This is a genomic window from Streptomyces kryoterrae (genome assembly GCF_054072135.1).
Genome location: NZ_CM133358.1, coordinates 2,006,802 through 2,119,810, shown reverse-complemented (window position 1 = coordinate 2,119,810; position 113,009 = coordinate 2,006,802). Strand labels below are relative to the sequence as shown.

The following is a 113,009-nucleotide window of genomic DNA, read 5'->3' as shown; positions in this document are numbered from 1 at the left end:
GTGTGACGGGCTCTTCTCGCCCCCGCCGCCCCTACCCGTCCCATCCCGTCCCCGGGGGCTGCCGGCCCCAGATCCCCGCTTCGGCCTGAACGGCCTCGTCCTCAAACGCCGGACGGGCTGAAAATGCCGGCCGGCATCTCCAGCCCCTCCGGCGTTTGAGGAGCGGGGGTTCGGGGGCGGAGCCCCCGAGGATGGGACGGGTAGGGGCGGCGGGGGCGAAAACCCGAGTGCCCCGCACGCCACCAACACGGCGTACAGGGCACCCGGCAACCACGACGAACCGACGGTTACACCGGTACGGAAGCCACCCCGGCCTCCAGGAACCGCTTCCCGTTCACCCGCTCGGAGACACCCTCCCGGTCCAGGTACGGCGTGACCCCGCCCAGGTGGAAGGGCCACCCCGCGCCGGTGATCAGGCACAGGTCGATGTCCTGGGCCTCGGCCACGACACCCTCGTCGAGCATGAGCCCGATCTCCTGGGCGACCGCGTCGAGCACCCGGTCCCGCACCTGCTCCTCGCTCAGCGCGACATCACCCTGCTTCAGCAGCGCGGCGACCTCGGGGTCCAACTCGGGCTTCCCGCTGTCGTACACGTAGAAGCCACGCTTGCCCGCCTTGACGACGGCGGCGAGGTTCGGGGAGACCGTGAAGCGGTCCGGGAACGCCCGGTTCAACGTCTCCGAGACGTGCAGACCGATCGCCGGGCCGACCAGCTCCAGCAGTACCAGCGGCGACATCGGCAGACCCAGCGGCTCCACCGCCTTCTCCGCGACCTCGACCGACGTACCCTCGTCGATCACGTTCTGGATCTCGCCCATGAAGCGGGTAAGGATACGGTTCACGACGAACGCCGGAGCGTCCTTCACGAGTACCGCGGTCTTCTTCAGCTTCTTGGCGACACCGAACGCCGTCGCCAGCGAGACGTCGTCGGTCTGCTCGCCGCGCACGATCTCCAGGAGCGGCAGGATCGCGACCGGGTTGAAGAAGTGGAAGCCCACAACCCGCTCGGGGTTCTTCAGCTTCGACGCCATCTCCGTCACCGACAGGGACGACGTGTTCGTCGCGAGGATCGCGTGCGCCGGGGCGACCGCCTCGACCTCCGCGAACACCTGCTGCTTGACGCCGATCTCCTCGAAGACGGCCTCGATGATGAAGTCGGCGTCGGAGAAGCCCTCCGCCTTGTCCAGGACACCCGTCACCAGGGCCTTGAGGCGGTTGGCCTTGTCCTGGTTGACGCGGCCCTTGAGCAGCAGCTTGTCGATCTCGGCGTGGACGTAGCCCACACCCTTGTCGACGCGCTCCTGGTCGATGTCGGTCAGCACGACCGGCACTTCGAGGCGGCGCAGGAAGAGCAGCGCGAGCTGCGAGGCCATCAGGCCCGCGCCGACGACGCCGACCTTGGTGACCGGACGCGCGAGCGACTTGTCCGGCGCGCCCGCCGGACGCTTGCCACGCTTCTGGACCAGGTTGAAGGCGTAGATGCCGGAGCGCAGTTCGCCACCCATGATCAGGTCGGCGAGCGCCACGTCCTCGGCGTCGTAGCCCTTCTGCAGGTCGCCGTCCTTGGCCGCGGCGATGATGTCCAGCGCGCGGTAGGCGGCCGGGGCGGCCCCGTGCACCTTGCTGTCGGCGACGGACCGGCCGCGCGCGACGGCCTGGTCCCAGGCCTCGCCACGGTCGATCGCCGGGCGCTCGACGACGATCTCGCCCTTGAGGACGGCGGCCGTCCACACCAGCGACTGCTCCAGGAAGTCCGCGCCCTCGAAGAGCGCGTCGGCGATCCCGAGGTCGTAGACCTGACCGCCCTTGAGCTGCTTGTTCTGGTTGAGCGAGTTCTCGATGATCACCGTGACGGCCTTGTCGGCGCCGATCAGGTTCGGCAGGAGCGTGCAGCCGCCCCAGCCGGGAACCAGACCGAGGAAGACCTCGGGCAGCGAGAAGGCCGGCAGGGCCGCGGAGACGGTCCGGTACGAGCAGTGCAGACCGACCTCGACGCCACCGCCCATGGCGGCGCCGTTGTAGTAGCCGAAGGTCGGGACCGCGATCTGGGCCAGCCGCTTGAAGACCTCGTGGCCGCCCTTGCCGATGGCGAGCGCGTCGGAGTGGTTCTTCAGGAGCTCGACGCCCTTGAGGTCCGCGCCGACCGCGAAGATGAACGGCTTGCCGGTGATACCCACACCGACGATCTCGCCGGCCGACGCCTCCTTCTCGACCTGGTCGATGGCGATGCTCAGGTTCGCCAGCGAGGCCGGGCCGAAGGTGGTCGGCTTGGTGTGGTCGAAGCCGTTGTCGAGCGTGATCAGCGCGAAGCGACCGGCGTTGAACGGGAGATCGAGGTGGCGTACGTGCGCGGACGTCACGACCTCGTCGGGGAACAGCTCGGCCGCGCCCTTGAGGAGTTCGGTGGTGCTCACTTGTCGCCTCCGGCGTCCTTGTGGTGCGGGTTCTCCCAGATGACGGTCGCGCCCATGCCGAAGCCGACGCACATGGTGGTGAGGCCGTAGCGGACCTCCGGCTGCTCCTCGAACTGGCGAGCGAGCTGCGTCATCAGACGCACACCCGACGAGGCGAGCGGGTGGCCGAAGGCGATGGCGCCGCCGTACTGGTTCACGCGCGCGTCGTCGTCCGCGATGCCGTAGTGGTCGAGGAAGGCCAGGACCTGGACGGCGAAGGCCTCGTTGACCTCGAACAGGCCGATGTCACCGATGCCGAGTCCGGCCTTGGCGAGGGCCTTCTCGGTCGCCGGGATCGGGCCGTAGCCCATGACCTCGGGCTCGACGCCGACGAAGGCGTACGAGACGAGGCGCATCTTGACGGGCAGGTCGTTCTCGCGCGCGAAGTCCTCGGACGCGATGATCGACGCGGTGGCGCCGTCGTTCAGACCGGCCGCGTTGCCGGCGGTGACCCGCCCGTGCACACGGAACGGCGTCTTCAGCCCGCTCAGGTTCTCCAGGGTGGTCCCCGGCCGCATCGGCTCGTCGGCGGTGACCAGGCCGAAGCCCGTCTCGCCGACCTCCGCGTTGGTGTTCCGTACGGAGATGGGCACCAGGTCCTGCTGGATCTTGCCGTTGGCGTACGCCTTGGCGGCCTTCTCCTGTGAGCGTACGGCGTACTCGTCGGCGCGCAGCTTGGTGATGTGCGGGTAACGGTCGTGCAGGTTCTCGGCGGTCATGCCCATGAACAGGGCCGACTCGTCGACGAGCTTCTCGCTCACGAACCGCGGGTTCGGGTCGACGCCCTCGCCCATGGGGTGGCGGCCCATGTGCTCGACGCCACCGGCGATGACGGCGTCGTACGCGCCGAAGGCGATCGAACCGGCGGCGGTGGTGACGGCGGTCAGCGCGCCCGCACACATCCGGTCGATGGAGTAACCCGGGACGGACTGCGGCAGCCCGGCGAGAATGCCCGCCGTGCGGCCCAGGGTCAGGCCCTGGTCGCCGATCTGCGTGGTCGCGGCGATGGCGACCTCGTCGATCTTCTTCGGGTCGAGAGCCGGGTTGCGGCGCAGCAGCTCCCGGATCGCCTTCACGACGAGGTCGTCGGCACGGGTCTCGTGGTAGATGCCCTTCGGGCCCGCCTTGCCGAACGGGGTGCGGACGCCGTCGACGAAGACGACATCCCTGACGGTACGAGGCACGATGGCTCTCCTCCAAAGGTGCGGGACGGCACTGCTGCGAAACGCAACCGCTGAGCGGGCGCTCACTCCCATGCTACTTGCGAGTAACCGCGCTGCCCACCCCCGAGGGGAGGAGCGGCGAACGTCACACGGCTCACATGTTACCGCCGGTAAGTCCGAGGCATCCTGCTGACCTGGGCCTATCGGGGCAGAAACGGCTGTGACCTGCTAGGACGGGGTTGATGAGGACGCCGGCTTCCTTCGGGGCCCGACACACGAAAGCCCTCAGGACAGGCAAAGGCTGACGCTGGGAGGGCGGGCCAGGAGGTGGAGAACCTCATGTCGGTGTAGGTGCGGCGGGTGTCGGTCACGGGGGAGTCGTGGACGGGCGCGGGTTGTTCGCCTCGGCCGGCTTCGACGTGCAGGTCGAGCGCGTTGAAACAGACGTTGAGTCGCCCGTCGGGAAACCAGTGGTGGAACGGGGTGCCGGAGGAGTCAAGGGCGCGTCGCGGAGCGACATCCCAGTCGATGCCCGCTGCCGCCTTCAGTCAGAAGCTCTCCGGGTCTTCGGTACTGGAGCGGAAGACGTCCTCGTACGTTCCCCTCGCGCACTCCTTTGTGGCATCGAGCGACGGTGGTGGGGCTGCGTGCGGAACGGTGTCGGACACATGTACCGCATGCCGGCCGGCATGGTCGAGCAGGATGCCGGAGACCGGCGGACCGGTCACCGGCATGGCGTGGTGCGGCGGCCTGGCCGTCAACAGGCCCGCCGTCAGATACAGCTTCTGCTCACGCGCCGAGGTGCTTGCGCAGCCAGTGACCCATCTGCTGGATCGCCTGGTCCACCTCGGGTACGCGCCCCGCGCCCAGGACGAACGAGTGCTGCCCTTCGGGCAGCGGGTGGACCTCGGAGACGACCTTGAAGTCCGCGAGGCGGCGGCCGAGTGCGGCGCCGTCGTCGGCGAGGGTCTCGTACTCGCCGTAGTGGACGGCCGTGGGGGGCAGGCCGGTCAGATCGGCGTTCGCGATGCTGATCGCGGGGTCGGCGAAGTCCACCGCGGGGTCCTGCAGCCAGGCTCCTCGGAAGAGTTCGAGGGTGTTCCTGCTGAGCATCCTGTCGCTGTCCTCGTTCTCGTCCACCGACGCGTTCTGGATGGTGAGGTCGGTCCACGGTGAGACGCTGACGATCGCGCCCGGAGTCGCCTCGCCCTTCGCGAGCAGGCGCAGCGGGAGCATCACCGCGAGGGTGCCGCCGATCGAGTGGCCCGTGCTGCCGATGTTCCGCGGCTCGTAGCCCTGCGAGAGCAGCCAGCGGTAGGCGGTCTCGGCGTCGTCGAGCTGTGCGGGGTAGGGGTTTTCGGGTGCCAGGCGGAAGTCCACGACGAGCGAGCGGGCTCCGGCCGCCTTCGCGATGTGGCCCGCGGCCTTGCGGTCGGAGTGCATGGAGGCGGTGACGGATCCGCCGAAGTGGAAGTGGAGCAGCGCCCTGTCGGGGTCGGCGCCCTCGGGGATGGCCCACAGGGCGGGGACGCCGTCGCGTCCACTTCGGCGTAGGTGACGCCTTCCGGCTCGGTCGACGCCTTGTGGTTCGAGTCGACGATGTCGCGGATGACGGCCAGGTCGAGGCCGGGTGTCGACGACTTCGCGCTCACGCTCGCGAGGAACTCCGCGAACTCGCGTGCCTCGGGGCTTACTCCCATGGTGGTGCCTTCTCGGACGGGTGCGGTGCGGGGTTCCCTCGCGGAAGCCGGGTCGATGCGCTGGTCATGATGCTACTGGCTGAGTATAGAAAAGTAAACTTAGGTGAGGTTGGAATCACCCCACGGATGCGCGGAGGCCCTTTACGGGGCATCGGGCATGGGTTGGTTGGCTCGTCGAGCGAGTGGTCATGCGGCGCGGTGGTGGGGCGTCAGGGTGGCGTGGATCTGGTCGCGGATGTCGGCGAGGACGGCTTCGTCGCTGCGGTGCAGGTACACGGTGGCGGTGGTGTTCATGTGGATGATCGCGGTGATCACCCGCGCCAGCGTGGCCGCGTCGGTGGCACCGATGTACTCGTTGCGGGTGAGCAGGCCGGTGATGCCGTCCTCGAGGTGGCCGGCAAGGGCCAGACCCGCTTGTCGGTAGGGCTCGGCCGGGTCGCCGAAGACGAGTTCGTGCAGGTACGTGCGGCCGTTCTCGTTGTGCTCCCTCACGCACTCCACCACGGGACGGATGAGGGCGACGACCGGCTCCAGCGCGCCCTGTCCGACGGCGTCGTTCGCGGCGGCGAGGCCGACGTCGATGGCGGCGGCGAACTTCTCGTTCTGCACCATGATCAGCAACTCGGCCTTCGTGGACGCGTACAGGTAGAGGGTGCCGATCGCGACGTCGGCCCGGTGGGCGATCTGCTGCGTCGTGACCCCGCTGACGCCGTGTTCGGCGAACAGCTCGCGGGCCGCGGTCATGATGCGCTCGCGCTTGGCTTGTTTGGCCCGCTCGCGGCGCCCGATCGGCAGGTGACCGCGTCCCATGGGGACCTCCCTTGACAATAATTCTGAGTCCACTCATAGTTGAGTGTACTCGGATTGATTGAACGAGGCGAGACCCCGGATGTCGTGCTGAATTGGCCGACCTGGTCTCGAACCTGGATAAATAGGATGAAAACAAGGAGAGACGCCCCATGAGAGCGTTCGTCGTCACCAAGTACAAGGAGCCGCTGCAGGAGGCGGACGTCCCCGAGCCCACCGTGGGGGAGCACGACGTGCTGGTGCGGGTGGAGGCTGCCGGGCTGAACCCGCTGGACGAGAAGATCCGCGCCGGTGAGTTCAAGCAGATCCTGCCCTACAAGCTGCCGCTGATCCTGGGCAACGACGTCGCGGGCACCGTCATCAGCGTCGGGGCGGCGGTTCGCGGCTTCAAGCCCGGAGACGAGGTCTACGGCCGGCCCGACCAGGACCGCATCGGCACGTTCGCCGAGCGCATCGCCGTCGCTGAGGGCGACGTGGCGCTCAAGCCCGTCTCGATCAGCATGGATGAGGCGGGCTCGCTGCCGCTGGTGGCGCTCACGGCGTGGCAGGCGCTGGTGGAGCGCGGGAAGGTGCGGCCCGGGCAGAAGGTTCTCATCCACGCCGGCGCCGGCGGGGTCGGTTCGATCGCGATCCAGCTCGCCTCGCACCTCGGTGCGAGCGTCGCCACGACCGCCAGTGGTTCCAACGCGGACTTCGTGCGCGCGCTCGGCGCGGACACGGTGATCGATTACCGCACCCAGGACTTCGAACAGCTCCTGACCGGCTACGACCTGGTGCTGGACAGCCTCGGTGGGGAGACGCTCGAGAAGTCCCTGCGGGTGCTCAAGCCCGGCGGCAAAGTTATCGGGATCGCCGGGCCCCCGGACCCCGCGTTCGCCCGCGAGGCCGGCCTGAACCCGCTGCTGCGCCTGGCGGTCGCAGGCCTGAGCGGCAAGATCCGCAGGCAGGCCAAGAAGCTCGGCGTGACGTACGAGTTCCTGCTCATGCGCGCCAGCGGCGACCAGCTCCGCCAGATCACCGCCCTCGTCGACCAGGGCGTGGTGCGCCCGGTCGTGGGCAGGGTGGTCGGCTTCGACCAGACCCCGCAGGCGCTGGAGTCCCTGTCCCGGGGTGGCATCCGCGGCAAGGCCGTCATCGGCAACAGCTGACCCGCCGTAACCACGCAGGGCGACACAGAACACACAGCGACACAAAACGCACGAGGAGAATCCGTCATGAGCAGCACCGGCACCCCGAACGAAGCCGTCATCACGTCCTACGCGAAGGCCCCGGCCCGCACCGTCAACGCCGGTGGCGTCACCTACGCCTACCGCGAGCTGGGACCGAAGGGTGGCATCCCCGTCGTCTTCTTCGTCCACCTCGCCGCGACCCTGGACAACTGGGACCCCCGCATCATCGATCCCATCGCGAAGGGCCGTCACGTCATCGCCTTCGACAACCGCGGTGTCGGGGGGTCCACCGGCCAGGTGCCGGACAGTGTCGAGGCGATGGCCGACGACGCCTACACCTTCATCAAGGCGCTCGGGCACGACAAGATCGACGTCTTCTCCTTCTCCCTCGGCGGCATGGTCGCTCAGGCCCTGGTGGTCAAGCACCCCGAGCTCGTCCGCAAGCTGGTCCTCACCGGCACCGGGCCCAAGGGCGGCAAGGACATGGACAAGGTCGCCAGAGTCACCTACTGGGACATCCTGCGCGCCACGTTGACCCGCTCGGACCCCAAGGAGTTCCTGTTCTTCAACCGCAACGCCACCGGCAAGCCCGCCGCGCGCGCGTTCGTCGACCGGCTCAAGGAGCGCACCGTCGACCGCGACGCGGACATCAAGACCAAGGCGTTCCAGACGCAGCTGAAGGCGATCAAGAAGTGGGGGCGCTCCACCCCCGACGACCTGTCGTCGATCACGCAGCCCACCCTGATCGCCAACGGCGACAACGACCGCATGGTGCCGTCGGTCCTGTCGGAGGACCTGCACCGGCGCATCAAGGGCAGTGAGCTGATCATCTATCCCGACTCCGGGCACGGCGGCATCTTCCAGTTCCACGACCGGTTCGCCCCCGTGGCGGTCGAGTTCCTCGCCCCGTGACAACCGCCTGACCAGGAAGAAAAGGGCAGCATCATGAGCACGTCACCGGCCGTCGCGCCCGGGGAAGTGAAGAAGCCTCTCACCTCCTCGATCCTGCTGTGGGTGCGCACCGACCAGCCCCGCCAGAAGGGCATGGACCACTGGAAGGGCCCGCACTCGGGGATCATCTCCGCCACCCCGGGCCTGGAGGAGTACCGGCAGATCCACCTCGCCGAGCACAACACGGGCCGGTGGCCGGCCATCGACGGGGTCCAGACGGCGATCCCCGCCGACCGGAAGGTCGACGGCGTCGCGGAAGTCACCTTCCGATCGGCGCTCGCACCCCTGAAGGGGCGCAAGCAGACGAAGCTGGCCTACGCCGACGAGATCAACGTGTTCCGCCGCACCCTGCTCTACGCCGGCCCGCCGAACTCCTCTCGGTGGTACGACGTCGCAGGCCCCGGAGAGGCGGTCGGTGCCCGCGCGCTGATCTACCTTCGCCGCAGGGACGGTGTCGGCGCCGGCGCCTTCCGGAAGTTCGTCAACGAGCAGCTCGCTCCCGCGCTCGCCGGCACCGGAGTGCTGAAGGAGCTGCGCACGCAGACGTTCCTGCCCTGGATCGAAAAGCTCTGGGACACCCCGGACGTCGCCCACGACAACCCCCACAACCAGCACTTCCACGCCTCGGTCGGCCTCGGGTTCACCGACACCGCGGCACGGGACGCCTTCTTCACCGGCAACGTGATCGAGGACCTGTCCAACCGGCTGGCACCGCAGGTCTCCGTGATCCACGCCTACGACGTCACCGCCGCCCTCACCTACGTCAAGAACGGCGACATCCTCCCGCACTACGAGGAGTGAGCGGCGCGCAGACGGGACGCGGGACCGCCGGATCTGCCCGGCAATCCACCCGCCCCGGGCTTCCTGGCCCTCCTCGCCGTCTGATACCCCTCACGCAGCTGGAGCCATGCCTTCGGTACCGTGGTCGGCCGGCGCACCAGCATCGCGGGCGAATTCGAGCGCGTCGGCGCCCGCGTCGGGGCACAGGCCGATTGACCAGGACTCACCCCCGTCGGCGCAGCCTGCACCCGCCGACACTGCTGCGGGTCGCGTTCGGGGAAGTGCCCTGGCGGTCGCTGGACGAACTGCACCGGACGATGCTCGACGAAGTGCTCGCCGAGCATGGCCTGACCGAGTGCACCGGCACAGACCGGGCCGAACTCGCGGCGCCTGGCACCGCCCGAGCCCGTGGCCCGACAGCCGCGATGGTCCGTCATCACGGTGGTACCGCGCTGCTGATCGGGCGGCCGCTGGGTCGACCGCCCATATCATCGGCGGCTCGACGACCGCGAGAAGGTGCGTGCCTCCTCGGCGCCGGCCAGCCGTTCGACCCCGTTGATCACGGGGACTCCGCGTGAAGAGATCAGGTCGGGACCGAAGAACAGGCTCAGGCGTTCGTGCTGTGCAGGTCCGGGTAAAGCGCCTCGACCGGGCCGCTCAGAGCCGCCTTGACCTGCGCGGTCAACTCGTCGGCCAAGACCTCGTATTCGCCGGCCTCGACGGCGTCGTAGACCGTCGTCACCAGCTGCGCCGGCGCCATCTTGGGTCCGTCGGCGTGCGCGGCCATACCGGTGTCGACGTAGCCCATGTGCACACCCGTCACATGGATGCCCATGGGGGCGAACTCGATGCGCAGCGAGTTGGTGGCCGACCACAGTGCGGCCTTGGACGCGCTGTAGGCACCGCCGAAGGCGTACCAGCTGGCAACGGAGTGCACGTCGACGAGGACCGCCCCCTGCTTGGCGGCGAGGACCGGTGCGAAGGCGCGGGCGAGGAAGACCGGTCCGAAGAAGTTCGTCTCCATGTTCGCCCGGATGTCCGCCTCGGTGACGTCCAGCAGGCTGGCGCTCGGCGGGATGGCGCCCGCGTTGTTGACGAGCACGGTGACGTCCGCCGCGGCGGCGACGGCCGCGTCGATCGACGCGGAGTCGGTGACGTCGAGGGTCAGCGGGACGATGCGTTCATCGTCCCAGGCGCGGGGGGAACGGGCGGTCGCGTAGACCTTGGCGGCGCCGCGAGCCAGGGCGTCGTGGACGAAGTGCGTGCCGATACCGCCATTGGCGCCGGTGACGAGGACGACTGCTCCATCGAGAGAGGGCATTGGTTCCTTCTTTCCAAGGGATGTGAGCTGCGTGGCTGTGCACGGATGGAGCAATGACTCCTCGCCCCGCCGTGGGAGAATGAGCGGAGCCACATTCGAGCCCACGCAGTAATGACTGTAATCATAACTGACTGCAGTCAGAATCTATTCCCGGAGGACACCGCCATGTCTGTCGCCTCCCAGTCGGTCGGACGGCGTGAGCGGAACAAGCAGGAAAAACTCGACCGCATCGTCGCTGCCGCCAGTGAACTGTTCGCCGAACACGGCGTCGACGAGGTCACGACCCAGCAGATCGCCGACAAGGCCGACATCGGCACCGGGACCCTGTTCCTCTATGCCAAGACCAAGGGCGAACTCCTCCTCCTTGTGCAGAACGCCAAGTACGCCGAAGCGCTCGAGCAGGGCCGGGCGGACGCCGAGACGATTCCCGGCGTGCTGGACGCGGTGCTGGCGATCGTCCGGCCGCTCGTGGAGTGCAACCGGAGCCAGATCGACAACGGACGCACCTACCTGCGGGAGATGGCCTTCGGCGACCCCGAGGAGCCCCGGCACAGCGCGGCACTCGTCATCGTCGCGCAGACCGAGGAGGCCATCGCCGCCGTGCTGCGCCGGGACGAGCGGGTCACAGAGGGCGACGCCGCGACGCTGGCACACATCGTGTCCGCCGTGATGTTCCTCAGCATGGCGGCGAGCGTGAACATCGCCTTGAGCGTCGACGAGATCGTGCAGGACATCCGGGGGCAGGTTGACGTCCTGCTGCCTCGCTGAAGCGCGGCCCAGCCTCAGGCCCCGGCGATCAGCAGGGTGGTCCTCGGCTGCGTCATCGCCCTGATTCACCGCACCGGAAACTCCTTGGCGTTCACTCCGGAAGCAGTTCGACGGCCCGCTCGGTGACCTCTTGCCGTAGAGCGGACCAAACGGCGCGTACGGCCGGGTGCGTCACCGCCTCGCGGCGGACGGCCAGGGTGATGGGGAGCCGGATGTCGATCTCGTCGGGGAGCAGTCGGCGCAGTTGCGTCCGCCGGGTCAGGTAGGCCGGCAGGACGCCGATGCCGGCTCCCCGCTGAGTGGCTTCGAGTTGGGCGAAGGCGTTCGTCGAGGAGACGGCGGGGGTCATGCCGGGAAGGTGGCGCTCGATGTCGAGGTCGCAGACCTGCAGCATCGACTCGATGGAGAAGATGAGCGGGTGCTCGCGCAGCTCGGCCACCGTCCCAGGTCGGCCGTACCGGGTGAGGTAGTCGTCGCAGGCGTAGAGCCCCAGCGTGTAGTCGGTGAGGTGCTCGGTCACCAGGCGGCTGCTGGAGGGAACGCCGATGACGAGAGCGAGATCGAAACCGGACGGCCGCAGAGCGAGCTGCCGTGTCGCGGTGATGAGTTCGACCTGGAGCTGGGGGTGTCGGCGGCGTACCCGTACGAGGGCGGGTGTGGGTACCGTCCCGGATCCGACGACCGACCTGACCCTGTCGATGCCTGCCCGGCTGACCGCCGACACCGGCGTCGACGCGCTCACCCATGCCGTCGAGGCGTATGTGAGCCGGAAGGCAAATCCGTTCTCCGACGGCCTCGCCCTGAGCGCGATCCGGACCATCGGCCGCCACCTCCGGCGCGTCTACGCCGACGGGGGAGACCTCAGGGCTCGCGAGGCGATGATGCTCGCCGCGACCCAGGCCGGCATCGCCTTCTCCAACGCCGGCGTGGCGCTGGTGCACGGCATGAGCCGTCCGATCGGCGCCCACTTCCACGTCGCCCACGGTCTGTCGAACGCGATGCTCTTCCCCGCGGTGACCGCGTTCTCCGTGCCCGCCGCCGCGAGCCGGTACGCCGACTGCGCCCGCGCCCTCGGAGCCGCCACCGACGGCGACAGCGACGCCCTGGCCGCCGACAAGCTCGTGGAGGCGCTCCGCGCCCTGTGCCAGGATCTTGGGGTGCCCACCCCCCAAGCCCACGGCATCGACAAGGACGAGTGGTTCCGGCTGTTGCCCCTCATGGCCGAGCAGGCGCTCGCGTCCGGATCCCCGGCCAACAACCCCGTCGTACCCACCGTGGACGAGATCCAGGATCTCTACGCGCAGATCTACGCCTGACAACCGGCGAGTGAGGAACGTGATGGCCACGACAGCAGGTCCGCGCGGACGACGAGGTGACGACCGATGAGTGATACGGCTGCGGTCGAGATTCTCGCCGACGTCCACCGGGGCGTCGGCCGCATCCTTTTGAACCGGCCCAAGGCGCTCAACGCCCTGACAACGGGCATGGTCGTCGCCATCGACCGTGTGCTCGCCGAGTGGGAGCACACACCGCTGTCGGCTGTGGTGCTCGCCAGTACCAGCACGAAGGCGTTCTGTGCAGGTGGAGACATCCGCACGATCCGCGAGCACAGCCTCGCCGGGGACGCCGAGGCCAGTGAGCGGTTCTTCGCCTCCGAGTACCGGCTCAACGCCCGGATCGCCGAGTATCCGGTCCCGGTCGTGTCGCTCATCGACGGGCTGTGCATGGGCGGCGGTCTCGGTCTGTCCGTCCACGGCGGCTTCCGCGTCGTCACCGAGAGCGCGGTGCTGGCGATGCCGGAGACCGGGATCGGGTTCTTCCCGGACGTCGGGGCCAGCTACTTCCTGCCGAGGCTGCCCGGCGCGATCGGCATGTACCTGGGCCTGACCGGGCACCGGCTCGACGCGGCCGACGCCCTGTACACGGGTATGGCCACGCACTTCGTCCCCGCGGACGGGCTCGACGCGGTCATCGATGCCCTGGCCGACAACCCCGGCGACCCGGTGGACGTGGTCCTGAACCGCCTCGCCGGCCGATCCCCGGTGGCGGGCAGCGGGCTGGCGGAGGTGCGCGGGGACGTGGACCGGGCGTTCGGCGCGCCGACCCTCGGCGAGATCGAGAAACGCCTGCGCCACCTCGACACCCCCTGGGCGGCAACCGCGCTGGCCGCCCTGGAGTCCGCCTCGCCGCAGAGCCTGGAGATCACGCACGCCCTGCTGGTCCGGGGCAGACAGCACACGTTGCGCGAGTGTCTGGCCACCGAGCTCATCCTCACGCGCACGACCATCCGTACGCCGGACTTCCTGGAGGGTGTCCGTGCGGCCCTGGTCGACAAGGACCGCGCTCCCGACTGGCAACGTGCGTCGCTCGGCGGACGGACACCGCCGGCCTGAGCATGTCTGCCCACGCATGCGTGGCGGTCCGTCCGACGTGATCGCACTCCTGACAGGTCGCGGGTGCGAGGGCTCGACCACGGCTCGGGGCGTCGTGGGCTGTGTGGCGCGTGGTGTCGCGAGCCGTACGGCATGAGGAATGGCACGGGGACGCCTGCGGCGGCGGCTCTCCGTGACCGTGGTCGCCATTGGATCGCCGACGGCGACGGCGACCCTGGACCCTCCGTTGACCGTGCCGCACGGAAGGTCGGCGGCCGGACTGCTCTCAGTCGTTGTCCGGCGCCGTCAAGACCACGACCTCGCCGCCCTTGGTGCGGCCCTGCTCGACGTGCGCCATCGCATCGAGCGTCTGGTCGAACGGGAAGGTGCTGTCGATGACCGGGCGGAGCTTCCCGCTGTCGTAGAGGGCGTCGAGTTTGCGCAGCTGGGAGCCATTGGCCTGCATGAAGAAGGGCTGGTGGCGCACGCCCAGCGACTTGGCCTCCGCTCCGCCTGGCCGCGGGCTTGGTGGGGGCGGACCTCGGTACTCCGGTGCGGTTGCCGCAGCGGGACATGGACCGCCGGCGGCGGTTGTGGGCGAGGAGCGGTTCAGAAGGCGCGGGGCGCACATACCCGCTCGCCCGTGGCATTGGGCCCCGTTGAATGGCCCGTCTCAGGATTCCGGGTCAAGGCCCTGTGAGGCAGTCAGGGCTTTGTGGGTCGATTCCAGGATCCTCTCCGACAGTTCTGTGCCCGCCGTGGCCCGGGCGAGCAGGATCGCGCCGACCAGGGTGGCCACCATGGGAAGGCCGTCGTTGGTGTCGGCGGACAGCCACGCGGCGAATTCCTCGACTCCGCCCGCGTATGTCTCGCGCACCGCCCCGGCTGTGGGCTCGCGAGCCATGTCCCCTGCGAATCCGGCGGTGGGGCAACCGGTGCCGGGCTGGTCACGGTGCTCGGCCGACAGGTAGAAGTCGACGAGGGCGCCGCGCGCGGTGTCGTGATCGCCGTGGGCCGTGTCGAACGACGCCAGGAGCAGGTCGAGGTCCCCGAAAGCGGCTTGAGCCGCCTCGGCCACCAGAGCCTCCTTGGAGGGGAACTGCTTGTAGAAGCCGCCCGTCGTCAGCCCGATGGACTTCATCAGCTCGGCGACGCTGATGCCGTTCACGCCACGTTCCCGGAAGAGCTGGGAGGCCGCGGCGACCGCGCGCCTGCGGTTCTCGAGCGCTTGTGCTTGCGAAACGCGACTCATCAGTCACCTGCCCGCGATAGATAATTGGATGCATCTATCGTATGCGAAGTGTCGGACGACCGACCGTAGCCCTCACTTTCCGTACGGCCACTCTCGTTGTCGCAAGTCCCACCCCAGGCGCCGGACGGGCGGCGATCTCTTCCATGATGGCCGTGGTGTCCTTGGTGTACGCCTGCTTGGTGGCGCCCGCGCAGCGGCCGATCTCGTCGAGCAGGGCGGCGGATCAGCCAGGTTGAGTGGCTGATCGTGGCACCAATAGCTGAGTATTAAAAAGTAAACCCAAAAGCGGTTAGAATCGCTCCCATGGATGCGTGGACCGAAGTTCCTCAAGGCGCCGGCATGGACCCCCGCCTCGACCGGGACATGTCGAACTGCTCGATTGCCCGGACTCTTGAGGTCGTGGGTGAGAAGTGGACGATCCTGATCCTGCGTGAGGTCTGGTACGGCTCGTCCCGGTTCAGCGACTTCGAACGTGTCCTCGGCTGCCCTCGCAACCTCCTCGCGGCGCGGCTGCGGATGCTGGTGGAAGAAGGGATTCTGGCCGTCGAGACCTACAAGGAGCCCGGTTCGCGAAGTCGGCCGAAGTATGTGATCACGCCCAAGGGCATGGATCTGGTCCCGGCGGTGATGGGGCTCCTGCAGTGGGGTGACCGCTACCGCGCCGACCCGGAGGGCCCGGCCATGCTGTCGCGGCACCGTGGATGCGGCGCGCGCGTCGACGCCCGGATCCGCTGCGAACAGGGCCACGCCGTGCAGGCGCAGGACATCGAGAGCATCCCTGGCCCCGCCTTTCGTATGAGGCCCGCCGAGTGAGCTGAGGAGTCGTCCGTCAGCTTTCAGTAATCCGGCCGCTCTGTCGTGTGCGCGCCTGATGGAGGCGTACCTCGGTGCGGTTTCCGCAGCGGGGCATCTCGAGCACCAGCGGCGGTTGCGGGCGGGGGAGCGGTCCAGGACCGACGTTGTCGAAGTAGACGTCGATGCCGTCCGGCGCCGCCTGCGTCAGCTGCTCGGCGACCGGCCCGTTCTTGTAGTTGAACGCCGCGTCGTAGCCGTACTCCTCGACCAGCAGCTTGACCTTCTCGTCCGAGCCCGTGCTGCCGATCACCCGGCCGGCGCCTTCCAGCTTGGCGATCTGGCCGACCTGGGTGCTGATGGCACCCGCCGCGCCGGAGACGAAGACCGTGTCGCCCTCCTTGATCTTCGCGAACCGCTCGAGCCCGATGTGGGCGGTGAGGCCCGGGACGCCGAGCACGCCCAGCTAGGCGGTGAGAGGTGCGAGACGCGGGTCCACTTTCTGGGCGGTCCAGTGAATGGAAAGGACTGCCCAGTGAACTGGAAGGACTGTCCAATGGGCAGAAAGGTCTGTCTGGTGCAGTTGCCGCTTCCGAAAGAAGAACGAACCGCAGACGGCGGACCCGGAAGCTATCGGGGGCAGGCTGCGTCGAGCAGGTCGCGCGCCGCCCGCTTGGCTGCCTCGGCAGCGGCGTCGGCGCGTTCGAGGCGTGTCGCCGCCAGGGTGCCGTCAATGAGAACCGTGAGCTGGAATGCGAGCATGTCGGGGTCCGTGGCGCCGGCCGCGGCCGCCAGGTCGCGCACCCAGTCGCGTACGGCGCGCTTGTGCTCGACGGTGATGGTGTGCGCGGTGGTGCCGGGGGAGTACTCCGCCGCCGCGTTGATGAACGCGCAGCCCAGCGTGCCCTCCCGCGCCGCGTGTTCCATCGCGACGAAAAGGCCGAAGAGCTGGTCGCGTGGGTCGTCGCCGGCCGTGAGCGCCGCCGAGCGCAGCTGGCGTCGCCAGCTGTCGTCCATGCGTCGCAGGTAGGCGGCGACCACCTCGTCCTTGCTGGGGAACTGCTTGTACAGCGTGGCCTTGGCGACTCCCGACTCGGCGATCAGCCGGTCCACTCCCACCGCGTGGATGCCGTGGGCGTAGAACAGCTCGCACGCCGTGTCGAGAATGCGGTCCCGGGCCGGGCGTCGCTCGATCGCGGTCCTCATGAGATGCAAGTTAACAGACAGGTCTGTCTGCTTCAATGGACAGGCACCGTTCAGCTCCCCCGGAGGGGGGCTGCTCTTTCATCCGTGAGGAGAGTTCGATGGGCAGCATTGATGGCCTGGATCTCGGGACATTCGGGGTCTACACCTTCGACTTCGAGGTCCAGCCGGCGGCGCTGATACGCGAGTCGGTTCAGGAACTCGAGGATCAGGGGTGGCGGGCGTTGTGGATTCCCGAGCTCCTCGGGCGCGACGCGCTCACGCATGCCGGCTATCTGCTCTCCACCACTGAGCACATGCGCGTCGTCAACGGCATCGCGCAGATCTGGTCACGCGGGGCCCGGTGGGCGTACGGCGCCGCCCTCCTGCTGGCCGACGCCTACCCCGACCGGCACGTGCTCGGTCTGGGATTCGGAGGCGGGCAGGGGCTGGGGGCCAAGCCTCTGGCGGCCATGACGGCGTACCTCGACGAGATGGACGCGGTCGAGACTCCCAACCCGCTGCCGAAGACTCCGATGCGCCGCATCATGGCCGCGTACGGGCCCAAAATGCTTGCGCTGGCTCGCGAACGCACGGCCGGCGCGCAGACCTATCACGTCAATGTGGCGCACACCGCGCAGGCGCGCGAGATCCTCGGGCCGGACGCGTTCCTGGGCGTCGAGCACGCGGTGCTGTTCGAGTCGGACCCCGACAAGGCCCGCGCGATCGCGCGCGAACACCTGTACGTCTATCTGAACTCCCCTTACAACATCGCGAAGTTCCGTCGCCTGGGCTACTCGGAGGAGGAGATCGCCGGTGGCAGCGACCGCATCGTCGACGACCTCGTGTTCTGGGGCGACCTGGACACCATCGTCGAGAAGCTCCACGCCCATGTCGAGGCCGGAGCCGATCATGTCGCGGTGCAGGTGATCGGGATCGAGCCGGGCGAGTCCGCGATGCCGTACTGGCGCATGCTCGGCGAGGCACTCCTGCCCCCGGGCGGCACCACCTGATCCGCGGTTCGCGCAGGGCGCCGCGACGGTGACGGGTCGCGGCGCCTGTGCCCGGGGTGGCCTGCCGAGGAGACCGCGCGGCGGGTGTCGTGCGGACGGGGAGCGGAGATCCTCGCGGAGGATCCTGCCCGACGCGGACCTGTGGACGGCGTCGATGAAATCGACCCGCCGGACCTTCTTGTACGGGGCGACCGGCGCGCGACGAACTCGATGACCTCGTCCGCGGCGAGGTCGTGCCCGGCCTGCGGACGACGAAGGCCCTGGAGGATCAGGACCGGGCCGAGAGCGCGGCGTGGCCCGCACGCAACGAGGGTTCGTCGATCTTACCGACCGGGTTCGTCGGGATGGCTTCCACCACGAAGAACGTGGTCGGGCGCTTGTAGCCGGTGAGACTGCGCGCGCAGAGGGCTTCCAGTGCCGACGGATCGACGGTCGACCCCGATCGCGGCTGGACGTAGGCGACCACCACCTCTCCCGACTCTTCGTCGGGTACGCCGATCACGGCGGCCTGCCTTGGTCAGCCGCTTCGCAGCCGTGACGGTCTGCTCCCCTGTGGCCACCACGGCGGGGTTGTAGCCGTTGGCGGGAGGCATGCCCCGGGGCGTACGAGGTGGCGCATCGTCACGTCTTACTCATCCGGGTCCCAGGCGCTGAGCTGCTCGAAGAGACGTCGGTCGCCGTCGAGCTGCAGGGAGTTGATCGGAATACGGTCGTACAGGATGAAGACCAGCTCGCTGGCTGTGCCCCGAGCGGAGGCGGCGGCCGCGACCGGGTCCTGGCCGGCAGCGGTGGCCGGGATGGTGCCGGGCCCGGGGAGGCGGGTGGTCCGTGCGCCGTCGGCGGAGAGCGAGAGGCGCCAGGAGCGGCCCTCGGAGGCGTGGAAGTCGACGGCAGCGGGCTTGTGCGGCCAGGCACTCGTCGTCGCGACGCAGGTGGACAGGAACTCGTCGACACCGTCGAGCGCCACCTCGGCCGGCAGCGGCTGCGGGGCACCTACGGTGATCTGGGCGTCGTAGGTGTGCACCGCGAACTGCTGGAGCTGGTGCCGAGCTACGGCACCGGAGGTCTGCGGCGACTGCGACGTCCCCCACCACGTCCAGCAACCGCGATCCGGGCCGGCCTTCCGCAATGCGTCCAGCAGTTGCTCCGTGGACTCCGCCAACCAGGCCAGCAGGGCCTCGCGCTCCCGAGGCGCAGCCGGAGCGCCCTCCGCTGCGGACTTGGCCGGAGCAGGCCCTGCGGCGACGGTGGCGGCCCAGTCGCGGCGCCCCTCGCCGATGTGCTGCGCCAGATCGAACAGCGTCCACTCGGGGCAGGTCGGCACCTGTACGTCGAGGCTGGGTGCGGAGGCGACCGCGGCGCGGAAGGCGGTCGACCGTTCGTCGATCAGTCGCAACAGATCGGGGAACTCGAGTGTCATTGTCACCCGGAATCTCTATCACTCCGTTCCGACAATCGGACAGCGATTTTCACAGCCGCCATCGCGGGCGGACCCTCACCACCGCGGGGAGATGATGGAGGCACTCTCCGCCGCCGACCGTGCGTCACACACGGCCATTCTCGTGGATGTTCATCTGTGAGAGTTCCGCGACAGGCCTCGGAGTGACCGCGTTGCCGCAGATCACCGTTCGCGGGAATCCTCTCACGACCCGCACGTTGTGCGAGGCGCTTCTGAGGGGCTGCCGCCATGGATCTCATGCCCGATCAGGCCGTATTGGCGGTAGCACGTCACGACTCTTCATCACCCGTTCCGGCCACGAGGACGAGCTGATCCACCGGAGCACCCTGCGCGACGCGTGCACCCTGACCACAGGAGGCACACGTCAGACGCTGGTCGGTGTCGAGGTGGGCTTGGGCCGGCTCGGACGATGGACGCGCCCGGTGCGGATCGCCGCCACACTCCAGGCACCCTTGCTGCGCTTGGCGAAGGTACGGGCCGCTCTGGCGGGGTGGTCCGAGCGGCTCCCGGGATCGCCGCGCGAGCCGGACCCCGATGGACGTTCCCCGGTGATCGCAGCCGCCCGCGACCGCCAACGTCGGCCCCTGGCCGCGACGGCCCTCACCGGACCCGATCCGTACGAGATGACGGGATCCCTTCCGGCGTGGGGCGCCACCCTGCGCGGCACAGCCGGATGCAGTGCTCAAGCCCCCGTGCGCACGGCCCGGTCGCCGCCTTCGGCCTCGACACCCTCGGGCTCGGTGCCGCCGAGGCAGAGGAGTACACGGAGGAGCCGACGGGGCGTCGGCCCGCCGTCGCTGATGGCTGAGCGGGCATAGATCACGGCGCCGGGGCGCTGAAGGCGATGTCCGGGGAACCGTTGCCGAGGTGGTGGACCAGATGCGCCTCCCTCCTGCACCGGCTCCCCTGCGGCGGGCGGTGACGGATGCTGCCGCTGTCGAGTTGATGAACAGGTAGTTCGATCGGGAGCGAGCCGGCCCCTCGCGGGAGCCGGCGGCCCCAGTGGAAAGGAATCCGTCCATGGACGAGCAGGGTGAGCGCTTCGACGTCGTCGTACTCGGCGCGGGCCCCGGCGGGTACGTGGCCGCCATCCGGGCCGCCCAACTGGGCAAGAGCGTCGCGGTCGTCGAGGAGAAGTACTGGGGCGGCGTCTGTCTGAACGTGGGCTGTATCCCCACCAAGGCCCTGCTGCGCAACGCCGAGCTCGCGCACATCTTCACGCGCGAGGCGAAGACCTTCGGCATCAAGGTCGAGGGCGAGGTCTCCTTCGACTACGGGGAGGCCTTCCGCCGCAGCCGTAAGGTCGCGGACGGCCGGGTCAAGGGCGTCCACTACCTGATGAAGAAGAACAAGATCACGGAGATCGGCGGTCGCGGCACGTTCCTCGACCCGCACACGCTCCAGGTGGCCGACTACGAGGGCAACACCCGCACCATCGGCTTCGACCACTGCGTCATCGCCGCCGGGGCGAGCCCCAAGCTGCTGCCCGGCACGCGCCGTACGTCCCGAGTGGTGACGTTCGAGGAGCAGATCCTCGCCGAGGACCTGCCGCGGTCGATCGTGATCGCCGGTGCCGGGGCCATCGGCGTCGAGTTCGCCTACGTGCTGCACAACTACGGCGTGAAGGTCACCGTCGTCGAGTTCCTGGACCGGATCGCCCCGCTGGAGGACGCCGAGGTCTCCGCCGAACTGGCCAAGCAGTACCGGAAGTTGGGCATCGGCGTCCTCACCTCGACCCGCGTCGAGTCGATCGACGAGTCAGGACCGCAGGTCCGTGTCACGGTCACCGGCAAGGACGGCGCCCAGCGGGTCCTGGAGGCCGACAAGGTCCTGCAGGCGATCGGCTTCGCGCCGAACGTCACCGGTTACGGCCTGGAGAAGACCGGAGTGCGTGTCACCGAACGCGGCGCGATCGACGTCGACGGCCGCTGCCGCACTTCCGTGCCGCACATCTACGCCATCGGGGACGTCACCGCGAAGCTGATGCTCGCGCACGCCGCCGAGGCGATGGGCGTGGTCGCCGCCGAGACGATCGCGGACGCGGAGACCATGGAGCTGGACTACGTGATGATCCCGCGGTCCACCTTCTGCCAGCCGCAGATCGCCAGCTTCGGCTACACCGAGGCCCAGGCGAGGGAGAAGGGGTACGACGTCCAGGTCGCCAAGTTCCCGTTCACCGCGAACGCCAAGGCCCACGGCCTCGGGGATGCGACCGGCTTCGTGAAGCTGATCAGCGACGCCAAGTACGGCGAGCTCCTCGGCGCCCATCTCATCGGCCCCGACGTCACCGAGCTCCTCCCCGAACTGACCCTGGCCCAGCAGTGGGACCTCACCGTCCACGAGGTCGCCCGCAACGTCCACGCCCACCCCACCCTGGGCGAGGCCGTCAAGGAAGCCGTCCACGGCCTCGCGGGCCACATGATCAACATGTAGCAGGGGGCTCGGCGCAGCGGCGACAGGGCACCTTGGCGCGCGGATCGGTTTCGCGACCTCCGGCTGCCAAGGGGCCCTGATCCCTCTCCCCGACGGTGACGCCGACGCGCCGTGCTCGACGGTGATCGAGGAGTCGGAGTCGGGCGGACCGGGCGGACGTCGACGCTGCAGGTGAGGACCGCGTAGCGCGGGGATTCGGCCGTGGGCTCCGGGGACGGTGTGAAGGCGCCGTCGTAGCAGTCGTGCCCGGTCGCGGGGGCGAAGATCACATCCAGGCGGGTGGCGTCCGGACCCGGCCAGGTGACCAGAATGTCGAGGCCCAGGTCATGGCCCAGCAGGCGGAACTCATGCGGGTCCGGCGCGCCCGGCCACGCCGGGGCGGGGAGGCCGTCGGCCTGCCGCGCGATCGTGAGGTCGGCGAGGATGCGGGTGTTGGGAACTCCGGTGACACGGACCGGCACGAGGTGGTCCGGCGAGGTCAGCGCCGTCCTCAGGGCGTCGATGCCGGTGACGTCGGTTCCCCAGCCCAGTTCCGGTCCCTGGGCGAGTTCGACGGGGCGGGCCGGGGAGGTGGTCAGGACGACGTCGTAACGGTAGCGGGTGAGTTCGTTGGGGGCGGTGCCTGGCTTGGTCCGGATGCCGACGGCCGTGACCGTGCCCGGCCGGGCGGTGAGGGTCGTGAAGTACTCGGGTGCGACGAGGAGTTCGTTCTCCGCCGCGGTCGCGGCGTCGATCAGGGCCCGCAGGGAGGCGGGGTCGGCGTCGGGCGAACGGTGGGCCTGTGCACCGGCCGCGAGGCAGCGCTGCAGGCGCAGGTTGCGCACGTCACCGACGTAGAGACGTCCGCCGGGCGCGAGCAGGCCGAGGGCGGTGGTCAGGACGCGGGTGAGGTAGGCCTCGCTGGGGAAGTACCGCACGACCGAGTTGAGAACGACGACGCCGAACGACCCGGGGGTGAAGGGACCGGTCTTATGCGCGGGCTGCGCGATCAGTTCGGTCCGCTCGCGCAGTTGGGGGTGTGCCGCTCATGCCGGCCGAGCGTGGTCACGGCCACCGGTGACAGGTCGGTGCCCACATAACGTTCGCAGTGCGGTGCCAGGCGGGTCAGCAGGGCGCCGCTGCCGACGCCGATCTCCAGTACCCGGCGCGGCCGGAGCGCCTGGAGGCGGTCCACCACGGCGTCACGCCACTCGCGCATCTCGCCCACCGGAATGGGGGCGCCGTCGTAGCTGCTGTCCCAGCCCGAGAAGTCCTCGCCCATCGCGTCCCAGGACCCGGTGTAGGAGGCGTCGTAGACACCGCGCCAGGTCTCCAGCCACTCGGACTCGGCCCGGTCTGCCGGCGTTCCGGCCGGGTGCTGCTCGGCGGGGGAGCGCAGACGTTCGTCGGCGCGTCGCTGTTCGGTGTCGCGGTCCTCGATCTCGGGGTCGGGGACCGCGTCGGGGCAGGTGGTCCTCGACGAGACGCAACGGCTGGTTGAACCAGGCCCGCAGCGTCCACAGGGTCAGCAGCACCCCGCTGACGACGATCACCAGGTCGCGGACGTCCGGGGGTGGCCGGACACAACCACCTCTCAGGACGCGGCCAGGAACACGTGGTCGTGGGGTCGGCGCAGGAGACTGTCGCGCCGCAACACGCGGGTGGCGATCCGGACGCGGGAGGCCGCGGCGGCGCAGTAGAAGGCGTGGATGTGGTCGAGGACGGCCTCGCGCTGGGTCGCGGATCCGGGGATGCCCTCCAGTGCGAGGTCCACGTGGTGGTGCTCCTCCGCCGAGCCGTCGGGAGCGAGATGGGTGGCGCGGAAGGCGCACAGCAGACGGCCGGTGGACGGAAGTCGCCGGAGACGGCAGCTGATGTGACTCTCGGGGTAGTGGACGTCGATCGTCTCGTCCACGCAGGACACGTGCATGGCGTGGGCGAGCCGTGGGTCGCCGATCACCAGCACGAAGCGCAGCGCGAGGCCGCGGACGATCGCGGGGCGCGGCCGGGGCCGCTCCGGTACGGGCGAGTGCATGAGATCTCTCCTCGTGGGTGGGCTTCGTGCGGTGGGAGGCCTGTGGGGCCGACCGGGGGTCGGTCAGGGCGCCGTCGTGTCGAGTCGGGCGGTCATGGCGTGGCGGAGCCCGTCGGCCCCGGTGTGTGCGCTGTTCCAGTGCGCGCACTGGTCGAGCCCGCGTTGTGTTCCTTCCCGGTGGGTCTCCCCGAGGACTCGCTTGATGCCCTCCATGACGTGCGTGGGGTGCCGGCCGAGTTCGCCGACGAGGGTGCGGGCCGCGTCGTGCAGTGCCGCGGAGCCGGCGTACACGTCGTTGACCAGGCCGATGCGCTCGGCGCGTTGGGCGTCGATGGTTCTGCCGGTGAAGGCCAGCTCGCGCAGGTGCCCCTGGTTGATCACCAGGGGAAGCCGCTGCAGACCGCCGAGGTCGGCGACGACCCCCAACTCGGCCTCGGGCAGTGAGAACCGGGCGTGACTGGTGGCGTAGCGGATGTCGCAGGCGCTGACCAGTTCCAGAGCGGCCCCGGTGCACTCGCCGTCGATGAGGGCGACGACCGGCTTGGGGCAGTCCGCGACAGCGGTCACCGCGTGCTGGAGGCGCCGTACGTCGTCGTCCATGAAGGTACGGGTGCCGGAGCGCTCGGCGCGCCGCAGACGTACGACGTACCAGCGCAGGTCCATGCCGACGGAGAAGGTGTCGCCCTCTCCGACGAGGGCGACGGCACGGATGTCGTCGCGGGTACGGACGGTCGCCATGAAGTCTCGTAGGTCGTCCCAGAACGTGCCGCCGAGCGCGTTCCCCTTGCCGCTGCCGACGATGGTGACCGTAGCGAGTCCGTGGTCCACGCCGATGTGGAGGGGTGCGTCGCTCATCGCGCGCCCACGACGGCGGTGCCGGGGGTGGGGCGTGCCGGGGCCGGCACCGCCGGGGTCATTCGGTAGAGCACCTCCGGGGCGTGGGTCCCGTCGCCGGGAAAGTTCTCGGCGGCGAACAGGACTTCGCTGTGGACGTCGAGCCCGCGTTCGTGGGCGAAGCGCCGCAGCATGAGGGCGACGGCGCGGTTTCCGGGGTTGATGGTGGTCTCCAGGCAGGTGGCTCCTCGCTGGGCGGCGCGATCGGCGAGCTCGTGCATCATCCGTACGGCGAGGCCGGGTGCGTGGTGGCCGGGGTCGACGGCCGACTGCCAGGCCATGAGGGTGTCCGGCAGGGCGGGTCGCACGTAAGCGGTGACGAAGCCGACGATCTGCCCGTCCGAGGTGGCCGCGACGATGGAGGTGTCGGCGAAGTCGCGGAACCAGAGGTTGTAGTAGTAGAGGCTGTTGGTGTCCAGAATGTCGGAGTCGCGCACGAGTCGCCAGACCGCTGGCGCGTCTTCCGGGCGGGGCGAGCGCAGGGTGATGTGGTGGGTGTCGAGGTCACTCATGCAGGCCTTTCGCTGTCTCGGATGAAGCTGCGATGAATTCCGCGGGGAGATGTGCACGCATGCCGGGGTGAAGCTATTGGTGATCTTCATGCCGGCGTGCGCCGAAAGGGTTGACGGGAGGGTTTTTCCATCGGTCCGGATAATGCGATCAAATCTGTCTAGCACGGTACGGCGGAACCGCGCCAGTGCCAGCCGGATTTTCTTATTCGGACCTGGCGGCGTGGTTTTGGGCGGATGGCCGGGGCGCCCTGTGGCTGATTCTGTGGAGAATTCACCGTCTCGATCATGCTCTGGAAGTTGACTCGGCGTCTCTGGTCGAGAGGCGCGCTGACGGTGCGAAAAGGGCCTCATTGGCGGTTTTTCATGTGCTGCGGGGCTGAGAGCGGCAAGCGGTTCCCGGTCTGGGAGAAGAATTTGGCATAACTGAAAATTAACCGGCCATGGGTTCTTTTCAGACACTTCCTGAGTGTCGGACATGGGGTCGAAGATCGGGGCTACCCGACCTTCGACCACAAATTGGCTGAACCCGTTATGTCAGTCGCGACGGAACGATGATTCAAAGAGACGAGGGACGTTCATGAGGAGACCGCCCCGGCAGAAGTTATTTTCACGGAGCGCGTTTCCACCGGACCTCCCTTCCGCTGTTGTGATGCGGTCTGTTTCCTGAGGAACCGGTAATCACTCGCCTTTTTTCTGCGTTGCCGGAACACTAATACGTCGGGCTGTTTCGCCCGGCGGCGGCACTCTGCGGCCCGCCCGTTCCCGGCACCGTTTTCGTCAGCTGCGGGGACACCCGGGAGGCCCCCGAAGTCACCCAGCGCGCCGGCTCGCCGTAGCCGCTGCCGGGCCTGAAGCGGCCCTCTCTGCCGCGTGCCCGGCCGCACCGGCGACCGTCGCGGCCCCGCCGTTCACCCCTCGTCCGGCGCACGGCAGCGGCCATGCCTGCCCTGTCCTCTGTCCTGTCCTTTGCCCGTCCCGCTCCCGTACGCGGAGGAGACAGCCCACCCATGACTACGAACGACATCCTGCACCGCCTCACCCCGCTGATCGAGGCCCGCACCGAACATCTCCCCGTCGGCCCCTCCGGCCTGGCGCCCGGCACCCGATTGGAACAGGACCTGCGGATGGACTCACTGGCGATAGTCCACGTACTGGAGGACATCGAGGAGTCCTTCGGCATCACCATCTCCGACGATCGACTCGCAGGCGTCTACACGGTTGGCGACCTGGTCGACATCGTGCTGACCACGGCCGGGTCCGAAGGACGTGCCGCGTGAGCACGACGATGCCGACACCCGCAACCGCGCCCGCCTCCGGATCCGCCGTTCCCACCGGTTCGCTGGCCGAGGCCATCCGGGGGATCGACACCACGGCACTGGACTGCATCCAGGTCAACGCGGCCGTCCTGGCCGACACAGCACACGGGCCCGGCACCCATCTCGAGCTCGGTGCCCGGCTCCGATTCGCTCCGCACGTTCCCGGCGGCGGGCGTCTGCCCACCGTCGAGCAGCCCCCGGCCGACCAGATCGAACGGATGGGCCGCCCCCTCGGGCTCGCCCTGGACGCCGGGCGGCCCGTGACAGAAGGCAGGGCGCTGATGGATCTGCTGCCCGAGGACGGCAGTCCGCTGTACGTCGTCGGCGACGCGTACTGCATGCCCTGGCTGCCGTACCACGGTCACCAGCACATGGACCACAGCGTGCTGCTGCGAGGCGTGGACGGTGGAGCCGGCGTAGAGGCGGTGGATGCCTACGACAACGAGACGCCCTATGGCCGGGCGGAGCCGGTGGTGTGCGCCTTCGAACGAGCGGAGGCAGCCGCCCTTTTCGACGGCTCGCCCAGCCTGCCGGTGACGGTACGGCCCACGCGGCCCGCCGACCGGCCGGTGGAGACGACTCTGGCTGACAACGCCCGGGAGGCCGTCCGGCTGCTGGCAGGTGACGCCCCGGAGCGTTACGCCGCCGCCTTCCGCGACCACCCGGACCAACAGGAGGCCTGCACCACGCTGCTGTTGGAGAGCTGGCTGCTGCACCGTTCCCGTCGACTGCACGCCGCGTGGGCGGCCCGTCACCTGCCCGGTTCCGCTCGCGCGCGCTTCGCCGACGACCAGGCCGACGCGTGGGACGCCCTGGCCGGCCAGTGCTATCTGGCCGCGCGTCGGGCGCAGCGAGGGCGCCCCGTGCCCCCGCAGATCCACTCCACATTCGCCGAACTGCTTCGCGCAGACGCCCAGGGCGCTGCCGACGCCCTGCACACCGGACCAGGAGACACCATGCCGTACGGACCCGCACAGGTACGCGAAACGGTGGTGAGCACCGTCGCCGACGTCCTGGACGCCGATCCCGCGCTGGTCGCCGCCACCGATGACCTGAGCGAACTGGACGGCTTCGCCTCCTACCAGATGGTGGAGACGGTGGAGCGACTGGAGAACGCCTACGACGTCGAGTTCGCCCCCGCAGACCTGGAACCGGCCGTCCTGCGCCGCGTCGACGGACTGGTCGACCTCGTCCTGCGCACCGCCGGGGAGACGGAGGCGGCCCGGTCATGAGCGTCCGCCCGCAAGCCACCGTGCTGCACGAGCTCCTCGACACCCCCACCGCCGGCCCCGGCGCCGCCCCGGCGGTCACATGCGGGGACCTCACCCTCAGCCGTGCCGAACTCGTCCGGGCCAGCCACCGTTACGCGGCGGCGCTGCGCGGGAGCGGACTGCGCCGCGGCGACCGGCTGGTGGTGACCAGCGACAGCGGCCCGGCACTGGTGCCGCTGCTGTTCGGGGCCTCCCGGCTCGGCGTGGTCTTCTCCGTCCTGCACGACCAGGTGCGTGGCGATGTACTGCGCCATGTGCTGGCCGACTGCGAACCGGCTCTCGCGGTGGCCGCGTCGGCCGCCACCCGGGATGTCCTGCGTGAGGCAGGCGTGGCGGTGACCGCCCCCGAAGACCTGGACGCGGCGCCGCCGACCGGGCCGGCGCCCGACCCCGGGAGCGGGAACGGTCGTGTGGACGAGGTGGACGCCGCCGACGGGCCGCTCTCCGTCGACCCGGCCTGTCTGATCTACACCTCCGGCACCACCGCGATGCCGAAGGCCGTGGTCTGCACCCACCAGCAGATGATGTTCGCCGTCCACGCCATAGCCGAGCGGCTCGGCTACCGGGCGGACGACGTCGTCTACTGCCCGCTGCCGCTCTCCTTCGACTACGGCCTCTACCAGGTGTTCCTCTCCGCGCTCGCCGGCAGCCATGTGTGGCTCGGGTCGGCGGCCGAGTCCGGTCCGGCGCTCCTGGCCAACCTGGTGCGCAGCCGGGCGACCGTGCTGTCGGCCGTTCCGCCGGTCTCCTCCGCTCTGCTGCGGCTGTTGCGACGACGCGGCGGAGAGCGTCCGCCGCTGCGACTGCTCACCAACACCGGTGCCGCGCTGCCTGCCGACATCCCGCACGGACTGCGTGAGGTGCTGCCGGGTCTGCGCGTGCAGCTGATGTTCGGGCTCACCGAGTGCAAGCGGCTCACCATCGGCGAGCCGGACGAGGACCTGATCCGCCCGGGCAGCTGCGGGCTGCCGCTCGCCGGCACCGAGGTCTTCGTGATCGACGAGGCGGGCGAACGGCAGCCCGCCGGCGAGGTCGGTGAGATCACCGTGCGCGGACCGCACGTGATGGCCGGATACTGGCGCCGCCCCGAGCTCACCGCCGCACGTTTCCCCCGGCGCGACGGTCTCTTCCCCGAGCTGCGCACCGGCGACTACGGATGGACCGACGAGGAGGGACGGTTGTACTTCGCCGGCCGCCGCGACGACGTCTACAAGCAGGACGGCTTCCGCGTCAGCGCCATCGAGGTCGAGGCCGCCGCCCGCCGGCTGCCCGACGTGGAAACCGCCGCTGTCCTGACGCCCGAGGACTCTCGGCCCGAGGCCGTTCTGGTGGTCACCGGCACCGCCGATCCCGTCACCGTCCTGCCCCGGCTGCGTGAGCACCTGGAGGACTTCAAAGTGCCCCGCGTGTGCCACCGCGTCGACGCGCTGCCGGTCAACGCCAACGGCAAGACCGCGAAGGCCGTACTGGCCGGGCAGCTCGCGGAGGCCGGCCGTGACTGACACCGCGCCCCCTGCCGGGCCCGCCGCACGTGTTCCCGTTCCCCGGCCGTCCGCCGTGCCCGTACCGCCCGTTCAGACCCCGGCGTACGTCTACGACCTGGCCGTGGTGCGCTCCGCGCACGCCCGGCTGCGGTCCTGTCTGCCGGAGCCGAGCGAGCTGTACTACTCGCTCAAGGCCAACCCGCATCCGGCCGTCGTCTCCGCGCTGTACGGCCTCGGCTGCCGGGCCGAGGTCACCTCGCCCGGCGAACTGGACGCGGCTCTGGAGGCCGGTGTACCGGCCCACGACATCCTGTACACCGGCCCCGGTAAGCGCGACGAGGACCTGGACGGAGCGCTCAAGGGCGGGGTGCGCGACTTCGCCGTCGACTCCGTGTACGGCGTCGGCCAACTGGACCGCGCCGCAGCCCGGCACGGCGTACGCGTCACCTATCTGCTGCGCGTCAACCCCGGGGGTGGCAGCCGGGGAGCCGGACTGAGGATGACCGGGGACCCCTCCGCGTTCGGCGCCGACGCCGAGGACATCGCCGCGCACCCCGAGCGGTACACCGGCGGCGAGCACGCCCGTATCGACGGTCTGCACCTCTACCTGGCCACCAACATCGCCGACGAACAGGCACTCGGCGACTCCTTCAGCGAAGCGATCGCCGTGGCGCGCACCCTGCGAGAGGCGCTCGGGGTGCCGCTGCGCACCATCGACCTCGGTGGCGGCTTCGGCGCCCCCTACGCCCGTGCCGGAGAGCTGCCCGCCTATCCGGGGCTGGCCGATCGGCTGGCGGGCGAACTGGACGAGGCGCTGCCCGGCTGGCGGCAGAACGCCCCCACGGTGGCCTTCGAGTCCGGCCGCTATCTGACGGCCACCTGCGGACAGCTGCTGACCCGGGTACTGGACGCGAAGGACTCGCACGGGCAACGGGTCGTCGTCCTGGACACCGGCATCAACCACCTCGGCGGCATGGCCGGGCTGCGGCGGGTGCCGCCGCTCCATCCCGACGTGGTCCGGCCGGACGGCGCCGAGCCGGAGGACACCGGGGCCGGGGACGGCACTTCGGCGGGCGGCGCCGAACCGCCGGGCCCCGCCATGATCTGCGGCCCGCTGTGCACCCCGCTCGACACCTGGGCAAGGTCACACCCGCTGCCCGCCGTCGCTCCCGGTGACCTGCTCTCCGTACCGAACACCGGTGCCTACGGACTGCACGCCAGCCTCGTGCTCTTCCTCGGCCACCCGGCCCCGCTCGAAGTCGTCACCGACGGGGACCGGGTACTGCGCAGCGACCGGCTGACCTTCGTCCGGCGTGCCGCCGCCGGGTGAGCGCCCGCACGGCCCCCTCGGCACCGCCCGGAGGACCCGAGGCACCACCACGCACACCGTCCGACCCACCTTTCGTGAGGAGAACCACCATGAACCAGGCCTTCGTCGACACCCTCCGTCCCCACCTGCGCTACCTCACCCCCGACCAGGAACTGCAGCCCGAGGACCGGCTGCGCGACCTGGGACTCAACTCCATGCAGGCGATCGACCTCGTCTTCGACCTGGAGGACAACTGCGGGGTGGCCCTCCCCGACGACCAGCTCTCGGACTCCAACTTCGAGACCGCCGGCGCCCTGTGGGCGGCCATGGAAACCGCCCGCTCCGCCGCCGAGACGGACACCCGGTGAGGTCCCTCGACCCCGCGCTGGCCCAGCGCCTCGAGCCTGTCCTCGACACGGTCGAGCGGCACGCGGCCGAGAGCGACGAGAAGGCGGCCTTCCCGGCGGAGGCCCTGACCGCGATGCGCACCTCCGGGCTCCTGGGCCTGCTGGTCCCGGCCCGCTACGGGGGCCTGGACGGCACCGTCCCCGACCTGCTGGCCGTCTCCCAGATGATCGCCCGGCAGGACATGTCGGCGGCCATGGTGTTCGCCATGCACGGCCAGCAGGTCGCCGCGCTGGTCCACCACGCCTCCGAGGAACTGCGCGAGCGGGTGCTGCCGGGGGTGGCCCGGGGCGATCTGTACCTGGGCTCGGTCACCACCGAGGCCGGCAAGGGCGGGCACCTGCTCAGCTCACAGACCGGCACCCGGCGTGAGGGCGACCTGATCGAACTGGACCGGATGGCGCCCATCGTCACCGGCGGCGCTCACGCGGACGCCTACCTGATCACCGCCCTGGCCCCCGGGGCCACCTCCGACGGACAGGTGTCGCTGGTCTACGCCGAACGCGACCAGCTGGACGTACAGGTCCTCGGCGGCTGGGACCCGATGGGCATGCGCGGCACGCACAGTGTGCCGATGCGCTTCACCGGGGCGGTGCCGCACGACCAGGTCGTCGGCGTACACGGCGACTTCCGCCGGGTCACCGTCGACGTCTTCGCCCCGCTGGCCCACCTCGGCTGGAGCGCCTGCTGGCTGGGGACGGCCGCCGGTGCCCTCTCCCGCACCCTGCGGCTGCTGCGCAGCCCCGAGGAGCGGCGCCGCCGGGACCTCAAGAGCGAGCTGCTGCTGACCCGCCTGTCCCGGGCCCGCCAACGCATCGACACGGTGCAGGCCATGCTGAGCCACACAGCCGACGTCTACGGCACCCTCTCCGAGCAGGAGCGCGGCGGCGCGCCCTGGCAGCTGCTGGTCAACTCCCTGAAGGTGACGGCCTCGGAGCAGTGCCCGGCCGCCGTGGAGGAGCTGATCGAGCTGGTCGGCCTGCGACACGGCTACCTGCGCAACCAGCCGCTCGCCCTGGAGCGCGCCCTGCGCGACCTGCGGTCCGCGTCGCTGAACTACGGCAACGACCGGCTACATCTGGCCAACGGGTCGCTCAGCCTGCTGGACCAGGAGACCACCCTTGTCTGACACCCTCACCGCCCCGTCGCCCGCCGACGAACCCATCGCCCGCCTGTGGAGGCCGGCGCCGGGCGTCACCCTCGTCCTGGCCCGGGTGGACCGGGTGCTGGCGACCCCCGCGGCTCTGGACCGGCTGCGCCCCGAGGAACACCGGACAGCCGCCCACATGGCGACCTGGCGGGGCCGCGAGCACCTGGCCGGCCGGACGCTGCTGCGGCTGCTCCTCGCCAAGGTCATGGATGAGGAGGAAGCCCGCGGGCCGGTGGTCCCCGAGCCGGCCGGCCGGCCCCGGCTGCCCGGCGCGCCCCACACCGGGGTGAGCGTCTCGCACAGCGGTCCCTACACGGCGGCCGCCGTGGGCGACGGACTGGACATCGGTGTCGACGTACAGGTACCCCGGTCGCCGTCGCCCGGGATGCTGCGCCGCTGCTGTCCGCCGGAGACGGCGGCGCGGCTGGCGTCCATGGAGTCCGACAACGCCGCCCACGACTTCGCCCGGGTGTGGACCGTGCAGGAGGCGTGCGTGAAGGCGCGCGGCACCGGCCTGTCGGGCGCGCCCTGGCGGGTGCCGGCCGACCCGGAGGGCCCGGACGGCACCTGGGGCCCGCTGCACTGGCGCCGACTGGCCTGGCTGGCCGCGGCGGGTACCGAGACGGCCGCGCTGGCCTGCGCGTTCGGCCCGGCGCAGACGGGCCCCGAAGACCCGGCCGGCGCCCTCGGTGACCGACCGGACGACCCGTAGAACCTCGACGGCCGTGCCCCGCCCGGGGCCACAGGTCGGCCGTATCCCCTATTTCTTGTGGAGGACCCCTGATGCGCACTGATTCCACCGCGCCCACCGGCGTGGGCCTGAGCTGCTACACGGAGAACCTCGCCGGCTACCTGTCCGCACGCGTCCCCGGCTCCCTCGACCTGCTGGCCCGCTCCGTGCGGCTCGCGGTCGACCCGGCCACCGGGCACTTCTCCCACCACGACCGCGCACTGAACAACCTCCCCGGCGGCAGCAGGCTCGGATACCGGGGCGCCCCCGACGCCGCGACGGCCCGCACGGGCATCGCCGCCGAACTGGCCGAGCGCGGCAGGGTCCTGGCCGTCGCGAACAGCGCCGCGCTGCCCTGGCTGTCCGGTACGGCCGACGACCATGCGCCGCACCTGGTCGTGGTGGACGGCCGCACGCAGGACGGGGACTGGCACGTGACGGACGGCTTCACAGCCCTGTTCAGCGGCGGCGGCTCCCAGGACCCGTTCGCCGGGGAGCTGTCCGAGGCCGAGTTCACCGCGCTGCTCGCCTTTCCCCGCGGGCTTTCGGAGGTGCACCGCACTCGCAACACGCTGGCCTTCGGCTTCCCGGTGGCACCGCCGACGCACGAGACCTACCAGTGGCTGACCGAGGAGGAGGGGACCACCGAGGAGCGGTTGCCCGGCGGTCCCTGGCCGACCGGGGCCGCCGCCCTGGAGGAGACAGCGCGGCTGCTCGCCGCGGACCTGGAGGGCGACGGCTCGCGAGGCGTGCTGGAGGACGTCTGGGCGGCGGCGCAGCACCATCTGTTCCGCGACGCCCACCTGCTGGCCGGGGCCGGCACCACGCTCGCCCGAGCTGAGCGGGAGGCCGTCGAGGCCACCACCGCGAAGTGGCGCGAGCTGCCCCGGATGCTCCGGTTCGCCGCGAACTCCGCGCGCCGCGGCCGTCCGAGGCCGTCCTTGGCCGACGGCGCGTTCACGGCTCTGGCGGAGCTGGAGGCGGCGGCCTCGCCGGTGCACGCGGCCCATGGCTACGGCGTCCCCACCGGCCGGCCGGCCGCCCGGTCACACGCACGGCAGAAAGCGTGATTCCGGTGCCGACGTCCACGCTCACCCTGTGGGACCGCTTCGCCCGCACGGCCGACCGTCATCCCGACCGCCCGGCGCTCACCGCCCAAGACACCACGCTGTCCTACGCGGAGCTGCGCACCCGCGCCGAGGCACTGGCCGCCCAACTGTGCGCCGACGGACCACCGCCCCGCCGGGTCGCCCTGCTGGCGGATCGGACACCCGTGACGTACGCCGCCTACCTGGCCGTGCAGCGGCTGGGAGCCGCGGTGGTGCCGCTCAACCCGGCCGCTCCGCCGGGCCGCAACGAGGCCGTCGTACGGCAGGCCGGCGCGGCGCTGGTGCTGGCCGACGCGGCACGCGACGCCCGGCCGGCGGGCCGGGCCGCACCGCTCGTCCCGGTCGCCCTCACCGACCGCGTGGACGGTGCGGACCTGCGCGCTCTCGCCGGCCCGGGCCCGCAGGACACCGCGTACATCCTGTTCACCTCCGGCTCCACGGGACGGCCCAAGGGGGTGGTGATCCAGCACGCCAACACCGACGCCTACCTGGACCACGCCGTCCAGCGGACCGGCGCCGGGCCGCAGAGTCGGCTGTCGCAGACCTTCGACCTGACCTTCGACCCTTCCGTCTTCGACATGTTCGTGGCCTGGAGCACCGGTGCGGCCCTTGTGGTGCCCACCCGGGACGAACTGATGGACCCGGCCGGCTTCGTGGCGCGACACGGGCTGACCCACTGGTTCTCCGTGCCGTCGGTGGTCTCGCTCGCCGCCCGGCTGCGGCGGTTGCCACCGAACTCGATGCCGACCCTGCGATACGCGGCCTTCGCGGGCGAACCGCTCACCCTGCAACAGGCCCGGTCCTTCGCCGCGGCCGCCCCCGGCGCCCGCCTGGAGAACCTCTACGGCCCCACAGAGCTCACCGTCACCTGCACCGGCTACCGTCTGCCCGCCGACCCGGCCGACTGGCCGCGCACCGCCAACGGCACCGTCCCCATCGGCAGGGCCCACCCAGGCGCCGAGACCCTGGTGGCGGACGGGGAGATGCGCCCCGATACCGAGGGCGAACTGCTGGTACGCGGCGCGCAGCGGTTCCCCGGCTACCTGGACCCGGCCGACGATCTGGGCCGGTTCGCCGCCGGTGAACCCGGCACGGGCCTCGCCCCCTACACGGGCGGGCAGCTCACCGAGGCGCACTGGTACCGCACCGGCGACCGGGTGACACGGGACGGCGACGAACTGGTGCACCTGGGCCGTCTCGACAGCCAGGTCAAGATCAGCGGCTACCGGGTCGAGCTGGGCGAGGTCGAAGAGGCGCTGCGCTCGCGCCCCGACGTCGTCGACGCGGTCGTGGTGGCCCGCACCGACCGGTCCGCCCCCGTCCTGCAGGCGGTCTACACCGGGGACGCCACCGATTCGGCGCCCTTGCTGGAGGCGCTGCAGCAGCGGCTGCCCCCGTACATGGTGCCGCGCACTCTGCTGCGTCTGCCGGCTCTGCCGCTCAACCTCAACGGAAAGACCGACCGCAACGCCGTACTCGCCGCCCTGGATATGGCCTGCCCGGCCGCGCCCGGCACGGCACCCCGCCCCGCGGACCAGACCGCCTCCGGCGCCCGCCGCAGGCCCCCTTCCGAAAGGAACCCGGTTACGTGACCATGACCACGACTACCCCTGCTCAGCTGGCCGGCCGTGAGGAGTTCTGCGCCACCATGGCGCAGCTCGCCACCGGCGTCGCCGTCATCACGACCGCCGGCCCCGACGGACCCGTCGGCTGCACCGCCAACGCCCTGCTCTCGTTGTCCACCGAGCCGCCCTCGGTACTGGTCTCGCTCGCCAGCGCCGGCCGTACGGTGGGGCACGCCCGTGACCACGGCCGGTTCGCCGTCAACATCCTCAGCTGGCAGCAGCGGGACCTGATGGACCGTTTCGCCCGGCTGCCTGCGGCGGAGCGCTTCCAGGGCGTCCCCCACCGGCAGGAAGAGGGCTGCCCGGTGCTGGCGGGGACAGCCGCCACCGTGGTGTGCCGGCTCGACCAGGCTCCCGCCGTCCTCGATCACACCCTGCTGATCGGCCGTGCCCTGTGGACCGCACAGGACCCCGACGCACGGGCCCTGGTGCTCTACCGGCATCAGCAGAACGCCGTGACCGGCTGACCCCGCCCCACCGGCGTGGCCAGGCCCCGCACCCACACCCGCACCCACGTCTGACAGGGACAAGAGCATGAGCATCTTCGCCACCATGGAATCAGAAGTCCGCACCTACAGCCGAGCCTGGCCCACCGTGTTCACCACCGCACACGGCGCCGTGCTGCGAGACGAGTCCGGACGGTCCTTCATCGACTTCTTCGCCGGCGCCGGCGCCCTCAACTACGGACACAACCCGCCCGAGCTGAAAGAAGCACTGCTGAAGTACCTGTCCGGCGACGGCGTCACGCACGGGCTCGACATGCAGACCACGGCCAAACGCGTCTTCCTGGAGCGGTTGAGGGATCTGATCCTCACACCGCGCGGCCTGGACTACCGCGTCCAGTTCCCCGGACCCGGCGGTACCAACGCGGTCGAGGCCGCCCTCAAGCTCGCCCGGAAGGTCACCGGGCGACACACCGTCGCCTACTTCGAACGCGGCTTCCACGGGATGACGCTCGGTGCGCTGGCGGTCACCTCCAACCCGATGAAACGCGCCGGGGCGGGCGTCCCGCTGCCGCACACCGTGCCAGTACCCTTCGACAACCCCGCGGACGACGACGACCGGGCGACGGCCCGGCTTACCCGGGCACTGGACACCGCCGCCGAGGGCGGGCCGCTCGCCGCCGTCGTGGTGGAGACCGTACAGGGCGAGGGCGGTATCAATCCGGCCCGTCCGGTCTGGCTGCGCGCTCTGGCTTCCTGGGCCCGGGAGCATGGCACGCTGCTCGTGGTGGACGACATCCAGATGGGCTGCGGGCGCACGGGGCCGTTCTTCTCCTTCGAGCGGGCCGGGATCGTCCCCGACCTCGTCTGCTTGTCCAAGTCCATCAGCGGGTACGGGATGCCCATGGCGCTGACGCTGATACGCCCCGAGTACGACGCGTGGAAGCCGGGCGAGCACAACGGCACCTTCCGTGGCTACAACCCGGCGTTCGTCACCGCGGCCCGGGCGCTGGAACTGTTCTGGTCCGACAGCGTGCTGGAAACAAGGACCACCGCGCTGGGCGGGCAGGTGGGACGTGCCCTCGCGGAGACCGCCCGCCGACATGGACTGCCCGCACCTCGCGGGTGCGGCCTGGCGTGGGGTCTGCCCTTCGACCGTCCGGGCGCGGCCCGCGAGGTGTGCGACGCCGCCTACCGCAACGGCCTGCTGCTGGAGACGGCCGGCGCACACGACGAGGTGGCCAAGATCCTGCCGCCGCTGACAGTGGCGCACGGACAACTGGAGCAGGGCCTCGGGATACTCGACGAGGCCGTCGCCTCAGTGGTGGGCGTACGGACCTTCGTGGCCTGACATTGGATACAACGTCCCAGCTCCAGGCGCTCACGCTCTTGGACCAACCGCCCCCGGCGGCGGACCGGCCACGGGGCTGTCGAACGGAGAGCGGATGTCGATCGACCTCGTCGGATTCCTTGGTGTGGTGCTGGTGGCGTACGTCGTGCCCGGGCCGGACTTCCTCGTGGTGCTCCGGTCCGCGACCGAGCATCCGTCGAAGGGCCGGGCCGCGGGGCTGGGCGCCCAGGCCGGGCTGTGCGTGCACATGCTCGCCGCCGCCACCGGGCTGTCACTGATCGCCGCCCGATCCCCCATGGTCTACGACGCCATCAAGCTGCTCGGCGCGGCCTACCTCGTCTACCTCGGGGTACGGACCGTGCTGGCAGCCCGACGGGCCGCCCGCGAGCAGTCCGCCGAGCAGGCGAAGCCCACCGGCCCGGAGGACGGCCCGGCACCGGAGGACCCCGCGACGGCCGACCCCGCCCGAGGGCGGTGGCGGGCCGGCTTCATGCAGGGCTTCCTCACCAATGTGCTCAACCCCAAAGCGGCACTGTTCTTCATCAGCATCCTGCCGCAGTTCGTCAACGGCGACGGATCGATGACCCGGCAGATCTTCTTCCTCGGTACGTTGGACGTCCTCATCGGCATCGTCTACTGGTTCGCCCTGGTCGCCGTCGCCACACGCCTACGGGCGCTCCTGGCCCGACCGAAGTTCCGTCACCGCTGGGAGCTGACGACCGGATGGCTGTTCATCGGCATCGGCATCGGCGTCGCCACCCTCGCCTGAGCGTGCGAGAGATCCCTGCCTTTCCTCTCGATGAGGCCGCCACGATGCCTGGCGTCGGTATCCGTTCCGCTGTGCCGTGATGCCCGCGTGGAAGGCTGGGTATGAGGTCTGTCCAGGCGGAACGACAAGTGGAGAACCAAGTGGACTGGGGATGGTTCGCTCAGCAGATGACGTCGATGGCGCGGGATCTCCTCGCACAGGACTCGGTGGACACCACGCTCCGGCGGATCACTGCGGCGGCCACCGAGCTGGTCGACGGCTGTGACGCGGCCGGCATCCTCATCCGGCACGACACGAAGGTGGAGAGTCTCGCCCCCACCCACCAACTGGTCATCGACAGCGATCAGCTGCAACAGCAGCTGGGTGAAGGGCCGTGCTTCGACGCCGCCCACAGCGCGCGGGGGCAGCGGGTCTTCCGTATTTCCAACCTCACCAATGACTACCAGCGCTGGCCCGGCTACGCCCCCCAGGCCCGCGCGCTCGGTGTGGGCAGCCTGATGGGCTTCCTGCTGTTCACCGACGACGAAGAACTCGGTGCGCTGAACTTCTACTCCCGCGAACCCGGGGCGTTCACCGAGGACAGCGAGCTGGCCGGGCTGCTCCTGGCCTCCCACGCGGCCATCGCCTTCTCCAGCGCCCGCACCCATGCCCAAATGGAGCACGCCGTCGCCACCCGCCACGTCATCGGCGAGGCCATGGGCATCCTCATGGGCCGCCACCACATCACCGAAGCCCAGGCGTTCGACGTGCTGCGCCGCTACTCACAGAAGAAGAACATCAAGCTCCGCGAGGTCGCCCGCCGGGTCTGTGAAAAGGGCAGCCTGTCCTGAACGGCCCAGACGGTTCCTCTTAGTGGGCGGTTGATGTAGACGAAATGCCCTTTATTCACCCTCAGTGCACCCGTCCGCGTCCACGCCCCCGCATCCCCGAACACCGAAGGCAGCACGCGGCCCTCCGGCCCTCGCCGGACATCACGGCCGCCCTCGAGGTCGTCGCCACGCGCCCTCGCGGGGAGGAGGGAAACCGGCGAGCGCACCAAGATCGACCAGGGCCCGCTGCGGCGAAAGTCAACCTCAAGACGGTGGTTTCCGCCATGACGGTGGTTTGCCTCCCGGTCGCCGCTGTGCCCGGTGGGCTGCCAGCAACACTGGCCGAGGCGGCCGGGGGCGCCGCTGTGGAGCGGGGAGGCGGCAAACGCATGGCCGACAGCAGGATCCTGATCGCGGTACCGGAACACCCTCGGGGCGAGGGCGCCGGGCCCCAGCAGTTACGGAAGATCCGGGACGCGATCGAGGCGGGCGGCTTCGAAGTCCGCTGGGCGGTCACGGCACAGGACGCGGACGCGGTACTGCGTACCGAGTCCGGTCTCGCGGCGGCGCTGGTGGCCTGGGACCTTCCCAGGGCCGCCGGTGACGGGCCCGGCGCCGCGCTCGCCGCCCCGGGAGGCACACTCGCCCGGCCGGGCGGCACCCTCGACGGAACCCCGGGCGGCGGCGCCGTGCTGCGCCGGATCGGCCGCCGTTTCGGGGACCTGCCCGTCTTCCTGGTGATGGCCGACGAGGGCATACGGGACCTGCCGCTGTGGGTGTCCGAGACGGTCGTGGGCTACGTCTGGCCACTGGAGGACACCCCGGGCTTCATCGCGGGCCGCATCACCACCGCTGCCCGCGCCTACCGGGAATCCGTGCTGCCACCGTTCTTCCGGGCCCTGCGCCGCTTCGACGACGCCCACGAGTACTCCTGGCACACCCCGGCCCACTCCGGCGGTGTCGCCTTCCTCAAGTCACCGGCGGGACGCGCCTTTCACGACTACTTCGGGGAGCGGCTGCTGCGCAGCGACCTGTCGATCTCGGTCGAGGAACTCGGCTCGCTCTTCGAGCACACCGGCCCGATCGGCGAGGCGGAGCGCAACGCGGCCCGTGTGTTCGGCTCCGACCTCACCTACTTCGTGCTGCACGGCGACTCCACCTGCAACCGACTGGTCGGCCATTTCAGCGTCACCCGCGACGAGATCGCGCTGGTGGACCGCAACTGCCACAAGTCCGTGCTGCACGGTTTGGTCGTCTCGGGCGCCCGGCCGGTCTACCTGGTCCCCACCCGCAACGGTTACGGCCTCGCCGGACCGCTGCCCCCGGCCGAGATCGCCGCGGACGCGGTGGCGGCCCGGATCGCCGCGCACCCGCTCACCGAGGGCGCGGTGTCCCCGCACCCGCAGTACGCGGTGTTCACCAACTCCACCTACGACGGCCTCAGTTATGACGCCGTACCCACCGCTCGGGCGTTCGCCGCCAGCACACCCCGGCTGCACTTCGACGAGGCGTGGTTCGCGTACGCCCGTTTCCACCCGCTCTACGCCGGCCGCTACGGCATGTCGGTGGACGAGGAGGCCCTCCCCGGCCCGGACCGGCCGACCGTGTTCGCCACCCAGTCCACGCACAAGCTGCTGGCGGCGCTGTCGCAGAGCGCGATGGTGCATGTGCGGCCCGCACCGCGGGCACCGGTGGAGCACGACCGGTTCAACGAGGCGCTGATGATGCACGGCACCACCTCGCCCCTCTACCCGATGATCGCCTCGCTCGACGTGGCGACGGCGATGATGGACGGCCCGCAGGGCGAGTGGCTGATCGACGAGGCGGTGACCGAGGCGATCCGCTTCCGTCAGGAGATGGTGCACCTGCGACGACGGATCGAGAGCGCCGGGGACCGCCCGCCGTGGTTCTTCGGGGTGTGGCAGCCGGACACGGTCACCGACCCGGCGACCGGCGAACGGCTGCCGTTCGAGGAAGCCGCGCCGGAACTGCTGCGCACCGAGCAGTCCTGCTGGCTGCTGGAGCCCGGCGCCGACTGGCACGGCTTCCCCGGACTGACCGAGGGCCACTGCATGCTGGACCCCGTCAAGGTCACGGTGACCTGCCCGGGGATCAGCGCCACCGGCGAGATGGCGGAGGAGGGCATCCCCGCCCGGGTGCTCACCGCCTATCTGGCCACCCGCAGGATCGTGGTGGAGAAGACCGACAGTTACACCACGCTGATCCTGTTCTCCATGGGCATCACCAAGGGCAAGTGGGGCACCCTGCTGGACGCCCTGACGGACTTCAAGGCCCTCTACGACGCCGACGCCCCGCTGGAGCGGGTCCTGCCGGAGGCGGTCGCCGCGTACCCCCGCCGGTACGCGGGACTGACCCTGCGCGGGCTGTGCCAGGAAATGCACGACCACCTGCGCTCGGTGCGCCTGGTGGAACTGCTCGACCTCGCCTTCCAGCAGCTCCCGCGGCCCGTGGCGCCACCTCAGCACTGTTACCAGCGGCTGGTGCGGGGTGGCACCGAGCGGGTGCGGATCTCGGCGGCCACGGACCGGGTGGCGGCCGCCATGGTGACGGTCACCCCGCCGGGCATCCCCGTCCTGATGCCGGGCGAGTGCGTCGGCGCCTCCGACGGACCGCTGCTGCGCTACCTCGCCGCCCTGGAGTCCTTCGACCGTCGTTTCCCCGGCTTCCGCAGCGAGACCCACGGCGTGACCATCGACGAGGAGACGGGCGACTACCTGATCGAGTGCCTGGTCCAGGACGAGGAGCGGTAGCCGGGGCCCCGGCCCGGGCGTATCGGCCAGGGCCTGTTTTCGCGGACGCTGTTCGGACGGCCCCCGCCGACCGTGGGGTGGACCTGGTGCTGGATCCTGCCCGTACTGGCCCCCTTCGGCCGGGTCTTCCTATGGACCTGGGGCGTCACGTCGACTGGACGGCGTATCGGTGGGAGGAGTTCCTGATGGCCTTGCGCCCCCGCCGCCCACGAACCGGCGGGGCGCCGGCCGTGCCGGGAAAGGAGGACGCGGCGTCGACCGGCGGGCGGTGGCCGGAGTCGGCGGCGAGCAGGTCGATCACTTTGCGAGGAGCGTGCGGGAAGGCGTGCCGCAGTGTGGCGGGGTGACTGGCAACGGCACGCCTGCGCAGAACCGCTGGTCACATCAGGCGTGCGGGAACCCCCTGGGCGGCGCGGTGGATCCCCGAGGGGTGAGCACGGGCGTAGCCACCGGATGCGACCCACCCGCACCGCCGCTGATCACCCCGAACAGCGTCCGCGCGACGTCCGCCCCGAAGCCGTGCACATCATGGCTCATCGCCGACAGCGTGGGCCGGGTGAGCCGGCACAGCTGCGAGTCGTCCCAGGCCAGCAGCGACACGTCGGCCGGCACGCTCAGCCCCATCTCGGCGGCCACGGACAGGCCCGCCACCGCCATGATGTCGTTGTCGTACAGGATCGCCGTGGGCCGGTCCGCCGGCGCGGCGGACAGCAGTGACCGGGTGGCCCGGGCCCCCGCGTCGCCGGAGTAGTCGGTCGAGACCTGCGACGCCCCGGCCAGCTCGAACCCCCGCGCGGCCTCGTCGAAAGCCGCCGTACGGATGTTCGTGTGACCCAGGGCCGCCGGACCCCCCACCCGGGCGATCCGCCGATGTCCGAGCGCCGCGAGATACCGCACCGCCTCCGTCACGGCCGTGGCGTCGTCGGTCCACACGGAGGTGAGGCCGCCGGTGAACGACGGATGCCCGACCGCGACCGCGGGCATTCCGAGCCGCTCGACGGCCGGAACCCGGGGATCGTCCGCCCGGAGGTCCACCAGGATCGCCCCGCCGATGAGCCGTCCCTTCCACCAGGACTCCTGGAGCCCGACCTCCTCCTCCAGATTCCGTACGAGCCTGAGGAGCAGCGAGCACGCATGCTCGGTCAGGACGCTCTCCACGCCCGAGATGAAGTCCATGTAGAACGGTTCGAGCCCGAGCAGCCGGGCCGGCCGGCAGATCGCCAGCCCCACCACGTCCACGCGGGACCCGGCCAGCGACCGCGCGGTGAGGTTCGGCTCCCAGCCCAGCTCACGGGCGGCGGTGAAGATCCGGTCCCGGGTCGCCTCGGCGAGCCCCGGCTTGTGGTTGAAGGCGAGGGACACGGCCCCCTTGGACACGCCGGCGCGCGCGGCGACGTCCTTGATGGTGACGCGGGGGGTCGGCGATGCCGTCATCTGGCGGGCTCCACGCAGTACAGGGCCGATCGGGCGGTCTCGGCATCCGGAGTCTCCCAGCCACGCACCCCGATGGTCACCCGTTCCCCGGGCAACAGGGTCACCAGCCCACGATCGGCCCGCGCTCCCGGGTCCAGCCGGTCCGCCTGCAGCAGCAGATCCCGTACGAGGGTACGAGCCGTCACCGTGACCGCCCCCGGAGCGACACTCACGTCGAACTCGGGCCGGGGGTAGGGGACTTCACGATCCGGTACGGGAAAGAACAGCGCCCGCAGCCCCTCCCCGTCGGATCCGGCGACCCCCTCGGCACCGGCGACGGCATCCGCGACCAGGAACTCCTTGGCCCCCACCGGCACGAGTTCCCCCGGCACCCGCACCTCGGCGACCGCCCGCCGCTCCACCGTGAACCCGACCCGCACCGACTCACCGACCACGCCCCCGTCCACGGACATCCGCCGCAGCTCCACCGTCCCCGCCCACTGCCCCGCCGCCTGGTTCACGACGGCCAACACCACGCCCTCCCCGCGCACTTGAAGGCTGAGCAACCGGTCCGCGTACAGCCGTCGCAGCTCGTGGTAGAGCGGTTTCTCACGCCCGTCCCCGTCGATCGCCGCCCAGGACGTCACCGGCCAGCAGTCGTTGAGCTGCCACACGATCGTCCCCGCGCACACCGGCCAGTGCGCACGCCAGTGCTCGATCCCGGCGGCCACGGCACGGGCCTGGTTGACCTGGGTGAGGTAGTGCCACCGGTCGAAGTCCCCCTCCGGCAAGGGGAAATGCCGGGCGAGCCCGCGCTCCAGCTTGCCGTTCCCGTCGTCGGCCTTCTGGTGATGCAGCATGCCGGGCGAGTCGGAGCCGAGCCGCTCACCAGGCAGCGCGCGCCGCATCGTGGCATACGCGGCCGGTGCCTGCCACCCGAACTCGGCCACGAAACGAGGGACTTCGAGCCGGTAGTCGGCGTAGTCCTCCCGGTTCCACACCTCCCACGAGTGGTGCGTACCGTGCGCCGGATCGTTCGGATGCCGCTGCCAGGACCCCGACCAGGGACTGCCCGCCGTGTAGGGCCGCGTGGGGTCCAACTCGGCAACGACGCGCGGCAGTACGCCCAGGTAGTATCCCTCGCCCCACGACTCCCCGGCGAGCCGCTGCTCCCATCCCCAGTCCCTGAAGCCCCACAGGTTCTCGTTGTTCCCGTTCCACAGCACGAGCGAGGGGTGCGGCATCAGCCGTACGACGTTCTCCCGGGCCTCCGCCTCCACCTCGCCCCGCAGCGGCTGCTCCTCGGGATAGGCGGCGCACGCGAACGGGAAGTCCTGCCAGACCAGCAGCCCCAACTCGTCGCAGACGTCGTAGAAGTCCTCGCTCTCGTAGATCCCGCCGCCCCACACCCGGACGAGGTCCACACCGGCGGCGGCCGCCTGCGCGAGCCGCTCCCGGTACCGCTCCGGGGTGATCCGGGACGGGAACACGTCGTCCGGGATCCAGTTGACGCCCCGCGCGAACAACCGCTCCCCGTTGACGACCAGGGTGAACCCGGTCCCGTGGTCATCGGAGGAGGTGTCGAGCCCGACGGTCCGGAACCCGACCCGCCGCCGCCAGCCGTCCAGCGGGACATCATCATGACGGAGCGTCAACTCGACGTCGTACAAAGCCTGTTGCCCGTAGCCACGCGGCCACCACAGCTCCACGTCCGGCACTTCCAGTCGTACGACACCGCTGGCCCCGTCGATCTCACCTCGCGCCAGGACGTCACCGCCACCGGAAAATCCTCCACCGGGAAAGCCGCCACCACTCAGCCGGGCCTCCAGTGTCAGCCCGGCCTCCACTCTGGTGCGCTCGACGTCGACCGCCAACTTCACGTGTCCCACGCCGTGTTCGTCGACCGTCACCTCGGGGCGCACCCGGGCGATCCGGGCTGTCGACCAGTGCTCCAGGCGTACCGGCCGCCAGATCCCGGCGGTGACGAGGGTCGGCCCCCAGTCCCAGCCGAAGGAGCAGGCCATCTTCCGGATGTACTGGTAGGGCTCGGCATAGGCACCGGGCCGCTCGCCCAGCCGCTCCCGCACGGCCTCCGCCTCGGCATAGGCGGAGCCGAAACGGACGGACAGGCGCCCGGTCGTACCGGTCACGTCGAAACGGTACGAGCGGTGCATGTTCCGTACCCGGCCGAGGAGTTGACCGTCGAGCCGGATCTCGGCGACGGTGTCGAGCCCGTCGAAGACGAGATCGGTCTGCTCATGAACCTCGTGCCGATCTTGCCGTTCCTGCACGGGCGCAGCGGAAAGGTCCTTCTCGTACGTCCAATCCCGGCGCCCCACCCAGGCGACCTCCGCCTCGTTCCGGCCGATGAAGGGGTCAGGGATCACACCGGCCGCCAGCAGGTCGGTATGCACGCACCCGGGGACGGTGGCCGGCAGTTCGCCCGCCTCGTACCGCACGGTCCAGCCCTCGGTGAGTGGTGTGGCCTCCAGCATGCGCACTCCTAAACCGTTCCATTCCCGCGTGGGTCAAGCGCGGGAAATGTGGTGGCACCCTTGGCGAAATAGGGACTTTACCGGTTCAGTAAGTGGTGTCAGAGTGCCGAATCAGCCATCCCAGTAGTGCTCGTCCGTCCCGAACGGAGCTGACGCACATGAACCGCCGCATGATTCCCGCACTCCTCACCGCCGGCCTGCTGCTCTCCGCGTGCACCGGAACCGGAGGAACCTCAAAAGGTGCCGACGCCAAGGCGCCTGACGATCCGTCAAAAGTGACCGGCACCATCAAGGTCCTGACCGTGCGGACCGATCTCGTGCAGGACGGCACGTTGAAGAAGTACGCCGACGACTTCCGGAAGACGTATCCGAAGGTGAAGGTCGAGTTCGAGGGCCTCACCAACTACGAGGCCGAAGTCAAGATCCGTATGAACACGGAGAACTACGGCGATGTCCTGCTGATCCCCGCGGTGATCAAGAAGAGCGACTACCCGAAGTTCTTCGCCTCGCTCGGCACCCAGGCGGAGCGCGCCAAGAAGTACCGCTTCACCGACTTCACCACCGTCGGCGAGCTGGTCTACGGCCAGAGCCCGGTAGGAGTGGCCCCCGGGTTCCTCTACAACAAGAGGATCTGGCAGGAGGCCGGGATCACCGACTGGCCCACCACACCCGCCGAGTTCATCACCGCCCTGAAGGCGATCAAGTCGAAGACGGACGCGGACCCGTACTACACCAACTTCGCCGCCCAGTGGCCGCTCACCTCATGGACGTCCGTCAACGGCTCGGTCGGCTGTGACACCGGGGCGACGACGAAACTGGTCGAGAGCGACCCGTGGGCCAAGGGCGCGGACCTGCGTGTCGGCGACACCCTGCTGTACGACATCGTGCACGAGGGGCTCGCCGAGAAGGACCCGACGACCACCAACTGGGAGGCGTCCAAGCCCCGGTTGGCGAAGGGGGACATCGCCACGCAGTGGCTCGGCACCTGGGCGATCGTCCAGTTCCAGGACGCCGCCAAGAAGGCCGGCGTCGACCCCGCCGACATCGGGTTCATGCCCTTCCCGTCCCAGGTCGGCGGGAAGTTCTGCGCCGTTGTCGGCCCCGACTACAACCAGGCCGTCAACGTGCACAGCGAGCACAAGGAGGCGGCCCGCGCCTGGATCGACTGGTTCACCGACAAGTCCGGTTACGCGGACGACAACCTGGCCATCTCCCCGCTGAAGGACGCCCCGCTGCCCGAGGTGCTCCAGCCGTACGAGGCGGCGGGGGTGAAGTTCATCGAGGTCGACGACACCGCGGGCGCGCGGCTCAAGCTGATCGACACCGAGTCGGAGGTCGGCCTCTACGCCCCCGACTACCGCCAGGATCTCGTCGACCTCGCCCGCGGCGCCCGCAAGGGCAGCCTCGACGACTTCCTCGGGGACCTCGGCAAGCGCTGGACCGAGGCGCAGCGGTCCGTGGGGTCGTCGTGACGGACACGACCGAGGCCGGCATGGCGGGGCGAAGGTCGGCGCGCCGGAAGGAACCGCCGCCCGCGCCCGCCATCGGCATCCCAAGCCCGCCGTCACCCCCGCGCAGGGCACGCCTGTGGCGGGGGGCGACCCCCTGGCTGTTCCTGATCGCCCCGCTCGCGTTGCTCCTGACCTTCACCTACGCGCCGATCGTCAACATGGTCGCGTACAGCTTCACCGACTGGGACGGCGTCAGCCCCGAACTGCACTACACGGGCGCCGGGAACTACACCGAACTCCTCACCCGCCCCGAGCTGTTCGAGGTGTTCTTCGTCAGCGGCTACTACCTGGCCGCCTCCGCGCTCCAGATCGGCGCCGCGCTCTACTTCGCGACGATCCTCAGCTTCGACGTCCGCTTCCGGAACTTCTTCAAGGGCGTGCTGTTCTTCCCGTACCTGATCAACGGGGTCGCGATCGGCTTCGTGTTCCTCTACTTCTTCCAGGACGGCGGCACCCTCGACTCGGTGCTGGGCGTGTTCGGCGTCCACCCGGACCACGCCTGGCTGGGCACCCCGGCGTCGGCGAACATCTCGCTCGCCGGCGTCTCGGTCTGGCGCTACACGGGCCTGAACTTCGTGCTGTTCCTGGGCGCGATCCAGTCCATCCCCGGGGAGCTGTACGAGGCGGCGGAACTCGACGGGGCGAATCGCTGGCACCAGTTCCGGTACATCATCGCGCCGGGCATCAAACCGGTGCTGAGCCTGACGGTGATCCTGTCGATCTCGGGCTCGCTGTCGGTCTTCGAGATCCCGTACATCATGACCGGCGGGGCGACCGGCACCGAGACCTTCGTGATCCAGACGGTGAAGCTGGCGTTCCAGTTCAACAAGACGGGGCTCGCCTCGGCGGCGGCCGTCGTACTGCTGCTGATCGTGCTCGCCGCGACCTGGGTGCAGCGGCGGCTCGTTCCGGACGACAGGGTGGATCTCGTATGACGCGCCGAGCGGTTGCCCGTACGTTCGTGTACCTGTCGCTGGTCCTCGCGGTGGTGGTCGTCCTGCTGCCGCTGGGCGTGATCGTGCTGACCTCGCTCAAGTCCGAGCAGGAGATGGCGGACGACAGCGGGGCGCTCTCGCTGCCGGGTGACCTCCTGAACCTCCACAACTACGTGACGGCGTTCCAGGACGGCGAGATGCTGGCCGCGTTCGCCAACACGGCCTTCATCCTGCTGTTCGCCGTCACGGGGACCGTCCTGATCGGTTCGATGACGGCGTACGCGATCGACCGCTTCACGTTCCGCTTCCGGAAGCTGGTGATCGCCCTGTTCCTGGTGGCGACGCTGGTTCCCGGCGTCACCACGCAGGTGGCGACGTTCCAGATCGTCAACAGCTTCGGCATGTTCGACACCCTCTGGGCACCCATCGCGCTCTACATGGGCACGGACATCGTGTCGATCTACATCTTTCTGCAGTTCGTCCGGTCGATCCCGGTCTCGCTGGACGAGTCGGCTCGCCTCGACGGGGCCAACGCCTTCACGATCTACCGGAAGATCATCTTCCCGCTGCTCAGGCCGGCGATCGCCACAGTGGTGATCGTGAAGGGGATCACCGTCTACAACGACTTCTACATCCCCTTCCTCTACATGCCCTCCGAAGATCTTGGCGTGATTTCGACGTCCCTTTTCCGCTTCAAGGGCCCCTTCGCCGCCCACTGGGAGACCATCTCGGCCGGTGCGGTCCTGGTCATCCTGCCGACACTGGTCGCTTTCCTGTCCCTGCAGCGCTTCATCTACAACGGCTTCATGAAGGGAGCGACCAGATGATCCCGCGGTGTGCCTACGGCGCCTCGGCGGAAAGGGCCTCGACCAGGACGGGCGTCACCTGCTCCACCTGCCAGGTCCGAGCCCCGTACCCCGCGAGTGCCGTCGCCACGGACCCGGCGTCCACCGAAGTGGGCGGCTCCCAGCAGACCCTTCTCACCGTGTCCGGGGTGATCAGGTTCTCCTGAGGCATGTTCAGCCGCTCGGCCAGCGCGGAGACCCCGGCCCGCGCGGCGGACAACCGGGCCGCGGCCACCGGGTCCTTGTCGGCCCAGGCGCGCGGCGGCGGAGGGCCGATGACGGGCTGCCCCGGCTGGGGCAACTGGGAGTCGGTGAGCGCCTTCACGCTGTCCACCGCCGCCTGCCACTGATCCAGCTGGCGCCGGCCCATCCGATGCCCGAAGCCGGTCAGCGCGGCCAGTGCGTGGACGTTGACCGGCAGGGCGAGCGCGGCCTCGACGATGGCCGCGTCCGACAGCACCTTGCCCGGGGACACGTCCCGGCGCTGCGCGATCCGGTCCCGGGTCTCCCACAGCTCCCGTACGACGGCGAGCTGCCGGCGCCGACGCACCTTGTGCATGCCGGACGTACGCCGCCACGGGTCCTTGCGGGGCTCCGGCGGCGGCGCCGACGCGATCGCGTCGAACTCCTCGCGGGCCCACTCCAGCTTGCCCTGCCGGTCCAGCTCCTTCTCCAGCGCGTCCCGCAGGTCGACCAGGAGTTCGACATCAAGTGCCGCGTACCGCAGCCAGGGCTCGGGCAGCGGCCGGGTCGACCAGTCGACCGCGGAGTGGCCCTTCTCGAGTACGAAGCCCAGGACGCCTTCGACCATCGCGCCCAGGCCGACCCGGGGGAACCCGGCGAGCCGGCCGGCCAGCTCGGTGTCGAACAGGTGAGTGGGGACCATACCTATCTCGCGGAGACAGGGCAGGTCCTGGGTGGCGGCGTGCAGCACCCATTCCACGCCGCTGAGCGCCTCGCCGAGGCCCGACAGATCGGGGCAGGCGACGGGGTCGATGAGCGCGCTGCCGGCGCCCTCGCGGCGCAACTGCACCAGATAGGCGCGCTGCCCGTAGCGGTAACCGGACGCGCGTTCGGCGTCGACGGCGACAGGGCCGGTGCCCGCGGCGAACGCGGCGATCACCTCGGCGAGGGAGTTCTCGTCGGTGACGACGGGCGGAATCCCGTCACGGGGTTCGAGTAGTGGGATCGGCGCCTGAGCCTCAGAAGATCCGTTGTCGTCCGGAGGAGCGCCTCCGGTGGTTCGCAGTGAGCTGTCTGCTGCGGTCTCTTGGGCTTCGGTCACCTGTCAAGGGTATCTGTGTATGGACGGCGCCCGCCGACGGAACGTTCCGTCGGCGGGCGCCGTGGGGTCGTAAACCGGTCACGCGTCACACGTGTCAGTGAATTCTGTCGGTCATCTCGGTCAGGAGTGGGGGTGAAGCGGTCGTCAGCGGCCGGTCGCCGGTGGTCGTTCGTCAGTGATCAGGGTCAGTGATCGGGCCAGGTTCGGGATCGGTGTCAGTGGATGATTCCGGTCCGCAGGGCCACCGCCACCATCCCGGCACGGTCACCCGTGCCGAGCTTGCGGGCGATACGGGCGAGGTGGCTCTTGACGGTCAGCGCGGACAGGCCCATGGAGACGCCGATCGCCTTGTTCGACTGGCCCTCGGCGACCAGTCGCAGGACCTCGACCTCGCGGCCGGACAGCTCGCGGTAGCCGCCCGGGTGGCTCGGGGCACCCGGGGGACGGCGGTGCATACGGGCGCCGGCACCGATGGGGGCGGCGCCCGGTCGGTTGGGAAGTCCGATGTTGTTGCGGGTGCCGGTGACGACGTAACCCTTCACACCGCCCGCGAGGGCGTTGCGCACGGCTCCGATGTCGTCGGCGGCGGACAGGGCCAGGCCGTTGGGCCAGCCCGCGGCACGGGTCTCGGACAGCAGGGTGAGCCCGCTGCCGTCGGGCAGGTGGACGTCGGCGACGCAGATGTCGCGGGGGTTGCCGATGCGGGGACGAGCCTCCGCGATGGACGAGGCCTCGATCACATCGCGCACACCGAGCGCCCACAGATGGCGGGTGACGGTGGAACGGACGCGGGGGTCGGCCACGACCACCATGGCGGTCGGCTTGTTCGGGCGGTAGGCGACCAGGCTTGCGGGCTGCTCAAGAAGAACGGACACCAGGCCTCCTGGAGTGCGGGACGGATCCGGTCCTGGGGGTGAAACCGGATCGACCGTGCTTTCAAGGTCACAGAGGTCTTCGGCATCAAACCTGTGCTCCTTTAGAGAAAGATCACGATCTGGTGAGTAACAATCCGTGCAATTCGGACACGCGATCGATCATCCGAAGATCGAACGGTTTCGCTCTGCGTCGATACGCGGCCGAAAGTGGCCGTATCGACAAAGAGCTACTAAAAACGGCGTGCCGATGCGAGGGGGAGGGGGGGAGGGAGCACAAAAGGGAACGGCCTTGCGGTCCCGGCGCGGGGACCGCAAGGCCGTTCACGGGTTCAGCGGGACTGGGGCCCCCGCCGCTGCGGCAGCGTCACCACCGACGCGTCCCCGGGGCCGGCCGGCGGCAGGCCCGCGATCTGGGCGAGCAGATCGCACCAGGAGGCGAGGTGGGACGCGGTGTCCGGGACACCGCCGAGGCCCTCACGGGGCGTCCAGGAGGCGCGGATCTCGATCTGGGAGGCGGCCGGCCGCTCCGACATCCCGCCGAAGTAGTGCGAACTCGCGCGCGTGACCGTGCCGCTGGCCTCGCCGTACGACAGTCCGCGCGCCTGGAGCGCCCCGGTCAGCCAGGACCAGCACACGTCGGGCAGCAGCGGGTCGGCGGCCATCTCCGGTTCCAGTTCGGCGCGCACCAGCGTCACCAGCCGGAAGGAGCCCTGCCAGGCGTCGTGCCCGGCCGGGTCGTGCAGCAGGACGAGCCGGCCGTCGGCCAGATCCTCCTCGCCGTCGACGACCGCCGCCTCCAGCGCGTACGCGAACGGCGCCAGGCGCTGGGGTGCCCGCGTCGGTTCGATCTCGATCTGCGGCCTCAGCCGCGCGGTCCGCAACGCGTCGACAGCGGCCCGGAAGGGCAACGGAGCCGTGTCCACCGCATCCCGGTCTCCCCCCTTCGCGTCGTCCATTCCGCCAGTGCCGTCCGACAGTCGTCCCTGAGCCGCAGCCATGCGGGGAAGATTAAGGGGAACAGGGCCTCCGTGCGGGGAGGGACACCCGTGGGACGGGCCACAGTCCGGTGAGGGCCGTCGGCAGGGCTGTTCGCGGGACTGTCGGTAGGGCGTGCGAGACTTCTGGTCGTGAGCGCGAACCAGAGCCCCGCGGGCCAGCAGCCGACAGCGACGTCCGCCGCCGTCAAGAACGACGCCGTGCAGGATTCCGCCTTCCTGAAGGCATGCAGACGCGAGCCGGTGCCGCACACACCTGTGTGGTTCATGCGCCAGGCCGGGCGTTCCCTGCCCGAGTACCACAAGGTCCGCGCGGGCATCCCCATGCTGGAGTCCTGCACCCGCCCCGAGCTGGTCGCCGAGATCACCCTCCAGCCGGTGCGCCGGCACCAGGTGGACGCGGCGATCTACTTCAGCGACATCGTCGTCCCGCTCAAGGCCATCGGCATCGACCTCGACATCAAGCCCGGCGTCGGCCCGGTCGTCGAGAAGCCGATCCGCACCCGCGCGGACCTCGCCCAGCTCCGCGACCTCACCCCCGAGGACGTCCCGTACGTCACCGAGGCCATCGGCCTGCTCACCCGCGAGCTCGGCTCCACCCCGCTCATCGGCTTCGCCGGCGCGCCCTTCACCCTCGCGAGCTACCTCGTCGAGGGCGGCCCGTCCCGGACGTACGAGAACGCCAAGGCGATCATGTACGGCGACCCGCAGCTCTGGGCCGACCTCCTCGACCGCCTCGCCGAGATCACGGCCGCCTTCCTCAAGGTCCAGATCGAGGCAGGCGCCAGTGCCGTCCAGCTGTTCGACTCCTGGGCCGGCGCCCTCGCCCCGGCCGACTACCGCCGCTCGGTCCTTCCCGCCTCCCGGAAGGTCTTCAAGGCCGTCGAGGGGTACGGCGTGCCGCGCATCCACTTCGGCGTCGGCACCGGCGAGCTGCTCGCCCCCATGAGCGAGGCCGGTGTGGACGTCATGGGCGTCGACTATCGCGTCCCGCTCGACGAGGCCGCCCGCCGCATCGGCCCCGGCAAGGCGCTTCAGGGCAACCTCGACCCGACGGTCCTGTTCGCCTCCACGGAGGCCGTCGAGGCCAAGACCCGCGAGGTCCTCGACTCCGCGAAGGGCCTGGAGGGCCACATCTTCAACCTCGGCCACGGCGTCATGCCGAACACGCCCCCGGACGCCCTGACCCGCCTCGTGGAGTACGTCCACACGAACACCGCCCGCTGAGTCGCCGGGTCTCGGGGCACCCGTCACCACGTATGCCGTGCCTGCCTGCCCCACAGCAGGCGGCCCGGATCGGGCGGTGCCGGGGTGCCGGCCCTGAGCGGCCAGGCGAGCAGCATGCCCGCGAGGAAGCCGACGACGTGCGCGGCGTACGCCACGGTGCCGGCCTCGGCGACGCCCTCGCCGGACGAGTACACCGCCTGCAGGACGAACCAGAAGCCGAGCACCAGCCAGGCCGGCAGCCGCAGCGGCAGAAAGACCAGGAAGGGCACCAGGACCCAGACCCTGGCCTTCGGGAACAGCACCAGATAGGCGCCCAGGACACCGGCGATCGCCCCGGAGGCGCCGATCAGGGGGTCGGTCGAGTCGGCGTTGACGAGCGCGAAGCCGTAGGACGCCGCGTAGCCGCAGACGACGTAGAAGAGCGCGTACCGCACATGTCCGAGGCGGTCCTCGATGTTGTTGCCGAAGATCAGCAGGAACAGCATGTTGCCCAGCAGATGCAGCCAGCCGCCGTGCAGGAACATCGCCGTGAACACGGAGAGCGCGGGCGACTTGTCGTAGCCCGGCGGACCGACCACACAGCCCGCCCCTCCCGTGCCGATCCCGACGTCGCCCGTCGGCACCAGGCGCGGCAGCTGATGGTGGATCAACTCCTGTGGCACGGCAGCGTATTGGTCCAGGAAGGCCTGGAGGTGGCACAGCTGTGCCAGGCCGCTCCCGCCCGTCACCGAACCCGCTGTGCCGGGCATGGAGAGGAACACGAGGACGTTGGCGGCGATCAGCGCGTACGTGACCCAGGGGGTGCGGCTTGCGGGGTTCACGTCATGGACGGGGATGACCACAAGGAAGTACTGCCCGCGATGCGTCTCGCGAATCGGTGAACGCGACTGTCCGTGTGTCCGTATCTGTCCTCAACGTCCGCGGCGCGACGAAGGCGCGCCGCGGGGACGACGTGAGGAACAGGCGATGAACGACCGAGTTACTCCTCCGATGCAGTCGGTGCAGGCTCTGCCGAACGGCGAGGCCGAACTCGCGCTGGTGGTCCACCTGCCATGGGAGGACGTGGCCCGGCTCGGCCAGGAGGCGGGGCGGCTGGCCACACAGATGCAGCGGCCGGTGTCGCTCGACGAGGCGGTGAGCCATCGGCTGCGGTCCAGTGGGCTCGGCGCCCACGCGAAGCCGGCACAGGCTCAGCAGACGCCGTCCGTCTCGGCGTCGGCGTCCGTGTCCGCGCTGCCGTCCCGGCCGCCGGGGGAGCAGGCGCGGCAGGCCATCGACCGGATCAACGGGACCGCGTAGCACCGTAGGGGTGCTGGTGGGTCGCCGGGTGCGGGTTCGCCGTGGCTTGTCGCGCTCACCGGCGGAGCCGCGAACCGACACAGTCGCGCCCCCGTCAACAAGTGCCCTTGCGGACCGCCGCGCTCGCCTTCCTGGCCGCTACCAGTACGGGGTCCCAGACCGGTGAGAACGGCGGTGCGTAGCCCAGGTCCAGGGCTGTCATCTGTTCCACCGTCATGCCTGCCGTGAGGGCCACCGCCGCGATGTCCACCCGCTTCGCCGCGCCCTCGCGGCCGACGATCTGGACGCCGAGGAGGCGGCCCGTGCGGTGTTCGGCGAGCATTTTCACCGTCATCAGGGCCGCGCCGGGGTAGTAGCCCGCGCGGTTCGTGGACTCGATGGTGACCGATGCGAACCTGAGGCCCGCCCGGTGTGCGTCCTTCTCGAGCAGGCCGGTGCGGGCGATCTCCAGGTCGCAGACCTTGCTCACGGCGGTGCCGACCACGCCGGGGAAGGTGGCGTAGCCGCCGCCGACGTTGGCACCGATGACCTGGCCGTGCTTGTTGGCGTGCGTGCCCAGCGCGATGTGCCGTTCCTGGCCGGAGACGAGGTCCAGGACCTCGACACAGTCGCCGCCGGCCCAGATGTTCTCGTGCCCGCGCACCCGCATCGCCAGGTCGGTGAGGAGGCCGCCGTGGTCGCCCACGGGGAGTCCCGCCGCCCGTGCGAGAGTCGTCTCGGGGTGGACGCCGATGCCGAGCACGACCACGTCCGCCGGGTACTCGGCGTCCTGGGTGGCGACCGCGCGGACCCTGCCGTCGTCGCCGGTGAGCAGCTCGGTGACCTCGGCGTCGTTCACCATGGTGATGCCCAGGCCCTCCATCGCCTCGTGCACCAGGCGGCCCATGCTCGGGTCGAGCGTGGACATCGGTTCCCTGCTGCGGTTGACGACCGTCACCTCGTAGCCGCGCTTGATGAGCGCCTCGGCCATCTCCACGCCGATGTAGCCCGCGCCGACCACGACCGCGCGGCGGCCCCTGGTGGTGGCCAGGGTGTCCAGGAGCGCCTGGCCGTCGTCCAGGGTCTGTACGCCGTGTACCCCGGGGGCGTCGACGCCCGGCAGTGAGGGGCGGATCGGACGGGCGCCCGTGGCGATCACCAGTTTGTCGTACGACGTCCATGACTCGGCGCCCGTTTCCAGGTCACGGGCGCGTACCCGGCCACCCGGGACGTCGATCTCCGTGACCTCCGTACGCATGCGCAGGTCGATGTCGCGGGCCCGGTGCTCCTCGGGCGAGCGGGCGATCAGCTGGTCCCGGTCCGGGACGTCGCCGCTCACCCAGTAGGGGATGCCGCACGCCGAGTAGGAGGTGAAGTTGCCGCGTTCGAACGCCACGATCTCCAGTTCGTCGGGTTTCCTGAGCCGGCGTGCCTGCGACGCGGCGGACATGCCCGCCGCGTCGCCGCCGATCACCACCAGACGCTCGGTCCCACGCTTCGTGTCGTTCGTACGGCCATCGCCATCACTCATGCTCATGCGAACACGCTACGGGGACCTGGCATTTCAGTCCTGGTCCGGGCCGTTCGGCTGGGCCGGGGGAGCTGTCGGCAGGGAGCTCGTCGGTGCGGGGCTCGTGACTGTCGCCTGGGCGGAGCCCTGTCGACGGGCGCGGGTGAGGCGCAGCCAGGCGAACACCAGCAGGGCCGCCACAGCGGCGAACGGCAGCACCGCGGCGATGGCCACCACGATCCAGCGCAGCATCGTCACGAAGGCGCTCCAGCCGCCCGCGAGGGCGTCCAGGAAGCCCGGGTCGTCGTCCTTGTCGGACTCCTTGGGCGGGGTCTCGGACAGGGAGAGGTTGATCGTGGCCAGGGAGGTGCGGTCCTTCAGGGAGGCCTGGCGGGCGAGCAGCGACTCCAGGTCGGCCTGACGGCGGCTCAACTCGCCCTCCAGGGTGACCACATCGGAGAGTTTGGTGGCCTTGTCCATCAGCTCACGGATGCGGTTCACGCTGGCCCGCTGCGTGGTGATGCGGCTCTCCACGTCGACGACCTGCTCGGTGACGTCCTTCGCCTCGGCCTCCCGGTGCAGGAGCTTGCCGGTGCCCTCCAGGTCCGTGAGGACCTGCTCGTACTCGGCGACGGGCACCCGCAGAACGACGTCTGTGTTCTCGCCGCCCTCCTCCTCCTGGTCCAGGGTCGTCGTCTCGCTGCCGACGAAACCGCCCGCGTTCTCCGTGACGGTGCGGACCTTGGCAAGGGCCTTCGGTACGTTCTTGACCTGCACGGAGACGGACACGGTGCGGATGATGTGCGGTCCGGTGGCCGCCTGGGGCGCCGCACTGGCCTGGGCGCCCGGCTTGCTGTCGGACCCGGCCTGGTCCTCCAGGGCGCCGGCTGCGGGTTCCTTCGCGACGGCCCCCGAGTCGCTGCTCGCGGTGGAGTTGGCGCCGCTGCAGCCGGTGAGTGCGAGGGCCGTGACGAGGAAGACTCCCGCCAGGGCCTGAACAGGGCGTACGTGGTTCCGTGTACGGCGTGTACGGCGTGTGCGCAGGGTGTTCATCTTGCGGATCCCCCCGAGGGCTGTCGTTGGACGGTCCTGGACCGTCCTGGGACGTCGTGGTGTACGACTGACGCTCCTTCGACGCCCGAAGCGGCCGGGACGTTGGCCGGTTACGGTCCCGATGAGGTCACGGTCGGGACTCGTGCCGGACACCAAGGGGCGGTGTGCGGCGACGGGAGTGTCGGTGGGGTCTGAGAAAGTGGTCGCATGAGCGCAGTGGAGGCCCGTGCGGGTGCCGGGCATGTCGTCGTCATCGGGGGCGGGATCGCGGGTCTGGCCGCCGCCCACCGGCTGCTGGACCGGGGTGTGCGGGTCACGGTCCTGGAGGCGTCCGACCGCGTCGGCGGCAAGCTGCTGCCCGGCGAGATCGCGGGCGCGCGGGTCGATCTCGGCGCCGAGTCGATGCTTGCGCGCAGACCCGAAGCCGTCGCGCTGGCGCGCGAGGTGGGCCTCGACGACCACCTCCGGCCGCCCGCCACCTCCACGGCCTCGATCTGGACCCGGGGCGCCCTGCGCCCCTTTCCCAAGGGGCACGTCATGGGCGTCCCCGGCAGCGCCTCGGCCCTGGCCGGCGTCCTCTCGGACGAGGGGCTGGCCCGTATCGGGCGCGACGCCGACCTGCCGCGCACGGAGGTCGGGGACGACGTGGCGGTGGGGGAGTTCGTCGCCGCGCGCCTCGGCCGCGAGGTCGTCGACCGACTGGTCGAACCGCTGCTGGGCGGGGTGTACGCGGGCGACGCCTACCGCATCTCGATGCGCTCGGCCGTGCCCCAGCTCTTCGAGGTGGCGAAGAGACACGCGTCGCTGACGGAGGGGGTCCGTGGTCTCCAGGCCCGGATGGCCGCCGCTCCCCAGCAGAGCGGGCCGGTCTTCATGGGCATCCAGGGGGGCATGGGCCAACTGCCGCTCGCCGTCGCGGAGTCGGTGCGCGCGCGGGGCGGCGAGATCGTCACCGGGGCGCCCGTCACCGAGCTGCGCCGGGGGGCCGGGACATCGGCGGCGTGGCGGGTCGTCACCGGGGAGCGGGTGCTCGACGCCGACGGGGTGGTCGTCGCCGTACCGACCCCGGTGGCCGCCGGGCTGCTCCGTGCCGAGGCACCGGCCGCCGCCGCCGAACTCGCGGGTGTGGAGTACGCCTCGATGGCCCTGATCACCCTGGCCTACCGCCGCGCCGACGTCAGCCTCCCCGAGGGCAGTGGCTTCCTGGTGCCGCCCGTCGACGGACGCACCATCAAGGCGTCGACGTTCGCCTCCCAGAAGTGGGGCTGGCTCGCCGAGGAGAACCCGGACCTGCTGGTCCTGCGGACCTCCGTGGGGCGGTACGCCGAGACGGAGATCCTCCAGCGCCCCGACACCGACCTGGTCGAGGTCTCACGCCACGACCTCAGAGAGGCGACCGGGCTGACGGCGGCCCCGGTGGAGACCCGCGTCACCCGCTGGGACGACGGCCTGCCCCAGTACCCCGTCGGCCACCACGCGCGCGTGGACCGCGTCCGCGAACACATCGCCAAGCTCCCGGGCCTCGCCGTGTGCGGCGCGGCGTACGACGGGGTCGGCATCCCGGCGTGCATCGCGAGCGCGTACGCGGCCGTGGACGCGCTCGGACCGCTTCGGCCGACGGAGCCGCTCGATGCCGACCCGGTGCGAAGCGCGCCCGACGGAGCGGGAGAATAGGCGCATGAGTGACGACGCCCCCACCACCGACGCGGCCCGCATCCCGAACAAGGGCAAGCTGGCCAAGGACCTCAACGAGGTCATCCGCTACACCCTGTGGTCCGTCTTCAAGCTGAAGGACGTCCTGCCCGAGGACCGCACGGGCTACGCCGACGAGGTCCAGGTCCTCTTCGACCAGCTCGCCGCCAAGGACGTGACCGTCCGCGGCACGTACGACGTCTCGGGGCTGCGCGCCGACGCCGACCTGATGATCTGGTGGCACGCCGAGACCGCCGACCAGCTCCAGGAGGCGTACAACCTCTTCCGCCGGACCGAGCTGGGCCGCGCCCTGGTGCCGGTGTGGTCGAACATGGCGCTGCACCGCCCCGCCGAGTTCAACCGCTCGCACATCCCCGCGTTCCTCGCCGACGAGACGCCCCGGAACTACATCAGCGTCTACCCGTTCGTGCGCTCGTACGACTGGTACCTGCTGCCCGACGAGGACCGTCGCCGGATGCTCGCCGACCACGGCAAGATGGCCCGCGGATACCCGGACGTGCGTGCCAACACGGTCGCCTCGTTCTCCCTCGGCGACTACGAGTGGCTGCTGGCCTTCGAGGCCGACGAGCTGTACCGCATCGTCGACCTCATGCGCCACCTCCGCGCCTCCGAGGCCCGTATGCACGTCCGCGAAGAGGTCCCGTTCTACACGGGGCGCCGCAAGTCGGTTGCCGAACTGGTCGAAGGGCTCGCCTGATCGGGGCGCCGCAAGGAGGCCGCCGAGCTGATCGCCGGTCTCGCCCGACGGCGCCACCGCTGCTTCAGGCTGCTTTTTCCTTGCCGGAACGGCCGACCGGGGCAGCGGGGTGTGGCTCCTCGTGCGGGGCGCAGTCCGCGCTGCGCCCCGGCAGGCGGCCCGCCAGCAGATACGCGTCCAGGTGGGCGTTGACGCACCGGTTCGGGCCGCCCGCGATGCCGTGCGTGCCCGCGCCCCGCTCGGTCACCAGGGCCGAGCCCGGCAGCCGGCGCCGTAGTTCGAGCGCGCCCGCGTAAGGCGTCGCCGCGTCCCGTTCGGCCGCCAGGATCAGCACCGGCGGCAGCTCGCCCGGTCCGGTCCGCACGTCGAGGGGCGTCTGCCGGGGCGCCGGCCAGTAGGCGCACGGCAGGTTCATCCACACGTTGTCCCAGGTCTCGAAGGGCGCCGTGCGCGCGAGCCGCGTGTTGTCGCGGTCCCAGACCCGCCAACTCGTCGGCCAGGGCGCGTCGTTGCACTCGACGGCCGTGTAGACCGCGTTGCCGTTCTCCGCCTCGACGGCCGCCTCCGTCACCGGCGCCGCCTGGTCGATCAGCGGCTGCGGATCACCCTTGAGGTAGGCGGCCAGGGCGTGGGCGCGGTGCGGCCAGTAGTCGTCGTAGTACCCGGCCTGCAGGAACGCGCCCTGCAACTGTCCCGGGCCCACCTTCCCGCCGGCCGGTTCGGCGGCGAGCCGGGCCGCCGCCCTGTCGTAACTCCGCAGCACCGCCTCCGGCGTGGCGCCCAGCCCGTACACGTCGTCGTGCCGGGCGACCCACGCCCGGAAGTCCGCCCAGCGGCTCTCGAACGCGGCCGACTGGTCGAGGTTGCTGCGGTACCAGATCCCGGCCGGGTCCGGGTTCACCGCCGAGTCGAACACCATCCGCCGTACGTGCGAGGGGAACAGCGTCGCGTACAGCGCCCCCAAGTACGTGCCGTACGAGGCGCCCATGAAGGTCAGCCGGTCCTCGCCGAGCGCGGCGCGCAGGACGTCGAGGTCACGGGCGTTGTTGAGGGAGTGGTAGTGGCGCAGCGCGTCGCCCGAGCGCTCGGCGCACCCGCGCGCGTACGCCCTCGCCTCGGCGATCCGCTCCCTCTTGTACGACTCCGAGGGGTGCAACGGTGCCGGCGTGGGTCCCTTGAAGAAGTGCTTCGGGTCCTTGCAGGACAGCGGAGCCGACCGGCCCACCCCGCGCGGGGCGTATCCGACCAGGTCGTACGCCCCCGCGATGCGCTTCCACTCCGGGATGACGCCGATCATCGGGAAGAACATGCCGGACGCGCCGGGGCCGCCCGGGTTGTAGACGAGGGCGCCCTGGCGCTCCACCTTGTGCTCGGGGTCGCGCGGGTCCTTGCCGGTCGCGTCGGCCCGGCTGACGGTGAGCTTGATCTGCTTGCCGTCGGGGTGCGCGTAGTCGAGCGGCACGGTGACGGTCCCGCAGCGCAGAGTGTCCGGCAGTTCCTCCTCCTCCGCGCACTTCCCGAAGCGGATACCGGCCGCCCCGGCGCGCGCGGCGGCCAGCACGGAACCCCGGAACTCGGCCGAGCCGGGACCTCCCGGCAGGCCGGACCCGCCCGGGGCGCTGTCCGCGGGGGCGGCGGCCAGAGTGGTCAGCAGCAAGGACCCGGCAGCAGAGTAGAGGGCGGCAGCTCGCATCGCGTATCCCTTCGGTGGCAACAGAAGGGATGTTTCGGGCGCCGGTCGGCGAAGGCAAGCACCGCCCGCCCGGTGTCGCCGCGAGCACTCCTGTGCGCCCCCGCACACCCCCCGGGGCGCCGGGGTCTCCGGCAGGATTCGCCGGACCGGCCCTACGGCTCCCGGTGCGCGAAGGCGGCGCGCAGATCGGGCTCGTCGACCGCGCGGACACCGAGTACGGCGACGGAGGTGAGGTACGTGCGGTCGTCGTCGGCGTCACGGTGGTCGGCGGTCCTGGTCCGGCGGTTCAGGGTGGTGAGCAGCCGCTGTCCGGCCGGTGACGCCCAGCGCGAGTACGGGTGGACCTCGATCCGGGCGATGGCGAGGCAGCTCAGGGTGAGGACGAGGGGGAGCGCGAACCAGAGGGCGACCAGGTCGCGCGGCACGGCACCCCGACCCGGCACCAGCAGGGCCACCGCGCCCAGCGTGACGACGGCCAGCGCGGCGGCCCGCGCCTGACGGACCGCGAACGCGATCCCGCGCCTGGCCCCCTCGGGTACGGCCAGGCCCGCCGCGACGAGCCGGTCCGCGAGCCCCCGTACGGCCTCCGTGCCGGCCGCGGCCGTCCGCACCGGAGCGATGCGCGACTGACCCTCCGGCCCGATGGCGCCTATCACCGACCGTTCCATCTCGTCGCGCCCGCTCGGGTCCACGACGGTCGCCCAGCCGGTGTGGGCGAGCAGCAGCCGCCGTTGGCGGGCCATCGACACCAGCGTGAGATCGGCGACCCGCGCCGGTCCGCCGGACAGGAAGGCGGCCTCGTACAGCGTCAGGTCACGCCCGTGTCCGCCCGGGCCCGTGTCCGGATCGACGGCAGCCGCGTGTACGGCGGCCAGGCACAGCCGGAGGCACGCCGTACCGGCGGCGATCCAGGCCAGCAGCAGGAGGAAGGACCAGAACATGCCGTTGTTCTATGCGAAGGGTGCCTGGAACGCCATGGGCTTTCAGGATATGGACGAGGTATGGCCGATACGTGACGTATGCGCGATGTCCGGTTCAGGTTGTCTCGGAGGGCTCCGCCGACTCCGGCGGCGGGCTGGTCGCGGGCGGCGGCAGTGGATAGGTCGCGGCCGGCGAGGGCGTCACCGGCACGGCGGACGCGGGGGCGGTCGTCGGGCCGGGCGGGGCCGGGGGGTTGGTGAGCGGCGGGGTGCTCGCGGCGGCCATGCCCTGGGCGAGGGCGTCGAAGTCGACGTACCCCGTGGCCTCCAGGATCTGGATGTGGTCGAGGACGGTCCGGTTCGCGTCGTCGGCGAGTGCGCGGACCAGGGAGTTGCGGGTGCTCGCGCGGACCTGCGCGACGACGGAGAACACCTTGCCGTGCGCCATCCGCAGCAGGTTGGCGAACTCGCGGTCGAAGTCCTCGCCATGGGCCGCGTCCATGGTGCTGAGCCACCCGCGCTGCTGCTCGCTCGGCTGGTTGGGCAGTTCGAACCTGAGCCGCGAGGCGACGTCCCGGACCCGCTCGTCGAGAAACGTGTGCCCCTCGATCAGATGCCGGCCCGCTGTCCGTACGGCCTCGGTGGTGCCGCGTTCCTGGGCCTGCTGGCCGGCGGGCAGTTCCCACAGCCCCGCCAGCCGGACCTTGGTGAGGAACTCGCGGTCGAGCGCCGACAGCGGGCCGAAGCGCGTCGACACGGTCTGCGCGTTGAGCACGTCCACACCGGTGCCGGAACGGTCCGTGTACGACCAGACCGGGAAGATCAGTGCCACGAGGGTCGTCGCCAGCCCGGCGACGATGAGCCCGGTGCCGCCGAGACCGGGACGGTGGATGGATCGCATGGTGCCTCCTGCTTGCGGCACCGCACGCTAATGCGCTCCGGGCACGGAGTTCGCATCGTACTGCCGGACCTACGCCGGCTGCGGTACGAGAGGAGACGGCCCCGGGGGAGGGGACGGACGCCGGATGAGGGAGCGCGAGCCCTGGACATACCTTGCGAAATGCCAACAAACAGGACGGCGAAGTGTCGCGTAATGGGTGGCACTGTTAACCCCCGCACAGTTTGCGCGGGTTGGGGTGGAGGTGCCCGTCCGGCGGCGGCAGAGGGGACGGCGTACGCGGGGGGAGTGACGTTCGTCGCTCATGCCCCCAACGCCCCCAGTGCTTCAGCGGCGCAGGAGTACGCGTCGGGTGGCGCGGGCCAGCCGGGCCATGGGGCGCTGGGAGCGCGGGGCCGGACCCGAGCGGTCGAGCCACCACTCGCGCAGTCGCCGCCGGCTCTCCGTATCCTCGGGCTGCCCGCCGAGCAGCAGATGCGCGGCGAAGTCCAGCGCGTCGTGCCGGTAGCCGTCGGACATGGGGTGCCCGTGCGCGTACGCGAGGAAGGCGGGCCGGTATCCCGTCCCGAGGATCTCCGGCAGCTCCGGCGCGACCTTCGCCACGACATCGGCCCGCTTCGCCCCGAGCGCCCGCGACTGCACCCCCAGCCGCACCCGGTCGAACCCCTCCGGCGCGGGCGTCCCCGCGACGAGCGCGGAGAGCAGCGCGGCCTCCGCGAGGGCGAGGCGCTGGCGGGCGGGGGCGGAGTCGGGTGGTGTCTGGTCGGCCTCAGTCATGGGTGCGGCTGTCGTCGCCTTCGCGGTGGCCGACTCCGAGGGCACAGCCGCCTTCAGCGCCCCGCGGATCGCGTCCAGCTCCCGCTCCAGCTCGCCCGCCCCGGGGAAGTTGTCGTCCCGCTCCAGCAGGACGCCGGGCGGGGTGATCCGGGAGGCGAGGTCCGTGAGGATGCCGAGGACCTGGGGCGGGACGGGGTGGGCGTGGCTGTCGTGCCAGACGCCGTCCCGTTCGAAGCCGCCCGCGACATGGACGTACGCGATGGCCTCGACGGGCAGCTCGGCCAGGGCCTTCGCCGGGTCCTCGCCCCGGTTGACGTGGTTCGTGTACAGGTTGGCGACATCGACGAGGAGGCGTACGCCGGTCCGGTCGGCCAGTTCGTACAGGAACTGGCCCTCCGTGAGCTCCTCGCCGGGCCAGGCGAGGAGCGCGGCGATGTTCTCGACGGCGAGCGGCACCGGCAGCGCCGCCTGTGCGATGCGGACGTTCTCGCACAGCACGTCGAGCGCGTCCCGGGTGCGGGGTACGGGCAGCAGGTGCCCCGACTCCAGCAGCGGGGACGCGGTCAGCGGACCGCCGGCCCGGACGAACGCGATGTGCTCGGTGACCAGGGGCGAGCCCAGTGCCTCGGCCCGCTCGGCGAGCGCGGTGAGCCGGTCCTCGGCGGGCCGGTCCGCGCCGCCGAGGCCCAGGGAGACACCGTGCGGGACGACCGTCACGCCGCGCTCGCGCAGCCGCAGCAGCGACTCGGGCAGATGCCCCGGGCAGAGGTTCTCGGCCACGGCCTCGACCCAGTCGATGCCCGGCATGGCCTCCACGGCGTCCGCGATCTCCGGCCGCCACCCGATGCCCGTACCCAGTCGCTCCGGTCGCTTCATGGTCCGTCCCCTTCTCCGACCTTCTCGGTCCACGGAGTGATGGCCCGGGTTCCCGGGGTCGAACCCCTCCCGGGCGACCTTCAGAGCAACATTTGAGCTTGCGCCCGCCCGTTCCCGTCCGCCTACTGGCCCTGGGCGATCTTGTTGGGGTCCGGGGCCTCCGGCCGGTTGGTGTTGATCGTGCCGGGTGCCGGCGGCGACGGCTTCGAGGACGTCACGATGTTGCCGGGCGGCTCCACCGCGGGCGCGATGGGCGGCACCACTCCGGGGGACGGCGGCGGCGGACCGGTCGGACTGGCGCTGGGCCCGGCGGCCTTCTCGGCGATCTTCTGGAAGTCGATCTGGCCGGTCTTCTCCAGGATCGTGATGTGGTCGAGCACCGTCTGGTTGGTGTCCGAGGCCAGTTGACGCACCAGCGTGTTCCGGGTCTGGTTCCGTACCGTCGCGATGACCGGGAGGATGTTGCCGTGCGCCTGCCGCAGGAGGTTCGCCCAGACCTTGTCGTAGTTCGCGGGTGAGGCCGCCGTCATCTGGTCCAGGAAGCCCTGCTGCTGCGCGTTCGGCTGGTTGGGGATCGGGACACCGAGCTGCTGGGAGACGCTCCGTGCCCGCTTGTCGAGGTCGGTGTGACCCGTGATCAGGTGCTGGGCCGCCTCCCTGATGGTGGGATTGCTGGACTTCGTCATCGCCTGCTGTCCCGCGGGCATTTCCCACAGTCCGGCCAGCCGGACGCGCACGATGAGTTCGCGGTCCAAGGGGGTCAGCGGCCCCCACTGGGTGTTCACCGTGTCTCCGGTGCCGGTGACCGCGGCGGCCGTCGCGGCGTCGTTGCGGTGCGGGTACGAGTAGAACACGGGGTACGCGAGCGCGCCGACGGTGCCTGCGATGGCGAGGCCGACGAGGAACGTGCCGTTCATGCGGGGCAAGGGAGCCTCCCGGGGGAACCCAACTGGTCGTTGGGGACTGATACGTGGCTGGTGAGGGACGTACGTGAGAAGCGGTCAGGACACCGAGCGGGCCTGGACCACCGACACGTGTACACGAGTCAGATCGTGCCGTTGGCGATGGCGTCGAAGTCGACCGCGCCGGTCTTCTCCAGCATCGTGATGTGGTCGAGCACGGTCTGGTTGGTGTCCGTCGCCAGTTGACGCACCAGCGAGTTCTGGGTCTGGTTCCGGATCGCCGCGATGTCCGGGAAGATCGTGCCGTGTGCCTTCCGCAGGAGGCTCGCCCAGACCCGGTCGAACTCCTTGCCCTGGGCGGCGTCCATCTGGGCCAGGAAGCCCTGCTGCGCCTCGTTCGGCTGGTTGGGCAGCTCGACATTGAGCTGGGCGGCGACCTTCCGCACCCGCTCGTCCAGGTCGCCGTGGCCCACCAGCAGGTGGTCCGCCGCCGCCTTGACGGAGGCGCTGCTGGACTTGTCCATCGCCTTCTCTCCGGCGGGCGCTTCCCACAGCCCGGCCAGCCGGACGCGCACGATCAGGCTGCGGTCCGAGGCGGTCAGCGGCCCCCACTGGGTGTTCACGGTGCCGGCGGCCGTGTTCGACACTCCGGTGCCCGAGCGGTCGGCATAGGACCACACCGGAAACGAGAGCGCGGCAATGGTCGTCGTCAGGGCTGCGATGACGAGGGCCGAGTGGTTGAAGCGCGGCAAAGGATCCTCCCGGGGGAACCAACTGGTCGTTGGGCATGTGTTGCGTGGCCAGCGCCAGAAGGTACGAGCGGGAACCCGGGGATGTTCAACGAAGATGTTTGAACCCTGTGCGGCCCAGGGGACGGTGGTCCGCGACCACCGTCGCCGAACCGGGCGCGATCTCCGTGAAACCGGCATCCCGGACCAACGGGAGCCCGCTGGAGATGAGTTCGCGCCAGTGGTCCGGCTCCGCCGTGCGGACGGCGAGCGGGAGGCCCGCGTCGCGCCAGAGCGCACGAGCCTCGTCCGACAACTCCCACCACGCCAGTTGGGCGCCGTGTCCCGTCTGGGCCATCGCCTTGCCCGCCGACATGTCCAGCTCGGGGTTCAGCCAGAGGACAGGCACCGCCGGGTCGAGGCCGAGCGGCGGCTCCGGATCCTCCAGGTCGGTGCCGGAGACCTGGAGCCGGGCCAGGTCCTTGGGCCAGCCGTCCAGCGGAACGGGCGGGAAGACCCGTACCTCGGCCGACTTGCCGGTGACCGTGATGCCGGGCAGCGCCTCGGCCCGCCGCCACTCCGCCCCCCGCGCCCGCCGGACGACCTTGCGGATCCGGGCGTCCTGCCAGTCCCGTATGACCTCCGCCCACTCCCCGTCCCCGACCGACCGCTCGTCCCCGAGGATCACGAGAACGGCCCGGGCGGCGGTCTCCAACGCGTCCGTACGGGCCGGCGGCTCGGCCTTCTCGATCCGGGCGACGAGGGGCAGGACGAACTGGGGCGCCTCGTCACGCGGTGACGGCTCGGAGCGGAAAGGGCTGTCGCCGGGAACGGCCGGGTCATTGGTCACGTCCTTCAGTCTGCCAGGCGGAAGATCGGTTCTTCCGGGGAGTGGGCGGGGGCAGCGTGCGACACGAGCTTCGACTGGACGGTGTGGGCCGCCGCTACGGCCTACGCGGCCCCTGGGTGCTGCGAGGCGTCGACCTGACCCTCGCCCCCGGCACCCTCACCCGCGTCGAGGGCGCCAACGGCACCGGCAAGTCCACCCTCCTGCGGGTGCTCGCCGGCATCGACGCCCCCACGGAGGGCACCCTCACCGGCCGCCCGCGCACCGCGTACGTACCCGAACGCTTCCCGGCGGCGCTCCCCTTCACCGCGCACGGCTACCTCACGCATCTCGGTGCCGTGCACGGACTGTCCCGTACGGCCGCCGCCCGCGCCGCCGACGAGTGGCTGGAGCGGCTCGGCGCCGACGCGTACGCCCGGACGCCCATGGCGGAGCTGTCGAAGGGCGGCAGCCAGAAGGTCGTGGTCGCGCAGGCCCTGCTCGCCGACCCGGAGCTGCTCGTCCTCGACGAGGCGTGGACGGGCCTCGACACCGCCGCCCGGGGTGAGTTGGAGCGGGTCGTCGCCGAACTCACCGCGTCCGGCGCCTCGGTGGTGTTCGTCGACCATGACCCGGGCCGCCTGGCGGGGGCGCCCGACACGACGTACACCGTGACCGGGGGCGGCCTCAACCTCCGTACGGCACAAGCCGGTTCCCCGGAACCCGGCGGCCCGCACCTGGTCGTCGAGGCCCAGGGTCCGCCGGGTGCGCGGCCCCCGGCCGAGGCGCTGAGGTGGACCACGTCGAGCACGGAGACGGCGACGCCGGGCGGCCACCGGCTCACCGTCCCCGGGACCCACTCGGACGTCGTGCTCCGGGCCCTGCTCACGGCCCGCCCACCCTGGCACGTGGTGAGCGTGAAACCGGAAACGGCCGGAACGCCTGGTGCGGCCGGAACGCTCGGCGTGGCCGCAGTATCCGGCGCGGCCGGAATCCCCGGCACGACTGCGACTCCCGGCGTGGCCGCAGCTCCCGGCGTGGCCGCAGCTCCCGGTGCGGCCGGAATCCCCGGCACGGCTGTGGCTCCCGGTGCGGCCGGAACGCCCGGCGTGGCCGGAATGCTCGCCGGTACCGGCGTACCCGGAACGCTTGCGGGTACCGCCGTACCCCCACCGCTCGCCACCGACGAAAGCCGCCGATGACCGCCCTCCTGCGTTACCAGGCAGCTCTGCTCGTGCGCTCGCAGCGCTGGCTGCCGCCGTTCATCCTGTACGCGGTGTTCCTGGGCGTCGGGGTGCAGGGCGGGCAGCCCGTGCTCGACTCGCTCGGGTACGCCGCGGCGGCCGTCCTGCCGGTGGCCGCCTGGCTGGTGCGGATCTGCGCGGGCAACGAGCCGCCCGCCGCCCGCGCGGCCGTGGCCGCGGCCGTCGGCCCCGGACGGGCCCATCTCGCCTGTCTCCTGGTGGCGCTGTCCGCCGCGGCGGCGCTCGGTACGGTCGCGACCGTCGCGGTGACCCTGATCAGCGACCCGGCGAGCGCCGATCACCGGATCCGCGTGGAGCCGCTCCCGGCCGGTGCCGCCGGGCTGCTCACCGCCCTGGCGTGCGCCCTGCTCGGCACGGCCGTCGGCGCGCTCACGACCTGGCAGCTGCTGCGCTCGCCCGGCCGGGCGGTGCCCGCGATGATGCTCGGCGCGCTGCTGGCGATGGTGGTGACGGGCTCCCCGGCCAAGTCGGCGATCACGTCCCTGGTGACCGGCTCGCGCTCGGGCACGATCCCGGTGCCACTGCTGCCACTGGCCGCCGCGGCCCTGCTCACGGTGACGGCGACCGCCGTGGCCTGCGCGCTCACCGCACGCCGCTCACCCTGAACAGGCCGTGCGCTGTGCCTCCTGCCATTCACACACGGGGCAGAGCGTGATGCCCTTCCGTGACGCCGGGTACTCGGTCGGCTCCCGGCACAGCACGCACTCCGCGTACGGCGGTCCACCGGCTTCACCCTCGTACTCGCCCTCGTGCCTGTGCTCGTCGCTCATGGCATCAGCGTAAGCCGGTCACCGCCGGCCGCCCGTGGCCCCGATCAGCTCGGACACCTTCACGAACCGGAAGCCGCGCTCGCGCAGCGCGGGCACGATTCGGCGGACGGCCCGCTCGGTCGCCGGGGCGGCACTGCGCGTGCAGTGCATGACGACGACCGACCCGGGCCGTACGCCGTCCAGCACCTCCCGGGCCACGGCGTCGGCGTCCGTCGCGAAGGCGTCCCCGCTCACCACGTCCCACTGCACGGCGGTGACCCCGGCCGCGCTCAGGGCGCGCAGCGCCCGCCGGTCGTAACACCCGCCGGGGAAGCGGAAGTAGGGCATCGCACGGGGCACACCGGCGGCCCGGAAGGCGGCGAAGGCCCGCTCGACGTCGGCGCGCATCCGTTCCCCGGCAGCGAAGCCGGAGGCCGAGCCGGCGATGGTCGGCAGCCCGTAGCAGTCATCGGTGAAGGCGTAGTGGCTGTACGAGTGGTTGCCGACCTCGAAGAGGGGGTCCCGCCCGATGGAGCGGGCCTGGGACGGGTACTCCTCGGCCCACCGGCCCGTCATGAACACGGTCGCCGGCACCTTCAGCGTCCGCAGCGAGGCGATCAGCCGGGGATTGTCGAACCGCTCGCCTCGCGCCGCCCGGTCGCCCTGCCCGGCGGTCATGTCGGCGTCGAAGGTGAGGGCGACGGTCTTGTCCGGGGTGCGCGGGCCGTTCCGGAAGACGGGGGTCAGGCCGGCGGGCCCGGGGGCGAGGGTGGGCGGCGGGGAGGGGGCGGCGGACCGGAGCGCGGGAGGCTGCCGCTCGGTCCGTTGCGGGACCGGGGCGGTGCCGCAGGCGGCGAGGGTGGTGAGGGCGGCGCCCAGGACACAGCCGGTGGCGACTCGTCGTACGAGACTGATCATCGTACGAAGGTAGAAATGCCCGGGTTGCCCGGTGGGCCGCCGCGAGGGCGAGCCGCGCGGATGTCACCCGCCTGGCCGTGACCCCGCCGGACAGGACCTAGTCCCGCGTGCAGCGCCCGGTGGGGTTGGCGGCGGGCGGACGGCACTGGTCGGCGAAGTCGGCGGCGTCGTTGCTCAGATAGCGGCCCAGGCAGGTGGTCGGTGTCGTCAGGCCGCGTTCGCCGCAGAAGGCCAGCGCGGCACGGCCGTCGGCGAACGGGCCGGGGGCGTAGATCACCCAGTAACCCGGGCGCAGGGACGCGTACTTGTCGCTGCGCACGAACACCGCCTCCGGCACCGACTCCCTGACCTCGGCGAGCCGTGCGTCCCGCGCGGCGGTCCCGGAACCGACCGGCTCGGAGTGGAGCTGGGCGATCCAGCGGCCGGCCGCGGAGGGCGAGGCGGCCGAGGGGCTGGGCGAGGTTTTCGTACCGGCCGACAGGCCCGAGCCGCCGTCCTTGTCGTTCCCGTCGAGGAGACGCGGCGTGAGGAAGACGGCGGCGACCGCGACGAGCACCGCCAGTACGGCGGACACGGCGACCCGCTTACGGCGGTGCGGCGAGGGCGGGACCCGCTGTCCCGTCTCGCGCCGGTCCACGCCGGCCGCCAGGTGCGCGGAGCGCGAGGGTGCCGCACCGGACTCCGCGCTGTGGCCCACGGGTTGGGGTGTCGTCAGCGTCCGCTGAACGGACCTCGCCGTCCCGCCCGCCACCACCTGCCCCAGCATCGCCGCCAGCCGGCCCGTGTCGGGCCGTGCCGCCGGGTCCCGTTCGAGCAGCGCTTCGAGTACGGGGGTCAGCGGGCCGGAGCGGGACGGCGGCGGGACCTCGGACTCCAGGACGGCGGCCAGCGTCGCGAGCGAGGTCTCGCGGCGCAGGGGGCTCACGCCCTCCACACACACGTACAGCACGACTCCCAGGGACCACAGGTCGGAGGCCGGGTCGTCGGAGGGGCCGCGGATGCGTTCCGGGGCGATGTACTCGGGGGAACCGATGAGTTCGCCGGTCATCGTCAGGGCCGTCGCGCCCTGGAGCGCCGCGATCCCGAAGTCCGTGAGGACCGCGCTCCCGTCCGGCCGCAGAAGGATGTTCGCCGGTTTCACGTCCCGGTGCTGGACACCCGCCGCGTGCGCCGCGCGCAGCGCGTCCAGCACCTGGCCGCCGATCCGCGCCGCCTCCACCGGCGTCAAGGGGCCCGATTCCAGGCGCTTGTCGAGCGAGACGCCGGGCACCAGCTCCATGACGATCCAGGGATGCGGGTCGTCGTCGATGATCTGGTGAACGGTGACCACGTGCGGGTGGCTCAGCCGGGCGAGCGCCCGTGCCTCGCGCATCACCCGCTCCCGTACGGCATCGGTCGCCGCCGCGTCGGGCCGTACCGCCTTCAGCGCGACCTCGCGGTGCAGTACGGAGTCGCGGGCCCGCCACACCGTGCCCATTCCGCCAGTGCCGAGCCGCTCCAGCAGCTCGAACCGCCCGTCGACCAGATCCCCCGAAGCGTTCATGGCGGACAGGTTAGAGCCTGCCCGCCATGTCCCGGTTCAAGGGGCGCCCGCTACCGCTTCCACGGGCCCCGTACCGCGAACGTCGTGCCGGGTGTGTAGCAGTTGACGTACATCGTCCGGCCGTCCGGAGAGAAGGTGACGCCCGCGAACTCGCCCCACTCGGGGGCGTCCGGGGTGCCGGTGTTTTGCGCGTTCCGGGCCATCGCGTACACCTCGCCCCGGCGTGTCACGCCGTACACGTGCTGGGCGCCGTTCCCGTCCTCGCACACCATCAGGCCGTCGCTCGGGGCGAGACAGATGTTGTCCGGCGACTCGCCGGGCAGCTGGACGTCCGTGTCCGGGCCGAAGACGATGACCAGGGTGAGGCGGCGCGCGGTGGGGTCGTAGCGCCAGATCTGGCCGAAGTGGGTCGCCGCCGAGCCGTCGCTCGCGTGGGCGAACGACGACACGAAGTACACGCACCGCCCGCCCCAGTAGCAGCCCTCCAGCTTCTGCGCGTGCGTGATGCCCTTCGGCCCGAAGTCCTGGAGCCGGACGGGGGTTTGAGCGGCCAGTGGGTCCGGTACGTCCACCCACTTGGGGGTGACCTTCCTGCTGGCGGACAGGACTGTGACCTTGCTGTGTATCACGCCGTACGGGCGCCAGGAACCACGCGCGGAGCGCGCCTCAGCCGGGTGACCCGCCTGGCGGCGGCTGCTGGACCTGCGCCCGTTCCAGGAAGCGGAGCAGTTCCACCGGGAAGGGCAGGACGAGCGTGGAGTTCTTCTCGGCCGCGACCGCCACCACCGTCTGGAGCAGCCGGAGTTGGAGTGCGGCGGGCTGCTCGGACATCACCGCGGCGGCCTCCGCGAGCTTCTTCGAGGCCTGCAGCTCGGCGTCCGCGTTGATGATCCGCGCCCGGCGTTCCCGGTCGGCCTCGGCCTGGCGGGCCATCGAGCGCTTCATCGTGTCCGGCAGGGAGACGTCCTTGATCTCGACCCGGTCGATCTGCACGCCCCAGCCGATCGCCGGGCTGTCGATCATCAGCTCCAAACCCTGGTTGAGCTGCTCCCGGTTGGAGAGCAGGTCGTCCAGGTCGCTCTTGCCGATGATCGAACGCAGCGAGGTCTGCGCCATCTGGGAGACCGCGAACCGGTAGTCCTCGACCTGGATGATCGCGTTCGCCGCGTCGACCACCTTGAAGTAGACGACCGCGTCCACACGCACGGTCACGTTGTCCCGGGTGATGCCCTCCTGGGCCGGGATCGGCAGCGTGACGATCTGCATGTTGACCTTGCGCAGCCGGTCCACGAACGGGACCACCAGCGTGAAACCGGGCGGCCGTACGTCTCCGGCGAGGCGGCCGAGCCGGAAGACGACCCCGCGTTCGTACTGCTTGACGACCCGCGCCGCCACTCCGACGTAGGCGAGCCCGGCGGCCCCGGCGGCGATGCCCGCGGTCAGTAGTTCCTGAAGCATGACGACGACCTCTCGCAGCCGTCCCGTACGTGCCGATCGACACCTTTAACAAACGATATGCCCGGTCCGGGGCTCGGGTCGAGCCCCGGACCGGGCAACCTCGCGGGCGAGAGCCGCGGAGCTATGGCGCGGTCGTCATCATCTTCACGGGTTCCGTGCCGGCCGCGCTGTGCCGCTCGGCCCAGCTCTCCAGGGCCGTGCGGCAGGCGTGGTCCAGGTGGTGCAGGCCCGACAGTTCCAGCTCTATCGGCCGGTCCTGGGGCAGCGCCTCCAGGCTGTCGAGGATCTTCGGCAGCCGCAGGAAGGTCGCGTTGCCCGACAGATACGCCTGGACGGGCCCGGCGCCCTTGTCGATGACCTCCAGCTTGATGTGCGAGGCCTCCCAGGCGGTCTTGCCCACGGACAGGGCGAGCCCGATCAGCACGCCCTCGAACATGTTCACGGACACGATGGCCAGGGCCGTGACCACCAGGATCAGCGCCTCACCCCGGTGCTCGCGCCAGAGCGAGACGACCCCGCGCACCGGTATGAGCTTCCAGCCGGCGTGGACGAGTATGCCCGCCAGCGCGGGCAGCGGGATGAGCGCCAGCGCGCCGGGCAGCAGCGCCGCGAACAGCAGCAGCCATACGCCGTGCAGCACCCGGGACGCCTTGGTGCGCGCGCCGGCCTGGACGTTCGCCGAGCTGCGCACGATCACCGCGGTCATCGGCAGTGCGCCCAGCAGCCCGCACACGGTGTTGCCGGCGCCCTGTGCCATCAGCTCCTTGTCGTACTGGGTGCGCGGACCGTCGTGCAGCCGGTCCACGGCGGCGGCGCTGAACAGGCTCTCGGCTGACGCGATCAGCGTGAACGCCACGACCGTGCCGAGCACGCTCAGGCTCGCCAGTTCGCCGAAGGCGCCGAGCCCGGGCAACTGGACGGCGTCCAGCAGGCCCTTCACCTCGACGGTCGCCACCGGCAGGCCGAACACGAGGGTGACGGCGGTCGCCAGGACCACCGCGGCGAGCGCGCCCGGCACCGCCCGTACCTTCCTGGGCAGCCGCTGCCACAGCACGATCACGGCTATCGTGCCCGCGCCGACCGCCAGCGAGGCCAGCGCGCTGGTGCTCCCCACGGCCTTCGCGGCGGCCTCGGGCAGCCCGGTGATCTTGTCGAGCCCGGCGCCCGGCGCCTTCAGCCCGGCCGCCGCGTAGAGCTGCCCGGCGATGATCACGAGCCCGATTCCGGCCAGCATGCCCTCGACGACGGACACCGATATGGCCCGGAACCAGCGCCCCAGCTTCAGGGCGCCCATGGCGAGTTGGAGCAGTCCGGCGGCGAGCACGATCACCCCGAGCGCGGGCAGCCCGTGCTCCCGTACGGCCTCGAAGACCAGGACGGTGAGGCCGGCGGCGGGCCCGGACACCTGGAGGCTGCTGCCCGGCAGGAGTCCGGTGACGATGCCGCCCACGATGCCGGTGACCAGGCCGAGTTCGGCCGGCACACCGGAGGCGACGGCGACGCCCACGCACAGCGGCAGGGCGACCAGGAAGACGACGAGCGAGGCGGCGAAGTCCTGCCGCAGCTGGGGGGCCTTGGTACGTATGGACATGTCGGCCCTCACAGCGCTTCGAACGAGTCGGTGGCGGCGCGGTGTTCACGCACGGACCCGGTGTGCACCTCGTAGTACCAGCCGCGCAAGCGCAGCCGGCCCTTCGCCAGGCGTTGCTCCACGCACGGGTAGGAGCGCAGTCGCAGCAGCTGTGCCAGGACGTGGTTCTGGACGGCGGAGGCGACCGTCGGGTCGCCGGTGTCGGACGGGTTCGTGGCCGTGGCTGTGGTCGAGGGGGCGTCGGCGGCGTGCGCGAGCCAGTCGCGTACGGCGGGTACGGCGGTCAGGTCGTCGCCGCGCACCAGGGCGCCGACGGCACCGCAGTGCGAGTGGCCGCAGACGACGATGTCGCTGACGCCGAGGACCTCCACGGCGTACTCGATGGTGGCGGCCTCGCCGGTCGGGCGGGCGGAGGCGTACGGGGGAACGATGTTGCCCGCGGTGCGCAGCTCGAAGAGCTCGCCGGGCCTGGCACCCGTGATCAGGGCCGGGACGACCCTGGAATCGGAGCACGTGATGAACAGGACCTGGGGGGACTGGCCTTCGGCGAGCTTGGCGAACTCCTCGGGGCGCGAGCCGAAGGTGCGGGCGTTCTCGATGAGGGGCTGCATGTGGTGACTCCTCCTGGCGCGCCTCGATGGCGCGTCGGACGTACATGACAGTCGGACGTGTTGACAGAGCGTGGGGGGCGTCCCGCTGTCAGCAGCGGAACACTTGGAGCGCGGCCGGGGTGTGCGCGGTCAGCGATCTGGGCGCCTGACGGCGGGACGTGACGCGCGTCTCCGGTTCGTGCGGAGCCGTGGGATCCACTGCGAGGAGCGGTCGCTCGGGCACCTGGGGACCCGAATCGGCGATGCGATGCCGGTCCCGGGTGCGCAGGGGCAGGCTCGGGTCGTGATGACGGCCGCCGTCACCACAGGTGACGTACTCGTCGCGCTGGGCTGCCGCCCTGGGTTTGTTTCTGGGCTCGGTCTTGGCCTCGGCGTGACGGGCCGTGTGCGCGGATGCGAAGGACGCCGTCGGAGCGAAGAACTGGAGGGCCAGCAGGGCGGCGGCGAGGAGGGAAACCACGGTCCGGGTCGTAGTACCTCGGAACATGCGCCCCCCTCCAGGCAGTTCACGATCTCTTGTACGCGTCAACAGTTGGTCAACCGCGGGTCAAGAAACACGTTAACCCTGCGAAGTTGTTTGCTGGGTTAACTTAGCGTTTCAGGCTGAAGAGAGCCTGAAAAGCGTGGGTGGGATGACGTGAACTGATCGTTGACCTGCGGTAGTTCATATGGTTTGCAGGTCAGGAGCTCACGAGGGCTCCACGAGGCCCTTGGCGTCGCGGGCCAGCGCGGTCAGGCGGGAGATCGCGCGGAAGTACTTCTTGCGGTAGCCGCCGTTCAGCATCTCCTCGCTGAACAACTGGTCGAAGGGCAGGCCGGAGGCGAGCACCGGCACCTCGCGGTCGTACAGCCGGTCGGCGAGCACGACGAGGCGCAGCGCCGTCGACTGGTCCGGAACCGGCCGCACATCGGTGAGGCACACGGCCTTCAGACCGTCCGTGAGAGCGCCGTACCGGCTGGGGTGCACACGGGCGAGGTGGTCGAGGAGCTGCGCGAAGTCGTCGAGCGACGTGCCCTCGGTGGCATACGCCGCCTTGGTCACCTGCTCCTCGGAGTACGGCGCCGGGGCCTGGGGCAGCCCCCGGTGACGGTAGTCCTCGCCGTCGATGCGCAGCGCGCGGAAGTGGGCGGACAGGCCCTGGATCTCGCGGAGGAAGTCGGCCGACGCGAACCGGCCCTCACCGAGCTTGCCCGGCAGGGTGTTCGAGGTGGCGGCGAGCGCGACGCCCGCGTCGACGAGCTTGCCGAGCAGGGTCGAGACGAGCACGGTGTCGCCCGGGTCGTCCAGTTCGAACTCGTCGATGCAGACCAGCCGGTGGCCGGACAGGGTCTGGACGGTCTTCTGGAAGCCGAGGGCGCCGACCAGGTTCGTCAGCTCCACGAAGGTGCCGAAGGCCTTGAGCGAGGGCTCGGCCGGGGTGGCGTGCCAGAGGGAGGCGAGGAGGTGGGTCTTGCCGACGCCGTAACCGCCGTCGAGGTAGACGCCACGGGGGCCGGCCGGCACCTTGGACGCCTTGACCTTCCCGAAGCCGAAGAACCCCCGCCTGCCGCCCCCGACGGCGTGCGCCCCGCCGAGTCCGCCCGCGAAGCCGTCGAGGACGCGCACGGCCTCGGTCTGGCTGGGCTGGTTCGGGTCCGGGATGTACGTGTCGAAGCGCACCGAGTCGAACCGGGGCGGCGGCACCATCTCGGCGACCAGCCGGTCCGCGGGGACATGCGGCTCACGGACGCACAGGGACAGCGGGGCCGTGTCGGCTATCGGACCGAAACCGGGGGACGCGGGGATGGTAGGCACGGTTCACCATGCTAAGGGCCGTGCCAGACTGCCTGGCATGCGACGCCTGTTCCCTGTGACCGAAGAGACAGTGGCCGAGGTCCCGGGAGGGGCCGTGGATGCCGGTGGCCCGCCCGGTGCCGGAGCGGTCGACCGTGAGTGGAGCCTGGCGGAGCTGGCCGCCGCCTACGCCTACCCCGAGCGGACGAACGGGCGCCGGGAATCCTGGCTGCGCGCCAACATGGTGTCCACGCTCGACGGCGCCGCCCAGCACGACGGCCGTTCCCAGCCCATCTCCTCCGCCTCCGACATGCGGATCTTCGGCACCCTGAGAGCGCTGGCGGACGTGGTCCTCGTCGGTGCGGAAACGGTACGCCAGGAGGGTTACCGTCCGGCACGCGCGCGTGCGGAGTTCGCCGCGGCCCGCGAGGCGGCCGGGCAGGCGGAGGCGGCGGCGATCGCGATCGTCAGCGCGAGTCTGGACCTGGACTACTCGCTCCCGCTGTTCACCTCGCCCCTGGTGCCCACCCTGATCCTCACCGGTGCCGCTGCCGCCCCCGACCGGGTCGCCGCCGCCGAGAAGGCGGGCGCCCGGGTGGTCGTCGCCGGTGACGGCATGGGCGTGGACCCGGCACGCGCCGTACAGGCCCTGGCAGACCTCGGACACACCCGGCTGCTGGCCGAGGGCGGGCCGCGGCTGCTGGGGCAGCTGGTGGCGGCCGGCGTGCTCGACGAGCTGTGCCTGACGATCTCCCCGATGCTCACCGTGGGGGACGCCCAGCGGATCTCGGGCGGGCCCTCGGTGCCGGTTCCCCGTCACTTCGAACTGGTGTCCTTGCTGGAGGAGGCCGGCTTCCTGTTCAGCCGCTATCACCGCTCCTGACGCGCGGGGTCCCGCTCGTCCCGACATGATCCGGAACCTGTCGTTCCGTTTGTCTTTCGCTGGGCACACTAAATTTCGCAGTCCCCGTGCGATCACGGGGCAGGATGGTTTCAGCAGGGGCCTACGAACGGCCCACGGAGGAGAAGGGCGCCTGTCGTGTTCACAAGCGTACTGATGATCGAGAAGGCCCTGACGTCCGCCGACGTGGAGTTCGTCACCACCTTGCACGGCGACGAGGACGTGGTTTTCCACGTGCTGCTCCAGCCCCGTGGCGACCAGGCCGACCGGCTGCTGCGGGCCATCGACGACATCGCGCTGGGCGAGCTCGACGAGGCGGCGCACGAGCGGGAGACCCCGGAGGGGGAGGACGCGGCGGCGCTGGGGGAGCGGGCGCTCGAGGTGTCGCTGGAGGCGCTGCGAGTGGCGGGGCACGAGGCGGAGGGACGGATCGTCGAGGACCATCCGCTCGACGCGTTGCGGGGGCTGGTGGATGAGATCGAGGCGGACGAGGTCATCGTGCTGACCGACCCCCACTACGTGGAGGAGTTCTTCCACCGGGACTGGGCTTCCCGGGCTCGGCACAAGGTCGGGGTGCCGGTGCTGAAGCTGTTCTCGCACAGCAAGGCGTAGTTCTTCGGCCGCGGGCGGGTGGGGGCTGGTCCCTCCCGGCCCGCGCCCCCGGGGCGATGCGGTCGCCCTTGTTTCACAGGCAATAGGCTGGCTCCTCGAACGTCCGCCGTACGCACCACGCACTGGGAGACACACATGGCACCCGGCCTTCCTATCGCCATGGACCGACCGCACTTCATCGGCATCGGTGGCGCCGGGATGTCGGGGATCGCGAAGATCCTGGCGCAGCGCGGGGCCGCGGTGGCCGGCAGCGATGCCAAGGAGTCCGAGACCGCCGCGGCGCTGCGGGCGCTGGGGGCGACCGTGCACATCGGGCACGCGGCCGGGCATCTCGCCGACGACGCCACCTGTGTCGTGGTCTCCTCCGCGATCCGCGCCGACAACCCCGAGCTGGCGCGGGCGGCGGAGCTGGGGATCCCGGTGGTCCACCGTTCGGACGCGCTCGCCCGGTTGATGGACGGCCTGCGGCCGATCGCGGTCGCGGGCACGCACGGCAAGACGACCACGACGTCGATGCTGGCGGTGTCGCTGAGCGAGCTGGGACTGAACCCCTCGTACGCGATCGGCGGCGACCTGGACGCGCCCGGCTCGAACGCCCTGCACGGCGACGGCGAGATCTTCGTGGCCGAGGCGGACGAATCGGACCGCAGCTTCCACAAGTACGCGCCCGAGGTCGCGATCGTCCTCAACGTCGAACTCGACCACCACGCCAACTACGCCTCCATGGACGAGATCTACGAGTCCTTCGAGACGTTCGCGGGCCGGATCGTGCCCGGCGGGACGCTGGTGATCTCCGCCGACCACGACGGCGCCCGCGAGCTGACGCGGCGTCTGCCGGACTCCGCGCGGGTGGTGACGTACGGGGAGTCGGCGGACGCGGACGTGCGGGTGCTGTCCGTCGTACCGCAGGGGCTGAAGAGCGAGGTGACCGTCGAGCTGGACGGGGCTCGGCTCACCTTCACGGTCTCGGTTCCCGGCCGGCACTACGCGCACAACGCGGTGGCCGCACTGGCCGCGGGCGTCGCGCTGGGCGTGCCCGCCGACGAACTGGCCCCCGCCCTGGCGGCGTACACGGGGGTGAAGCGGCGCCTCCAGCTGAAGGGCGAGGCGGCGGGCGTCCAGGTCATCGACTCGTACGCGCACCACCCGACCGAGATGACGGCGGACCTGGAGGCGATGCGGGCGGCGGTCGGCGAGGCGCGCATCCTGGTGGTCTTCCAGCCGCACCTCTTCTCCCGTACCCAGGAGCTGGGCAAGGAGATGGGCCAGGCGCTGGCGCTCGCGGACGCGTCGGTCGTCCTCGACATCTACCCGGCCCGCGAGGACCCGATCCCCGGCGTGACGAGCACGCTGATCATCGACGCCGCACGGGCCGCGGGCGCCGATGTGACGGCCGTGTCCGACAAGGCCGAGGTGCCCGAGACCATCGCGGGAATGACGAAGCCCGGTGATCTCGTTCTCACCATGGGCGCGGGTGATGTCACGGACCTGGGCCCGCGGATCCTGGACCGTCTGGCACGGTGACGTTCGCGGTTCCGCAGTGACTTTCGCGGTGACTTTCGCAGTAAGGGGCTGAGCTTCATGTCGTACGACGTCGAAAAGCCGGACGAGCAGTGGCGCGCGGAGCTGACGCCGGCCGAGTACGCGGTCCTGCGTCAGGCCGGCACGGAACCCGCCTTCGTGGGTGAGTACACGGGCACCAAGACGAAGGGCGTCTACTCCTGCCGGGCCTGCGACGCCGAACTCTTCACCTCGGACACGAAGTTCGAGTCGCACTGCGGCTGGCCGTCCTTCTTCGACCCGAAGGACACCGACGCGGTGGAGCTGATCTCGGACAGCTCGCTCGGCATGGTGCGGACCGAGGTGCGGTGTGCCCGGTGCGGGTCACACCTCGGGCACGTGTTCGAGGGGGAGGGGTATGCGACCCCCACCGACCAGCGGTACTGCATCAACAGCATCTCGTTGCGGCTGACGCCCGACGAGGGCTGAGGAACGGGAAGCGCTACTGACCTGAACGGGGCCCTGCCGGTGTACGGCAGGGCCCCGTTCGCGTGCCCTCACGACGTCACGACTCACGACGTCACGATGTGCAGACGTCCTTCAGCCGGTCGGCGGCTGCGTCGATCCTGCTGGAGTCCGGGCTCGTGTCGCCGTTCAGGATCGACTTGTTGTAGTCGTCTATCGCCTTGTCCAGGTCGTCGACCGCCTTGTCGACCTTGTTGTCGTCCGTCTCCTTGTTGATCTTGTCGAGGTTCTTGTCGATGGTGTCGATGGAGTCGTCGGTCTTCGACGGGTCCTTCACCGCGTCCCAGCCGGCCTCGTGGATCGCCTTGACGCTGTCCGAGATCGAGTCGGCGTTGCTGAGGCAGCCGAGGGAGTTGTCGAGGTCCTCGCAACCGGTCAGGAGTCCGGCGGTCAGGGTGACGGCGGCGACGGCGGTGGCGATGGTGGCGGTACGACGGCCACGGCGGCGGTTCGAGAGCATGGAAAGGGTCCCTTCACTTCATGGGTTGATGAGGGCTTCGGTGCTCGGGCGGTCAGGCCCAGGGCTGCTGCTCCACGAGCGCGGGCGCCGTCCGCTCCTTGCGGCTCGAGACGAGACCGCCCGCCGCGCCCAGGGAGACCAGGCCCATACCGACGGCGGTCGCGATCCCCTTCACGCCGTCCATCGTGAAGTAGCAGAACGCGGCCACACCGCCGTTGAACAGGAACAGGAACCAGAGTGTGGACGGCTTCGACAGGAACGCCTTGATCTTCGGCTTCCTGGCGATGCGTGCGCCCGTCAGGAGCGAGACGGCGATACCGGCGTAGGTGGCGACGTTCTTCTGCGTGCCGTCGAGGACAGCGCCGGACGCGGTGCTCGCGGTGAGACCGCCCAGGAACAACGACCACAGCAACAGGTTGGTGATGAACGACTTCACGGCGGCGAGCAGCGACTTCACGAACGTTCCTTCGGCGGGGACGGATGGGTTCTGATCTCTGCCGACTACGATCCCGTCGCTCGAGCGCCGCCACGAGGGACCCTTCTCCCGAATGCCTGGTGTAGCCCGCTACACCATCCGTGCCATCCGCCGCGCCGCGCGTTCGCATGGGCAGGCCTTGCCCGTTGCGTTGTCGACGAGGACGGCATCGTCGTCCTGAACGGGAACCCGCCCGCCGAACTGGCAGAGGACGTGCGCAACGCCGCCGCCGTCTGCCCGGCATTCGCCATCCGCGTCGAGGGACAGGCGGCGTGCGCCGTCGAGTTCGCCCCGCATTCACCCGCACAGCCGAGTGAAGCCGCTTCCAGCCCGGCTCCGAGGCTGCGAAGGCGGTCGGCCGGTTGATGGGTGTGGGCCCGGAGCGGAGCGGCCGAATACGGCCCGAACATTTTATTGACCGATCGGTACACGATACATAGCATGCAGGTGGCAGGCCGTCGACGAGGACTGGCGCCAGGAAGCGGAGTGACCATGACGACGAAGCGTTGGAAGCAGCGTCCGCCGGGCTCGACCTGGGGTGACTGGGGCGAGGACGACGAGCTGGGCCGGATCAACCTGCTCACCCGGGAGAAGGTCCTGCAGGGCGTGCGCGAGGTCGAGCACGGCATCGCCTTCAGCCTCAGCCTGCCGCTCGACTATCCCGGCGGGTCGGCCATGAACCAGCGCCGCTACCCGCCGATCCTGCGCCCCACCGAGGACCTCCAGCACAACCAGGACGTCTTCTACAACATCAGGGCCAGCGAACACTTCTCCCCCGACCTCATCGACGTGTGGTCCGACGACGTGGTCACCCTCTGGCTGCAGTACTCCACCCAGTGGGACGCCCTCGCCCACCAGGGCGCCGAGTTCGACGCCGACGCCGACGGCGTCGCCGAAGCCGTCTACTACAACGGCTACCGCGCCGGCACCGACCTCGTCGGACCCCAGGACGACGCCAAGGGCGACGGCAGCGGAAGCCTCGGCTTCGCCCGCCACCTCGGCCTCGAACACATGGCCCAGCACGGCGTCCAGGGCCGCGGCGTCCTCATCGACATCGCCCACCACCTCGGCACCGCATACCAGCCCGTCAACTACCGGCAACTCCGCGAGATCATGGACGCCGACAACGTCACCGTCGAACCCGGCGACATCGTCCTGCTCCACACCGGCTTCGCCACCCAGATCCTCGCCTGGAACAAGAACCCCGACCCCGTCGCGATCCACCGGACCGCCGCCTACCTCGACGCCCACGACCCCGAGATCCTCCAGTGGATCACCGACTCCCAGCTCGCCGGCCTCGTCGCCGACAACTACGCCGTCGAAGGCGTCGGCGTCGGCAACGAAACCGGCCCCCACTCCCTCCTGCCCATCCACCACCTCTGCCTCTTCAAACTCGGCATCCCCCTCGGCGAACTCTGGTACCTCAACGAACTCGCCGCCTGGCTGCGCGAACACCACCGCACCCGCTTCCTCCTCACCGCACCCCCACTCAACCTCCCCGGCACCCAGGGCAGCCCCCTCACACCGATCGCGACGGTCTGACGGACCCGGTCGGTATCGAGCGCCGTTCGGTGCGGGCCTGGAATCCTGCCCCCGGCCCGCACCGAACCGGCATTTCTCCGCCTCCGCCCCGGAGGGGGAACACGTATTGATCGTGTATCGTCACGCGGTGCCACAGGCAGTTCGGGGACGCCGGTCGGGCGCCCGTGACGATGTACCGGGTTGCGAAGGATTGGTGAGATGCCGGCCACTCGGAAGGAGCGCGGGAAGACCGAGCGCTACTACCGCATGCGTGAGAACGTGGTGGACGTCGCCGTCGAGCTGTTCTCGAAGAACGGGTACACCGGCACGGGCGTGGCGGACATCGGCGAGGCGGCCGGACTTGCCCGAGGCGCCCTGTACTACTACATCGGCTCGAAGGACGCGCTCCTCGCCGAGATCCACGACCGCGTCATGGATCCGCTGCTCAAGGAAGCCGCCGCGATCGTCGAACTCGACCTGAGCTTCCACACCCGGCTGCGGCTGCTGTCGGAATCCCTGCTCTGGCAGATCGTCAACAGACACGACCACGTCTGGGTGTTCCTGCACGAGTACCGCCAACTCCAGGGTGAGCAGCGCGAGTTGTTCCGTGAGAAGCGGCACCGTTTCGAGTCGCGCATCCGCTGCGTACTCGCCGACGGACACAGCCGGGGGATGCTCCAGGGGCGCCCGCAGGAGGACTTGGAGCTGGCGACGCTCGCGTTCCTGAACCTGCACAACTACACGTACCAGTGGCTTGCCGGTCATCGGGACATGCGGGTCGAGGAGCTCTCCGCCTTCTACTGCGACATCTTCCTCAACGGCATCCTGGCCGAACCCGTCGACCGAGCGGGCGCCGAGGGTGAGTTGGAGCAAGGGCGGTCCGTCCTCAAGGAGTTGAGAGGCGTGAACTCCGAGGGCAACGCCAAGGCCGAGGCGTAGGTTCCTGTGCTGTTCCTTCGGGGGCGTGCAGTACGCTCTCGATAATGTACCGACCGGTCGATACTTTAATGGAGGGTCGAATGCCGACAACCGCCGGAAACCCCGAGGTCGCCGGGCGACGTGTCGTGATCACCGGGGCCGGACGCGGCCTGGGGCGTGTCCTCGCGCAGGCCTTCGACTCCGCCGGGGCGCGGCTGGGCCTGGTGGCGCGCTCCGAGGACGCGCTCAAGGAGGTGGCCGGGACGCTCCACGGCGACCCCCTCGTCTGCGCGGGGGATGTGCGCGACGAGGCCTTCAACGAGTCCGTCGCCGAGGGGATGGTCGAGCGGTTCGGCGGTGTGGACGCCTGGATCTGCAACGCCGGGGTCTCGCCCGGGGTCGCGACGGTGACCGACACCAGCCCCGACGCCTGGCGGCAGGTCATCGACGTCAACCTGACCGGGACGTTCCTCGGGGCGCGGGCCGCCGCGACGGTGATGGGCGCCGGAGGGCGGATCATCGTCACCGGTTCCGTGCTGGGCGACCGGCCCAAGGGCGGTCTCGCCGCGTACTCCGCGTCGAAGAGCGGCGTCCAGTCCCTCGTGGGCGCGCTGGCGCAGGAGCTCGGGCCGCGTGGGATCACCGTCAACACGGTGGCCCTCGGCTGGTTCGACACCGGGCTCGGCGCGCACTGGCGGCGCAGCTCCGAGCGCGACAGCGGCATCGTCGAGCACACGGCGCTGGGACGCTGGGGCACTCCCGACGATCTGCCCGGCATCTATCTGTTCCTGGCCTCCGAGTCCTCGGCCTATGTGACCGGCACGACGATCACGGTCGACGGCGGCTACTCACTGCTCTGAATGTGCTGGGCCCGCTGTTGTCGGGTGACGACAACAGGCCCAGCACAGTGGTCAGTTGGTGCTGAACACCCTTACGTCCCAGGCACCGAGGTCCAGTTCGGTGCCCACGGGGACCGGGCTGTCGTTCAGTACGTCGGTCAGGTCGGCCGGGGCCGTGACACGGGCGGGCTCCCAGCTCCAGTTGTGGACGATGTGCACGCGTCGCCCGTCCTCGGCAGTACCGGTGGTCGCCGTGACCGAGGCCGGGAGGTCCCCCCAGACGCTGCGGGCGGTGGGGGTCAGCCAGGAGGCCAGTTCCCGGGCGAGGTCGCGGCCCGGGACCGTCCCGACGTAGGTCACCTGGCCCGCTCCGTGGCGGCGGGTGGTGACCGCCGGCCAGCGGCCGAAGTGCGGGTGATCGTACGTGACCAGTGGCTCGGCGTCGGTGACGGTGAGGCCGTCGGCCCAAAGCGACGCCGTTGCGCTGTCCGGCAGTTGGAGCGGGCCGCCGGGCACACCACGCACCGGGATCTCCTGCGTCAGGTTGCTGAACTCGTCGTAGTTGACGCCCGCCGCGTCCACCAGACGACCGGGGGCGAGCTCGTTGCGGGCCCGCGCCTCGTGGTCGGCGTACGCCGTGCGCGGGCCGAGGACCAGGTGGCCGCCCGCGTGTGCGTACGCGGCGAACCAGTCGAGGGTCGTGTCGCCGACGACGTACAGCGCCGGAACGACCAGGACCGGGTGCCGGCTCACCGCCTCCTCGGGGGTCAGACCCTCACGTTCGCCGCGAGGGTCGTGCAGTTGGCGGGCGTGGACGATGCGGACCTGGCGGCCGGCGTCGAAGGCGCCCCGGTAGAAGGGGTCGAAGATCCGGTGATAGGCGGTGTCGTCCGGGCCGCCGTCGCCCGTCGCGATCGGCGGATACTTCTGCATCAGCCACTTGCTGGGCGTCGAGTAGACCATCGTGATGTCGGCGTCCGGTTCGAGACCGGCGACCAGCGGGCCCGCCGCGTCCAACTCGGCGCCCAGCTCGGCCAGTTCGGCGTACGTACGGCCGGGCCGGCCGCTGTGCGGAAGGACGCCGCCCCAGTACGTCTCGGCGCCGAAGTGCAGGGTGTGCCAGTGCCAGTACTCGATCATCCTGGCCCCCCGCCCGACCAGCGCCCAGGCGGCCTGACGCCACTGGCCGTCGTAGGCGGGGCGGTTGTGCCACGGCTCGCCGATGGACGAGGCGTTGGTCTCGGTGACCAGGAACGGCGCCTGCTTGGAGGAGAACATCCAGTCGGCGGTCTGGTACAGCGCCCACACGCCTGTCGTCTTCCAGCGCTGGGCGTACGCGTCCGGCGTACGGTCCGGGAGCGCGAGGCCGTCCTGCATGTCGTAGTACGGGTTGCCCGACGCGATGTCGAGCCGGTCGGTCAGCTCGTCGTCCGCCACCGCGGGGCGGGTGTACGAGATGCAGGTGGTGACGAACTGTTCGGGGTTCGCGTACTCGCGGACGATGTCGGCCTGCCAGCCGATGAACTCGGTGACCTGCCGGGCCTGGAACTCCCGCCAGGCGACGTCGTACTGGGGCTGGACGTTGCCGTCGGGGGTCCAGAGGTCGGCCCAGGTGGAGAGGCGGTGCGACCAGTAGACGAGCCCCCACTCGCGGTTCAGGGTCTCGATGTCCCCGTACTTCGCCCGGAGATGGTCGACGAAGCGCTCGAACACGCCCCGGTTGTGCAGGAGTTCGTTGCCGGGTTCGTTGTCGACCTGGAAACCGACGACCGCCGGGTGGCCGGCGTACCGGGCGACGATCTTCCGGATCACCCGCTCGGCGTGGAACCGGAACGCGGGGTGCGTGAAGTCGACCTCCTGCCGGGCACCCCAGCCGATGCGCTGCCCGGTGGCCCGCTCGCCGGTGATCTCCGGGTACTGGCGGGCCAGCCACGGCGGCACGGCGTACGTCGGGGTGCCGAGGACCACGGCGATACCGCGCTCATGGGCGCCGTCGAGCACCGGCTCCAGCCAGTCGAGATCGAAGGTCCCGTTCTCCGGCTCCCAGGTCGACCAGACCGACTCGCCGACCCGGATCACGGTGAACCGGGCGTCGGCCATCAGGTCGAGGTCGGTCTTGAGCTGTTCGCCGGGGCGGTACTCGGGGCCGTGGGTGGGCTGGTACTCGTGGTAGTACGCGGCGCCGAAGAGGACGCGGGCGGGCAGAACCGCCATGAAGTCAACCTCCAGTGGGGGAAGGGGAATTGGGGCTGCATTTTCCCGGGGGACGACCCCCGGACCCCCAGCAGGAAAGCAGGCCGGTAGGTGTGAACCGGTGCGGACGTCGCGACGGCGAACCCGAGGAATGCAGGCAACTCGGGTCACATGTATGGGAGTTACTGCTTGACACCGCCGGTGGCCAAGCCGCTCTGCCAGTACCGCTGGAGCAGTACGAAGGCCACGACGAGCGGGACCACCGAGATCATCGACCCGGTCACGACGAGCGCGAGCATGTCGCTGCCGGCACCCGCGCCGCCGTTCTGCGCCTGGGCGGCCCAGGAGGAGAGCCCGACCGTGATCGGGTACAGGTCCGGGTCGTTGAGCATGATCAGCGGCAGGAAGTAGTTGTTCCAGGTCGCCACGAGGGTGAACAGCAGCACGGTCACCAGCCCCGGCGCCAGCAGCCGCAGCACGATCTGGAAGAAGATCCGGAACTCGCCGGCCCCGTCCATCCGGGCGGCCTCGAGAATGCTGTCGGGCACGGCGTCCTGCGCGTACACCCGCATGAGATACAGCCCGAAGGGACTCACCAGTGAGGGCAGGATGATCGCCCACGGCGTGTTGACCAGCCCCACCTTGGCGAACAGCAGATACGTCGGAATGGCCAGGGCGGTCGCCGGCACCATGACCGCGCCGAGTACGAGGTTGAAGGCGGCGCCGTTCCCACGGAACCGGAACTTGGCGAACCCGTACCCCGCCGCAGCCGCCAGGATCGCGGCGCCGACGGCGCTGACACCGGCGTACAGCAGGGTGTTGAGCAGCCAGTGCAGGAAGACGCCGTCGTCCTGGGTGAGGGTGTCGCGGATGTTCGTCAGCAGCTGCGGGGTGTCGGAGAACCACAGTCCGAAGCTGTTGATCAGGTCCTGGGTGCTCTTGGTGGAGGCGATCAGCAGCCAGAGAAGGGGGAGGAGGAAGTAGGCGAGCGCCGCCAGCATGGCGATCGTCAGGGGAGTGCTGCGCCGGCCGGCCTGTCGCCCGCGTCGCTGCTTCGGCGTCGTAGGCGCCTGGGCCGTCGTACGAACCACGCTGGTCGCAGTAGGAGTTGTGGTGGTCACGCGGGCCTCCTGCGGTTCGCGGTGAGCAGGAAGGCGTACGAGATGATCACGATGAGCAGGCCGAGGAGGAAGGAGACGGCTGCCGCGTAGTTGATCTGCTGGCTGGTGAAGGCGAGCGTGTATGCGTAGAGGTTGGCGGTGTACGAGCTGTCGATGACGTCCGGGACGATCTTCATCAGCAGGTTGGGCTCGTTGAAGAGCTGGAAGCTGCCGATCACCGAGAAGAGCAGGGTGAGCGTCAACGCGGGCCGCAGCGCGGGGAGTTTGATGGACCAGGCGATCCGCCAGGCGCCCGCTCCGTCCAGGGCGGCGGCCTCGTACAGGTCCTGCGGAATGGTCCGCAGGGCCGCGTACAGGATGATCATGTTGTAGCCGACGAACTCCCACGTCACGATGTTCGCCAGGCTGCCGAGCATCCAGCTGTCGGTGAGGAAGTGCGGGGCGGGCAGGCTCAGTTTGTCGCTGAGCTGGGCGAACGGTCCGAAGTCCGGGCCGTAGAGGTAGCCCCACATCAGGGTGGCGACCACGCTTGGGACCGCGTACGGCACGAAGATGCCCAGCCGGATCACCCGGGACAGCCGCAGCAGGCCGCTGTCCAGGGCGAGCGCGAAGAGCAGGGCGAGCAGCAGCATCACCGGAACCTGGATCACGAAGAACGTCGCCACCCGGATGACACCCTCGCGGAGCTGAGGGTCCTTGACGGCGGTGAGGTAGTTCTCCAGGCCGACGAAGGACGTGCCGCCGACCAACTTCTCCTGGAACAGGCTCAGATAGGCCGCGTAGCCGAGCGGGGCGAGGAAGAGGAGGAGGAACAGGACCATGAAGGGGGCGATGAACAGCGGGCCCGCCGACCGGGGCCGTGCGAGGTGCCTGGCCATGTCAGGGTGCCGCCTTCACCGTGAAGCCCTGGCTCTTGGCGAACGTGGTGATCCGCGTCTGCCACCCCCCGAGCGCGGCGACCGTGTCGGTCTTCCTGGCCAGGGAACGGCCGACGGTCTCCGTCCAGTCGGTCGCCACCTGGTCGAGGAACGGCGGCCACTGGAAGGCGGGGTCGACCTGGGCGCTGATGCCGGCGAAGACCTCGTTGACCTTCTGGCCGCCGTAGAAGGCGGGGGTGTCGCCGATGTAACCCGCGTCCGCGAGCAGCGCCTTGGTGGCCGGGAAGAAGAACTGCTTCGTCGCGAACATCTTCGCGCTCTCGGGATCACTGTTGAGGAACTTGGCGAACTCGGCCGCGGCGATGGGGTTCTTGGTGGAACGGATCACGGCGGTCGTCGAGCCGCCCCAGTTGCCGGCGCTCGGCTTGGCGGCGTCCCACTGCGGCAGCGGGGCCGCCCGCCACTTGCCGGCGGTGTCCTTGGCCGAGCCGGAGAGGAAGGCCGGGCCCCAGGCGCCGACGATCCAGGTGGCGTACTTGCCCTTGTTGAGCGCGGCGTACCAGGAGTCCGTGAAGTCCGGCTCGACGCCGATGACGCCCTCCTGCGCGAGACCGCCCCAGAACGCGCCGAGCTTCTTGGAGACCGCGTCGTCGACACTGATAGCGATGTCGCTCTTGCCGGAGGTGACGTACGGCTTGGCGCCCGCCTGCCACAACAGGCCGTGCCAGGCGGCCACTTGGTTGGCAGCCAGGTTGGTCAGATAGACGTCCGGGTCGGCCTTGTGCAGCTTGCGCGCGGCCTCGGCGAACTCGTTCCAGGTCTGGGGGACTTCGATGCCGTGCTGGTCGAAGATGTCCTGCCGGTACAGCATGCCCATCGGTCCGGTGTCCTGCGGGACCGCCCACACCTCGCCGCCGCTGCCACTGACCTGGCTCCAGGTCCAGTCGACGAACTGCGACTTGAGGGCGGAGGCGCCGTACGGCCGCAGGTCGAGGAGGCTGTCGGTGATCGTGAAGGTCGGGATGGCCTGGTACTCGATCTGCACCAGGTCCGGGGCGCCGCTGCCGGCCTTGAGGGCCGTACGCAGCTTGGTGTACTCCGGGACGCCCTGACCGGCGTTGACGGCCTTGATCCTGATCGCCGGGTACTTCTTCTCGAAGAGGGCGATCTCCTGCGCTATCTCCGGGACCCACGTCCAGAACGTCAGCTCGGTCGGGGTCTTCATCGCCTTGTCGATGTCGGCCTGGCTGACGGGCTTCGACGAGGACGAGCCGCTGTCGGAACCGCCCCCGCCGCAGGCGGTGAGGGCCGCCCCGAGCGAGGCGGCGCCGGCCGCGGTGAGAAGGAGACGACGGCTGATGGCAGAGGAGGAGACGGTGTTTCTGGGCATGGTGAACTCCGGCCGGGGCGAAAGGGAGTGGAGAGAGGGAAGCGATTCGGGGGAGGGGGCCGCAGGTGGGGCTGACCGGCCTGGGTGGTGCGGCTACCGGTGGGGCGGGGGTGCGGTGGAGGACCGTACGACGAGGTCGACCGGTGGGTCGCTCGGCGGCAGGGGCTCCGCGTCCGGGTTCTCGATGGCGTGCAGGAGCCGCTTGAGGCCTTCCCGCGCCACGGCGTCGAACGGCTGCCGCACGGTGGTGAGCGGCGGGGTGATGTACGCGGCGACCGGGATGTCGTCGAACCCGACCACGCTGACGTCGTCCGGCACACGCCGGCCGGCCTCCGTCAGAGCCCGGATCAGCCCGATGGCCATGTCGTCGTTGGCGGCGAACACGGCGGTCACCGAGGGATCGGCGGCGAGTTGGCGGCCCGCCGCGTATCCGGAGGCGGCCGACCAGTCGCCCACGACGACGGGCGGCTCGGGCGCGCCATGGGCGGCGAGGGCGGCCCGCCATGCGGTGAGCCGGTCCCTGGCCGCGAACCAGCGTGGCGGACCCGAGAGGTGATGGACCGTCACATGGCCGAGATCCAGCAGGTGTTGGGTGGCGGCCCGGGTCAGCAGGTCAGCACCGCCGCCCGAGGTGACCGGGCGGGAGGTGGCGAAGGGGGACGGCGCACCGATGACCAGGACCGGCACGTCGACGGACAGCTCCACCAGGCCCGCACCCCCACCTTGGCCTTCGTCGATCGGCTCGGAGACGACGATGCCGTCCACCCCCTGTTCGAGGAGTGAGCCGACGGCGCCGGCGACACCCGCCGGATCGCCCTCCACGGTGTTGACGACCCGCAGCGCGTATCCGGTGTCCCGGACGGCGCGCTCGATGCCCATGAGCAGCGACGCGGGCCCGTACAGGGCGGTGCCCAGTGTCACCACGCCGATGGATCTCGTCCGCCCGGAGGCGAGTGCCCGGGCGGCGTTGTTCATCCGGTAGCCGAGGTCCTCGGCGGCCTGGAGAACACGGCGGCGTACGTCCTCGGAGACGTACGGCTCGCTGTTGAAGACCCGGGACACGGTCTTCTGAGAGACCCCCGCGAGGCGTGCCACGTCGACACTGCGCGGTGTCGACGAGGTCGCACCCCGTCCTGTCTGTCGTGTCACGGTGACTCCCGGTGGCCGGTGCCCACGGTAGCCGGAGGGTGGCCGCGGCTGCCGTGGACTGAGGTAGGACAGCGGGCCGAGGTTCTGACTGCGCTGTCATGACTGCGCAGTCATGACAGCGCAGTCAGAGCGGTGCGTCAAGGGTTCGCGCAATCTCGGCGTAACTTTCGAGGTCCGCAAAGAGTCGTGCCGGGTCGGTACAGCGGCCGTAGGGCGATCGTGCGGGGCGGGCTTCAGCGGCGGCCGGTGACCATGATTGCTCGGCCGTCTCGGCCTCCGCCTCCGCCTCGGCGGCTACTGGGCGCGGAGTCGCTGTCCGCCGGTCTCGGCGCCACCGGGGACTGGACGCTCCGGCGCGTCGGCCCACTCGGCGAAGCCGTGGCGACCACGGTGACGCCCTGGAATCCTCGCCCACTACGACGGAGCGGCCGGCAGCCGAGCGGAGTGGCCGTTCACGGTGACGGACGACGGCGGGGTGAGCCCTCCGTGCGCCGTGAACATGAGGTGATGCCTGATGTGGGCGGTCTGGGCACTGCGCCTGCTGTCCGAACCGAACCCGCGCCCGACGATGCGCCCGCTCCTCAACGGCGACGAGGAGACAGGCGGCCCGTTCTCCCGGCCGCACATCGGGCGACTCGCCGAGCAGATGGCGGCCACGCTGGTCCGCGAGCCGGCGGCGGGACCGGACGGGGCCCCGAAGGCGGCTCGCGAGGGCGTCGGCCTCCTCTTCGAGGCGGCCGTGGACGGGGTGTAGGCACGTGCGTGCCGCTACCCGTACGGCGGCGCCGGCGGCGTGCATGTCCTAGCTGAACTGGTCACCTTCATCGTGGAGTTGGGCTCGCGCGAACTTGGCATGACGGTCAACGGCGGTGTGATCAGCGGCGGTACAGGACGCAACGCCATCGCTGCTACACGTCCGTTGCGGTGTCGACGTGCCTCTCGCCGACCTCGCCGAGGCGGCCCGCGTGGACACCGAACCGGCCGCCCTCACGGTCTCCGACCCACCGGTACGGGGGTTGGTCTCCGGGGGCTGGAACCATCCGACGCCGGCCTCCAACTCCTCGTCGAACAGGCGCAGTCGGTGGCTGCCGAGCTCGGGTGGGCGATCCGTGAGACGGGTGCGGGCAGGGGTGCGCATGCCCGCGACGAACATGTGCCGCCGGCCCGCGTCCCCACCCGGACCGCGTTCCTTGCGGGCCTGCTGATGGTCCACACGGCACAATCCGGCCCTCACGTACGCTGGAGGAGAGGTCGGCTCAAGCGAGCGGGGATCGAGATGACGTACGAAGTGAAGATCGAACCGAAGAGGGAAGCCTCGGCCGAAGTGAAGGCCCCGGAGACCCCCGAGGCGGTGCGCCACGCCCGCTTCGGGCACCTGCCGGAGCGGATCCGCGTGGAGGACATGGTGGCTGCGCAGCCGGCGTCGGTGCCGGATCCGGCGAAGGGCGCCTACAACGAGGACGAGTGGCTGGTCCGGTACTGCTTGTGAGGTGGCCGGGTCGCCGCGGACCTGGATGACCGGACCGTTGTAGCAAGGCGTCCGGCGCGGTCCCTGTGCGAGTGCCGTGAGTTCGGGTGAACCCGAACTCACGGCCGGGACGACCGTCCCAGGATCCTTCTCCGTGTCACCGCGGTGGAAGGGGCGCCGGACCGACGCCGTCAGCCCCTGTCGCGCCGGACGGAATTAGGCGATGGCAGCCGTGAGCCAATCGCTCGGGATACAGATCAATATTCCGACGGCGAGGGCGAGGGTGAGGGCCGCCGCCAGGACACGAGGCATTGCCCGGCGGAGTTTGCTGGGCTTACGGTTGTTCGGGACGTGCATGAGCTTTGTTTCTCCTACAACCATTCGTCGGTACGGAGCGCGGCTGCGCCCCACCCGATCTTGCTCCTCCAGGGCCTTTGAGTGCAAACCGGAAGAACCGTATCTGCAAAGGGCTATTCAACGAGTTCCGGGTCTGGTAGAAGTTTGTCGCCGCGCCGATCCCGTACGAAGTCCGGCGAGGCTCGCCCGCGCCTGGGACGCCTCCCTGGACGCGCCGATCCGGTCCGCGACCTCGATGGCCTCAGTGATGTGTGCCGCGGCCGGACTCTCCTGACCCAGCCCCAGTTCGGCGAGGCCCAGCGCGTGCAGCGCCTGGGCCTGCTCGTGGGCGGCGCCGACGCTCCTGGCCAGGTCGAGGGCGTGCTGATGGCGGATCGCCGCCTCGCCGAACCGCCCTGCGGCGTGCAGGGCGGCGCCCATGGCGTGCAGGGTGTCGGAGGCGTTGCGCCGATCGCCGAGCCGGCGGAACGTGGCGAGGGACTCCTGGTACAGATCGAGCATGGCGGTGAGTTCGTCCGGCGAATTCATGGTGTTGGCGAGGTTCACCTGGGTAATGGCACTCTCCGACGGGCTGCCCGTTTCGCTGAGTGCCTCCAGTGCTTCCTGGAGAATTCGCCGCGCGGTATCGGTTTCGCCCATGCGCATATGGAGATCCGAGAGATTGTTGAGAACGTGGGCGTATTCGCGGCCGTCCGCCGATCTTCGGAAATCGGTGAGGGCCGCGTGGAAGTTTGTCCGTGATTCCTCGAAGTTTCCCAGATAGAGATGGGTTATTCCGAGATTGTTCCTCGACCGGGCGATCTGCCAGGCATCCCCCGAAGGGAGACGCAGGCGCAGGGTATCGAGCTGGAATTCGAGTGCTTCCGCCAGTCGGCCGAGATTCCAGTGGAGAACGCCGAGTTGATGAAGGGCTTCGGCCCTGGCCTCGGTGTCGCCGATCTCCCCGGCCCCCCGCAGTGCGCGCCGGTGGGCGGCGCGCGCCTCGTCGTACCGGCCGCAGCGGGACAGCGCGTTGCCCAGGTCGATCAGCGCGTGGACCTCGGACTGCCGCTCGCCGGCGGCGTGCCAGTGCTGTACGGCGGACGCGTGCATGCGGCGGGCGTCCGCGGAATAGCCCTCCTCGTCGAGGAATCCGGCCAACGCGGCGGCGAGCAGGGCCGCTTCCCGTAGCCGCCCGGTGGTCCGGCAGTGGCGTTCGGCGGCGAGGAGCGCCGTGCGCTCCGTCAGGAGCCAGCGGCGGGCCGACTGCGGATCGTCCCAGGGCGGGACCGGGTGCTCCGCCGGTGGGAGGGGACGCCGCGGGCGAAGGGCGCGCGGTTGGATCACCCTGTCGGCCGCGTCGGATGCCTGCACATAGAAATTGATCATTCTGGAGACGGCCCGCTCGCGTGCGGCGTCCGATTCCTCGGACATGACGAGTGAGCGCGCGTATTCGCCGAGAAGATCGTGGAGCGTGTAACGCTCGGGTGCGGGCTCACGTGCCAGGTGGGCGTCGAGGAGCACCTCCAATACGTTTTCCGTGGCGTCATGCGGAAGGTCGGTGAGGGCGGCGAGGGCGTATGCGTCGATGTCCGGTCCGAAACGAAGGCCGATATATCGGAAAACTGTTTGCTCTTCGTTCGTCAGTGTCCTGTACGAAACTTCGAACGCCGTGGCTATCCCTCCCCTGCTGCCGTCCCGGATTTCGTTGAGGCGCCCTTGTCCATGGGTGAGCCGGCGCAGGAGATGGGCGGTCGTCCAGGAGGGACGGGAGGCCAGACGGCCGGCGGCCAGTTCGATCGCGAGCGGCAGATAGCCGGTCAGCCGGACGATGTCCGCGACCTCGTTCGCCTGCTGGGTGCGCTCCTCGCCGGCCACGGAACGGAACAGGGCGACGGCGTCCTTCGCCGGCAGCACGTCGAGCTGGATCGAACGGATGCCGGGCAGCCCGGTGAGCCGTCGGCGGCTGGTGACGATGACGAGGGACGGCGACGCGCCCGGTAGCAGAGGGCGCAGTTGCTCCGGGCCCGCCGCGTCGTCAAGGATCACGATGGCACGCCGGTTGCTGAGCAGGCTGTTCCACAGGTCCGCCAACTCGTTCGGGTCCTGCGGGAGATCCTTGGCGGGGACGCCGAACGCCCGGATCAGGGAGCTGAGCGCGGCCTCGGTGGTGAGCGCGTCCTGACCGGGCGCGTGGGCGCGCAGGTCGAGGTGGACGGCGCCGTCCGGGTAGAGCGGCCCGAGTTGTCGGGCCGCGTGCAGCGCGGTCAACGTCTTGCCGACGCCGGCCATGCCCGACACGGTCTGCAGGGCGATGACGTTGCGGCCGGCCGCCGAACCCGCCGACAGCGGTGCGGCGGTGTGTACGATCGCCGCCAACTCCTTCTCCCGGCCGACCAGTTCGGCGTGTCCGGGCAGTGTCCGGGGCGCTGTCACCGCCGCACCGGCGGTCATCGCGGCCTCGGGCCGGGGCAGGAAGGTGTGCACCGGCGACCCGTTGAGGACGAGTCCGTGCAATCGAGAGAGAGCCGCGCCCGGGTCCGCGCCGAGGTCGTCGCGCAGGCGTCGTCGGACATCTTCGAAGACGCGCAGCGCGTCCGCCTGGCGTCCGCTGCCGTAGGTGGCCGTCATGAGCCGGCCGGCGAGCAGTTCGTCGGTGGGGTGTTCCTCCAGGAGGGCGCTGAGGTCGGGGACCAGCTCGGCGTAGCGGCCCTCGCGCAGTTCCAGGTCGATGCGGATCAGCTGGGCGGAGAGGTGCCGTTGTCCGAGGACGCCCCTGATGTGCTCGGCCCACAGCCCGGGCAGGCCGGCGAGCGGCTCGCCCCGCCAGAGCGCGCCCGCGTCACGCAGCAGACGCAGCGCCCGACGGTCGTCGCCGTTGTCGCTCAGGGCGCGTGCCTGGGCGGTCAGCCCCTGGAAGCGGTGGTAGTCCACCTGGTCCGGCGGCACGTTCAGGGAGTAGGTGTGCGCCTGCTGGACGAGCCGCGCCGCGCTGTCCAGGGCGCGCAGCCTGCGGCGGATCCGGGCGGCGTACGAGTGCAGGCTGATCCGGGGCTGCGCGGGCGGGCTCTCGTCCCACAGCCGGTGGATCAGGGCGTCGAGAGAAACCGGGCGCCCCGCTTCGAAGGCCAGCGCCGCGAGGAGCAACCGCTCCTTGGCTGAGCCGAGCGGATCGGCGTACTGGTTTCCGCGCAGTTCGACCGGTCCCAGTAAGCGAATTTCCAGGTCCACCAGTGCCCCCGTCCGACGGTTCGGCCTGCGCTCTGGCGTCGCTAAGAATCGCATGCGGTCAATAAGTGTTCAAATATTGCTACAACTTGAAATATTTATTGGCTCAATTCTGACCAATGTGAACTCGCCAGAAACTCGTTCGGTCTGATGTGGTCGGCGGTCGGGTAGGACGTGAGACGTCGGGCATCGGGGGACCTGGGGGAAGCGGCGCATGCAGCACGTGACGGCCGAGGAATTGCACACGGCCCTGACACTGGCCGCCCGGCGGCCACGGGCCCACCAGGCACTCGCCCACCTCGTGCGCACCCTCCAGACGCCCGCGATCACCGAGTCCGTAAGAGCCTGGATCGAGCAGGGTGGCGGAGCAGGCACGGACGACAGCGTCCGGGCACTCGCCGAACTACTCGCCGGCGAGGCGGTGCGCAGGGCCGAGTTCGCCGGGGAGTTGCAGCGCTGGTACGCCGACGTCCTGGCCGCCGAGGTGGCTGTCGACGCCCGTCATCAGGTCGCGAACACCATCGGAACCTCCGCCCGCGTCGTCGGACCCGTGGTTCAGGCCCGCGACATCGCGGGCGGCGTCCACATCCACCCCGTACTCGATCCGTCGGCGGTCAGGGCACCGGCCGTGCCGCGTCAAATCCCGCCCGCTCCGGGGCGCTTCATCAACCGGCACGCCGAACGGGCTGAGCTGGACCGGCTGGCGAGCTCCTCGGCCGACGGCTCCACGATCGCCGTCATCAGCGGACCGGCCGGCATCGGCAAGACGGCGCTGGCCTGCCGCTGGCTGCTGGGCCGCGCGGACTCCTTCCCGGACGGGCAGCTGTACGCCGATCTGCGCGGGCACTCCGCCGAAGGTCCCGCGCGCCCCGGCGACCTCCTCACGGAACTGCTGCGCTCCTTCGGTCATGAACGCATCCCCGCCGAACTGAACGAACAGGCGGCGCTGTGGCGGTCGGTCAGCGCCGACGCGCGCATCGCCCTGCTGCTCGACAACGCGCTCAGCGCCGCCCAGGTGCGCCCCCTGCTGCCCGGATCGACGGTGGCCCTCACCGTCGTGACCAGCCGCAACCGGCTGACCGGCCTCGGCCTGGAGGGCGCGGCCTTCGTTTCGCTGGACGTGCTGAGAACCGGCGACTCCATGGAACTGCTCAGCCATCGGGTGGGCGCCGACCGGGTGCGACAGGAACCGGAAGCGGCACTGGCCATGGCCGAGGCCTGCGCGGGGCTGCCCCTGGCCGTGTGCGTGGCCGGAGCGCGCGCCGCGTCCCGGCCCCGGCAGGCACTGGCGGTGCTGGCGCGGGCGCTGAGCAGCGGCGAGGGAGCAGGCCCGCTGGAGGCGCTGCGCATGGGAGGAGAGTCCGCCGTACGTGCTGCGCTGCAGGAGTCGTACCGTGTCCTGGAACCCCAACTGGCATGCGTATACCGGTACTTGAGCCTCGCCCCGGTTCCCGTACTCACTCCTGCGGTGGCCGCGGCGGTATGCGGTGTCGAGACGGGGGGAGTGGACCGGATGCTCGACGAACTGGTCGAGGTGCACCTCCTTGAGGACCTCGGGCCGGACCCGCGCACCGGCCTCGACCGCTACCGCTTCCACGACCTGATCCGCGCTCATGCGCGGGAACGCGCTTTCGAGGAGGAGACGATCGAGGACGGCGAACGGGCCGTGCGACGCGTCGTGGACTTCCATCTTGCCGCCGCCACGGCCGCCGAGGCCCTGCTCACCCCGAGCCACCGCACTCTGCGGCGTGACTACGCCGAGCCACCCGCCGCGCCGCCCTTCACCGACGCCCAGGGCGCGCTGCGCTGGCTCGACGCGGAACGCGCCAGACTGATGACCGTGCTGCGGACCGCGGCGACGCGGGGCTGGAACGCCGCCACCTGGCAACTCGCCGACGCGCTCTGGCCGTTGTTCCTGCGGCTGCGCCCCTACGACCTGTGGATCGAGGCCCATGAGACCGGCCTCGCCGCAGCCCGCCGGGCCCAGGACCGGGCCGGGATCAGCCGCATGCTCACCTCGGGCGGCGCGGGTCTGCGCAACGTGGGCCGTTACGAGGAGGCCCTGACCTGGTTCGGCCGGGCGCTGGACGCGGCGCGCGAGGACGTGGCGGGGCTCGCCCCGCAAGAGGCCGACCGGCCAACGGAGTTGATGGCCGCCCGGCGCAACGAGGCCCAGGCGCTGCACGGACTCGGACAGACCCAGCGGCTGGCCGGCCAACTGGACCTGGCGCGCGAGTACTTCACCCGGGACCTGGCTCTGCGGGAGGAGATCGGCTACCGGCGGGGTGCCGCCCTGACCCGCATCTGCCTCGGCGACACGGCACTGGCGGCCGACCGGCCCGACGAGGCACTACCCCATCTCACCCGCGCCCGCGCCGAACTCCTCGCCGAGAACGACCCCTACGACGCGGCCCGCGCCCTGGCGTTCCTCGGACGCGCGCACGCCCGCAGCGACGGCACCCGGCACGACCTCGCGGAAAGTCAACTCCGCCAGGCCGTCACCGAGTTCGAGGCAACGGGCTCGGTCCACTGGCAGGCACGCACACTGGAGATGCTCGGCGAAGGAGCCGAGGAACGAGGGGACTTCGAGCGGGCCGGCGACTGGTATGCCCAGTCCCTGGCCCGCTACGAGTCGGTGAGTGAGGCTGACGCGCGTCGGCTGGCGGAGCGTTTGGGGCGGGTGCGGTGACCTTGGCGGGTGTCGGGCGTGCGGGGTTGGTGAGGCGGCCGGGGCTGGGTTGGGCGGTTCCCGGCTTGTTGCGAGTCGGTCAGCGTGCCGATGCGCGTCGACTGGCGTACCGATTGTGGCGGGTGCGGTGACTCCGGCGGGTGTTGGGGTGTGGGGCTGCTGAGGGAGGCCGGGGCCGGGCTGGGTGCTCCCGGTTGCGAGTCGGTCGGTGTGGCCGACTCGCGTCGGACGGCGTACCGGGTGTGGCGACTCCGGCGGGTGTCCGGGCTGGAAGGCCGCCGCCGGTTTTTGCGCGGGGACTTCGAGCGGGCCGGGGGCCGGTACACGCAGCCCCCGGCCCGCTTCGAGTCGGTCAGTGAAGCAGACGCGCGTCGGTTGCGGCACATACCGTGACTCCGGAGCGCAGGCGGACGACGGGCGCCCCGTCCGCCCCCGCGAGCAGCACCAACAGGCAGCCCGGGTAGCGCCACAGTACGAGGCCGGCCAGCAGCCACGTGTCGACGGACGGGCGCGGCCGGGTGCTGAAGAGCACGTCGGCGCACTCGCGCCAGTTCTCTCCGGTGTCGTCGAGACAGACGACCACGAGGTCGCTCACGCCGACCGCCGGCCCCGCCGTCCGCCCCACAGCCGGCGGGGCAGCGGCAGCGGCGGTAACAGGGGTTCGAAGGCGGGTTCACCGAGCCCCAGCAGCCGGTACATCAGCTTGCGGGTGTTGTGCCCGAACCGTCCCGGCTCCGAGGAGATGCGCCGCGCGATGCGGGCGTACGCCATGGCCGGATAGGCGGCCCGGGCGTAGGCGAGTTGCTCGGGCAGCGCGTGGGCCGGCGACAACGCCGGTGCCACGCGGGCGAGTTCGGCGCCCGGCGACGCGGGATCGACGTCCGCCTCCGGGAAGCGGGCCAGGATGATGGGCGCGTGGGTGAGGGTGGCGTACAGCGTCACGGAACCGTGGTCGCCGATCACCCAGTCCGCCGCGACGAGCAGCGCACGCCAGTCCGACTCCGGCGGGACGACGACGATCCCGTGCCGCCTGGCCGCCGACAGCCAGGACCGCACCTGCCAGGAACCGTGCCCCGACCAGACGTTGGGGTGCACCAGCACGGCCACCCGGTACTCGTCGGACGGCAGTTCCGCGAGGAGCCTGGGCAAAAGCGCGTCCAGGCGGTTGAAGGAGGACCCGGCTCCCCAGGTCGAGGAGACCACCAGCAGCTTCTGGTCACCGCGCAGCCCCAGCGCGGCACGGTGACGGGCGCGCAACGGCATGCTCGCCGCGATCCGGTCGTGCGTGGCGTCACCGACCACCTCGGTGACGGGCAGCGCCTCCGGGCACTCCCGCCGAAGCGTGACCAGGTCGTCCCGGTGCGCGACCGCCAGCGCCCTGGGCACCAGCCTCCCGTCCCTTACCAGATACCGCCTGCCCAGACCGCCGACGGTCCGCGGCGCTTCCGGGTCCCGGTCGTCGGCGGGCCGCGAGAGCTTCATGTGCCCGGCGCCGTGCGGCAGCCGCAACAGCGGGCCGCGAAGCCGCTCGACTCCCTGCGAGCCGGCGGCCAGTATCAGGTCGAACCTGCCGTCGAGAGCGGCCTCCCAGGGCAGCAGGCTGTCGTGCTCCGCGGGTACGGAGCGGGTCGCGCCCGCGTTGAAGGCGTGCGGTGCGATGGTGAAATCGACCTGGATCCGCAGATCGGACTCCAGCAGCGACAGCGCGTCGCGCAGCCGCTGTCCGTACACCTGTGTGTGTACGACGGCCAGGACCCGCTTGCAGCCCGGCAGCGTCAGCCATTGTCGTGCACCGTCCATCAGTACCCCCGTTGTTGTGTTCCTGGTGAGCGGGAACGCTCGGTACGGGGGTGCGTGCCCCGGCGTCGGGGCGGAAGGCTTGCCGTGGCCTTGCCGAAACCTTGCACAGGGACGAGGACAGGGACTAAGGCACGGGCGGGCCGCCGGAGGATGTCCGGCGGCCCGCCCGTGTGCGGAGTGGTGAGGAAGGGTCGGTCAGCTGACGTCGGATGCGTCCAGGCGGTAGAGACCGCTGCTGGTGGATGTGGATGTGGATGTGGACGTGGAGGTGGTGGTGGTCGAACCGGAGCTGTACGCCGAGGAGTCGACCGCCGTGCCGTGTGCCTTCACCCAGGTGGTGATCTCCGAGTCGGTGCCCTGGCCGGTGTCGCTGCTCACGATGATGTAGTGCAGCTTCCCCGACTTCACGAGGCTCTTGAGCTTGGCCAGGGTCATGGCGTTGTCGCTGCCCGACCACCCGCCCATGGAGATGACCGGCTGGCCCGACTCCAGGATGATCGAGGACGCCGTCTGGTCGGTGGACACCGCCAGCAGCCAGGTCGCCCCGTCCTGGTGCTTCTTGAGGTACGTGATCATGTCGGACGACACCTGGGTGCCGCCGCCCATCCCGCCACCGGTGCCTCCGCCGTCACCGCTCGGACGCGTGCCCGACTCGCCCGTCGTGTCCGACGAACTCCCGCTGGAGGACGAGGAGTTGCCCGACGGGGGCTGCCCCATGGACTGGCCGCCGCTGTTGCTCGTGCCGGTGCTGCCACTCGTACCCGTGGAGCCCTGCGGAGCACCGCCGCCGCCACCCATGCCTCCGCCCATTCCGCCGCCCGTGCTGGGGCCGGCCGTCGGGTTCGTGCCGTTGGTGGAGCTGGTGGCCGCCGAGACGGAGTAGGCCGCCGGGCCCGCCAGGAGGGCGACGACCGCCGCCAGGGCCGCGATGCCCAGCAGGCGCTGCCGCTTCATGAACCGGCCGGTCAGCAGGCCGATGACCGAGACCGTGCCCGCCACGGCCACCACGATCTCCGCGACCGTGTACAGCGTGCCGGAGCCCGAGACCCGCTGGAGCAGGACGACAGCCCAGACCGCGCTGGCCGCGACCGCCACCGGCAGAACCCACGCCCACTTGACGGCGGAACCCTCACGGAAGGCGCGGTACAGCATGACGCCGCCGGCGCCCGCCAGGGCCGCGATGCCCGGGGCCATGGCCGTGACGTAGTACGGGTGGAAGGTGCCCTCGGCGAGGGCGAAGGTCAGGTAGTGCAGGACGAACCAGCCGCCCCACAGCATCAGCGACGCCCGCTTGGCGTCCGTACGGGGAGCCCGGCCGCGCAGGACGAGGCCCGCGACCAGGGCGATCAGGGCGAACGGGATCAGCCAGGAGATCTGGCCGCCCATGATCTCGTTGAACATCCGGTAGATGCCCGAACTGCCGCCGAAACTCGCGCCGTTGCCCTGCGAGCCCACCGACGAACTCGCTCCGAAGATCCGCCCGAAGCCGTTGTAGCCGATGACCAGGTCCCAGACCGTGTTGTCGGTCGAACCGCCGATGTAGGGGCGGGAGGAGGCCGGGATCAGGTCGACGACCACCATCCACCAGGCGGAGGAGACGATCAGCGCCACGGTGGCCACGGCCAGGTTGCGGATCCGCTTGCCCAGGCCCGCGTTCGCCGCCCAGAGGTAGACCAGGAAGAACACCGGCAGGACGACGTACGCCTGCATCATCTTGGTGTTGAACGCGAAGCCGATCGCGACCGCCGACCACACCAGCGGCATCAGCCGTCCGGTGCGCACGGCCTTCATCAGGGCCGCCGCGCCCAGCAGCATCAGGAAGACCAGGATCGGGTCCGGGTTGGTGTCCCGGGTGATCGCCACCGTGATGGGCGTCAGGGTGAGCGCGAGGGCCGCGATCGTCGCCGCCACCGGGCCGAAGTCCCGCTTCACCATGCGGTGCAGCAGCGCGACCGAGCCGGTGCCCACCGCGACCATCGGCAGCATCAACTGCCAGGTGCCGTAACCGAACACACGGGCCGACAGGCCCATCACCCAGAGGGCGAAGGGGGGTTTGTCGACGGTGATGAAGCTGCCCGAGTCCAACGCGCCGAAGAAGAACGCCTTCCAGCTCTTCGTACCGCTGTACACGGCGGCGTCGTAGAAGGTGTTGCCGGTGATCGAGGAGAGGTTCCAGGCGTAGAGCGCCGTGGCCAGGAGGAGGATGCCCCACAGGGTCGGGCGGGTCCAGCGTGGGTCCTCCGGGGCGCCGGTGAACAGGCGCCGGGCGCGGCCCGCGAGGCCGCCGTCGGAGGCCGGGGGTTCGGCCCGGTGACTGTGGTTCGGTGCGCTGTCGCGGGTCGGCGGCGGGGCGAGGGTCGTCATGACGCGTACTCCAAGCTGGGGGCGGGGCTGCTGATGTGCTGAGGTGCGCCGATCGGGCTCTGTACGGGCACGCGGTGCGGTACGGCGATCCGGGAGCGTCCGGTGAGACCGGCGCGCAGCATCCGGCGTACGCCCCTGAGGTCGTCCAGGGCGGTGCGGACGATGTCGACCCGGCTGTCGGGGTCGTCGACCCAGTCGACCGGTACTTCGTGGATGCGCAGGCGGTTGCGCTGGGCCAGGACCAGCAACTCGGTGTCGAAGAACCAGGCGTTGTCCTCGATGTGCGGGGCGAGGGCCCGGAAGACATCGGTGCGGACCGCCTTGAAACCGCACTGGGCGTCCGAGAATCGGGCCGCGAGGCCGAGCCTCAGCAGGGCGTTGTACGAGCGCGAGATGAACTCGCGTTTCGGGCCGCGCACCACGTCTGACTGGCGGTGCAGCCGGCTGCCGATGGCCACGTCGCTGTGGCCGGAGAGCAGGGGGGCCACCAACGGGAGGAAACCCGCGAGGCCGGTGGACAGGTCGACGTCCATGTAGGCGACCACGTCGGCCGGCGAGCGGCTCCACACGTGCTTCAGGGCGCGGCCCCGGCCCTTGGCGTCCAGATGGACGGCGTGGACATGGGGGAGGCGGAGGGTCAGCTCGGTCGCCGCCTGCCAGGTGGCGTCAGTGCTGGCGTTGTCCGCGACCGTGATCCGGAACGGGAACGGGAAGGAGGCTTCGAGGTAGGCGTGGAGACGGCCGACGCTGTCGGCGAGTACGTGCGCCTCGTTGTACACCGGCACCACGATCTCGACCGAACGCTGCCGGACGCCCCTCGCGTTCGTTTCGTTCATGCCAGTGACGATCGGGGCCGTATCTGGGGCGACCCTGAGGCGACTCTGAGCGACGAATGAGAATCAGCGAACTCACAGCCTGCCCACAGAGTCGCACTGACACGTGATATCAGGCCGTGTGCGCGCTTCCGCCGCCCGAGGCCGCCGACGCTATCAACCGGTCGATCAGGGCTATGAGCACGTCCCGGCACGACTCCCGGTCCCGCGCGTCGCACAGCAGGACCGGCGTGTGCTCCGGCAGTGCCAGCGACTCCCGGATCTCGTCCGGCTCGTACGGATGTTCCCCGTGGAAGCCGTTCACCCCGACGACGAACGGGATGTCCCGGCGTTCGAAGAAGTCGATCGCCGCGAAGCTGGACTCCGGCCGGCGTACGTCGATGAGGACCACGGCCCCCAGCGCGCCGATCGCCAGGTCGTTCCACATGAACCAGAACCGCTGCTGACCCGGCGTACCGAAGAGGTACAGGATCAGTTCCCGGCTGAGGGTGATGCGGCCGAAGTCGAGGGCCACGGTGGTGGCCCTCTTCTCCTCGATGCCGTCGAGGTCGTCGATACCGAGGCCGGCCGCGGTGAGCGGTTCCTCGGTGCGCAGGGGCACGATCTCGCTGACCGAACCGACCAACGTCGTCTTGCCGACGCCGAAGCCGCCGGCGATGAGGATCTTGACGGTGTCGGGCGCCGAGGTCCCGTTCACGGTCAGGCTAGAGCCGGCCAAGTCCGTCCCTCACTTTCTGGAGCAGGTCCATGTCCGTGGTGCGCGAGATCTGACGCGGGGACTGGGCGGTGATCCGGCCGGCCTCCAGCAGGTCGCACAGCATGATGACGACCACGCTCACCGGGAGGTCCAGATGGGCCGCGAGCTCCGCCACCACCACGGGCCGTGCGCACAGCCGCAGGATCCGGGCGTGCTCGGGCTGCGGTCGTCTGCCCCCGTCGGGCTGCGGCTCCACCGCCGTCACCGACGTGATCAGTGTGAAGTCGGCGCGGCTGGGCCGGGTCCGCCCGCCGGTGAGCGTGAACGGCCGTACGAGACGGCCGGCCGCGTCGCTTCCGTTCACCTCACTCGCCGGCCGCGCCGACGACCCCGGCACGCGGCGCCGCGCTGAGGTGCTCGCCGATCTTCTTCACCAGCATGTTCATCTGGTACGCCACCACGCCGACGTCCGCGCCCTGGCTGGTCAGCACCGCGAGGTGGGCGCCCGGGCCGGCCGCGGTGAGGATCAGGTAGCCGTTGCGCATCTCGATCAGCGCCTGGCGTACCGGGCCGCCCCGGAAGTCCATGCTGACACCCTTGCTGAGGCTCATCAGCCCGGACGCGGTCGCCGCGAGCCGCTCGGCGTCGTCACGCAGGAACGCCGTGGATCTGCTGACGACCAGTCCGTCCTCGGACAGCACGACGGCGTGGTTGACCTCGGCTACCCGGTCCACGAGTCCGGTGAGCAACTGGTCGAGCTCGGTGTGCGTGGCGGGGGTGGGGCGTGTCATTTCTCTGTCCTTCATCAGCGGTCTGCGGGCGGAGTCGAGGTGACCGGAGTGCCTGCGGCGGGGAGCGGTGCGGCGGGTTCCCGAGGCGTGTTGTCCTTCCCTTGGTCGTACTGCTCTTCGGCGTCGTCGTCACGGGCCTGGAGGGTTCCGCGCTGGAAACCGGAGAGCGAGGAGGCCGCGCGCTCCGCCGAGAACTCGTCGGGCGCGTCCTCGGACGTGTCGTCGGGTCCGGTGTCCTCCAGCAGTTCGGCGGCCAGACTGGTCTGCGGCACCCGGCGCGGCAGCGGGGTGAGCCCGCCCTTGCCGGGGCCGGCGCCCCGGTCCGCGCCGACGAGGGCGGCCTGCCGGGGAGCGGAACCGGCGTCGGCGGTCCGTACGCGGGCCACGGCGGGCTGCGGCTCCCGGACGCGCTCGTGGGCCTGGCGCTGCGCGGCGACCGGGCCGGGCAGCTCGGCGGACGCCGACTTCGCGAACGAGGAGTCCGTGTCCGGCGAGGTGAGTTCCCGTACGACGACATCGTGCGGGATCAGTACGATCGCCGTCGTACCGCCGTACGGCGAGGAGCGCAGCGTGACCTGGATGCCGTGCCGGACGGCGAGGCGCGCGATCACGAACATGCCGAGCCGCAGGTCGTCGGCGAGCGCCACCACGTCGAACTGCGGGGCCTTGGACAGGTGCTCGTTGAAGGACGCGTAGTCCTCCTCGGACATGCCGAGCCCGCGGTCCTCGACCTCGATGACCAGCCCCTTGGCGACCATCGAGGCCCGTACGCCCACCGGGCTGGGCGCGGGGGAGTAGGCGGTCGCGTTGTCGATCAGCTCGGCCAGCAGATGGATGACGTCGGCCACCGCGGGCGGCGCCAGGTACACATCCTCCTCGGTCTGCACCTCGACCCGCTGGTACTCGGCGACCTCACCGACGGCGCTGCGCAGGATGTCGATCAGCGCGACCGGCTCGGTCCAGCTGCGGCCGGGCCGCTCACCGCTGATGATGACGAGGTTCTCCTCGTAGCGGCGCAACTGGCTGGCCGTGGAGTCCAGTTCGTACAGACCTTTGAGGATCTCGGGGTCCTGGTGGGCGCGTTCCAGCGCGTCCAGCTTGGTGAGCTGGAGGTTGACCAGGTTCTGGCTCTGCCGGGCGATGCCCAGGATGACCTTCTGGAAGCCGCGCCGGGTGTCGGCGAGTTCGACCGCGGTGTGCACGGCGGTGCGCTGGGCGGCGTTGAACGCGTGTGCCACCTGGCCGAGTTCGTCGTGGCCGTAGTCCAGCGGCGGGGTGGCCGACTCGACGTCGACCTTCTCGCCCCGGTTGAGCCGCGCCACGACGTCCGGCAGTCGCTCCTCGGCCAGGCCCAGGGTGGCCACGCGCAGCCCGCGCAGCCGGCGGGACAGGGACCGGGTGATGCGCCAGGACAGGACGATGCACAGCAGCAGCCCGCCGAGTCCGCCGGCGCTCAGCGAAGCGGCCTTGATCAGCAGCGACCGTGCCTCGTCGTCGCTGCGGCTGAGCAGCCCCTGGGTCTCGTCATGGATGAGCGAGCCGTACTGGACGCTCAGTTCGTCCATCGCCTCGGACCACTGCTTCTGCCTGTTGGGCAGGGTGATCTTCCGCGCGGCGCCGCCGCCGGGCGTGCCCGAGGCGAGCACCTGGTCCTCGATGGAGGTCAGGGTCCGCCAGGCGGGCCCCTGGAGGATCGCCTCGGTGTGGGTCTTCGCCGTGCCGCTCAGGGACTGGATCAGCTGGTCCTCGACGACCCAGCGCCGGGCGCTCACCAGCCGGACGTACGACTCCCACTCGTTCTGGTCGAAATGCCCCGAGGGCCAGGCCAGCATGAGCTGCGAGTCCTCCTGGGCGACCAGTTCGGCCGCCTGCTCCAGTGAGACCAGCGGACCGGCCTGTGAGGTGAGGTCGCCGTCGTCGACCTGGGAGAGCTCCTGGAACGAGTGGATCTGGTTGCCGATCATCGACGAGTACTGGTCCAGCACCTGCTGGGGGGAGATGTCGGTGAGACGGTCGACCTGACCGCGGTAGTACTCCAGGCTGCCCGTCGCCGCGATGACCGAGTACATCCGTTCCCCGATACGGTCGGGGGCCTCCTGGATGGCCTTCGTCTGGCCGACCAGTTTCGCGACCGCCGCGTCCGTCACCTTGCGCTGCTCGTCCAGGGCGCTGCGGTCACCCCTGGGTGTGGCCAGCCACGTGGCGGACAGGGTGCGTTCCCTCTGCAGCGCGAGTGTGGCGTCGGTGCCCATGGCACCGGTCGCCCTGCTGAGTTCCGTCTGGTCCCGCAGCCGCTGGCCCTCCGAGAACATCTGGATCGTCGTCACACCCCACATCGCGGCGAGCGTGACGCTGGGGACCAGCGCGAGCAGGATCAGCGAGAGACGTATGGAGCCGAGACGGCGCCGGGCACCTTTGCGTGGAGGCATCGTCGTCCTAGGGCGATCAGCGGTGGGCGGGAGTGACAAGTGGCATGTGACAGGCGGTGGATGACAGCGGAAACGGAACGGGGAGCGGAACACGCGTGGGTCCGCAGGATGCTATCCGTACAAGTGAGCGTACGCACCGTGAGCCCCCAAAGCTTGGTGCAGCCGTTGTACGACGGTTGCCGCGCGGGGAGACTCGGGAGCGAGCCGGCAGGCGATACGGAACGTCTGCGGAAAGTCCGAGGATCATCTGGGAAGGGGGCCGTGGTGGGACGGGAGGCGGGGACGGGTGACGCTCAGCGGGTGCCGTCGGCCGCGAACCGGGCGACGTCGGCGATGTTCTGCTTGGTGACGAAGGCCGGCCCGGTGAGCACGGGAGCCGATCCGCCGCCGCTGAAGTTGCCGTTGGACCTGTACAGCCAGAGCGAGTCGACGGCGAGGTAGCCCTGCAGGTACGGCTGCTGGTCCACGGCGAACTGCACATCACCGCTCTTGATGGCGCCCACGATGTCGTTGTCGAGGTCGAAGGTGGCGATCTTCGCCTTGCTGTTCGCCTGGTCCACCGACTTCACCGCCGAGAGCGCGAACTGCGCGCCCAGCGTGACCACTTCGTCGATGCTCGAGTCCTGGGTCAGCCGGGCCGCGACGACAGCGGTCACCGCGTCCAGGTCGGTGCCGTTCACGTAGAGGTTCTCGGTCTCGCCGGTGAACGTCTTCTTCACACCGGCACAGCGGGCCTCCAGAGCGACGTTCCCCTGTTCGTGGATGACGCAGAGGGTGTGCTTGACCTTGAGCGCGTCCAGTTTGTCGCCGAGCGCCCGGCCGGCGGTGCTCTCGTCCTGGCCGAAGAACTCCAGCAGGCCCGTCGAACGCCAGGCGTCGATCCCCGAGTTGAGACCGACCACGGGTATGCCCGCCGCCTTCGCCTGCGCGACCGCGCTCTTCATCGCGTCGGGCTTGGCGAGGGTCACGGCGATCCCGTCGACCTTGTCCTTGACGGCGTCGCGCACCAGACCGGCCTGGGCGGCGGCATCGGGGTCACTCGCGTACGTCAGCTCGATGCCGTCCTTGGCCGCGGCTGCCTGCGCGCCTTTGCGCACCCGCTCCCAGAAGACGTCGCCCTTGGCTCCGTGGGTGATCAGGACGACCTTGAGCCGGGCGGTGCCGGCGGCGGCCTGGCCGGCGTCCGACCCGTCGGAACCGGAGCCCGAGCAGCCGGCCGCGAGAAGACAGACGGCGGCCATACCGGCGACGACGACAGTGACATGGGTGGATCGTGGGGAACGGGGAAAGGCGGGGGGTGTGTTCATGGAAGTGCGGCACCTCGTTGCGCGGCCGAGGAGGAGCGGGGCCTGGGACAGGAGGGGGAACGGGACAAGGGGGATGTGGGTACGACGAAATCTGCGCGATCGTCGGGTGACGTGCACTTACTGTCCGACTTTCGCTGGGGCGGAGCCAATCGGATGTGACGCCTCGTAGTCAAGTGAGCAACTAGTTGGAACCGGGGTCAACGAGCCGTACGGGGTGTGCCGACGCGTGTGGTCCTCCTCGATCGGTCCTGGGTGATGTCAGAAGCATCGCCCGTGTGGAGGGGGAGGGGAAGGGGAAATGGGACCTCCGGTTCCCTTTCGTGCCCCGGTGTTCGCCGGCGCGTCGTACACACCGGAGGCGACACCCGCACACAGGCGACGGGTGTGAACAGCCCGTCCACCCCGGCGGTGTGCCAGGGCGAACGGGCGTACGGGGACATCGGACCGCGGCGGGAGTGCCCGCGACCGTGACGCGGTCACCGGACCGCCGCCTCTACGGCTTCCGGGCCACCGCCCCGTACATGGCGATGTCCTCGTCCCTGATCCCCTCGCCGCTCGTGGCGTCCGGGTGCCACTTGTGGACCTGGACGATGCCCGGCTCGACCAGGTCGAGGCCCTCGAAGAAGTCCTGCGCCTCCGGGAACGTGCGCAGGCGCATCGGCATGTTGCGGGCCTTGTACTCGCGGGCGACCCGGCCCACCTCCTCCGGGGCGAACTCGGCGGTGCCGATGGACATCGCCAGGTAGCTGCCCGAGGGGAGGGGGTCGAGGAGCCGGCGGACGATGCCCACCGCGTCGTCCTCGTCCAGGACGAAGTGGACGATGGCGATCACCGTGAGAGCGACCGGCTTGGTCAGGTCGAGGGTCTCGCGGAAGTCGGGGGAGTCGAGAATGGCCTCCGGGTGCTGGAAGTCGGCCTCGATGTACGCCGTCCGGCCCTCCGGTGTGCTGGACAGCAGGCCCTGGGAGAGGGTGAGGACGATCGGGTCGTTGTCGACGTACACCACCCGGGACTCGGGGGCCACCGACTGCGCGATCTCGTGCAGGTTGGGGGAGGTGGGGATGCCGGTGCCTATGTCGAGGAACTGGCGGATGCCCGCTTCCTCGGCCAGGTAGGCGACCGCCCGGTTCATCCAGTCGCGGTTGGCCTTCATATGGATCGGCAGGGCGGGCCACTCGTGCGACATGGCGTCGCCCGCTTCCTTGTCGGCGGGGTAGTAGTCCTTACCGCCGAGGATGTAGTCGTAGATCCGCGCGGAGTGCGCGTTCTCCGTGTCGATTCGGTCGGCCGGCCATCCGTTTTCTGGCACGCCGCCCCTCCCATTCAGGTCGTAAGGCTGAGTCAGGTCGATCAAGTCGCAGTAGAAACAAGGCAGTTCAGAGCAGGAAGTCTGCGACACCCGCCTTGACGCCGGCCAGGAAACTCGTCATCTCGTGCGGGGTGAAGACCAGGGCAGGGCTGTCGGGATCGGTCGACTGGCGGACGGCGACCCGGCCGTCGGCGAGCTTCATCACTTCGACGCAGGCGCCGCCCGCGTCGTCGCTCCACGGCTTGGACCAGCCCCGGGAACCGAGCTCCCGCGCCGGCATGCCGTTGCGTACGGGGTGGGAGTGGCCGGAGTGGTTCGGGTGGGCGTGCGTGTGATGGGGGTGTGTGGGGTGGTGCATGTCAGAGCTCCTTGCGAATCGCACCGAGGAGGGCCTCGGTCTTTCTGGCGGGCGCCGACTGCGCGCCCAACCGGTCCAGAGCCTCGCGATAGACGACGACGTCGTCGCCCTTGTCGAGATACACCGCGCCGACCAGACCGCTCAGATAGACGATGTCCGGCAACTCGGGTGCCCTGAACCGGAAGAGATGGAACGCTCCGGCGCGCATCGCGGGATGCGGGCCGTTGCCGAACGGCATGATCTGCAAGGTCACATGGGGCAGCGCGTTCATCGCGATCAGATGGTCGATCTGCGCGCGCATCACCTCCGGACCGCCGACCGGCCACCGCAGCACGGTCTCGTCCATCACGATCCACACCCGTGGCGGCGCCGCGCGGGTCAGCAGTTCCTGGCGGCGCAGGCGCAGTGCCACCCGGCGGTCCGTCGCCTCCGACGAGGCGTGCGGATTGCCGGCGCCCAGCAGGGCACGCGCGTAGTCCGCAGTCTGGAACAGACCCGGCACGAACTGCGCCTCGTACGCGCGGATCTGCAACGCCGCCTGTTCCAGGCTCAGATACGCGGCGAACCAGTCGGGCAGAACGTCCCGGTAGTTGTGCCACCAGCCGCGCTTGTTGGCCTCGCGGACCGACTTCAGGAACGTGTCGATCTCCTGCTGGTCCGTCACCCCGTACGTCTGCAGCAGTTTCTCGACGTCCGGCAGGCGCAGCCGGGCCACCTTGGCCGCTTCCATCCTGCGGATCGTGGAGTGGCTGACACCGATCGCCGCACCCGCGTCCTCGAACGTGAGACCGGCGCGCGTCCGCAGTTCCTCCAGCTGTCTGCCGAGGATCATGCGCAGGACGGAGGGGGCACCGCCCCAGTCGGTCTCCGCGGTCACACCTACCCCCTCACACCGGGCTCAGGGTTGCAGTCTGTCACGATCATCTTCCGACGGGAGCAGCATGCACCTCACAAATTGCAAATTTCAACTTGCTGGTTGCGAGCCGTTGTTGTCAGGTGTCACAGTGTTCTTACCTTCCCGGAAACGGTGAACGACGAGACTGAACGGCCCAGTTGGGGGAGAAAGGGCTGCAACCTGTGCTGTTTTGATGCGGGTTGACCTGCTCGCGGATCACATTCGGGGCGGTGTCGCACCGGCCAGGGTGCGCAGGCAACGAAAGGCGAACGGCGATGGCTCCGCCCTCCCTCCCCCAGCCACTCGGCCGAATGCCCAGCGGCCGGCCTGCCGGCCGCGCGGCCCACCCCGATCACCCGGACCATTTTGGTCACTCTCCGCAGTCGGACATGTTCGGTCTGCCCGCGACTCCCGCCTCCGTGGGCGCGGCCCGCCGGAAGGTGCGCGAGCTGCTCGACACCTGGGGGGTCGACCCCGACACCTCCGACAACGCCCTTCTGGTGACCTCCGAGCTCGTCACCAACGCCCTCACGCACACCGCCAGCGAGCGGATCGTCTGCCGGCTGCGCCTCTCCGCCGGGCGGCTGCACATCGAGGTCGAGGACGAGAACCGCGGCGGGACCCTGCCGGCCCAGCGCAGGCCCGGCCCCGACGAACAGTGCGGACGCGGACTCCTGCTGGTCGGCATGCTGAGCAGCGACTGGGGTGTCCGTGACGCCCCGCACGGCTCCGGGCGCGTCGTCTGGGCCGAACTCCGCACAGAGCAGGCCGAGTCGGTGGAAGCGGCCCCACCGGCGACGCCGGTCACGGAACCGACCCGGATCACGGCATCGCCGCAGGTCACATCGCTGGATCCGGTCGCGGTGACGGTTCCTGCCGAGGTGCAGGCGCCGGCTCCCGCCGAGAACGTCCCCACCGCCGAGCCCGCGCCGGCACCGGCCAAACCCGCACCCGCCCTACCCCCGACTCCCGCCGCCGCGCTCGCACCCCCCATTCCCTCAACTCCTGCCGCCGCACCCGCTCTTCCGCCGGCGTGCGCCGCGCTCACCCCTGGACCTACCGCCGCTCTCGTGCCCTCCATTCCC

The 113,009-nt window shown here is 70.5% G+C and carries 103 protein-coding genes and 4 pseudogenes (2 of these 107 cut by a window edge); 44 read left to right on the top strand and 63 right to left on the bottom strand.

The genetic code is table 11. The features are described from left to right. Window positions 1-6: the 3' end of a PLL family lectin gene (locus ACW4TU_RS08850; protein ID WP_457426352.1), read on the top strand. 1,065 nt of this gene lie to the left of the window's left edge; the window shows 6 of its 1,071 coding nt (coding positions 1,066-1,071); the start codon falls outside the window, past its left edge; its stop codon occupies window positions 4-6. Between the two features lie 281 nt (window positions 7-287). On the opposite strand, the gene ACW4TU_RS08845 is transcribed toward ACW4TU_RS08850, so the two are convergent. From ACW4TU_RS08845 to ACW4TU_RS08825, 5 genes are all read right to left on the bottom strand, one after another. Next, window positions 288-2,414, bottom strand: a complete 2,127-nt coding sequence (locus ACW4TU_RS08845; protein WP_457426350.1) for a 3-hydroxyacyl-CoA dehydrogenase NAD-binding domain-containing protein — start codon at window positions 2,412-2,414, stop codon at window positions 288-290. After that, a complete protein-coding gene (locus ACW4TU_RS08840; RefSeq protein ID WP_457426348.1) occupies window positions 2,411-3,637 on the bottom strand; it encodes a thiolase family protein in 1,227 nt (408 codons plus the stop codon). The genes ACW4TU_RS08845 and ACW4TU_RS08840 overlap by 4 nt, the downstream gene beginning before the upstream one ends. Before the next feature lie 179 nt (window positions 3,638-3,816). Beyond that, window positions 3,817-4,146, bottom strand: a complete 330-nt coding sequence (locus tag ACW4TU_RS08835; protein WP_457429991.1) for an acetyl-coenzyme A synthetase N-terminal domain-containing protein — start codon at window positions 4,144-4,146, stop codon at window positions 3,817-3,819. Between the two features lie 259 nt (window positions 4,147-4,405). Then, entirely contained in the window at window positions 4,406-5,059 is a 654-nt protein-coding gene (locus tag ACW4TU_RS08830; RefSeq protein WP_457426346.1) for an alpha/beta hydrolase fold domain-containing protein, read from the bottom strand. Between the two features lie 443 nt (window positions 5,060-5,502). Next, window positions 5,503-6,126 (bottom strand): TetR/AcrR family transcriptional regulator, encoded by a 624-nt coding sequence (locus ACW4TU_RS08825; RefSeq protein ID WP_457426344.1) that lies wholly within the window; start codon window positions 6,124-6,126, stop codon window positions 5,503-5,505. A gap of 149 nt (window positions 6,127-6,275) precedes the next feature. On the opposite strand from ACW4TU_RS08825, the gene ACW4TU_RS08820 reads away from it, so the two are divergent. The 3 genes from ACW4TU_RS08820 to ACW4TU_RS08810 all read left to right on the top strand — a co-directional run bounded on the left by ACW4TU_RS08820 (window position 6,276) and on the right by ACW4TU_RS08810 (window position 9,044). Beyond that, window positions 6,276-7,271 (top strand): NADP-dependent oxidoreductase, encoded by a 996-nt coding sequence (locus ACW4TU_RS08820; RefSeq protein ID WP_457426342.1) that lies wholly within the window; start codon window positions 6,276-6,278, stop codon window positions 7,269-7,271. 66 nt (window positions 7,272-7,337) lie between these two features. Beyond that, window positions 7,338-8,204, top strand: a complete 867-nt coding sequence (locus ACW4TU_RS08815; protein WP_457426340.1) for an alpha/beta fold hydrolase — start codon at window positions 7,338-7,340, stop codon at window positions 8,202-8,204. A gap of 33 nt (window positions 8,205-8,237) precedes the next feature. After that, complete coding sequence (locus tag ACW4TU_RS08810) at window positions 8,238-9,044, top strand: strictosidine synthase (RefSeq protein WP_457426338.1); 807 nt, start codon at window positions 8,238-8,240, stop codon at window positions 9,042-9,044. A gap of 586 nt (window positions 9,045-9,630) precedes the next feature. Here the strand turns inward: ACW4TU_RS08810 and ACW4TU_RS08805 are convergent. Continuing rightward, window positions 9,631-10,344, bottom strand: a complete 714-nt coding sequence (locus ACW4TU_RS08805) for an SDR family oxidoreductase (RefSeq protein ID WP_457426336.1) — start codon at window positions 10,342-10,344, stop codon at window positions 9,631-9,633. 165 nt (window positions 10,345-10,509) lie between these two features. On the opposite strand from ACW4TU_RS08805, the gene ACW4TU_RS08800 reads away from it, so the two are divergent. After that, entirely contained in the window at window positions 10,510-11,112 is a 603-nt protein-coding gene (locus tag ACW4TU_RS08800; protein WP_457426334.1) for a TetR/AcrR family transcriptional regulator, read from the top strand. Between the two features lie 91 nt (window positions 11,113-11,203). On the opposite strand, the gene ACW4TU_RS08795 is transcribed toward ACW4TU_RS08800, so the two are convergent. After that, window positions 11,204-11,854, bottom strand: coding sequence for a LysR substrate-binding domain-containing protein (locus ACW4TU_RS08795; RefSeq protein ID WP_457426332.1), 651 nt, complete (start codon window positions 11,852-11,854; stop codon window positions 11,204-11,206). Here ACW4TU_RS08795 and ACW4TU_RS08790 point away from each other — a divergent pair. Together ACW4TU_RS08790 and ACW4TU_RS08785 are read left to right on the top strand one after the other, a co-directional pair. After that, entirely contained in the window at window positions 11,811-12,428 is a 618-nt protein-coding gene (locus ACW4TU_RS08790; protein WP_457426330.1) for a dehydroquinate synthase/iron-containing alcohol dehydrogenase family protein, read from the top strand. The two genes, ACW4TU_RS08795 and ACW4TU_RS08790, sit on opposite strands and share 44 nt — an antisense overlap. Window positions 12,429-12,494: 66 nt before the next feature. Continuing rightward, a complete protein-coding gene (locus ACW4TU_RS08785) occupies window positions 12,495-13,505 on the top strand; it encodes an enoyl-CoA hydratase/isomerase family protein (RefSeq protein WP_457426328.1) in 1,011 nt (336 codons plus the stop codon). A gap of 265 nt (window positions 13,506-13,770) precedes the next feature. On the opposite strand, the gene ACW4TU_RS08780 is transcribed toward ACW4TU_RS08785, so the two are convergent. The 3 genes and pseudogenes from ACW4TU_RS08780 to ACW4TU_RS08770 form a co-directional block, all read right to left on the bottom strand. Beyond that, window positions 13,771-13,971 carry a zinc-binding dehydrogenase gene (locus ACW4TU_RS08780; RefSeq protein ID WP_457426326.1) on the bottom strand — a complete coding sequence of 67 codons (201 nt, stop codon included), beginning with the start codon at window positions 13,969-13,971 and terminating at the stop codon, window positions 13,771-13,773. A gap of 186 nt (window positions 13,972-14,157) precedes the next feature. After that, the gene (locus tag ACW4TU_RS08775; RefSeq protein ID WP_457426324.1) at window positions 14,158-14,652 is read right to left on the bottom strand and encodes a TetR family transcriptional regulator; all 495 of its coding nucleotides are present in this window, start codon (window positions 14,650-14,652) and stop codon (window positions 14,158-14,160) included. A 199-nt stretch (window positions 14,653-14,851) separates the two neighbouring features. Further along, window positions 14,852-14,959: pseudogene (locus tag ACW4TU_RS08770) on the bottom strand (TetR/AcrR family transcriptional regulator); the annotation flags it as partial. Between the two features lie 116 nt (window positions 14,960-15,075). Between ACW4TU_RS08770 and ACW4TU_RS08765 the strand changes: the two are divergent. Further along, window positions 15,076-15,549, top strand: coding sequence for a winged helix-turn-helix transcriptional regulator (locus tag ACW4TU_RS08765; RefSeq protein ID WP_457429989.1), 474 nt, complete (start codon window positions 15,076-15,078; stop codon window positions 15,547-15,549). A gap of 139 nt (window positions 15,550-15,688) precedes the next feature. Here the strand turns inward: ACW4TU_RS08765 and ACW4TU_RS08760 are convergent. Then, window positions 15,689-16,036 (bottom strand): annotated as a pseudogene (locus ACW4TU_RS08760) (zinc-binding dehydrogenase); the annotation flags it as partial. A gap of 122 nt (window positions 16,037-16,158) precedes the next feature. Next, a complete protein-coding gene (locus ACW4TU_RS08755; RefSeq protein WP_457426322.1) occupies window positions 16,159-16,734 on the bottom strand; it encodes a TetR/AcrR family transcriptional regulator in 576 nt (191 codons plus the stop codon). Between the two features lie 98 nt (window positions 16,735-16,832). Here ACW4TU_RS08755 and ACW4TU_RS08750 point away from each other — a divergent pair, with 98 nt between their 5' ends. Beyond that, on the top strand, window positions 16,833-17,723 hold the full coding sequence (locus ACW4TU_RS08750; protein WP_457426320.1) for a TIGR03620 family F420-dependent LLM class oxidoreductase: 891 nt from the start codon (window positions 16,833-16,835) through the stop codon (window positions 17,721-17,723). Between the two features lie 268 nt (window positions 17,724-17,991). On the opposite strand, the gene ACW4TU_RS08745 is transcribed toward ACW4TU_RS08750, so the two are convergent. Next, window positions 17,992-18,225: an AMP-binding enzyme gene (locus ACW4TU_RS08745; RefSeq protein WP_457426318.1), complete on the bottom strand. Its 234-nt coding sequence runs from the start codon at window positions 18,223-18,225 to the stop codon at window positions 17,992-17,994. A gap of 126 nt (window positions 18,226-18,351) precedes the next feature. Continuing rightward, on the bottom strand, window positions 18,352-19,149 hold the full coding sequence (locus tag ACW4TU_RS08740) for a maleylpyruvate isomerase family mycothiol-dependent enzyme (RefSeq protein ID WP_457426317.1): 798 nt from the start codon (window positions 19,147-19,149) through the stop codon (window positions 18,352-18,354). Window positions 19,150-20,202: 1,053 nt separating this feature from the next. Between ACW4TU_RS08740 and lpdA the strand changes: the two genes are divergently transcribed. Continuing rightward, complete coding sequence (lpdA, locus tag ACW4TU_RS08735; protein WP_457426315.1) at window positions 20,203-21,615, top strand: dihydrolipoyl dehydrogenase; 1,413 nt, start codon at window positions 20,203-20,205, stop codon at window positions 21,613-21,615. Window positions 21,616-22,603: 988 nt separating this feature from the next. Here lpdA and ACW4TU_RS08730 read toward each other — a convergent pair. The 4 genes from ACW4TU_RS08730 to ectA all read right to left on the bottom strand — a co-directional run bounded on the left by ACW4TU_RS08730 (window position 22,604) and on the right by ectA (window position 25,035). After that, a complete protein-coding gene (locus tag ACW4TU_RS08730; RefSeq protein WP_457426313.1) occupies window positions 22,604-22,876 on the bottom strand; it encodes a class I SAM-dependent methyltransferase in 273 nt (90 codons plus the stop codon). A 312-nt stretch (window positions 22,877-23,188) separates the two neighbouring features. Further along, window positions 23,189-23,629 carry a hypothetical protein gene (locus ACW4TU_RS08725; protein ID WP_457426311.1) on the bottom strand — a complete coding sequence of 147 codons (441 nt, stop codon included), beginning with the start codon at window positions 23,627-23,629 and terminating at the stop codon, window positions 23,189-23,191. Window positions 23,630-23,692: 63 nt separating this feature from the next. After that, window positions 23,693-24,484 (bottom strand): enoyl-CoA hydratase-related protein, encoded by a 792-nt coding sequence (locus ACW4TU_RS08720; protein ID WP_457426309.1) that lies wholly within the window; start codon window positions 24,482-24,484, stop codon window positions 23,693-23,695. Beyond that, entirely contained in the window at window positions 24,481-25,035 is a 555-nt protein-coding gene (gene ectA / locus ACW4TU_RS08715) for a diaminobutyrate acetyltransferase (protein WP_457426307.1), read from the bottom strand. The genes ACW4TU_RS08720 and ectA overlap by 4 nt, the downstream gene beginning before the upstream one ends. Before the next feature lie 1,007 nt (window positions 25,036-26,042). On the opposite strand from ectA, the gene ACW4TU_RS08710 reads away from it, so the two are divergent. From ACW4TU_RS08710 to ACW4TU_RS08645, 14 genes are all read left to right on the top strand, one after another. Then, window positions 26,043-26,312 carry an acyl carrier protein gene (locus tag ACW4TU_RS08710; protein ID WP_457426305.1) on the top strand — a complete coding sequence of 90 codons (270 nt, stop codon included), beginning with the start codon at window positions 26,043-26,045 and terminating at the stop codon, window positions 26,310-26,312. Beyond that, on the top strand, window positions 26,309-27,583 hold the full coding sequence (locus tag ACW4TU_RS08705; RefSeq protein WP_457426303.1) for an acyl carrier protein: 1,275 nt from the start codon (window positions 26,309-26,311) through the stop codon (window positions 27,581-27,583). The genes ACW4TU_RS08710 and ACW4TU_RS08705 overlap by 4 nt, the downstream gene beginning before the upstream one ends. Then, window positions 27,580-29,124 (top strand): class I adenylate-forming enzyme family protein, encoded by a 1,545-nt coding sequence (locus ACW4TU_RS08700; RefSeq protein WP_457426301.1) that lies wholly within the window; start codon window positions 27,580-27,582, stop codon window positions 29,122-29,124. The genes ACW4TU_RS08705 and ACW4TU_RS08700 overlap by 4 nt, the downstream gene beginning before the upstream one ends. Next, the gene (locus tag ACW4TU_RS08695) at window positions 29,117-30,436 is read left to right on the top strand and encodes a type III PLP-dependent enzyme domain-containing protein (RefSeq protein ID WP_457426299.1); all 1,320 of its coding nucleotides are present in this window, start codon (window positions 29,117-29,119) and stop codon (window positions 30,434-30,436) included. Before ACW4TU_RS08700 ends, ACW4TU_RS08695 begins: the two co-directional genes overlap by 8 nt. An 89-nt stretch (window positions 30,437-30,525) precedes the next feature. Next, complete coding sequence (locus ACW4TU_RS08690; RefSeq protein ID WP_457426297.1) at window positions 30,526-30,783, top strand: acyl carrier protein; 258 nt, start codon at window positions 30,526-30,528, stop codon at window positions 30,781-30,783. After that, complete coding sequence (locus ACW4TU_RS08685) at window positions 30,780-31,949, top strand: acyl-CoA dehydrogenase family protein (RefSeq protein ID WP_457426295.1); 1,170 nt, start codon at window positions 30,780-30,782, stop codon at window positions 31,947-31,949. Before ACW4TU_RS08690 ends, ACW4TU_RS08685 begins: the two co-directional genes overlap by 4 nt. Then, entirely contained in the window at window positions 31,942-32,682 is a 741-nt protein-coding gene (locus ACW4TU_RS08680) for a 4'-phosphopantetheinyl transferase family protein (RefSeq protein WP_457426293.1), read from the top strand. Before ACW4TU_RS08685 ends, ACW4TU_RS08680 begins: the two co-directional genes overlap by 8 nt. A gap of 71 nt (window positions 32,683-32,753) precedes the next feature. Further along, a complete protein-coding gene (locus tag ACW4TU_RS08675; protein WP_457426291.1) occupies window positions 32,754-33,770 on the top strand; it encodes a hypothetical protein in 1,017 nt (338 codons plus the stop codon). Between the two features lie 5 nt (window positions 33,771-33,775). After that, entirely contained in the window at window positions 33,776-35,401 is a 1,626-nt protein-coding gene (locus ACW4TU_RS08670; protein ID WP_457426289.1) for an amino acid adenylation domain-containing protein, read from the top strand. Window positions 35,402-35,403: 2 nt separating this feature from the next. Beyond that, window positions 35,404-35,901 (top strand): flavin reductase family protein, encoded by a 498-nt coding sequence (locus tag ACW4TU_RS08665; RefSeq protein WP_457429987.1) that lies wholly within the window; start codon window positions 35,404-35,406, stop codon window positions 35,899-35,901. Window positions 35,902-35,968: 67 nt separating this feature from the next. Further along, a complete protein-coding gene (locus ACW4TU_RS08660; protein WP_457426287.1) occupies window positions 35,969-37,228 on the top strand; it encodes an aspartate aminotransferase family protein in 1,260 nt (419 codons plus the stop codon). A 94-nt stretch (window positions 37,229-37,322) separates the two neighbouring features. Further along, the gene (locus tag ACW4TU_RS08655) at window positions 37,323-37,997 is read left to right on the top strand and encodes a LysE family translocator (protein ID WP_457426285.1); all 675 of its coding nucleotides are present in this window, start codon (window positions 37,323-37,325) and stop codon (window positions 37,995-37,997) included. A 167-nt stretch (window positions 37,998-38,164) separates the two neighbouring features. Further along, a complete protein-coding gene (locus tag ACW4TU_RS08650; protein WP_457429986.1) occupies window positions 38,165-38,827 on the top strand; it encodes a GAF and ANTAR domain-containing protein in 663 nt (220 codons plus the stop codon). 368 nt (window positions 38,828-39,195) lie between these two features. Beyond that, the gene (locus ACW4TU_RS08645) at window positions 39,196-41,577 is read left to right on the top strand and encodes an Orn/Lys/Arg family decarboxylase (protein WP_457426283.1); all 2,382 of its coding nucleotides are present in this window, start codon (window positions 39,196-39,198) and stop codon (window positions 41,575-41,577) included. 145 nt (window positions 41,578-41,722) lie between these two features. On the opposite strand, the gene ACW4TU_RS08640 is transcribed toward ACW4TU_RS08645, so the two are convergent. The 3 genes from ACW4TU_RS08640 to ACW4TU_RS08630 all read right to left on the bottom strand — a co-directional run bounded on the left by ACW4TU_RS08640 (window position 41,723) and on the right by ACW4TU_RS08630 (window position 45,485). Continuing rightward, window positions 41,723-41,878 carry a hypothetical protein gene (locus ACW4TU_RS08640; protein WP_457426281.1) on the bottom strand — a complete coding sequence of 52 codons (156 nt, stop codon included), beginning with the start codon at window positions 41,876-41,878 and terminating at the stop codon, window positions 41,723-41,725. A gap of 83 nt (window positions 41,879-41,961) precedes the next feature. Then, a complete protein-coding gene (locus tag ACW4TU_RS08635; protein ID WP_457426279.1) occupies window positions 41,962-43,011 on the bottom strand; it encodes a LacI family DNA-binding transcriptional regulator in 1,050 nt (349 codons plus the stop codon). Then, entirely contained in the window at window positions 43,008-45,485 is a 2,478-nt protein-coding gene (locus ACW4TU_RS08630) for a glycoside hydrolase family 2 protein (protein WP_457426277.1), read from the bottom strand. The genes ACW4TU_RS08635 and ACW4TU_RS08630 overlap by 4 nt, the downstream gene beginning before the upstream one ends. A gap of 158 nt (window positions 45,486-45,643) precedes the next feature. On the opposite strand from ACW4TU_RS08630, the gene ACW4TU_RS08625 reads away from it, so the two are divergent. From ACW4TU_RS08625 to ACW4TU_RS08615, 3 genes are read left to right on the top strand one after another with little or no spacing between them, the layout of a single operon-like run. After that, window positions 45,644-46,957 carry an ABC transporter substrate-binding protein gene (locus tag ACW4TU_RS08625; RefSeq protein WP_457426275.1) on the top strand — a complete coding sequence of 438 codons (1,314 nt, stop codon included), beginning with the start codon at window positions 45,644-45,646 and terminating at the stop codon, window positions 46,955-46,957. A gap of 20 nt (window positions 46,958-46,977) precedes the next feature. Next, window positions 46,978-47,931, top strand: a complete 954-nt coding sequence (locus tag ACW4TU_RS08620) for a carbohydrate ABC transporter permease (RefSeq protein ID WP_457429984.1) — start codon at window positions 46,978-46,980, stop codon at window positions 47,929-47,931. Further along, window positions 47,928-48,758: a carbohydrate ABC transporter permease gene (locus tag ACW4TU_RS08615; RefSeq protein WP_457426273.1), complete on the top strand. Its 831-nt coding sequence runs from the start codon at window positions 47,928-47,930 to the stop codon at window positions 48,756-48,758. The genes ACW4TU_RS08620 and ACW4TU_RS08615 overlap by 4 nt, the downstream gene beginning before the upstream one ends. Before the next feature lie 13 nt (window positions 48,759-48,771). Here the strand turns inward: ACW4TU_RS08615 and ACW4TU_RS08610 are convergent, their stop codons facing one another. The 3 genes from ACW4TU_RS08610 to ACW4TU_RS08600 all read right to left on the bottom strand — a co-directional run bounded on the left by ACW4TU_RS08610 (window position 48,772) and on the right by ACW4TU_RS08600 (window position 51,934). Continuing rightward, on the bottom strand, window positions 48,772-50,061 hold the full coding sequence (locus ACW4TU_RS08610) for a ribonuclease D (RefSeq protein WP_457426271.1): 1,290 nt from the start codon (window positions 50,059-50,061) through the stop codon (window positions 48,772-48,774). A 215-nt stretch (window positions 50,062-50,276) separates the two neighbouring features. After that, complete coding sequence (locus ACW4TU_RS08605; RefSeq protein ID WP_055530968.1) at window positions 50,277-50,936, bottom strand: response regulator transcription factor; 660 nt, start codon at window positions 50,934-50,936, stop codon at window positions 50,277-50,279. 329 nt (window positions 50,937-51,265) lie between these two features. Beyond that, window positions 51,266-51,934, bottom strand: coding sequence for a DUF3000 domain-containing protein (locus ACW4TU_RS08600; RefSeq protein ID WP_457426269.1), 669 nt, complete (start codon window positions 51,932-51,934; stop codon window positions 51,266-51,268). Window positions 51,935-52,063: 129 nt separating this feature from the next. Here ACW4TU_RS08600 and hemE point away from each other — a divergent pair, with 129 nt between their 5' ends. Continuing rightward, on the top strand, window positions 52,064-53,158 hold the full coding sequence (hemE, locus tag ACW4TU_RS08595) for a uroporphyrinogen decarboxylase (RefSeq protein ID WP_457426267.1): 1,095 nt from the start codon (window positions 52,064-52,066) through the stop codon (window positions 53,156-53,158). A 23-nt stretch (window positions 53,159-53,181) separates the two neighbouring features. Here the strand turns inward: hemE and ACW4TU_RS08590 are convergent, their stop codons facing one another. Further along, window positions 53,182-54,000 carry a rhomboid family intramembrane serine protease gene (locus tag ACW4TU_RS08590; RefSeq protein WP_457426265.1) on the bottom strand — a complete coding sequence of 273 codons (819 nt, stop codon included), beginning with the start codon at window positions 53,998-54,000 and terminating at the stop codon, window positions 53,182-53,184. A gap of 124 nt (window positions 54,001-54,124) precedes the next feature. On the opposite strand from ACW4TU_RS08590, the gene ACW4TU_RS08585 reads away from it, so the two are divergent. Beyond that, entirely contained in the window at window positions 54,125-54,457 is a 333-nt protein-coding gene (locus tag ACW4TU_RS08585; RefSeq protein WP_457426263.1) for a hypothetical protein, read from the top strand. Between the two features lie 94 nt (window positions 54,458-54,551). Here the strand turns inward: ACW4TU_RS08585 and ACW4TU_RS08580 are convergent, their stop codons facing one another. Both ACW4TU_RS08580 and ACW4TU_RS08575 read right to left on the bottom strand, forming a co-directional pair. Further along, window positions 54,552-55,967, bottom strand: a complete 1,416-nt coding sequence (locus ACW4TU_RS08580) for an FAD-dependent oxidoreductase (RefSeq protein ID WP_457429982.1) — start codon at window positions 55,965-55,967, stop codon at window positions 54,552-54,554. Window positions 55,968-56,000: 33 nt separating this feature from the next. Further along, window positions 56,001-56,999, bottom strand: a complete 999-nt coding sequence (locus ACW4TU_RS08575; protein WP_457426261.1) for a DUF4349 domain-containing protein — start codon at window positions 56,997-56,999, stop codon at window positions 56,001-56,003. A gap of 207 nt (window positions 57,000-57,206) precedes the next feature. Here ACW4TU_RS08575 and hemG point away from each other — a divergent pair, with 207 nt between their 5' ends. Together hemG and hemQ are read left to right on the top strand one after the other, a co-directional pair. Next, window positions 57,207-58,673, top strand: a complete 1,467-nt coding sequence (hemG, locus tag ACW4TU_RS08570) for a protoporphyrinogen oxidase (RefSeq protein WP_457426259.1) — start codon at window positions 57,207-57,209, stop codon at window positions 58,671-58,673. A gap of 4 nt (window positions 58,674-58,677) precedes the next feature. Next, window positions 58,678-59,409, top strand: coding sequence for a hydrogen peroxide-dependent heme synthase (gene hemQ, locus ACW4TU_RS08565; RefSeq protein ID WP_457426257.1), 732 nt, complete (start codon window positions 58,678-58,680; stop codon window positions 59,407-59,409). A gap of 64 nt (window positions 59,410-59,473) precedes the next feature. Here hemQ and ACW4TU_RS08560 read toward each other — a convergent pair whose 3' ends face one another. The 7 genes from ACW4TU_RS08560 to ACW4TU_RS08530 all read right to left on the bottom strand — a co-directional run bounded on the left by ACW4TU_RS08560 (window position 59,474) and on the right by ACW4TU_RS08530 (window position 67,053). Further along, entirely contained in the window at window positions 59,474-61,102 is a 1,629-nt protein-coding gene (locus tag ACW4TU_RS08560) for an alpha/beta hydrolase (RefSeq protein ID WP_457426255.1), read from the bottom strand. 152 nt (window positions 61,103-61,254) lie between these two features. Further along, the gene (locus ACW4TU_RS08555) at window positions 61,255-62,043 is read right to left on the bottom strand and encodes a TIGR04222 domain-containing membrane protein (RefSeq protein ID WP_457426253.1); all 789 of its coding nucleotides are present in this window, start codon (window positions 62,041-62,043) and stop codon (window positions 61,255-61,257) included. Between the two features lie 94 nt (window positions 62,044-62,137). Further along, a complete protein-coding gene (locus ACW4TU_RS08550; protein WP_457426251.1) occupies window positions 62,138-62,923 on the bottom strand; it encodes a DUF4142 domain-containing protein in 786 nt (261 codons plus the stop codon). A 324-nt stretch (window positions 62,924-63,247) separates the two neighbouring features. Beyond that, window positions 63,248-64,573, bottom strand: a complete 1,326-nt coding sequence (locus tag ACW4TU_RS08545; protein ID WP_457426249.1) for an MbnB/TglH/ChrH family RiPP precursor modification enzyme — start codon at window positions 64,571-64,573, stop codon at window positions 63,248-63,250. A gap of 122 nt (window positions 64,574-64,695) precedes the next feature. Then, window positions 64,696-65,499: a DUF4142 domain-containing protein gene (locus tag ACW4TU_RS08540; protein WP_457426247.1), complete on the bottom strand. Its 804-nt coding sequence runs from the start codon at window positions 65,497-65,499 to the stop codon at window positions 64,696-64,698. A gap of 119 nt (window positions 65,500-65,618) precedes the next feature. After that, a complete protein-coding gene (locus ACW4TU_RS08535) occupies window positions 65,619-66,227 on the bottom strand; it encodes a DUF4142 domain-containing protein (RefSeq protein WP_457426245.1) in 609 nt (202 codons plus the stop codon). Window positions 66,228-66,312: 85 nt separating this feature from the next. After that, on the bottom strand, window positions 66,313-67,053 hold the full coding sequence (locus ACW4TU_RS08530; RefSeq protein ID WP_457426243.1) for a peptidyl-tRNA hydrolase: 741 nt from the start codon (window positions 67,051-67,053) through the stop codon (window positions 66,313-66,315). 56 nt (window positions 67,054-67,109) lie between these two features. Between ACW4TU_RS08530 and ACW4TU_RS08525 the strand changes: the two are divergent. Together ACW4TU_RS08525 and ACW4TU_RS08520 are read left to right on the top strand one after the other, a co-directional pair. Then, window positions 67,110-67,955 (top strand): annotated as a pseudogene (locus ACW4TU_RS08525) (ATP-binding cassette domain-containing protein); the annotation flags it as partial. Between the two features lie 272 nt (window positions 67,956-68,227). Next, on the top strand, window positions 68,228-68,899 hold the full coding sequence (locus ACW4TU_RS08520; RefSeq protein ID WP_457426241.1) for an ABC transporter: 672 nt from the start codon (window positions 68,228-68,230) through the stop codon (window positions 68,897-68,899). Here the strand turns inward: ACW4TU_RS08520 and ACW4TU_RS08515 are convergent. The 9 genes and pseudogenes from ACW4TU_RS08515 to zapE all read right to left on the bottom strand — a co-directional run bounded on the left by ACW4TU_RS08515 (window position 68,891) and on the right by zapE (window position 76,959). Next, complete coding sequence (locus ACW4TU_RS08515; RefSeq protein ID WP_457426239.1) at window positions 68,891-69,064, bottom strand: hypothetical protein; 174 nt, start codon at window positions 69,062-69,064, stop codon at window positions 68,891-68,893. The two genes, ACW4TU_RS08520 and ACW4TU_RS08515, sit on opposite strands and share 9 nt — an antisense overlap. An 18-nt stretch (window positions 69,065-69,082) precedes the next feature. Then, a complete protein-coding gene (locus ACW4TU_RS08510) occupies window positions 69,083-69,961 on the bottom strand; it encodes a polysaccharide deacetylase family protein (protein ID WP_457426237.1) in 879 nt (292 codons plus the stop codon). A 97-nt stretch (window positions 69,962-70,058) separates the two neighbouring features. Next, window positions 70,059-71,504, bottom strand: a complete 1,446-nt coding sequence (locus ACW4TU_RS08505) for a serine/threonine-protein kinase (RefSeq protein WP_457426235.1) — start codon at window positions 71,502-71,504, stop codon at window positions 70,059-70,061. A 50-nt stretch (window positions 71,505-71,554) separates the two neighbouring features. After that, window positions 71,555-72,082, bottom strand: a pseudogene (locus tag ACW4TU_RS08500) (alkaline phosphatase PhoX); the annotation flags it as partial. 88 nt (window positions 72,083-72,170) lie between these two features. Further along, the gene (locus ACW4TU_RS08495) at window positions 72,171-72,962 is read right to left on the bottom strand and encodes a slipin family protein (RefSeq protein WP_457426233.1); all 792 of its coding nucleotides are present in this window, start codon (window positions 72,960-72,962) and stop codon (window positions 72,171-72,173) included. A 121-nt stretch (window positions 72,963-73,083) separates the two neighbouring features. Next, window positions 73,084-74,553: a SulP family inorganic anion transporter gene (locus tag ACW4TU_RS08490; protein WP_457426231.1), complete on the bottom strand. Its 1,470-nt coding sequence runs from the start codon at window positions 74,551-74,553 to the stop codon at window positions 73,084-73,086. A gap of 8 nt (window positions 74,554-74,561) precedes the next feature. Then, the gene (locus ACW4TU_RS08485; RefSeq protein WP_457426229.1) at window positions 74,562-75,164 is read right to left on the bottom strand and encodes a carbonic anhydrase; all 603 of its coding nucleotides are present in this window, start codon (window positions 75,162-75,164) and stop codon (window positions 74,562-74,564) included. An 88-nt stretch (window positions 75,165-75,252) separates the two neighbouring features. Then, the gene (locus tag ACW4TU_RS08480) at window positions 75,253-75,651 is read right to left on the bottom strand and encodes a hypothetical protein (protein WP_457426227.1); all 399 of its coding nucleotides are present in this window, start codon (window positions 75,649-75,651) and stop codon (window positions 75,253-75,255) included. A 201-nt stretch (window positions 75,652-75,852) separates the two neighbouring features. Further along, complete coding sequence (gene zapE / locus ACW4TU_RS08475; protein WP_457426225.1) at window positions 75,853-76,959, bottom strand: cell division protein ZapE; 1,107 nt, start codon at window positions 76,957-76,959, stop codon at window positions 75,853-75,855. Between the two features lie 37 nt (window positions 76,960-76,996). On the opposite strand from zapE, the gene ACW4TU_RS08470 reads away from it, so the two are divergent. The 4 genes from ACW4TU_RS08470 to msrB all read left to right on the top strand — a co-directional run bounded on the left by ACW4TU_RS08470 (window position 76,997) and on the right by msrB (window position 80,440). Beyond that, window positions 76,997-77,821, top strand: coding sequence for a dihydrofolate reductase family protein (locus ACW4TU_RS08470; RefSeq protein WP_457426223.1), 825 nt, complete (start codon window positions 76,997-76,999; stop codon window positions 77,819-77,821). 156 nt (window positions 77,822-77,977) lie between these two features. Further along, window positions 77,978-78,451, top strand: coding sequence for an indole-3-glycerol phosphate synthase (locus tag ACW4TU_RS08465; RefSeq protein ID WP_457426221.1), 474 nt, complete (start codon window positions 77,978-77,980; stop codon window positions 78,449-78,451). Between the two features lie 135 nt (window positions 78,452-78,586). Further along, the gene (murC, locus tag ACW4TU_RS08460) at window positions 78,587-79,975 is read left to right on the top strand and encodes a UDP-N-acetylmuramate--L-alanine ligase (RefSeq protein ID WP_457426219.1); all 1,389 of its coding nucleotides are present in this window, start codon (window positions 78,587-78,589) and stop codon (window positions 79,973-79,975) included. A 57-nt stretch (window positions 79,976-80,032) separates the two neighbouring features. After that, window positions 80,033-80,440, top strand: coding sequence for a peptide-methionine (R)-S-oxide reductase MsrB (gene msrB / locus ACW4TU_RS08455; protein ID WP_457426217.1), 408 nt, complete (start codon window positions 80,033-80,035; stop codon window positions 80,438-80,440). A gap of 91 nt (window positions 80,441-80,531) precedes the next feature. On the opposite strand, the gene ACW4TU_RS08450 is transcribed toward msrB, so the two are convergent. After that, a complete protein-coding gene (locus tag ACW4TU_RS08450; protein ID WP_457426215.1) occupies window positions 80,532-80,936 on the bottom strand; it encodes a hypothetical protein in 405 nt (134 codons plus the stop codon). Between the two features lie 52 nt (window positions 80,937-80,988). Beyond that, entirely contained in the window at window positions 80,989-81,393 is a 405-nt protein-coding gene (locus ACW4TU_RS08445) for a hypothetical protein (protein WP_457426213.1), read from the bottom strand. A 510-nt stretch (window positions 81,394-81,903) separates the two neighbouring features. Between ACW4TU_RS08445 and ACW4TU_RS08440 the strand changes: the two genes are divergently transcribed. The 3 genes from ACW4TU_RS08440 (at window position 81,904) to ACW4TU_RS08430 (ending at window position 84,710) form a co-directional block, all read left to right on the top strand. Next, window positions 81,904-82,953, top strand: coding sequence for a cyclase family protein (locus ACW4TU_RS08440; RefSeq protein WP_457426211.1), 1,050 nt, complete (start codon window positions 81,904-81,906; stop codon window positions 82,951-82,953). 198 nt (window positions 82,954-83,151) lie between these two features. Then, window positions 83,152-83,871, top strand: coding sequence for a TetR/AcrR family transcriptional regulator (locus ACW4TU_RS08435; RefSeq protein WP_457426209.1), 720 nt, complete (start codon window positions 83,152-83,154; stop codon window positions 83,869-83,871). Between the two features lie 80 nt (window positions 83,872-83,951). Next, window positions 83,952-84,710 (top strand): SDR family NAD(P)-dependent oxidoreductase, encoded by a 759-nt coding sequence (locus tag ACW4TU_RS08430; RefSeq protein ID WP_457426207.1) that lies wholly within the window; start codon window positions 83,952-83,954, stop codon window positions 84,708-84,710. A gap of 51 nt (window positions 84,711-84,761) precedes the next feature. Here the strand turns inward: ACW4TU_RS08430 and ACW4TU_RS08425 are convergent, their stop codons facing one another. The 5 genes from ACW4TU_RS08425 to ACW4TU_RS08405 form a co-directional block, all read right to left on the bottom strand. Next, entirely contained in the window at window positions 84,762-86,903 is a 2,142-nt protein-coding gene (locus tag ACW4TU_RS08425) for a beta-galactosidase (protein WP_457426205.1), read from the bottom strand. Between the two features lie 161 nt (window positions 86,904-87,064). Beyond that, on the bottom strand, window positions 87,065-88,003 hold the full coding sequence (locus tag ACW4TU_RS08420; RefSeq protein ID WP_457426203.1) for a carbohydrate ABC transporter permease: 939 nt from the start codon (window positions 88,001-88,003) through the stop codon (window positions 87,065-87,067). After that, the gene (locus ACW4TU_RS08415; RefSeq protein ID WP_457426201.1) at window positions 88,000-88,881 is read right to left on the bottom strand and encodes a carbohydrate ABC transporter permease; all 882 of its coding nucleotides are present in this window, start codon (window positions 88,879-88,881) and stop codon (window positions 88,000-88,002) included. The genes ACW4TU_RS08420 and ACW4TU_RS08415 overlap by 4 nt, the downstream gene beginning before the upstream one ends. Before the next feature lies 1 nt (window position 88,882). After that, window positions 88,883-90,271 (bottom strand): ABC transporter substrate-binding protein, encoded by a 1,389-nt coding sequence (locus ACW4TU_RS08410; protein WP_457426199.1) that lies wholly within the window; start codon window positions 90,269-90,271, stop codon window positions 88,883-88,885. Window positions 90,272-90,364: 93 nt separating this feature from the next. Beyond that, entirely contained in the window at window positions 90,365-91,420 is a 1,056-nt protein-coding gene (locus tag ACW4TU_RS08405) for a LacI family DNA-binding transcriptional regulator (protein WP_457426197.1), read from the bottom strand. Window positions 91,421-91,934: 514 nt separating this feature from the next. Here ACW4TU_RS08405 and ACW4TU_RS08400 point away from each other — a divergent pair. Together ACW4TU_RS08400 and ACW4TU_RS08395 are read left to right on the top strand one after the other, a co-directional pair. Next, window positions 91,935-92,174 (top strand): hypothetical protein, encoded by a 240-nt coding sequence (locus ACW4TU_RS08400; RefSeq protein WP_457426195.1) that lies wholly within the window; start codon window positions 91,935-91,937, stop codon window positions 92,172-92,174. Between the two features lie 522 nt (window positions 92,175-92,696). After that, the gene (locus ACW4TU_RS08395; RefSeq protein ID WP_457426193.1) at window positions 92,697-92,909 is read left to right on the top strand and encodes a hypothetical protein; all 213 of its coding nucleotides are present in this window, start codon (window positions 92,697-92,699) and stop codon (window positions 92,907-92,909) included. Window positions 92,910-93,362: 453 nt separating this feature from the next. Here the strand turns inward: ACW4TU_RS08395 and ACW4TU_RS08390 are convergent, their stop codons facing one another. Continuing rightward, window positions 93,363-96,455 carry an AfsR/SARP family transcriptional regulator gene (locus tag ACW4TU_RS08390; RefSeq protein ID WP_457426191.1) on the bottom strand — a complete coding sequence of 1,031 codons (3,093 nt, stop codon included), beginning with the start codon at window positions 96,453-96,455 and terminating at the stop codon, window positions 93,363-93,365. A gap of 211 nt (window positions 96,456-96,666) precedes the next feature. Between ACW4TU_RS08390 and ACW4TU_RS08385 the strand changes: the two genes are divergently transcribed. Further along, window positions 96,667-99,141 (top strand): ATP-binding protein, encoded by a 2,475-nt coding sequence (locus ACW4TU_RS08385; protein WP_457426189.1) that lies wholly within the window; start codon window positions 96,667-96,669, stop codon window positions 99,139-99,141. A 352-nt stretch (window positions 99,142-99,493) separates the two neighbouring features. On the opposite strand, the gene ACW4TU_RS08380 is transcribed toward ACW4TU_RS08385, so the two are convergent. From ACW4TU_RS08380 to ACW4TU_RS08325, 12 genes are all read right to left on the bottom strand, one after another. Then, window positions 99,494-99,736: a hypothetical protein gene (locus ACW4TU_RS08380; RefSeq protein WP_457426187.1), complete on the bottom strand. Its 243-nt coding sequence runs from the start codon at window positions 99,734-99,736 to the stop codon at window positions 99,494-99,496. Beyond that, window positions 99,733-100,941 (bottom strand): hypothetical protein, encoded by a 1,209-nt coding sequence (locus ACW4TU_RS08375; protein WP_457426185.1) that lies wholly within the window; start codon window positions 100,939-100,941, stop codon window positions 99,733-99,735. The genes ACW4TU_RS08380 and ACW4TU_RS08375 overlap by 4 nt, the downstream gene beginning before the upstream one ends. A gap of 195 nt (window positions 100,942-101,136) precedes the next feature. Continuing rightward, window positions 101,137-103,305, bottom strand: a complete 2,169-nt coding sequence (locus ACW4TU_RS08370) for an ArnT family glycosyltransferase (protein ID WP_457426183.1) — start codon at window positions 103,303-103,305, stop codon at window positions 101,137-101,139. After that, window positions 103,302-104,141, bottom strand: coding sequence for a dolichyl-phosphate beta-glucosyltransferase (locus ACW4TU_RS08365; protein WP_457426181.1), 840 nt, complete (start codon window positions 104,139-104,141; stop codon window positions 103,302-103,304). The genes ACW4TU_RS08370 and ACW4TU_RS08365 overlap by 4 nt, the downstream gene beginning before the upstream one ends. Before the next feature lie 109 nt (window positions 104,142-104,250). After that, window positions 104,251-104,856: a GTP-binding protein gene (locus tag ACW4TU_RS08360; protein WP_457426179.1), complete on the bottom strand. Its 606-nt coding sequence runs from the start codon at window positions 104,854-104,856 to the stop codon at window positions 104,251-104,253. Beyond that, complete coding sequence (locus ACW4TU_RS08355) at window positions 104,843-105,199, bottom strand: DUF742 domain-containing protein (RefSeq protein ID WP_457426177.1); 357 nt, start codon at window positions 105,197-105,199, stop codon at window positions 104,843-104,845. The genes ACW4TU_RS08360 and ACW4TU_RS08355 overlap by 14 nt, the downstream gene beginning before the upstream one ends. A 1-nt stretch (window position 105,200) precedes the next feature. Beyond that, window positions 105,201-105,626 carry a roadblock/LC7 domain-containing protein gene (locus ACW4TU_RS08350; RefSeq protein WP_006377390.1) on the bottom strand — a complete coding sequence of 142 codons (426 nt, stop codon included), beginning with the start codon at window positions 105,624-105,626 and terminating at the stop codon, window positions 105,201-105,203. Window positions 105,627-105,640: 14 nt separating this feature from the next. After that, window positions 105,641-108,055 carry a sensor histidine kinase gene (locus ACW4TU_RS08345; RefSeq protein ID WP_457426174.1) on the bottom strand — a complete coding sequence of 805 codons (2,415 nt, stop codon included), beginning with the start codon at window positions 108,053-108,055 and terminating at the stop codon, window positions 105,641-105,643. A 293-nt stretch (window positions 108,056-108,348) separates the two neighbouring features. Next, a complete protein-coding gene (locus ACW4TU_RS08340) occupies window positions 108,349-109,362 on the bottom strand; it encodes a substrate-binding domain-containing protein (protein ID WP_457426172.1) in 1,014 nt (337 codons plus the stop codon). A 493-nt stretch (window positions 109,363-109,855) separates the two neighbouring features. Then, on the bottom strand, window positions 109,856-110,671 hold the full coding sequence (locus ACW4TU_RS08335) for an SAM-dependent methyltransferase (RefSeq protein ID WP_457426170.1): 816 nt from the start codon (window positions 110,669-110,671) through the stop codon (window positions 109,856-109,858). Between the two features lie 67 nt (window positions 110,672-110,738). Continuing rightward, on the bottom strand, window positions 110,739-111,029 hold the full coding sequence (locus ACW4TU_RS08330) for a DUF397 domain-containing protein (protein WP_457426168.1): 291 nt from the start codon (window positions 111,027-111,029) through the stop codon (window positions 110,739-110,741). A 1-nt stretch (window position 111,030) separates the two neighbouring features. Then, window positions 111,031-111,906 carry a helix-turn-helix domain-containing protein gene (locus tag ACW4TU_RS08325; RefSeq protein WP_457426166.1) on the bottom strand — a complete coding sequence of 292 codons (876 nt, stop codon included), beginning with the start codon at window positions 111,904-111,906 and terminating at the stop codon, window positions 111,031-111,033. 407 nt (window positions 111,907-112,313) lie between these two features. Between ACW4TU_RS08325 and ACW4TU_RS08320 the strand changes: the two genes are divergently transcribed. Beyond that, window positions 112,314-113,009, top strand: the start of a protein-coding gene (locus ACW4TU_RS08320) for an ATP-binding protein (protein WP_457426164.1). Its footprint extends 708 nt past the window's final position; only the first 696 of its 1,404 coding nucleotides appear in the window; the start codon lies at window positions 112,314-112,316; the stop codon falls past the right edge of the window.

Excerpts from the sequence above, each read along its gene's own strand:
- ACW4TU_RS08510 (WP_457426237.1), bottom strand. The coding sequence starts at position 69,961 with ATGATCAGTCTCGTACGACGAGTCGCCACCGGCTGTGTCCTGGGCGCC.
- ACW4TU_RS08425 (WP_457426205.1), bottom strand. The coding sequence starts at position 86,903 with ATGGCGGTTCTGCCCGCCCGCGTCCTCTTCGGCGCCGCGTACTACCAC.
- hemG (WP_457426259.1), top strand. The coding sequence starts at position 57,207 with ATGAGCGCAGTGGAGGCCCGTGCGGGTGCCGGGCATGTCGTCGTCATC.
- ACW4TU_RS08830 (WP_457426346.1), bottom strand. The coding sequence starts at position 5,059 with ATGCACTCCGACCGCAAGGCCGCGGGCCACATCGCGAAGGCGGCCGGA.
- ACW4TU_RS08370 (WP_457426183.1), bottom strand. The coding sequence starts at position 103,305 with ATGACGACCCTCGCCCCGCCGCCGACCCGCGACAGCGCACCGAACCAC.
- ACW4TU_RS08560 (WP_457426255.1), bottom strand. The coding sequence starts at position 61,102 with ATGCGAGCTGCCGCCCTCTACTCTGCTGCCGGGTCCTTGCTGCTGACC.
- ACW4TU_RS08820 (WP_457426342.1), top strand. The coding sequence starts at position 6,276 with ATGAGAGCGTTCGTCGTCACCAAGTACAAGGAGCCGCTGCAGGAGGCG.
- ACW4TU_RS08755 (WP_457426322.1), bottom strand. The coding sequence starts at position 16,734 with ATGAGGACCGCGATCGAGCGACGCCCGGCCCGGGACCGCATTCTCGAC.
- ACW4TU_RS08765 (WP_457429989.1), top strand. The coding sequence starts at position 15,076 with ATGGACCCCCGCCTCGACCGGGACATGTCGAACTGCTCGATTGCCCGG.
- ACW4TU_RS08730 (WP_457426313.1), bottom strand. The coding sequence starts at position 22,876 with ATGGGCGAGGACTTCTCGGGCTGGGACAGCAGCTACGACGGCGCCCCC.
- ACW4TU_RS08580 (WP_457429982.1), bottom strand. The coding sequence starts at position 55,967 with ATGAGTGATGGCGATGGCCGTACGAACGACACGAAGCGTGGGACCGAG.
- ACW4TU_RS08620 (WP_457429984.1), top strand. The coding sequence starts at position 46,978 with ATGGCGGGGCGAAGGTCGGCGCGCCGGAAGGAACCGCCGCCCGCGCCC.
- ACW4TU_RS08635 (WP_457426279.1), bottom strand. The coding sequence starts at position 43,011 with ATGACGGCATCGCCGACCCCCCGCGTCACCATCAAGGACGTCGCCGCG.
- ACW4TU_RS08400 (WP_457426195.1), top strand. The coding sequence starts at position 91,935 with ATGTGGGCGGTCTGGGCACTGCGCCTGCTGTCCGAACCGAACCCGCGC.
- ACW4TU_RS08545 (WP_457426249.1), bottom strand. The coding sequence starts at position 64,573 with ATGAAGCGACCGGAGCGACTGGGTACGGGCATCGGGTGGCGGCCGGAG.
- ACW4TU_RS08485 (WP_457426229.1), bottom strand. The coding sequence starts at position 75,164 with ATGCAGCCCCTCATCGAGAACGCCCGCACCTTCGGCTCGCGCCCCGAG.
- ACW4TU_RS08645 (WP_457426283.1), top strand. The coding sequence starts at position 39,196 with ATGGCCGACAGCAGGATCCTGATCGCGGTACCGGAACACCCTCGGGGC.
- ACW4TU_RS08725 (WP_457426311.1), bottom strand. The coding sequence starts at position 23,629 with ATGCACTCGCCCGTACCGGAGCGGCCCCGGCCGCGCCCCGCGATCGTC.
- ACW4TU_RS08815 (WP_457426340.1), top strand. The coding sequence starts at position 7,338 with ATGAGCAGCACCGGCACCCCGAACGAAGCCGTCATCACGTCCTACGCG.
- ACW4TU_RS08750 (WP_457426320.1), top strand. The coding sequence starts at position 16,833 with ATGGGCAGCATTGATGGCCTGGATCTCGGGACATTCGGGGTCTACACC.
- lpdA (WP_457426315.1), top strand. The coding sequence starts at position 20,203 with ATGGACGAGCAGGGTGAGCGCTTCGACGTCGTCGTACTCGGCGCGGGC.
- ACW4TU_RS08805 (WP_457426336.1), bottom strand. The coding sequence starts at position 10,344 with ATGCCCTCTCTCGATGGAGCAGTCGTCCTCGTCACCGGCGCCAATGGC.
- ACW4TU_RS08435 (WP_457426209.1), top strand. The coding sequence starts at position 83,152 with ATGCCGGCCACTCGGAAGGAGCGCGGGAAGACCGAGCGCTACTACCGC.
- ACW4TU_RS08615 (WP_457426273.1), top strand. The coding sequence starts at position 47,928 with ATGACGCGCCGAGCGGTTGCCCGTACGTTCGTGTACCTGTCGCTGGTC.
- ACW4TU_RS08385 (WP_457426189.1), top strand. The coding sequence starts at position 96,667 with ATGCAGCACGTGACGGCCGAGGAATTGCACACGGCCCTGACACTGGCC.
- ACW4TU_RS08585 (WP_457426263.1), top strand. The coding sequence starts at position 54,125 with ATGAACGACCGAGTTACTCCTCCGATGCAGTCGGTGCAGGCTCTGCCG.
- ACW4TU_RS08600 (WP_457426269.1), bottom strand. The coding sequence starts at position 51,934 with ATGGCTGCGGCTCAGGGACGACTGTCGGACGGCACTGGCGGAATGGAC.
- ACW4TU_RS08345 (WP_457426174.1), bottom strand. The coding sequence starts at position 108,055 with ATGCCTCCACGCAAAGGTGCCCGGCGCCGTCTCGGCTCCATACGTCTC.
- ACW4TU_RS08700 (WP_457426301.1), top strand. The coding sequence starts at position 27,580 with ATGAGCGTCCGCCCGCAAGCCACCGTGCTGCACGAGCTCCTCGACACC.
- ACW4TU_RS08495 (WP_457426233.1), bottom strand. The coding sequence starts at position 72,962 with ATGCTTCAGGAACTACTGACCGCGGGCATCGCCGCCGGGGCCGCCGGG.
- ACW4TU_RS08410 (WP_457426199.1), bottom strand. The coding sequence starts at position 90,271 with ATGCCCAGAAACACCGTCTCCTCCTCTGCCATCAGCCGTCGTCTCCTT.
- ACW4TU_RS08710 (WP_457426305.1), top strand. The coding sequence starts at position 26,043 with ATGACTACGAACGACATCCTGCACCGCCTCACCCCGCTGATCGAGGCC.
- ACW4TU_RS08440 (WP_457426211.1), top strand. The coding sequence starts at position 81,904 with ATGACGACGAAGCGTTGGAAGCAGCGTCCGCCGGGCTCGACCTGGGGT.
- ACW4TU_RS08825 (WP_457426344.1), bottom strand. The coding sequence starts at position 6,126 with ATGGGACGCGGTCACCTGCCGATCGGGCGCCGCGAGCGGGCCAAACAA.
- ACW4TU_RS08340 (WP_457426172.1), bottom strand. The coding sequence starts at position 109,362 with ATGAACACACCCCCCGCCTTTCCCCGTTCCCCACGATCCACCCATGTC.
- ACW4TU_RS08515 (WP_457426239.1), bottom strand. The coding sequence starts at position 69,064 with ATGAGCGACGAGCACAGGCACGAGGGCGAGTACGAGGGTGAAGCCGGT.
- ACW4TU_RS08330 (WP_457426168.1), bottom strand. The coding sequence starts at position 111,029 with ATGCACCACCCCACACACCCCCATCACACGCACGCCCACCCGAACCAC.
- msrB (WP_457426217.1), top strand. The coding sequence starts at position 80,033 with ATGTCGTACGACGTCGAAAAGCCGGACGAGCAGTGGCGCGCGGAGCTG.
- ACW4TU_RS08415 (WP_457426201.1), bottom strand. The coding sequence starts at position 88,881 with ATGGCCAGGCACCTCGCACGGCCCCGGTCGGCGGGCCCGCTGTTCATC.
- ACW4TU_RS08655 (WP_457426285.1), top strand. The coding sequence starts at position 37,323 with ATGTCGATCGACCTCGTCGGATTCCTTGGTGTGGTGCTGGTGGCGTAC.
- ACW4TU_RS08490 (WP_457426231.1), bottom strand. The coding sequence starts at position 74,553 with ATGTCCATACGTACCAAGGCCCCCCAGCTGCGGCAGGACTTCGCCGCC.
- ACW4TU_RS08665 (WP_457429987.1), top strand. The coding sequence starts at position 35,404 with ATGACCACGACTACCCCTGCTCAGCTGGCCGGCCGTGAGGAGTTCTGC.
- ACW4TU_RS08480 (WP_457426227.1), bottom strand. The coding sequence starts at position 75,651 with ATGTTCCGAGGTACTACGACCCGGACCGTGGTTTCCCTCCTCGCCGCC.
- hemQ (WP_457426257.1), top strand. The coding sequence starts at position 58,678 with ATGAGTGACGACGCCCCCACCACCGACGCGGCCCGCATCCCGAACAAG.
- ACW4TU_RS08690 (WP_457426297.1), top strand. The coding sequence starts at position 30,526 with ATGAACCAGGCCTTCGTCGACACCCTCCGTCCCCACCTGCGCTACCTC.
- ACW4TU_RS08785 (WP_457426328.1), top strand. The coding sequence starts at position 12,495 with ATGAGTGATACGGCTGCGGTCGAGATTCTCGCCGACGTCCACCGGGGC.
- ACW4TU_RS08550 (WP_457426251.1), bottom strand. The coding sequence starts at position 62,923 with ATGCGATCCATCCACCGTCCCGGTCTCGGCGGCACCGGGCTCATCGTC.
- ACW4TU_RS08470 (WP_457426223.1), top strand. The coding sequence starts at position 76,997 with ATGCGACGCCTGTTCCCTGTGACCGAAGAGACAGTGGCCGAGGTCCCG.
- ACW4TU_RS08810 (WP_457426338.1), top strand. The coding sequence starts at position 8,238 with ATGAGCACGTCACCGGCCGTCGCGCCCGGGGAAGTGAAGAAGCCTCTC.
- ACW4TU_RS08800 (WP_457426334.1), top strand. The coding sequence starts at position 10,510 with ATGTCTGTCGCCTCCCAGTCGGTCGGACGGCGTGAGCGGAACAAGCAG.
- ACW4TU_RS08450 (WP_457426215.1), bottom strand. The coding sequence starts at position 80,936 with ATGCTCTCGAACCGCCGCCGTGGCCGTCGTACCGCCACCATCGCCACC.
- ACW4TU_RS08790 (WP_457426330.1), top strand. The coding sequence starts at position 11,811 with ATGCCTGCCCGGCTGACCGCCGACACCGGCGTCGACGCGCTCACCCAT.
- ACW4TU_RS08555 (WP_457426253.1), bottom strand. The coding sequence starts at position 62,043 with ATGTTCTGGTCCTTCCTCCTGCTGCTGGCCTGGATCGCCGCCGGTACG.
- ACW4TU_RS08630 (WP_457426277.1), bottom strand. The coding sequence starts at position 45,485 with ATGCTGGAGGCCACACCACTCACCGAGGGCTGGACCGTGCGGTACGAG.
- ACW4TU_RS08505 (WP_457426235.1), bottom strand. The coding sequence starts at position 71,504 with ATGAACGCTTCGGGGGATCTGGTCGACGGGCGGTTCGAGCTGCTGGAG.
- murC (WP_457426219.1), top strand. The coding sequence starts at position 78,587 with ATGGCACCCGGCCTTCCTATCGCCATGGACCGACCGCACTTCATCGGC.
- ACW4TU_RS08430 (WP_457426207.1), top strand. The coding sequence starts at position 83,952 with ATGCCGACAACCGCCGGAAACCCCGAGGTCGCCGGGCGACGTGTCGTG.
- ACW4TU_RS08575 (WP_457426261.1), bottom strand. The coding sequence starts at position 56,999 with ATGAACACCCTGCGCACACGCCGTACACGCCGTACACGGAACCACGTA.
- ACW4TU_RS08650 (WP_457429986.1), top strand. The coding sequence starts at position 38,165 with ATGACGTCGATGGCGCGGGATCTCCTCGCACAGGACTCGGTGGACACC.
- ACW4TU_RS08675 (WP_457426291.1), top strand. The coding sequence starts at position 32,754 with ATGCGCACTGATTCCACCGCGCCCACCGGCGTGGGCCTGAGCTGCTAC.
- ACW4TU_RS08520 (WP_457426241.1), top strand. The coding sequence starts at position 68,228 with ATGACCGCCCTCCTGCGTTACCAGGCAGCTCTGCTCGTGCGCTCGCAG.
- ACW4TU_RS08350 (WP_006377390.1), bottom strand. The coding sequence starts at position 105,626 with ATGACACGCCCCACCCCCGCCACGCACACCGAGCTCGACCAGTTGCTC.
- ACW4TU_RS08720 (WP_457426309.1), bottom strand. The coding sequence starts at position 24,484 with ATGAGCGACGCACCCCTCCACATCGGCGTGGACCACGGACTCGCTACG.
- ACW4TU_RS08660 (WP_457426287.1), top strand. The coding sequence starts at position 35,969 with ATGAGCATCTTCGCCACCATGGAATCAGAAGTCCGCACCTACAGCCGA.
- ACW4TU_RS08365 (WP_457426181.1), bottom strand. The coding sequence starts at position 104,141 with ATGAACGAAACGAACGCGAGGGGCGTCCGGCAGCGTTCGGTCGAGATC.
- ACW4TU_RS08395 (WP_457426193.1), top strand. The coding sequence starts at position 92,697 with ATGACGTACGAAGTGAAGATCGAACCGAAGAGGGAAGCCTCGGCCGAA.
- ACW4TU_RS08625 (WP_457426275.1), top strand. The coding sequence starts at position 45,644 with ATGAACCGCCGCATGATTCCCGCACTCCTCACCGCCGGCCTGCTGCTC.
- ACW4TU_RS08375 (WP_457426185.1), bottom strand. The coding sequence starts at position 100,941 with ATGGACGGTGCACGACAATGGCTGACGCTGCCGGGCTGCAAGCGGGTC.
- ectA (WP_457426307.1), bottom strand. The coding sequence starts at position 25,035 with ATGAGTGACCTCGACACCCACCACATCACCCTGCGCTCGCCCCGCCCG.